The 110,184-nt window shown below is 62.6% G+C and carries 104 protein-coding genes and 2 pseudogenes; 55 read left to right on the plus strand and 51 right to left on the minus strand.

Annotated features, from left to right (window positions below):
* The first annotated feature begins 359 nt into the window (after positions 1-359).
* Positions 360-986, plus strand: coding sequence for a response regulator transcription factor (locus tag PVZ80_RS31470; protein ID WP_007922442.1), 627 nt, complete (start codon positions 360-362; stop codon positions 984-986).
* Between the two features lie 189 nt (positions 987-1,175).
* Here the strand turns inward: PVZ80_RS31470 and PVZ80_RS31475 are convergent, their stop codons facing one another.
* From PVZ80_RS31475 to metG, 8 genes are all read right to left on the minus strand, one after another.
* Positions 1,176-1,355: a PA3496 family putative envelope integrity protein gene (locus PVZ80_RS31475; RefSeq protein WP_007922443.1), complete on the minus strand. Its 180-nt coding sequence runs from the start codon at positions 1,353-1,355 to the stop codon at positions 1,176-1,178.
* A gap of 107 nt (positions 1,356-1,462) precedes the next feature.
* Positions 1,463-2,101: an endonuclease III gene (gene nth, locus PVZ80_RS31480; protein ID WP_007922445.1), complete on the minus strand. Its 639-nt coding sequence runs from the start codon at positions 2,099-2,101 to the stop codon at positions 1,463-1,465.
* Positions 2,102-2,108: 7 nt separating this feature from the next.
* Positions 2,109-2,705, minus strand: a complete 597-nt coding sequence (locus tag PVZ80_RS31485; RefSeq protein WP_009050549.1) for an Rnf-Nqr domain containing protein — start codon at positions 2,703-2,705, stop codon at positions 2,109-2,111.
* A complete protein-coding gene (locus PVZ80_RS31490) occupies positions 2,698-3,309 on the minus strand; it encodes an RnfABCDGE type electron transport complex subunit G (protein WP_273864992.1) in 612 nt (203 codons plus the stop codon). Before PVZ80_RS31490 ends, PVZ80_RS31485 begins: the two co-directional genes overlap by 8 nt.
* On the minus strand, positions 3,306-4,301 hold the full coding sequence (locus PVZ80_RS31495) for an RnfABCDGE type electron transport complex subunit D (protein WP_273864993.1): 996 nt from the start codon (positions 4,299-4,301) through the stop codon (positions 3,306-3,308). The genes PVZ80_RS31490 and PVZ80_RS31495 overlap by 4 nt, the downstream gene beginning before the upstream one ends.
* Positions 4,288-5,508 (minus strand): electron transport complex subunit RsxB, encoded by a 1,221-nt coding sequence (gene rsxB, locus PVZ80_RS31500; RefSeq protein ID WP_016703429.1) that lies wholly within the window; start codon positions 5,506-5,508, stop codon positions 4,288-4,290. The genes PVZ80_RS31495 and rsxB overlap by 14 nt, the downstream gene beginning before the upstream one ends.
* On the minus strand, positions 5,505-6,092 hold the full coding sequence (locus PVZ80_RS31505) for an Rnf-Nqr domain containing protein (RefSeq protein ID WP_101283357.1): 588 nt from the start codon (positions 6,090-6,092) through the stop codon (positions 5,505-5,507). The genes rsxB and PVZ80_RS31505 overlap by 4 nt, the downstream gene beginning before the upstream one ends.
* 132 nt (positions 6,093-6,224) lie before the next feature.
* Complete coding sequence (gene metG / locus PVZ80_RS31510) at positions 6,225-8,276, minus strand: methionine--tRNA ligase (RefSeq protein WP_038634769.1); 2,052 nt, start codon at positions 8,274-8,276, stop codon at positions 6,225-6,227.
* A gap of 195 nt (positions 8,277-8,471) precedes the next feature.
* Here metG and apbC point away from each other — a divergent pair, with 195 nt between their 5' ends.
* The gene (gene apbC, locus PVZ80_RS31515) at positions 8,472-9,566 is read left to right on the plus strand and encodes an iron-sulfur cluster carrier protein ApbC (protein ID WP_009050543.1); all 1,095 of its coding nucleotides are present in this window, start codon (positions 8,472-8,474) and stop codon (positions 9,564-9,566) included.
* A 69-nt stretch (positions 9,567-9,635) separates the two neighbouring features.
* Here the strand turns inward: apbC and PVZ80_RS31520 are convergent, their stop codons facing one another.
* Complete coding sequence (locus PVZ80_RS31520; protein ID WP_016703427.1) at positions 9,636-10,394, minus strand: SDR family oxidoreductase; 759 nt, start codon at positions 10,392-10,394, stop codon at positions 9,636-9,638.
* 163 nt (positions 10,395-10,557) lie between these two features.
* On the opposite strand from PVZ80_RS31520, the gene PVZ80_RS31525 reads away from it, so the two are divergent.
* The 4 genes from PVZ80_RS31525 (at position 10,558) to groL (ending at position 14,072) form a co-directional block, all read left to right on the plus strand.
* Positions 10,558-11,289 (plus strand): HugZ family pyridoxamine 5'-phosphate oxidase, encoded by a 732-nt coding sequence (locus PVZ80_RS31525; protein WP_009050541.1) that lies wholly within the window; start codon positions 10,558-10,560, stop codon positions 11,287-11,289.
* Positions 11,290-11,355: 66 nt separating this feature from the next.
* A complete protein-coding gene (locus tag PVZ80_RS31530; protein ID WP_007932702.1) occupies positions 11,356-11,832 on the plus strand; it encodes an FxsA family protein in 477 nt (158 codons plus the stop codon).
* Positions 11,833-12,085: 253 nt separating this feature from the next.
* Entirely contained in the window at positions 12,086-12,379 is a 294-nt protein-coding gene (locus PVZ80_RS31535; RefSeq protein ID WP_009050540.1) for a co-chaperone GroES, read from the plus strand.
* Positions 12,380-12,428: 49 nt separating this feature from the next.
* On the plus strand, positions 12,429-14,072 hold the full coding sequence (gene groL, locus PVZ80_RS31540; protein ID WP_009050539.1) for a chaperonin GroEL: 1,644 nt from the start codon (positions 12,429-12,431) through the stop codon (positions 14,070-14,072).
* A gap of 159 nt (positions 14,073-14,231) precedes the next feature.
* On the opposite strand, the gene PVZ80_RS31545 is transcribed toward groL, so the two are convergent.
* Entirely contained in the window at positions 14,232-14,975 is a 744-nt protein-coding gene (locus PVZ80_RS31545) for a phosphatase PAP2 family protein (protein WP_101283353.1), read from the minus strand.
* A gap of 219 nt (positions 14,976-15,194) precedes the next feature.
* On the opposite strand from PVZ80_RS31545, the gene colR reads away from it, so the two are divergent.
* The 5 genes from colR to PVZ80_RS31570 all read left to right on the plus strand — a co-directional run bounded on the left by colR (position 15,195) and on the right by PVZ80_RS31570 (position 18,970).
* Positions 15,195-15,878: a two-component system response regulator ColR gene (gene colR / locus PVZ80_RS31550; RefSeq protein ID WP_009050537.1), complete on the plus strand. Its 684-nt coding sequence runs from the start codon at positions 15,195-15,197 to the stop codon at positions 15,876-15,878.
* Complete coding sequence (locus PVZ80_RS31555; protein WP_103331421.1) at positions 15,868-17,148, plus strand: sensor histidine kinase; 1,281 nt, start codon at positions 15,868-15,870, stop codon at positions 17,146-17,148. The genes colR and PVZ80_RS31555 overlap by 11 nt, the downstream gene beginning before the upstream one ends.
* 193 nt (positions 17,149-17,341) lie before the next feature.
* Entirely contained in the window at positions 17,342-18,022 is a 681-nt protein-coding gene (locus PVZ80_RS31560; RefSeq protein ID WP_009050535.1) for a class I SAM-dependent methyltransferase, read from the plus strand.
* Between the two features lie 4 nt (positions 18,023-18,026).
* Positions 18,027-18,740 (plus strand): lipopolysaccharide kinase InaA family protein, encoded by a 714-nt coding sequence (locus PVZ80_RS31565; RefSeq protein WP_273864994.1) that lies wholly within the window; start codon positions 18,027-18,029, stop codon positions 18,738-18,740.
* 2 nt (positions 18,741-18,742) lie between these two features.
* Positions 18,743-18,970, plus strand: a complete 228-nt coding sequence (locus PVZ80_RS31570) for a hypothetical protein (protein WP_016703355.1) — start codon at positions 18,743-18,745, stop codon at positions 18,968-18,970.
* Between the two features lie 61 nt (positions 18,971-19,031).
* Here PVZ80_RS31570 and PVZ80_RS31575 read toward each other — a convergent pair whose 3' ends face one another.
* The 10 genes from PVZ80_RS31575 to PVZ80_RS31620 all read right to left on the minus strand — a co-directional run bounded on the left by PVZ80_RS31575 (position 19,032) and on the right by PVZ80_RS31620 (position 32,892).
* Positions 19,032-22,055, minus strand: a complete 3,024-nt coding sequence (locus PVZ80_RS31575; RefSeq protein ID WP_009050532.1) for a multidrug efflux RND transporter permease subunit — start codon at positions 22,053-22,055, stop codon at positions 19,032-19,034.
* Between the two features lie 13 nt (positions 22,056-22,068).
* A complete protein-coding gene (locus tag PVZ80_RS31580; RefSeq protein WP_009050531.1) occupies positions 22,069-23,220 on the minus strand; it encodes an efflux RND transporter periplasmic adaptor subunit in 1,152 nt (383 codons plus the stop codon).
* A 135-nt stretch (positions 23,221-23,355) separates the two neighbouring features.
* Complete coding sequence (locus tag PVZ80_RS31585; RefSeq protein WP_273864995.1) at positions 23,356-24,453, minus strand: DUF1513 domain-containing protein; 1,098 nt, start codon at positions 24,451-24,453, stop codon at positions 23,356-23,358.
* Between the two features lie 2 nt (positions 24,454-24,455).
* Complete coding sequence (locus tag PVZ80_RS31590) at positions 24,456-25,520, minus strand: imelysin family protein (protein WP_273864996.1); 1,065 nt, start codon at positions 25,518-25,520, stop codon at positions 24,456-24,458.
* Positions 25,521-25,550: 30 nt separating this feature from the next.
* Complete coding sequence (locus PVZ80_RS31595) at positions 25,551-26,978, minus strand: di-heme oxidoreductase family protein (RefSeq protein WP_273864997.1); 1,428 nt, start codon at positions 26,976-26,978, stop codon at positions 25,551-25,553.
* 269 nt (positions 26,979-27,247) lie between these two features.
* Positions 27,248-28,591, minus strand: a complete 1,344-nt coding sequence (locus PVZ80_RS31600; protein WP_009050527.1) for an imelysin family protein — start codon at positions 28,589-28,591, stop codon at positions 27,248-27,250.
* A gap of 163 nt (positions 28,592-28,754) precedes the next feature.
* Positions 28,755-30,806 carry a putative bifunctional diguanylate cyclase/phosphodiesterase gene (locus tag PVZ80_RS31605; protein ID WP_009050526.1) on the minus strand — a complete coding sequence of 684 codons (2,052 nt, stop codon included), beginning with the start codon at positions 30,804-30,806 and terminating at the stop codon, positions 28,755-28,757.
* 303 nt (positions 30,807-31,109) lie between these two features.
* Complete coding sequence (locus tag PVZ80_RS31610; protein ID WP_273864998.1) at positions 31,110-31,706, minus strand: superoxide dismutase; 597 nt, start codon at positions 31,704-31,706, stop codon at positions 31,110-31,112.
* A 176-nt stretch (positions 31,707-31,882) separates the two neighbouring features.
* On the minus strand, positions 31,883-32,485 hold the full coding sequence (locus PVZ80_RS31615) for a LysE/ArgO family amino acid transporter (RefSeq protein WP_009050525.1): 603 nt from the start codon (positions 32,483-32,485) through the stop codon (positions 31,883-31,885).
* Positions 32,486-32,490: 5 nt separating this feature from the next.
* Positions 32,491-32,892, minus strand: coding sequence for an ACT domain-containing protein (locus tag PVZ80_RS31620; RefSeq protein WP_009050524.1), 402 nt, complete (start codon positions 32,890-32,892; stop codon positions 32,491-32,493).
* Positions 32,893-32,988: 96 nt separating this feature from the next.
* On the opposite strand from PVZ80_RS31620, the gene PVZ80_RS31625 reads away from it, so the two are divergent.
* From PVZ80_RS31625 to PVZ80_RS31640, 4 genes are all read left to right on the plus strand, one after another.
* A complete protein-coding gene (locus PVZ80_RS31625; protein ID WP_009045339.1) occupies positions 32,989-33,882 on the plus strand; it encodes a LysR family transcriptional regulator ArgP in 894 nt (297 codons plus the stop codon).
* A gap of 84 nt (positions 33,883-33,966) precedes the next feature.
* Positions 33,967-34,959, plus strand: coding sequence for an NAD-dependent epimerase/dehydratase family protein (locus tag PVZ80_RS31630; RefSeq protein WP_009045338.1), 993 nt, complete (start codon positions 33,967-33,969; stop codon positions 34,957-34,959).
* A gap of 107 nt (positions 34,960-35,066) precedes the next feature.
* On the plus strand, positions 35,067-35,903 hold the full coding sequence (locus PVZ80_RS31635) for a hypothetical protein (protein WP_038634746.1): 837 nt from the start codon (positions 35,067-35,069) through the stop codon (positions 35,901-35,903).
* A gap of 133 nt (positions 35,904-36,036) precedes the next feature.
* On the plus strand, positions 36,037-36,873 hold the full coding sequence (locus tag PVZ80_RS31640) for a cache domain-containing protein (protein ID WP_038634743.1): 837 nt from the start codon (positions 36,037-36,039) through the stop codon (positions 36,871-36,873).
* A gap of 51 nt (positions 36,874-36,924) precedes the next feature.
* On the opposite strand, the gene PVZ80_RS31645 is transcribed toward PVZ80_RS31640, so the two are convergent.
* Positions 36,925-38,442 (minus strand): MDR family MFS transporter, encoded by a 1,518-nt coding sequence (locus PVZ80_RS31645; protein ID WP_009050521.1) that lies wholly within the window; start codon positions 38,440-38,442, stop codon positions 36,925-36,927.
* Positions 38,443-38,519: 77 nt separating this feature from the next.
* Positions 38,520-39,704 carry a 4-hydroxybenzoate 3-monooxygenase gene (gene pobA, locus PVZ80_RS31650; protein WP_173678567.1) on the minus strand — a complete coding sequence of 395 codons (1,185 nt, stop codon included), beginning with the start codon at positions 39,702-39,704 and terminating at the stop codon, positions 38,520-38,522.
* A 186-nt stretch (positions 39,705-39,890) separates the two neighbouring features.
* Here pobA and PVZ80_RS31655 point away from each other — a divergent pair, with 186 nt between their 5' ends.
* Complete coding sequence (locus PVZ80_RS31655) at positions 39,891-40,781, plus strand: helix-turn-helix domain-containing protein (RefSeq protein ID WP_009050519.1); 891 nt, start codon at positions 39,891-39,893, stop codon at positions 40,779-40,781.
* A gap of 15 nt (positions 40,782-40,796) precedes the next feature.
* Here PVZ80_RS31655 and PVZ80_RS31660 read toward each other — a convergent pair whose 3' ends face one another.
* Both PVZ80_RS31660 and PVZ80_RS31665 read right to left on the minus strand, forming a co-directional pair.
* A complete protein-coding gene (locus tag PVZ80_RS31660) occupies positions 40,797-40,973 on the minus strand; it encodes a hypothetical protein (RefSeq protein WP_009050518.1) in 177 nt (58 codons plus the stop codon).
* A 138-nt stretch (positions 40,974-41,111) separates the two neighbouring features.
* Positions 41,112-42,017, minus strand: coding sequence for a LysR family transcriptional regulator (locus tag PVZ80_RS31665; protein ID WP_273864999.1), 906 nt, complete (start codon positions 42,015-42,017; stop codon positions 41,112-41,114).
* 130 nt (positions 42,018-42,147) lie between these two features.
* Between PVZ80_RS31665 and PVZ80_RS31670 the strand changes: the two genes are divergently transcribed.
* Together PVZ80_RS31670 and PVZ80_RS31675 are read left to right on the plus strand one after the other, a co-directional pair.
* Positions 42,148-43,032 carry an MBL fold metallo-hydrolase gene (locus PVZ80_RS31670; protein ID WP_273865000.1) on the plus strand — a complete coding sequence of 295 codons (885 nt, stop codon included), beginning with the start codon at positions 42,148-42,150 and terminating at the stop codon, positions 43,030-43,032.
* 76 nt (positions 43,033-43,108) lie between these two features.
* Positions 43,109-43,723 (plus strand): NAD(P)-dependent oxidoreductase, encoded by a 615-nt coding sequence (locus tag PVZ80_RS31675; RefSeq protein ID WP_053269791.1) that lies wholly within the window; start codon positions 43,109-43,111, stop codon positions 43,721-43,723.
* A 136-nt stretch (positions 43,724-43,859) separates the two neighbouring features.
* Here PVZ80_RS31675 and PVZ80_RS31680 read toward each other — a convergent pair whose 3' ends face one another.
* Complete coding sequence (locus PVZ80_RS31680; RefSeq protein ID WP_009050514.1) at positions 43,860-44,741, minus strand: LysR substrate-binding domain-containing protein; 882 nt, start codon at positions 44,739-44,741, stop codon at positions 43,860-43,862.
* Positions 44,742-44,894: 153 nt separating this feature from the next.
* Here PVZ80_RS31680 and PVZ80_RS31685 point away from each other — a divergent pair, with 153 nt between their 5' ends.
* Positions 44,895-46,532 (plus strand): 5-guanidino-2-oxopentanoate decarboxylase, encoded by a 1,638-nt coding sequence (locus PVZ80_RS31685; protein ID WP_009050513.1) that lies wholly within the window; start codon positions 44,895-44,897, stop codon positions 46,530-46,532.
* On the plus strand, positions 46,529-47,977 hold the full coding sequence (locus PVZ80_RS31690; protein ID WP_273865001.1) for an aldehyde dehydrogenase family protein: 1,449 nt from the start codon (positions 46,529-46,531) through the stop codon (positions 47,975-47,977). The genes PVZ80_RS31685 and PVZ80_RS31690 overlap by 4 nt, the downstream gene beginning before the upstream one ends.
* A gap of 64 nt (positions 47,978-48,041) precedes the next feature.
* Here the strand turns inward: PVZ80_RS31690 and PVZ80_RS31695 are convergent, their stop codons facing one another.
* Positions 48,042-48,974, minus strand: coding sequence for an AraC family transcriptional regulator (locus PVZ80_RS31695; RefSeq protein ID WP_009050511.1), 933 nt, complete (start codon positions 48,972-48,974; stop codon positions 48,042-48,044).
* 331 nt (positions 48,975-49,305) lie between these two features.
* Here PVZ80_RS31695 and PVZ80_RS31700 point away from each other — a divergent pair, with 331 nt between their 5' ends.
* Together PVZ80_RS31700 and PVZ80_RS31705 are read left to right on the plus strand one after the other, a co-directional pair.
* Positions 49,306-49,671 carry an antibiotic biosynthesis monooxygenase family protein gene (locus PVZ80_RS31700; protein WP_009050510.1) on the plus strand — a complete coding sequence of 122 codons (366 nt, stop codon included), beginning with the start codon at positions 49,306-49,308 and terminating at the stop codon, positions 49,669-49,671.
* Between the two features lie 9 nt (positions 49,672-49,680).
* Positions 49,681-49,953 carry a hypothetical protein gene (locus PVZ80_RS31705; RefSeq protein ID WP_009050509.1) on the plus strand — a complete coding sequence of 91 codons (273 nt, stop codon included), beginning with the start codon at positions 49,681-49,683 and terminating at the stop codon, positions 49,951-49,953.
* Positions 49,954-49,992: 39 nt separating this feature from the next.
* Here PVZ80_RS31705 and PVZ80_RS31710 read toward each other — a convergent pair whose 3' ends face one another.
* The 6 genes from PVZ80_RS31710 to PVZ80_RS31735 form a co-directional block, all read right to left on the minus strand.
* Entirely contained in the window at positions 49,993-50,622 is a 630-nt protein-coding gene (locus tag PVZ80_RS31710) for a flavin reductase family protein (RefSeq protein ID WP_038634717.1), read from the minus strand.
* A 142-nt stretch (positions 50,623-50,764) separates the two neighbouring features.
* Positions 50,765-51,148, minus strand: a complete 384-nt coding sequence (locus PVZ80_RS31715; RefSeq protein ID WP_273865002.1) for a hypothetical protein — start codon at positions 51,146-51,148, stop codon at positions 50,765-50,767.
* A 483-nt stretch (positions 51,149-51,631) separates the two neighbouring features.
* Positions 51,632-52,954 carry an MFS transporter gene (locus PVZ80_RS31720; protein WP_273865003.1) on the minus strand — a complete coding sequence of 441 codons (1,323 nt, stop codon included), beginning with the start codon at positions 52,952-52,954 and terminating at the stop codon, positions 51,632-51,634.
* A gap of 270 nt (positions 52,955-53,224) precedes the next feature.
* Positions 53,225-54,559, minus strand: a complete 1,335-nt coding sequence (locus tag PVZ80_RS31725) for a sigma-54-dependent transcriptional regulator (RefSeq protein ID WP_273865004.1) — start codon at positions 54,557-54,559, stop codon at positions 53,225-53,227.
* The gene (locus PVZ80_RS31730) at positions 54,553-56,319 is read right to left on the minus strand and encodes an ATP-binding protein (RefSeq protein ID WP_273865005.1); all 1,767 of its coding nucleotides are present in this window, start codon (positions 56,317-56,319) and stop codon (positions 54,553-54,555) included. The genes PVZ80_RS31725 and PVZ80_RS31730 overlap by 7 nt, the downstream gene beginning before the upstream one ends.
* A 145-nt stretch (positions 56,320-56,464) precedes the next feature.
* Entirely contained in the window at positions 56,465-57,988 is a 1,524-nt protein-coding gene (locus PVZ80_RS31735) for a fumarate hydratase (protein WP_085714470.1), read from the minus strand.
* Between the two features lie 358 nt (positions 57,989-58,346).
* Here PVZ80_RS31735 and PVZ80_RS31740 point away from each other — a divergent pair, with 358 nt between their 5' ends.
* Genes PVZ80_RS31740 through PVZ80_RS31750 form a run of 3 tightly spaced genes read left to right on the plus strand, consistent with a single transcriptional unit; the run spans position 58,347 to position 61,162 of the window.
* Complete coding sequence (locus PVZ80_RS31740; protein WP_028683253.1) at positions 58,347-59,453, plus strand: GGDEF domain-containing protein; 1,107 nt, start codon at positions 58,347-58,349, stop codon at positions 59,451-59,453.
* Positions 59,446-60,384, plus strand: coding sequence for an iron-sulfur-binding ferredoxin reductase (locus PVZ80_RS31745; RefSeq protein WP_009050501.1), 939 nt, complete (start codon positions 59,446-59,448; stop codon positions 60,382-60,384). Before PVZ80_RS31740 ends, PVZ80_RS31745 begins: the two co-directional genes overlap by 8 nt.
* Positions 60,385-60,412: 28 nt before the next feature.
* Entirely contained in the window at positions 60,413-61,162 is a 750-nt protein-coding gene (locus tag PVZ80_RS31750; RefSeq protein WP_038634708.1) for an enoyl-CoA hydratase-related protein, read from the plus strand.
* A gap of 183 nt (positions 61,163-61,345) precedes the next feature.
* Here PVZ80_RS31750 and pyk read toward each other — a convergent pair whose 3' ends face one another.
* Positions 61,346-62,797 (minus strand): pyruvate kinase, encoded by a 1,452-nt coding sequence (pyk, locus tag PVZ80_RS31755; protein ID WP_009050499.1) that lies wholly within the window; start codon positions 62,795-62,797, stop codon positions 61,346-61,348.
* A 157-nt stretch (positions 62,798-62,954) separates the two neighbouring features.
* Here pyk and PVZ80_RS31760 point away from each other — a divergent pair, with 157 nt between their 5' ends.
* Together PVZ80_RS31760 and PVZ80_RS31765 are read left to right on the plus strand one after the other, a co-directional pair.
* The gene (locus PVZ80_RS31760; RefSeq protein ID WP_009050498.1) at positions 62,955-63,329 is read left to right on the plus strand and encodes a tetratricopeptide repeat protein; all 375 of its coding nucleotides are present in this window, start codon (positions 62,955-62,957) and stop codon (positions 63,327-63,329) included.
* 152 nt (positions 63,330-63,481) lie between these two features.
* Entirely contained in the window at positions 63,482-63,841 is a 360-nt protein-coding gene (locus PVZ80_RS31765; protein ID WP_009050497.1) for a PilZ domain-containing protein, read from the plus strand.
* A gap of 3 nt (positions 63,842-63,844) precedes the next feature.
* On the opposite strand, the gene PVZ80_RS31770 is transcribed toward PVZ80_RS31765, so the two are convergent.
* The 6 genes and pseudogenes from PVZ80_RS31770 to PVZ80_RS31795 form a co-directional block, all read right to left on the minus strand.
* Complete coding sequence (locus PVZ80_RS31770) at positions 63,845-65,176, minus strand: DUF58 domain-containing protein (protein ID WP_273865006.1); 1,332 nt, start codon at positions 65,174-65,176, stop codon at positions 63,845-63,847.
* 58 nt (positions 65,177-65,234) lie between these two features.
* Positions 65,235-66,260: an AAA family ATPase gene (locus PVZ80_RS31775; protein WP_273865007.1), complete on the minus strand. Its 1,026-nt coding sequence runs from the start codon at positions 66,258-66,260 to the stop codon at positions 65,235-65,237.
* Positions 66,257-67,420 carry a DUF4350 domain-containing protein gene (locus PVZ80_RS31780; RefSeq protein WP_273865008.1) on the minus strand — a complete coding sequence of 388 codons (1,164 nt, stop codon included), beginning with the start codon at positions 67,418-67,420 and terminating at the stop codon, positions 66,257-66,259. Before PVZ80_RS31780 ends, PVZ80_RS31775 begins: the two co-directional genes overlap by 4 nt.
* Positions 67,417-68,955 (minus strand): annotated as a pseudogene (locus tag PVZ80_RS31785) (DUF4129 domain-containing protein). Before PVZ80_RS31785 ends, PVZ80_RS31780 begins: the two are co-directional and overlap by 4 nt.
* A complete protein-coding gene (locus tag PVZ80_RS31790; RefSeq protein WP_273865009.1) occupies positions 68,942-69,919 on the minus strand; it encodes a stage II sporulation protein M in 978 nt (325 codons plus the stop codon). The pseudogene PVZ80_RS31785 and the gene PVZ80_RS31790 overlap by 14 nt, the downstream one beginning before the upstream one ends.
* Positions 69,916-70,638, minus strand: coding sequence for an RDD family protein (locus PVZ80_RS31795; protein WP_009050491.1), 723 nt, complete (start codon positions 70,636-70,638; stop codon positions 69,916-69,918). The genes PVZ80_RS31790 and PVZ80_RS31795 overlap by 4 nt, the downstream gene beginning before the upstream one ends.
* Positions 70,639-70,820: 182 nt before the next feature.
* On the opposite strand from PVZ80_RS31795, the gene sbcB reads away from it, so the two are divergent.
* Positions 70,821-72,251: an exodeoxyribonuclease I gene (gene sbcB / locus PVZ80_RS31800; RefSeq protein ID WP_124314277.1), complete on the plus strand. Its 1,431-nt coding sequence runs from the start codon at positions 70,821-70,823 to the stop codon at positions 72,249-72,251.
* A 104-nt stretch (positions 72,252-72,355) separates the two neighbouring features.
* Here the strand turns inward: sbcB and mvaT are convergent, their stop codons facing one another.
* Entirely contained in the window at positions 72,356-72,730 is a 375-nt protein-coding gene (mvaT, locus tag PVZ80_RS31805; RefSeq protein ID WP_007931174.1) for a histone-like nucleoid-structuring protein MvaT, read from the minus strand.
* Between the two features lie 338 nt (positions 72,731-73,068).
* Here mvaT and purU point away from each other — a divergent pair, with 338 nt between their 5' ends.
* Positions 73,069-73,917: a formyltetrahydrofolate deformylase gene (gene purU / locus PVZ80_RS31810; RefSeq protein ID WP_007931173.1), complete on the plus strand. Its 849-nt coding sequence runs from the start codon at positions 73,069-73,071 to the stop codon at positions 73,915-73,917.
* 109 nt (positions 73,918-74,026) lie between these two features.
* On the plus strand, positions 74,027-74,209 hold the full coding sequence (locus PVZ80_RS31815; protein WP_016703378.1) for a hypothetical protein: 183 nt from the start codon (positions 74,027-74,029) through the stop codon (positions 74,207-74,209).
* Here PVZ80_RS31815 and PVZ80_RS31820 read toward each other — a convergent pair.
* The 5 genes and pseudogenes from PVZ80_RS31820 to PVZ80_RS34140 all read right to left on the minus strand — a co-directional run.
* The gene (locus PVZ80_RS31820; protein ID WP_038634698.1) at positions 74,196-75,191 is read right to left on the minus strand and encodes a lysylphosphatidylglycerol synthase transmembrane domain-containing protein; all 996 of its coding nucleotides are present in this window, start codon (positions 75,189-75,191) and stop codon (positions 74,196-74,198) included. The genes PVZ80_RS31815 and PVZ80_RS31820 overlap by 14 nt on opposite strands.
* Complete coding sequence (locus PVZ80_RS31825; protein ID WP_028683246.1) at positions 75,188-75,964, minus strand: DUF2334 domain-containing protein; 777 nt, start codon at positions 75,962-75,964, stop codon at positions 75,188-75,190. The genes PVZ80_RS31820 and PVZ80_RS31825 overlap by 4 nt, the downstream gene beginning before the upstream one ends.
* Entirely contained in the window at positions 75,957-77,078 is a 1,122-nt protein-coding gene (locus PVZ80_RS31830; RefSeq protein WP_110177439.1) for a glycosyltransferase family 4 protein, read from the minus strand. Before PVZ80_RS31830 ends, PVZ80_RS31825 begins: the two co-directional genes overlap by 8 nt.
* 169 nt (positions 77,079-77,247) lie before the next feature.
* A complete protein-coding gene (locus PVZ80_RS34135; protein WP_371920946.1) occupies positions 77,248-78,012 on the minus strand; it encodes a methyl-accepting chemotaxis protein in 765 nt (254 codons plus the stop codon).
* Between the two features lie 93 nt (positions 78,013-78,105).
* A pseudogene (locus tag PVZ80_RS34140) lies at positions 78,106-79,137 on the minus strand (HAMP domain-containing protein); the annotation flags it as partial.
* 180 nt (positions 79,138-79,317) lie between these two features.
* Here PVZ80_RS34140 and PVZ80_RS31840 point away from each other — a divergent pair.
* Positions 79,318-80,805, plus strand: a complete 1,488-nt coding sequence (locus PVZ80_RS31840; protein WP_009050484.1) for a helicase HerA-like domain-containing protein — start codon at positions 79,318-79,320, stop codon at positions 80,803-80,805.
* A 15-nt stretch (positions 80,806-80,820) separates the two neighbouring features.
* Here the strand turns inward: PVZ80_RS31840 and PVZ80_RS31845 are convergent, their stop codons facing one another.
* Complete coding sequence (locus PVZ80_RS31845) at positions 80,821-81,276, minus strand: DUF721 domain-containing protein (RefSeq protein WP_009050483.1); 456 nt, start codon at positions 81,274-81,276, stop codon at positions 80,821-80,823.
* A 306-nt stretch (positions 81,277-81,582) separates the two neighbouring features.
* On the opposite strand from PVZ80_RS31845, the gene secA reads away from it, so the two are divergent.
* The 4 genes from secA to PVZ80_RS31865 all read left to right on the plus strand — a co-directional run bounded on the left by secA (position 81,583) and on the right by PVZ80_RS31865 (position 87,337).
* Entirely contained in the window at positions 81,583-84,324 is a 2,742-nt protein-coding gene (gene secA, locus PVZ80_RS31850; protein ID WP_009050482.1) for a preprotein translocase subunit SecA, read from the plus strand.
* Positions 84,325-84,447: 123 nt separating this feature from the next.
* Complete coding sequence (gene argJ, locus PVZ80_RS31855; RefSeq protein WP_016703382.1) at positions 84,448-85,665, plus strand: bifunctional glutamate N-acetyltransferase/amino-acid acetyltransferase ArgJ; 1,218 nt, start codon at positions 84,448-84,450, stop codon at positions 85,663-85,665.
* Positions 85,666-85,769: 104 nt separating this feature from the next.
* Positions 85,770-86,402: a glutathione S-transferase gene (locus PVZ80_RS31860; protein WP_028683242.1), complete on the plus strand. Its 633-nt coding sequence runs from the start codon at positions 85,770-85,772 to the stop codon at positions 86,400-86,402.
* Positions 86,399-87,337, plus strand: a complete 939-nt coding sequence (locus PVZ80_RS31865) for a Nudix family hydrolase (RefSeq protein ID WP_159299118.1) — start codon at positions 86,399-86,401, stop codon at positions 87,335-87,337. Before PVZ80_RS31860 ends, PVZ80_RS31865 begins: the two co-directional genes overlap by 4 nt.
* Positions 87,338-87,416: 79 nt before the next feature.
* On the opposite strand, the gene PVZ80_RS31870 is transcribed toward PVZ80_RS31865, so the two are convergent.
* Genes PVZ80_RS31870 through PVZ80_RS31880 form a run of 3 tightly spaced genes read right to left on the minus strand, consistent with a single transcriptional unit; the run spans position 87,417 to position 90,997 of the window.
* A complete protein-coding gene (locus PVZ80_RS31870) occupies positions 87,417-87,995 on the minus strand; it encodes a cob(I)yrinic acid a,c-diamide adenosyltransferase (RefSeq protein WP_009050478.1) in 579 nt (192 codons plus the stop codon).
* Between the two features lie 2 nt (positions 87,996-87,997).
* Complete coding sequence (locus PVZ80_RS31875) at positions 87,998-90,034, minus strand: sensor histidine kinase (protein WP_159299117.1); 2,037 nt, start codon at positions 90,032-90,034, stop codon at positions 87,998-88,000.
* 45 nt (positions 90,035-90,079) lie between these two features.
* On the minus strand, positions 90,080-90,997 hold the full coding sequence (locus PVZ80_RS31880) for a putative 2-dehydropantoate 2-reductase (RefSeq protein WP_038634690.1): 918 nt from the start codon (positions 90,995-90,997) through the stop codon (positions 90,080-90,082).
* 145 nt (positions 90,998-91,142) lie between these two features.
* On the opposite strand from PVZ80_RS31880, the gene PVZ80_RS31885 reads away from it, so the two are divergent.
* Positions 91,143-91,628: a YajQ family cyclic di-GMP-binding protein gene (locus tag PVZ80_RS31885; protein WP_007931144.1), complete on the plus strand. Its 486-nt coding sequence runs from the start codon at positions 91,143-91,145 to the stop codon at positions 91,626-91,628.
* 137 nt (positions 91,629-91,765) lie between these two features.
* The gene (locus PVZ80_RS31890; protein ID WP_009050475.1) at positions 91,766-92,605 is read left to right on the plus strand and encodes a mechanosensitive ion channel family protein; all 840 of its coding nucleotides are present in this window, start codon (positions 91,766-91,768) and stop codon (positions 92,603-92,605) included.
* A 190-nt stretch (positions 92,606-92,795) separates the two neighbouring features.
* Here the strand turns inward: PVZ80_RS31890 and PVZ80_RS31895 are convergent, their stop codons facing one another.
* Complete coding sequence (locus PVZ80_RS31895; RefSeq protein ID WP_101283288.1) at positions 92,796-94,163, minus strand: OprD family porin; 1,368 nt, start codon at positions 94,161-94,163, stop codon at positions 92,796-92,798.
* 923 nt (positions 94,164-95,086) lie between these two features.
* Here PVZ80_RS31895 and PVZ80_RS31900 point away from each other — a divergent pair.
* Together PVZ80_RS31900 and PVZ80_RS31905 are read left to right on the plus strand one after the other, a co-directional pair.
* Positions 95,087-95,512 carry an HIT family protein gene (locus PVZ80_RS31900; protein WP_028683237.1) on the plus strand — a complete coding sequence of 142 codons (426 nt, stop codon included), beginning with the start codon at positions 95,087-95,089 and terminating at the stop codon, positions 95,510-95,512.
* A 3-nt stretch (positions 95,513-95,515) separates the two neighbouring features.
* A complete protein-coding gene (locus tag PVZ80_RS31905) occupies positions 95,516-95,722 on the plus strand; it encodes a SlyX family protein (protein WP_009050472.1) in 207 nt (68 codons plus the stop codon).
* A 78-nt stretch (positions 95,723-95,800) separates the two neighbouring features.
* On the opposite strand, the gene PVZ80_RS31910 is transcribed toward PVZ80_RS31905, so the two are convergent.
* The gene (locus PVZ80_RS31910; protein WP_009050471.1) at positions 95,801-96,406 is read right to left on the minus strand and encodes a cold-shock protein; all 606 of its coding nucleotides are present in this window, start codon (positions 96,404-96,406) and stop codon (positions 95,801-95,803) included.
* A 458-nt stretch (positions 96,407-96,864) separates the two neighbouring features.
* Between PVZ80_RS31910 and PVZ80_RS31915 the strand changes: the two genes are divergently transcribed.
* From PVZ80_RS31915 to queC, 16 genes are all read left to right on the plus strand, one after another.
* Positions 96,865-97,338, plus strand: a complete 474-nt coding sequence (locus tag PVZ80_RS31915; RefSeq protein ID WP_009045289.1) for a Dps family protein — start codon at positions 96,865-96,867, stop codon at positions 97,336-97,338.
* A 262-nt stretch (positions 97,339-97,600) separates the two neighbouring features.
* Positions 97,601-97,822, plus strand: a complete 222-nt coding sequence (locus tag PVZ80_RS31920; protein ID WP_007931131.1) for an FmdB family zinc ribbon protein — start codon at positions 97,601-97,603, stop codon at positions 97,820-97,822.
* A gap of 96 nt (positions 97,823-97,918) precedes the next feature.
* Positions 97,919-99,694 (plus strand): aspartate--tRNA ligase, encoded by a 1,776-nt coding sequence (gene aspS / locus PVZ80_RS31925; protein WP_009050470.1) that lies wholly within the window; start codon positions 97,919-97,921, stop codon positions 99,692-99,694.
* A 117-nt stretch (positions 99,695-99,811) separates the two neighbouring features.
* On the plus strand, positions 99,812-100,558 hold the full coding sequence (locus tag PVZ80_RS31930; protein ID WP_273865010.1) for a YebC/PmpR family DNA-binding transcriptional regulator: 747 nt from the start codon (positions 99,812-99,814) through the stop codon (positions 100,556-100,558).
* Positions 100,559-100,720: 162 nt separating this feature from the next.
* Positions 100,721-101,245: a crossover junction endodeoxyribonuclease RuvC gene (ruvC, locus tag PVZ80_RS31935; RefSeq protein WP_007931118.1), complete on the plus strand. Its 525-nt coding sequence runs from the start codon at positions 100,721-100,723 to the stop codon at positions 101,243-101,245.
* 114 nt (positions 101,246-101,359) lie between these two features.
* On the plus strand, positions 101,360-101,968 hold the full coding sequence (gene ruvA, locus PVZ80_RS31940; protein WP_009050469.1) for a Holliday junction branch migration protein RuvA: 609 nt from the start codon (positions 101,360-101,362) through the stop codon (positions 101,966-101,968).
* A complete protein-coding gene (gene ruvB / locus PVZ80_RS31945) occupies positions 101,969-103,027 on the plus strand; it encodes a Holliday junction branch migration DNA helicase RuvB (RefSeq protein ID WP_009050468.1) in 1,059 nt (352 codons plus the stop codon).
* Between the two features lie 139 nt (positions 103,028-103,166).
* Complete coding sequence (ybgC, locus tag PVZ80_RS31950; RefSeq protein WP_273865011.1) at positions 103,167-103,634, plus strand: tol-pal system-associated acyl-CoA thioesterase; 468 nt, start codon at positions 103,167-103,169, stop codon at positions 103,632-103,634.
* Positions 103,624-104,319 carry a protein TolQ gene (gene tolQ / locus PVZ80_RS31955; RefSeq protein WP_007931111.1) on the plus strand — a complete coding sequence of 232 codons (696 nt, stop codon included), beginning with the start codon at positions 103,624-103,626 and terminating at the stop codon, positions 104,317-104,319. Before ybgC ends, tolQ begins: the two co-directional genes overlap by 11 nt.
* Positions 104,320-104,333: 14 nt before the next feature.
* The gene (tolR, locus tag PVZ80_RS31960; protein ID WP_007931110.1) at positions 104,334-104,786 is read left to right on the plus strand and encodes a protein TolR; all 453 of its coding nucleotides are present in this window, start codon (positions 104,334-104,336) and stop codon (positions 104,784-104,786) included.
* Positions 104,786-105,865 (plus strand): cell envelope integrity protein TolA, encoded by a 1,080-nt coding sequence (gene tolA, locus PVZ80_RS31965; protein ID WP_007931108.1) that lies wholly within the window; start codon positions 104,786-104,788, stop codon positions 105,863-105,865. The genes tolR and tolA overlap by 1 nt, the downstream gene beginning before the upstream one ends.
* A gap of 38 nt (positions 105,866-105,903) precedes the next feature.
* On the plus strand, positions 105,904-107,163 hold the full coding sequence (gene tolB / locus PVZ80_RS31970; protein WP_007931107.1) for a Tol-Pal system beta propeller repeat protein TolB: 1,260 nt from the start codon (positions 105,904-105,906) through the stop codon (positions 107,161-107,163).
* A 52-nt stretch (positions 107,164-107,215) separates the two neighbouring features.
* Positions 107,216-107,713, plus strand: coding sequence for a peptidoglycan-associated lipoprotein Pal (gene pal, locus PVZ80_RS31975; protein ID WP_003178634.1), 498 nt, complete (start codon positions 107,216-107,218; stop codon positions 107,711-107,713).
* Positions 107,714-107,719: 6 nt separating this feature from the next.
* Positions 107,720-108,544, plus strand: coding sequence for a tol-pal system protein YbgF (gene ybgF, locus PVZ80_RS31980; protein ID WP_007931106.1), 825 nt, complete (start codon positions 107,720-107,722; stop codon positions 108,542-108,544).
* A 166-nt stretch (positions 108,545-108,710) separates the two neighbouring features.
* Positions 108,711-109,358, plus strand: a complete 648-nt coding sequence (gene queE / locus PVZ80_RS31985) for a 7-carboxy-7-deazaguanine synthase QueE (RefSeq protein ID WP_009050465.1) — start codon at positions 108,711-108,713, stop codon at positions 109,356-109,358.
* 1 nt (position 109,359) lies between these two features.
* Positions 109,360-110,061 carry a 7-cyano-7-deazaguanine synthase QueC gene (queC, locus tag PVZ80_RS31990; protein WP_053269774.1) on the plus strand — a complete coding sequence of 234 codons (702 nt, stop codon included), beginning with the start codon at positions 109,360-109,362 and terminating at the stop codon, positions 110,059-110,061.
* The last annotated feature ends 123 nt before the right edge of the window (positions 110,062-110,184 follow it).

Below are 110,184 nucleotides of genomic sequence, written 5' to 3' on the forward strand. Positions count from 1 at the left end.
GAATTCTTTTTCATGAAGATCAAGAGCGTCTTTCCCGGTATTCCGTGAAGAACCTTTTTTATGCCTGATGATTTAATCGATCAGGTGGGTGTCCGAAGACCATAACTAAAGTTTCCACTGGTCATTATTTCAATGGGCTCGACTATCTTTCAGTCTGTTCTTTTCAATACGAAATGTAGGAAAGTCAGGAGTAGTTATATATAACGAGCGACGTTCAATTTTTCCTTGTAGGGCAAATCCGTATTGTTTGTAAGGAACTTCTCGGGGCGATGCTGGCTCGGGGCGTGGCCATGCCACGGGCCAAATGACTGGGTTATGGTGTTTGCTTGAAAAACCAATAGCGGACTCTGGACTTACCCATGAAGAAAGTTTTGATCGTAGATGATCATCCCGTTACTCGGCTGGCTGTGCGCATGCTGATGGAGCGGCACGGTTTTGAAGTAGTTGCCGAGGCGGACAATGGCATGGATGCCCTGAAACTGTCTTATGAACATGTTCCAGACATCCTTATTCTTGATATTGGTATTCCCAAGCTCGATGGCCTGGAAGTTATCGCCAGGCTTTCGTCAAAAGCCATGTCGACCAAAGTGCTGGTATTGAGCCTGCAAGTACCTGGTCCTTTCTCCATGCGTTGCATGCAGGCCGGCGCGGCAGGTTATGTGTGCAAGCAGCAGGACATCACTGAATTGATCAGCGCCGTCAGGGCAGTCCTGGCTGGCTACAGTTATTTTCCCAACGAAGCCTTGCATACCCTGCGCTCGAGCCTGGGCATCGCCAGCGAGGAGGGCATGTTGTCCAGCCTGTCCGGGCGGGAGCTGATGGTCCTGAAGCAGCTTGCCGGAGGGCAGACCAACAAGGAGATTGCCGAGGGCCTGTGCCTAAGCAGCAAAACGGTGAGCACCTACAAGAGGCGGCTGCTGGGGAAACTCAACGCCCGCTCGCTGGTGGACCTGATCGAGTTTGCCAAGCGCCATCAGCTGGTATGAAGGTTGAGGGGCTACAACAAGGCTCGAGAGGGAAAAACAGCGGTTTCTGCGAGCCTCCATTGCGTTGTGGGCTTGCCGCTCTGTCGACGATGTTGGATCCATCGGCCGCGCATGGCCTGGTTTGAAAAACCGACTTGGAGTGTTAGCGGGTGTAACAAAAAAGCCTCCGTAAAAGGAGGCTTTTTGTTACTAAAGATCAAAGTCGTAATCGGCCAGTTGCTTTTGCAAGCGCCGCTCTTCCAGAAGGTTGTCGATGGTCCGGCGTTTGCTCAAGTTGGTCTTGGCCACCTCTACCACAGGCTCCGCATCTTCTGTTTCAACAGGGGTGAAGTCGTCTTCTACGTCCAGTTGTTCTTTACCAGTACTCATAAGGTTAACTCCAGGCTAAGACTGCCATTGGCGCTCCTTATATCGATATTCTCAGGACTGGTAAAAAAGATTTTTTCAATCGACCTATCATCAAAATCAATGATCGCTCAATCGTCAGAGGTCTTGTGCTTGTATTCGCACAGGTCCTCGATCCGGCAGCTGCCACAGCGTGGCTTGCGGGCCAGACACACGTAGCGGCCATGGAGGATCAGCCAGTGATGGGAGTCGAGCAGATACTCCTTGGGCACGAACTTCATCAGCTTTTTTTCGACTTCCACTACGTTCTTTCCGGGGGCCAGCCCTGTGCGGTTGCTGACCCGGAAGATGTGCGTATCGACGGCCATGGTCAGTTGGCGGAAGGCGGTATTGAGTACCACGTTGGCGGTCTTCCTGCCGACGCCTGGCAGGGCTTCGAGCTCTTCCCGAGTCTGCGGGACTTCGCTGTTGTGCCGCTCCACCAGCAGGCGGCAAGTCTCGATCACATTTTTGGCCTTGCTGTTGTACAGGCCAATGGTCTTGATGTACTCGGACAGGCCTTCGACGCCAAGCGCATAGATGGCGGCCGGCGTATTGGCCACCGGGAAGAGCTTGGCCGTCGCCTTGTTGACCCCGACATCGGTGGACTGGGCCGAAAGAATCACGGCAATCAGCAGCTCGAAGGGCGACGAATAGGCCAGTTCGGTTTTCGGTTCCGGATTGTCTTCGTGCAGCCTGCGGAAAATTTCCAGGCGTTTTGCAGCATTCATGGGTGAGTCATTTCCTTGAAGGCGATCGGTGTGAGGTCGCAGCAGCCCAGGCCTGCCGGGCGGCCAGCAGCAGCCCCAGCAGGATAAAACCGCCAGGTGCGAGTGTAAGCAGGTGCAGGCCGCCCTGGGCGGACAGAACCCAGCCTGGCCAGTCGACGTCGTTCATCCCCAGCAGCCATTGCAGATGATTGCCGAGGGTGCCACTGCCGAAGGCTTCGCGCAGCGCGCCCAGGATAACCAGCAGCAGGCAGAACAGGCCGGCAAAACGCACGCGCACGGGGCGCTGGAAAAAATCCTGGTACTCCAGCACGACGCATTGCACGGCAATCAGGCCCAGGTAAAGGGCCAACTGTTGTTGCAGTTCGAATGCCCAGGCCTGCGCGGCCAGCATGGCACAACTGGTGAGGGTGGTGCTGAGCAGGATACTGGCGCCCAGGCGGCCCTGACCAGCCAGGCGTGGGCGCAGGGCATTCATGCACAGGCCGAACACGCCGCTCACGCAGAGAAACACCAGGGCCAGGCCCAGGGCCTTGACCAGGGAGTCGCTGGCACCGATCAGCGGCGCCAGCATCAGGGCGTTCTGCAGGGTCGAGGATTTATTCATGGGCGGGACTTCCCAGCAGTTGTTCGCGATGCTCGTCGAAGTAACGCAGGCTGTCGTGAATCCCCTCGACCACCGCCCGTGAGGTGATGGTGGCTCCGGCCATCTGGTCGAATTGGCCATTGTCCTTTTTCAGCGCCCAGCCGGCGTCGGCCGGGTCGCCTACGGATTTGCCGATAAAACCCTGCAGCCAGGCATTCGGGCGTTCGGCGATACGCGCGCCCAGCCTGGGCGTTTCCGAGTGCCTGAGGGCCTTGCTGCCCAGCAGTTTGCCGTTGGCGGCGATACCGATCAGCAACTCGATCGGGCCGCCATAACCGCTGACCTGGCTGCGCAGCAGCACGGCGCTGGGCTGGCCGTTGCGAGTGGCGCGATAACCGCCAAGCAGGGTGCTGTGGCTGAGTGGGATGTTATCGACGGCCAGGGGCTGATCCAGCGGCTGATTGTCGTAGCTGTCGGCGGGCAGGATATCCAGCAGGTTGCGTGCCTGGATGGCGCGTTGTTCGCGCTCGATGCGGGGGGCGGTGGCCTGATGGACGAAGAAAGTGCCGGCGGCACCGACAGCCGCCAGCAATACCAACACCCCCAGAGTCATCGCGCGGTTCATGGCAGGGAAGGCTCGGGAGGCGGAGCAGCCAGGCGCTCCAGGGCGGGGACGACGAGGTTCATTAGCAGTACCGCGAAGGCAACGCCGTCCGGGTAACCGCCCCAGGTCCGGATCAGGTAGGTCAGCAGCCCGACCCCAACCCCGAACAACAGGCGTGCCTTTGCGCTCTTGGGCCCGGAGACTGGCTCGGTGACGATGAAAAAGGCGCCCAGCATGGTTGCGCCGGTCAGCAGGTGGAAGAACGGCGAGCCGTGGGAGTCCGACCCGGAGCCGTTCCAGCACAACAGGCTGATGATGAATAGGCTGCCGAGCATGCCGGCCGGTGCGTGCCAGCTGAACACCCGTTGCTGCAGCAAAAAGGCGCCACCGGCGAGAAAGGCCAGGTTGACCCATTCCACGCCCTTGCCGCCGAAATGGCCGAAGGCGGCGTTGCCGGCGAACAGTTCGTCGATGGTCAGGCTCTTGTTGATGCGCAGGCTGTCGAGTGCCGTGGCCTGGGCCCAGGCATCGGGTGCGCCGCTGTCGGAGGCTATGCCGAAGATCTGCTGCAGGCCGCCCAGCAGGTCCAGGCCATGGGAGACCGGCCAATGAGTCATCTGCTGCGGGAAAGAGACGAGTGCCAGGGCGTAACCGAGCATCGCCGGGTTGAACGGATTCTTGCCGACGCCGCCATACAGGTGTTTTCCGAACAGCAGAGCGCAGGCCGTCGCACTGACCGTCAGCCACCACGGGCAGTACGGCGGCAAGGCCAGGGCCAGCAGGGTGGCACTGACCAGGGCGCTACCGTCGCCAAGAAAGGGGCGCAACGGCCACTGGCGCAATCGGAGTACCGCGGCTTCGACGGCAAGGGCGGTGGCACAGGCCAGCAGCAGGTTGATCAGAATTCCCCAGCCAAACAGCCAGAACAGCGCCAGCAGCCCCGGCAGGGTCGCCACCAGCACACGCTTCATGGCTTGTTGCAGGCGTTCGTCCGGTTGCTCAAGGGGCGTCATGGGCTTGTACCTGGCGCTCGGCTTCGGCCAGCCGCTCGCGGGCCTTGGCCAATAGTGGCGGCGGGGTGTCGCCGTGGCGTTCCAGTTTGCTGACTTCTGCTCGAGCGTAAGCCAGTTCGGTTTTCAGTTGCCGCAGGCGGGCGTCGATCGGGCGCTTCTCGACCCGTACCAGATTGGGGGCCGGTTTTCCGCTGGCTTCTTCAGCCGCGTGCAAGGCCTGTTCTGCGTCTTTCAGTGCCTGCTCCAGGCTGGCCAGCTGTTCGGCAGGCGCCTGGTTGTCCTGGGCCTTTTTCAGTTCGGCGCGGCGCATCGCCAGCTGGATTTTTGCGCGCTTGAGTTCGGCGTCTTTGGCGGGCGGCGGTGAGGCTGCGGGAGCGACAGTGCTTTCGGCAGCGCTTTCGAGTTGGGCGAGGGCTTGCTCGGCGGCCTCGAACTGGCGCTGCAGGACGATCAGTTGCGACTGTTGCTCGAAGGTCGGCGGATGGCCGAAGGCTTTCAGCGATTTGTTCAACTGGGCCCGGCTCATCGCCAGATCGATCTTGGCTTTTTTCACTGCGGCATCGGCGGCCGCCGCCTTTTGCGCGCGTACCCGCTCGATAGCCGCCTGCACCGGGTTGAGGGTGGTTTCGCTGGGCTGCGCGGCACGTTGCGCGCGGGCGGCACGTTCGGCCTGCTTGTGCTGTTCTTCGCGTTGCAGCCGGGCATTGCGGCGCTCGAAGCGCTGGCGCGCGTGATCGCGTTTGGCGGTCCGGGCGCGCAGTTCTTCGAGGCTGGTGGCCAGGCCACCGACGATCGGCAATACATCATTCAGCGGCAGCGGGTGCATCTCGATGCAGTCCACCGGGCACGGTGCCACACAGAGATCGCAGCCGGTGCATTCGTCGATCAGCACCGTGTGCATCTGCTTGGCCGCGCCGACTATGGCATCCACGGGGCAGGCCTGGATGCACTTGGTGCAGCCGATGCATTCGGCTTCGCGGATAAAGGCCACCTGGGCCGGCGCCGGGCCGCGGCTGATGTCCAGTTCCACGACCGGGACATTCAGCAACCTGGCCAGGCCGGCGATGGTTTCGTCGCCACCGGGCGGGCACTTGTTGATCGCCTCGCCGTTGGCGATGCCTTCGGCGTAGGGCTTGCATCCGGGATGGCCGCACTTGCCGCATTGGGTCTGCGGCAGCAGGGCGTCGATGCGTTGAATCAGACTCATGGGTTGAGCAGTCCGTTGAAACCGAGAAATGCCACGGCCATCAGGCCGGCGCTGATCAGGTCGATCGGCAGGCCGCGAAAGGGCAGGGGCACATCGTTGTTGAGAATGCGCTGGTGCAGGTCGCTGAACAGGCTCAGCACCAGCCAGAAACCGAGGCCCGCGCCCAGGCCCAGGGCGAGGCTATGACCGATTCCCCGATTGGCCTGGACCGCCAGCAGCAACGCGCCGAGCACGCCGGCATTGCCCAGCAGCAGCGGCCAGAGACCGTCGAACGACAGCCCGGGCAGCATCCGGGTCAGCAGCTTGAGCAGCGGGGCGATCAGCAGCACGCCTAGCGGCAGGAACACGAACAGTTGCAGCGCGGTCAGGCCCAGCGGCACCAGCAGCACCTGATAGAGCCCATAGCCCAGCAGGCTGCAGAGCAGCATCAGGCAACTGGTGGCGATCCCCAGGGCATGGATCCGCCGCCGTGCCACCTGCGGCTCGGCACTGGCCTGCAACAGCGGATCGACGCCCAGCGGCCACTGCAACACGAAGTTGTTGATCAGGGCAGCGCTGATGAGCGTGAGGACAATCTCGGTCATGTTCGTGGCCGGTGAGGGCGGGCGGATACCTGAAGACTAGGCAATTATCCGGCAAGGGCGCAGGCCCATCCAGATATGAAAATCCCCCCGCCACGCAGCTGCGCGACGGGGGGATCGATCCCGCGGGCGGATTTACTTGATCCGCTGACCCGGCTTGGCGCCGCTGTCCGGGCTCAGCAGGTAGATCTCTTCGCCGCCAGGGCCGGCCGCCATCACCATGCCTTCGGAAATGCCGAATTTCATTTTCCGTGGCTTGAGGTTGGCGATCATCATGGTCAGGCGCCCGTCGAGCTTGGACGGATCCGGGTAGGCGCTCTTGATGCCGGAGAACACATTGCGTTGCTCGTCACCGATATCCAGGGTCAGGCGCAGCAGCTTGTCGGCGCCTTCCACGTGCTCGGCCTTGACGATCAGGGCCACGCGCAGGTCGACGGCGGCGAAAGTGTCGAAGTCGATTTCCGGCGACAGCGGATCCTTGGCCAGCTCGCCGTTGCCCGCAGGCTTGGTTTCACCGGTATCGGTCTGGCTGGCGGTCAGGTCTTCTTTCGAGGCGTCGGTCATGGCTTGTACTTTCACTGGGTCGATCCGCGTCATCAGCGGCTTGAATTCGTTCAACTGATGGTTGCTCAGCAGGTTCAGGTGATCGTTCCAGGTCAGCGGGGCGACGTTGAGGAACGCCTCGGCGTCGGCGGCCAGCAGCGGCAGCACCGGCTTGAGGAAGATCACCAGCTGGCGGAACAGGTTGACGCCGGTGGCGCAGATGGCCTGGACCTCATCCTGCTTGCCTTCCTGCTTGTTCAACGACCATGGCGCCTTGTCGGCGATCCAGGCGTTGGCGCGGTCGGCCAGGGCCATGGTTTCACGCATGGCGCGGGCGAAGTCGCGGGCCTCGTAGGCGTCGGCGATGCTTGGCGCGGCTGCGAGGAAGGCGTCGGTCAGCTCCGGCGCGGCGTTCTGGTCCACCAGCACACCGGCGTTGCCTTTGTGGATGAAGCCGGCGCAACGGCTGGCGATGTTCACCACCTTGCCCACCAGGTCGGAGTTGACCTTCTGCACGAAGTCTTCGAGGTTCAGGTCCAGGTCGTCGACGCCACGGCCCAGCTTGGCCGCGTAGTAGTAGCGCAGGTATTCCGGCGACAGGTGGTCGAGGTAGGTCCGGGCCTTGATGAAGGTGCCGCGGGACTTGGACATCTTCTGGCCGTTGACGGTCAGGTAGCCGTGCACGTTGATGCCGGTCGGCTTGCGGTAGCCGGCGCCTTCGAGCATGGCTGGCCAGAACAGCGCGTGGAAGTTGACGATGTCCTTGCCGATGAAGTGGTACAGCTCGGCCGTCGAGTCCTTGCCCCAGAACGCGTCGAAGTCCAGCTCCGGCGTGCGGTTGCACAGGTTCTTGAAGCTGGCCATGTAGCCGATCGGCGCGTCCAGCCAGACGTAGAAGTACTTGCCTGGCTCGTCAGGAATCTCGAAGCCGAAATACGGCGCATCGCGGGAGATGTCCCACTGCTGCAGGCCGACATCCAGCCATTCGGCGATCTTGTTCGCCACGGCGTCCTGCAGGGTGCCGCTGCGGGTCCACTCCTGCAGCATCTGCTGGAAGTCCGGCAGCTTGAAGAAGAAGTGCTGGGAATCCTTGAGCACCGGGGTGGCGCCGGAAATCGCCGACTTCGGATCCTTCAGGTCGGTCGGGGCGTAGGTGGCGCCGCATTTTTCGCAGTTGTCGCCGTACTGGTCCTCGGTGCCGCATTTCGGGCAGGTGCCCTTGATGAAGCGGTCGGCCAGGAACATTTGTTTTTCCGGGTCGAAATACTGAGTGATCGAGCGCGTGGCGATGTGCCCGGCGTCGCGCAGCTTCAGGTAGATCTGGCTCGACAACTCACGGTTTTCTTCGGCGTGGGTCGAGTGGAAGTTGTCGAAGTCCACCAGGAAGTCGGCAAAGTCGGCGCTGTGTTCAGCCTGGACGTTGGCGATCAGTTGTTCCGGGGTGATGCCTTCCTTTTCCGCGCGCAGCATGATGGCCGAGCCGTGAGCGTCGTCGGCGCAGACATAGATGCATTGGTTGCCGCGGTGCTTCTGGAAGCGCACCCACATATCGGTCTGGATATATTCCAGCATATGGCCGAGGTGGATCGAACCATTGGCATAGGGCAGGGCGCTGGTGACGAGGATCTTGCGTGGCTCGGACATGGGGCTCGGCTACTTGATGAAACGGAGGTCGGCCACTATAAAGCGCCGAGAAATATATTTCACCCCGTGAGCCCGGTTTTCCACGGCCGTCTTAGCCATCGGCGAGCGTGCTATATGATGCTTTGGCATCCCGCCCACGCCACGGAACAGGTAGGATAGCCGCCTGATTTTCCCGTCTTGTTATCGGAGTTGCCCATGAGCGCCGTCAATCGCGCAGCGGTGGAAGCCGTTCTTCGCCAATACACCGACCCTTACCTGAACCAGGACCCGGTCAGCGCCGGTTGTGTCCGTTCCATCGACATCCAGGGCGACGAGGTGCGTGTCGAACTGGAGATCGGTTATGCCGCCGGTCTGTTCAAGAGCGGCTGGGCCCAGTTGCTGAAGCTGGCCATCGAGAACATGGACGGCGTGGTCGTCGCTCGCGTCAATGTCACCAGCGTGATTGCCGCGCACAAGGCCCAGGCACAGATTCCGGGCCTGGCCAACGTCAAGAACGTGGTGGCGGTGGCGTCCGGCAAGGGTGGCGTGGGCAAGTCCACCACCGCGGCCAACCTGGCCCTGGCGTTGGCCCGCGAAGGCGCCAAGGTAGGGATTCTCGATGCCGACATCTATGGCCCGAGCCAGGGCATCATGTTCGGCATCGCCGAGGGCACCCGGCCGCAGGTCAAGGACCAGAAATGGTTCGTGCCGATCAAGTCCCACGGGGTCGAGGTCATGTCCATGGCTTTCCTGACCGATGACAACACGCCGATGGTCTGGCGCGGGCCGATGGTCTCCGGCGCCCTGCTGCAACTGGTGACCCAGACCGCCTGGGGCGACCTGGACTACCTGGTGATCGACATGCCGCCAGGCACCGGCGATATCCAGCTGACCCTGGCGCAGAAGGTCCCGGTGGCTGGCGCAGTCATCGTCACCACCCCGCAGGACCTGGCGCTGCTGGACGCGCGCAAGGGCGTGGAGATGTTCCGCAAGGTCAACATCCCGGTGCTGGGCGTGGTGGAAAACATGGCGGTGCACATCTGCTCCAACTGCGGCCACGCCGAGCACCTGTTTGGCGAAGGCGGTGGCGAGAAGCTGGCGACCCAATATGGCGTCGAACTGCTGGCCTCGCTGCCGCTGTCGATGCTGATTCGCGAGCAGGCCGATGGCGGCAAGCCGACCGTGATCGCCGAGCCGGAAAGCCAGATCGCCATGGTCTACCAGGAACTGGCCCGCCATGTCGGCGCGCGCATCGTGCTGCAGGAAGCAGCGGCGCCGGCAATGCCGAACATTACCGTCAGCGACGACTGAGCCGGTTGGGCCAACAAAAAAGCCCGGTGCAGTGCACCGGGCTTTTTTATGGGTGTTTATGGGCGGGGTTCAGATCCGCAGGCCGCCGTCCAGCTCGAGGATCCGGCCGGTGTAATAGTCGTTCTCGAAGATATAGGCCGCCGAGTGAGCGATTTCTTCCGGCTTGCCCATGCGCTTGAGCGGGATGCCGGAGGTCATTTTCTCCAGGGCTTCGGGTTTCATGCCCAGGGTCATTTCGGTTTCGATGAAGCCCGGTGCGATGCCGGCCACGCGAATGCCGTAGCGCGCCAGCTCCTTGGCCCAGGTCACGGTCGCTGCGGCGACCCCGGCCTTGGCGGCGGAGTAGTTGGTCTGGCCTATATTGCCGGCACGGGAGATCGAGGAAATATTGATGATCGCGCCGCTGGTTTTCAGCTCGATCATCTTCGCCGCGACTTCGCGGGTGCAGAGGAATACGCCGGTGAGGTTGACGTCGATCACCGACTGCCATTGGGCCAGGCTCATCTTGGTCATTTCGCCGTCCTTGACCTTGAGCAGCAGGCCGTCGCGCAGGATGCCGGCGTTATTGATCAGGCCGTGAATGGCGCCGAAGTCTGCGGCGACCTGGGCGACCATGTGTTCCACCTGCTCTTCATTGGCGACGTTGCACAGGTAGGCGCGGGCCTCGACTCCCGCGGCCTGGCAGGCGGCAACGGCCTGGTCGAGCTTTTCCTGGTTCAGGTCGACCAGCGCCAGCCTGGTGCCTTTGCTGGCGAAATACTCCGCCATGGAGCGGCCCAGACCCTGGCAACCGCCGGTGATAATGATTACTTTGTCATTGAGTTGCATTCGCATGCTCCGAAAGCAGAACTGGAGTGGTGTCCTTTAAGGCGCCTCTCTTGTGCGTCGGGCATGGCCTGGCTGCAGATTGAGAATTGCCCCGATGGCGTCGCTGGAACTTTGCTCCAGACGCCCGTCCGTTTTAGACGGATTCTATATAAGGAGTCATAAATTGAGCGTTGAAGCTGCGAAGCATGCACGAGAATTACTGCTCAAGGAATACCGTGGCGTGCTGTCGACGCACTCCAAGGCGATGCCGGGTTTTCCCTTTGGCTCGGTGGTTCCTTATTGCCTGGATGAGCAGGGGCGGCCACTGATCCTGATCAGCCGTATTGCCCAGCACACCCACAACCTGCAGAAGGATCCCAAGTGTTCGCTGCTGGTGGGCGAGCGCGACGCCGAGGACGTCCAGGCGGTGGGACGCCTGACCTATCTGGCCGAAGCCGAAAAGCTCGAGGACGCCGCGGCGATCGAGGAGGCCGCCGAACGCTACTACCGATATTTCCCGGAGTCGCAGAATTACCACAAGGCCCACGATTTCGATTTCTGGCTGCTCAAGCCGGTGCGTCATCGCTACATCGGCGGCTTTGGCGCGATCCACTGGATCGACCAGGTAACGCTGGCCAACCCGTTTGCCGGCAAGGCCGAGCTGAGCATGGTCGAACACATGAACAGCGATCACGCCAAGGCCATCGCCCATTACGTCGACCTGGCCGGGTTGCCGAAAACCGCGGCGGCGCAACTGGCCGGCATCGATACCGAAGGCATGCACCTGCGGATCGGCCAGGGGTTGTACTGGCTGCCGTTCCCCAGCCCTTGTAATACGCCGACACAAGTGCGCGAGGCCTTGGTTTTTCTGGCTCACGCCGAGCAATGGCCGAAAAATGCCGGGGCCGAGGCTTGAATTCACGAATTGCCGACGTCATCTAGGGTCTACTGGAAGGCATTCTTCCGTAGAGGAAACCATTTGATGCGCCCTTTTCTGTTGCTCTTTCTGCTGTTCCCGGTGCTAGAGCTGTTCGTATTCGTCAAAGTCAGCGGTGCGATCGGGTTTTTCCCGGCGTTGCTGCTGATCATCCTGGGCTCGATGCTGGGTGTGCTGGTCCTGCGCGTCGCGGGGCTGGCCACGGCATTGCGTGCCCGTGAAAGCCTGAACCGCGGCGAGCTGCCGGCCCAGACCATGCTCGAAGGCCTGATGCTGGCCCTGGCGGGCGGCCTGTTGATCCTGCCTGGCTTCATCAGTGACGTATTCGGCCTGTTCATGCTGTTGCCGATCACCCGTCGCCTGCTGGCCAACAAGATGCGCCAGCGTGCCGAAGAACAGGCCATTCGTCAGCGTGCCTTTGCCGACGATATGCAGGCCGCCCGTGGCGGACCCGCGCCGCAGCGCCCTCTGGGCCGCGAGCCGAATGTGATCGAAGGCGAGTTCGAGCACCGCGATTCCTGAGTCTCTCAATGATCGACACGGCACCTTCGGGTGCCGTGTTCGTTTTGCCCGGCTGAAAATCTAAAAAATTTCACTGGGCAGCCCTTGTAATAAGCATATGCGCCCACATGTATCGGTCACCGCAAGGTTTCTGGTGGCAACACCAGACAGACTTCCGCGTCTCGCTCGTCGAGCCGCAACCGGCCACGCCGGATTTGTTAACCCGCCGGTAACGACACCGGCCGCTGAAAACCATAATTAGGAGAGATCGACAATGAAGCTTCGTCCTCTGCATGACCGCGTCGTCATCCGTCGCAGCGAAGAAGAATCGAAAACCGCTGGCGGTATCGTTCTGCCAGGTTCGGCCGCTGAAAAACCTAACCGTGGCGAAATCGTCGCTGTAGGTACCGGTCGTATCCTCGACAACGGTGAAGTACGTGCGCTGGCCGTGAAAGTGGGTGACAAGGTTGTGTTCGGCCCTTACTCCGGCAGCAACACTGTGAAAGTAGACGGCGAAGACCTGCTGGTAATGGCTGAGAACGAAATTCTCGCCGTTATCGAAGGCTGATTACCCGCTCATTTTCCCGTTACTACAAAGTATTTAAGGAATATCGATCATGGCTGCTAAAGAAGTTAAATTCGGCGACTCCGCCCGCAAGAAAATGCTCACCGGCGTTAACGTCCTGGCTGACGCGGTAAAAGCGACCCTGGGCCCGAAAGGCCGTAACGTGATCATCGAGAAGAGCTTCGGCGCTCCGACCATCACCAAGGACGGCGTTTCCGTCGCCAAGGAAATCGAGCTGAAAGATCGCTTCGAAAACATGGGCGCGCAGCTGGTAAAAGACGTTGCTTCCCGTGCCAACGATGACGCCGGCGACGGTACCACCACCGCTACCGTACTGGCTCAGTCGATCGTCAACGAAGGCCTGAAAGCCGTCGCTGCCGGCATGAACCCGATGGACCTGAAGCGCGGCATCGACAAGGCGACCATCGCCATCGTCAAAGAGCTCAAAGGTCTGTCCAAGCCATGCGCCGATTCCAAGGCGATCGCTCAGGTCGGCACCATCTCCGCCAACTCCGACAACTCCATCGGCGACATCATTGCCGAAGCCATGGAAAAAGTCGGTAAAGAAGGCGTGATCACCGTTGAAGAAGGCTCGGGCCTGGAAAACGAACTGTCTGTCGTTGAAGGCATGCAGTTCGACCGTGGCTACCTGTCCCCTTACTTCATCAACAAGCCGGACACCATGGTCGCCGAGCTGGACGGCCCGCTGATCCTGCTGGTGGACAAGAAGATCTCCAACATCCGCGAAATGCTGCCAGTGCTGGAAGCCGTTGCCAAAGCCGGCCGCCCACTGCTGATCGTGGCTGAAGACGTTGAAGGCGAAGCCCTGGCGACTCTGGTTGTGAACAACATGCGTGGCATCGTCAAAGTCGCTGCCGTCAAGGCACCAGGCTTCGGCGACCGTCGCAAGGCCATGCTGCAGGACATCGCCGTCCTGACCGGCGGTACCGTTATCTCCGAAGAGATCGGCCTGAGCCTGGAAAGCACCACCCTGGAGCACCTGGGTAACGCCAAGCGCGTGATCCTGTCCAAAGAAAACACCACCATCATCGACGGTGCTGGCGTTGAAGCGGACATCCAGGCTCGCGTGACCCAAATCCGTCAACAAGTGGCCGACACTTCGTCCGACTACGACCGTGAAAAACTGCAAGAGCGTCTGGCCAAGCTGTCCGGCGGCGTTGCGGTGATCAAGGTTGGCGCCGGTTCCGAAGTTGAAATGAAAGAGAAGAAAGCCCGCGTTGAAGACGCCCTGCACGCTACCCGTGCAGCCGTTGAAGAAGGCGTGGTGCCTGGCGGTGGCGTAGCCCTGATCCGTGCTCTGCAATCGATCAGCGGCCTGAAAGGCGACAACGCCGACCAGGACGTGGGTATCGCTGTTCTGCGTCGCGCTGTCGAAGCGCCTCTGCGCCAGATCGTTGCCAACTCCGGCGACGAGCCAAGCGTAGTGGTCGACAAGGTCAAGCAGGGTTCGGGTAACTACGGTTACAACGCTGCTACCAGCGAATACGGCGACATGATCGAAATGGGCATCCTGGACCCAACCAAGGTGACCCGTTCGGCGCTGCAAGCGGCATCCTCCATCGGCGGTCTGATCCTGACCACCGAAGCGGCTGTTGCTGAAATCGCTGAAGACAAGCCTGCAGCTGGCGGCATGCCAGACATGGGCGGCATGGGTGGCATGGGCGGCATGATGTAAGCCAGCCTTACCCCGTACGAAAAAGCCCCGCCAGCGAAAGCCGGCGGGGCTTTTTTATGGGCGGGATATTTTGCTGCCGGTGCGCTTGTTATCGCGAGCAAGCTCGCTCCTACAAAGAGTGCATGGTTCTGTAGAAGCGAGCTTGCTCGCGAAAAGACCTCAGGCGTTGACCGCTTCGGCCTCCACCACCGGTTCAACCTTGGCTGCCGGTCGATAGAGAATGAAGTAGTACGCCCCCAGGCAGATCAGCCAGCAGAAGATCGCGGTCCAGACGTTGTGGGAGAAGAAGTGCGCACCCTGCAGCATGCGCCCGACCGAGAACACCGTACCGAGGGCAAAGGCGAACACCAGCGCCTTGCGCGCCAGGCGTGGGCGGCGGTCACGCAGGACAAAAAACAGCGCGAACAGGGTGAAACCGGTGGCGGCATGGCCGCCTGGCCAGCAGCGACCGGGCTTGTCGGTCGCTGGCCGGGGGCTGAGCAGTTCGCTGTAGGTTTCCTTGCCGCCGAACTCCTTCAGGCTCCACGGGCACTGCACGGCGGTGACCGCCTTGACCGGGGTGACGAACGCGGTGGCCAGGCCCAGGGACAGCACCAGGCAACCCAGTTCGCGCTTGAACGGCTTGAGACGCGGGACGAAGAAGGCGCCGATGAAGCCGACGATGGCCAGCACCGAAAAGACGATGACCGCCTGCTTGGCCCGGTCATGCAGGATATTTTCCAGGAAATAACTGTGGCCGCCGATGAAACCGCCAGCGGCGGGGTCATAAAAGTAATGGGCCAGGTCCATGTCCAGGGAGGTCAGTTCAAGCAGCAGCAAGCTGACGGCAGCCAGGGCGGGAACGCCCAGGCAGATCCACCAGTTCAGCGCTCTGGAGGCGGGGCGGGCGAGGGTCGGAGCCATGGAAAGTCCTTCGAGGGAAGCGTTGCGGTCGCGGGTTCCCGCGGAGTCTGGAGCCGCCCTTGTCGTCGGCGTGTGAACCCTGGGTGAAAAACTCGTCAAGGCCCTGGAACCCTGCGGCGGCGTTCGCCGCGGGAGATTGAACAACCCTAGCCGTCAGCCACGCTTGGCCTTAAGCTGCGCGAGCCAAGACGGCCGTAACTGTGTGCGGAGAGAGTGCCCATGCGAATTCTACTGGTTGAAGACAACCGCGATATTCTGGCCAACCTGGCCGACTACCTGGGGCTTAAAGGCTACACCGTGGACTGCGCCCAGGACGGTCTGTCGGGCCTGCACCTGGCCGCCACCGAACATTACGACCTGATCGTGCTCGACATCATGCTGCCGGGGATCGATGGCTACACCCTGTGCAAGCGCCTGCGCGAGGATGCCCGCCGCGATACGCCGGTGATCATGCTCACTGCCCGCGACCAACTGGACGATCGCCTGCAAGGCTTCAAGTCCGGGGCCGACGATTACCTGGTCAAGCCCTTCGCCTTGTCCGAGCTGGCCGCGCGGGTCGAGGCAGTCATGCGCCGCACCCAGGGCGGCGGGCGCCGGGCCCTGCAGGTCGGAGACCTGAGTTATGACCTCGACACCCTGGAAGTCACCCGCGAAGGGCGCCTGCTCAAGCTCAACCCGGTGGGGCTCAAGTTGCTGGCGGTGCTGATGCAGAAGAGCCCGCATGTGCTGCGCCGGGAAATTCTCGAAGAAGCGCTGTGGGGCGACGACTGCCCGGACAGCGACAGCCTGCGCAGCCACGTCCACCAATTGCGCCAGGTGATCGACAAGCCGTTCGGCAAACCGTTGCTGCATACCGTGCACGGTGTCGGTTACCGCCTGGCCGAGGGTCGTGATGGAGTTTAAGCAAAGCCTTTCCCAGCGGATCATCATCGCCTTTGCGCTGATGAGTGCGCTGGTCGCTGGAGCCTTCGCCCTGGGTATCGTGGCGACGGTGCACCTGGTGGAAGAGAAGCTGATTTCCGCGGGCCTGGGGGGCGACCTTCAGCGTCTGCTGTTGATGGACAACGTTTCCGACTGGAGCCACCGTCCCGAGCCGGACCAGCTGTTTTACTTCAGCGGCGGGCGCGGCGACTTCGAGCTGCCCAAGGATCTGCGGCACCTGGATCCGGGGTTTCATGAGGTATTCCGCGAACAGCTGTCGTACCACGCCATGGTCGAAGTGGTCGACGGTCGGCGCTACGTGCTGCTGCAGGATCAGAGCGATTTCGAAGAGCGCGAACGGGTGCTCTTCGCGGTGGTGCTGGTGGGCTTCGTGCTGAGCCTGGCCTTGGCGGTGTTCCTTGGCTGGGTGCTGGCGCGCCGGGTCATGGCGCCGGTGGTGAGGCTGGCGCGTCAGGTGCGGCATCGCGACCAGCTGTTGGGGCTGGCGCCGCCGTTGGCACCGGACTACGCGGCCGACGAAGTCGGGGAGTTGGCGGTGGCCTTCGACGCCACCCTGGGGCGTCTGCGTCAGGCCCTGAACCGCGAGCGCCTGTTCACCAGCGATGTCAGTCACGAACTGCGTACGCCGCTGATGGTACTGGCCAGCTCCTGTGAGCTGTTGCTGGAAAACCCGGCGATCGATCAGCGCGGTCGGGCCCAGGTCGAGCGCATCGCCCGGGCATGCGGCGAGATGCGCGAGCTGGTGCAGACCTTCCTGATGCTGGCCCGCGCCCAGCGCGAAGACGGCGGCATGTCGCCCCAGGCGACCTTGAGCCAGGTGGCCGAGGACCTGGTAGGGCTGTGGGGCGGACCGATCCGGCAAAAGGGCCTCGAGCTGATCTTCGACGCCGGCCAACCGCTGGACACCCGCTATAACGCCACCTTCCTGCACGCGGTGATGGGCAACCTGCTGCGCAATGCCTTGCACTACACCGAGCAGGGCTTCATTCGCTTGAGCCTGGAACCCCGCGGTTTTGTGGTCGAGGACAGCGGTGTCGGCATTCCCGAGGAGAAACGCGAGGCGATGTTCGAGCCCTTCGTGCGCGGCAACGAGAAGCGCGGCGAGGGTCTGGGCCTGGGCTTGTCGCTGGTGCAGCGGATCTGCGAGGACCAGGGCTGGAGCGTCAGCCTCAGCACCATGGAGCCCAACGGTTGCCGGTTTCATGTCGAGTTGAACCGTCGCGCGGCATGACGGGTCTCTATGGCTTCAGCGTGGGCCGTCAGGTCGGGAAATTTCCTGGTTGATGGCCCCAGGCCACCCGTGAGAGCCTGTAAAACCCTGAAATATTTCCACTCTGGACCGGACGAAGTTTTCACAAAGACATGACCTGACGCTGACAAGCCGCTGCCTAAGGTGGGGGCCATCAGATTCAGGAGACTGTGTGATGGCGACCCCGATCAAGCTGGAATTTTCCGAGAAGTACGACGAACAACACGCTCAGGAGTACCTGCTCAAACATCAGGATGGCGTAGCGCGCCGAATGTCCCACAAGCGTGACGAGCAGTTGGCGCGTGCGGCGCTGGCCATGGCTGGAGAGCCGGGCCTGGTGCTTGACCTGCCCTGTGGGGCCGGGCGTTTCTGGCCGTTGCTGGCGGAGAAACCCAATCGCGTGATCATCGGGGCGGACAACTCCGCGGCGATGTTGAGGATCGCCACGGTGGCGCAACCGGCCGAGGTGGTGAAACGGGTACAACCCTTGCAGACCTCTGCCTTTGACATCGACTTGCCGGACAACGCCGTCGACAGCATTTTCTGCATGCGCCTGCTGCATCACATCGGCGAGTCGTCCCATCGCCTGGCTCTGCTCCGGGAGTTCCAGCGGGTTACCCGGGATAGCGTGATCGTTTCACTGTGGGTCGATGGCAACTTCAAGGCCTGGAAGCGCAAGCGCATGGAAGTCCGGCGCAAGGAGGAATCCGGGCAGGAAGGTTACCAGAACCGTTTTGTGTTACCGGCTGCCACGGTTGAAGAAGAATTCAAGCAGGCCGGGTTTCGCGTTCAGGATCATCTGGACTTTTTTCCGCTCTACGCCATGTGGCGAGTCTACGTATTACGCAAGAGGTAACAGGATGGCCGTTGAATGTGCACCGGGAATGGAAATCGCTGCTGCGGACCGTTTCGACTACTTCTGGAATCAGCAGGGGGAGTGGGTCGAAGAGCCCAATCAACGTCGAGGCGGGGAAAGTGGCGTCCAACGTATTCCGGGCACTGACGGGCGTGTGCTGTATGCCAAGCGCCAGGTCGGCCATATCTATCGCAGCTGGTTGCACCCCTTCGGCCGTCCTACGGTGCTGCGCGAGCAGGATGCGCTCAAGGGCCTGAGCCAGCTCAATGTGGAGGTGCCGCACCTGGTGTTCTGCGGTGCGCAACGTGATTCCCAGGGCCAGTGGCGTGCCTTGCTGGTGACCGAGGCGCTGGACGGCTTCGTGGAAATCGACCACTGGTACGCCGCAGGCGAACGCGAGCGCCACGGCGAGGCCCTGCACGAGCGTGTGCTCAAGGAGCTGGCGGCCACGCTGGCGCGCATGCACCGGGGCCGCTGGCAGCATGGCTGCCTGTATAGCAAGCATGTGTTCGTGCGGGTCATGGGTGAAGGCGAAGCGGCGAAGGTGGATATCGCACTGCTGGATTTCGAGAAATGCCGCCAGCGCCTGACCGCTAAACGGGCTGCCGCCCATGACATGAAACAATTACGTCGCCACTCGTCGTGGAGTACCACGGACTGGGACAAACTCAACTATTTTTATAGGACGGCGTTTGGCAGCGCTATCAAAGGCTTATAGTGATGAAGCTCGAAATTGCACGAGGTTTGTTTTTAGTAGGAGCCTTGGCAGTTGCATCCTTGGCTGTGGCTGCCTGGGAGCAGCCACGCATGGAAGTTCTCAGCACGGCGCAGGGTGATGCGCATTGCCCGTTGCCACGGGTCGTCAAGACGACCCAGGCAGCCCAACCCGATCGTGATCTTTTGTTGTTCATGTTCGGCCTGACTCAGGGAATGAGGCCGCAAAGTTGAAGACCATCAAGCCCGATAAAAAGGCCTCGCATCGCGAGGCCTTTTTTATTGCCTGTGTCCTTCACTTGTCCGGCCTGGCCAGCAGGGTGTAGATGCAGGGCAGCACGAACAGGGTGAACAGGGTGCCGATCGACATCCCCGTGGCGATCACCGTGCCGATGTCGAACCGGCTGACCGCGCCGGCACCGGTGGCCAGGATCAGCGGCACCATGCCGAAGACCATCGCCGCGGTGGTCATCAATACCGGCCGCAGGCGAATGGCCGCGGCGGCTTCCACGGCCTCGCGCGGCGTCAGTCCCTGGTCCTTGCGCAGCTGGTTGGCGAACTCGACGATCAGGATCCCGTGCTTGCTGATCAGGCCGATCAGGGTCACCAGCCCGACCTGGGTATAGATGTTCATGCTCGACCAGCCGAGAAACAGTGGGATCAAGGCCCCGCAGATCGACAGCGGCACCGTTACCAGGATCACCACCGGATCGCGGAAGCTCTCGAACTGCGCCGCCAGCACCAGGAAAATGATCGCCAGCGCCAGGCCAAAGGTCACCCACAGCGCGCTGCCTTCCTGGACGAACTGTCGCGAGGCCCCGGCATAGTCGAAGGCGTAGCCCGGCGGGGCTTCTTCCTCGGCGATCTGGCGCACGGTATCGATCGCTTCACCCATGCTCACGACCGGGAACCCGGAAATGGTGGCGGCGTTGAGTTGCTGGAACTGGTTGAGCTGCCGTGGCCGGGCCCGATCATGGACGCTGATCAGGGTCGACAGCGGCAGCGCCTCGCCCTTGGCGTTTTTCACGTAGTAGTTGTTCAGCCATTCGGGGTTGTCGCGATAAGGCCGTTCGACCTGGGCGATGACCTTGTAGCTGCGTCCCTCGATGGTGAAGCGGTTGATTTCCGCCTCGCCGAGCAAGGTGGCCAGGGTCCCGCCCAGGTCCAGCATCGACACGCCCATCTGCGCCGCCTTGGCGCGGTCGATGTCGACCACCACTTCCGGCTTGTCGAAGGCCAGGTCGATATCGACGAAGGCGAACTTTCCCGACTCCATGGCGCGCTTCTTCACTCGGTCGGACAGTTCCAGCAACGACTCGTAATCGTTGGGGCTGTTGATGATGAAGGCGAACGGCAGCCCTTCGCCGGTGCCCGGCAGGGACGGCAGGTTGAAACCGAAGACCTGCAGCCCGGCAATGCCCGCGAGCCTGGCCTGGACCTCGGGCAGGATCTGCATCTGCGTGCGGTCGCGCTCGTTCCAGGGCTTGAGCAGGAAACCGCCGATACCCGATTGCACGCCGTTGAAGCCGTTGATCTGGAACGAGGAGTAGTACTCGGGGAACGTCTTGAAGATCTCCAGGAACTCGTCGGTATAGGCGTTGAGGTAATCCAGGTTGGCCGGCTGGGGCGCGGTGGCCATCATGAAAATGATGCCCTGGTCCTCGTCCGGGGCCAGTTCCGATTTGGTGAACATGAGCAGGACCGGGATCAGGCACAGCACGATCAGGGCGAACACCAGCACCACCGGCCGGGTGTTGAGGGTGCCATGCAGCAGGCTCTGGTAGCGGCGCTTGAGGCTTTCGAAAATCAGGTCGAGACGGTGGGCCAGGCCGCTGGGGTTTTCGTCGTGGCGCAGCAGCAGGGCGCACATCATCGGCGACAGGGTCAGGGCGACGATGCCGGAAATCACCACCGCGCCGGCCAGGGTCAGGGCGAACTCCTTGAACAGCGCCCCGGTGAGCCCCTGCAGGAAGCCGATGGGGGCGTAGACCGCCGCCAGGGTGATGGTCATCGACACCACCGGCATGGCGATTTCCCGGGCGCCTTCGAGGGCCGCGTCCAGTGGCGTCTTGCCTTCCTCGATATGGCGGTGGATGTTTTCCACCACCACGATGGCGTCGTCCACCACCAGGCCGATGGCCAGCACCATCGCCAGCAGGGTCAGCAGGTTGATCGAGTAGCCCATCAACTGCATGAAGAACATCACGCCGATCATCGACAGCGGAATGGTCACCACCGGGATCACCACCGAACGCAGCGCGCCGAGGAACAGGAACACCACCACGATCACGATCAGCACGGCTTCGAACAGGGTCTTCACCACCTCGTTGATCGAGGCCTGGATGAACAGCGTGGCGTCGTAGGCGATCTCCAACTTGAGGTTGGGCGGCAGCTGGGCCTCCAGCTCCGGCATGATCTTGCGCACTTCCTTGATCACGTCCAGCGGGTTGGCGTTGGGGGTCGCCTTGATGCCGATGTAGACCGAAGGGATGCCGCCAAAGGAGCTGATCGCGTTGTAGTTCTCCGCGCCCATTTCCACCCGTGCCACGTCGCTGAGCAGTACCCGGCTGTCGCCCTCGGTCCGCAGGGGAATGGCGGCGAAGGCTTCGGCGGATTTCAGCTCGGTGCTGGCGTTGATGCTGGTGACCACGTACTCACCCTTGACCTCGCCGGCCGCGGACAAAAAGTTGTAGCGGCGCACTGCGCTGGTCACGTCGCTGGCGCTCAGGCCGTAGCCGGCGAGCTTGACCGGGTCCAGCCACAAACGCATGGCGAACACCTGGTTGCCGAGGATCTCGGCCTCGGCCATGCCCGGCAGGGTCGCCAGCTTCGGCTGGATCACCCGCGACAGGTAGTCGGTGATCTGCGGGTTGTTCAGCTCCTGGCTGAAGAAGCTGATGTACATCAGCGCCGAGGCGTCGGCGGCTTCCTTGCTCAGCACCGGGTCCTCGGCGTCCTGGGGCAGCTTGTTTTTCACCTCGTTGGCCTTGGCCAGCAGCTCGGTGAACAGGCGGTCGCTGTTGGCGCCGATACGGGCGTAGACCGAGATCACCGAGAAGTTCTGGCGACTCACCGAGGTCATGTAGTCGATGCCCTCGGCACTGGCCAGGCTCTGCTGCATCGGCTGGGTGATATAGCCCTGGATGGTCTCGGCGTTGGCCCCGGGGTAGGCGGTGGTGACCGTGATCAGGGCGTTCTCCATCTGTGGGTACTGGCGCAGCGGCAGTTTGCTCCAGGCCTGGAAACCCAGCAGCACGATCAGCAGGCTGACCACGGTGGCCAGCACCGGACGACGGATGAACGGATCTGTAAAAGCCATGAGGATTCCTTGATCAGTTCGTGCGTGGCTGGCCGCTCTGTTCGGTGGGCAGCATCTTGTCCGGGGTGATGGCGATGTGCGCGCCATGGTCCAGCTTGATCTGCCCGCCGCTTACCACCTGTTCGCCGTTGCTCACGCCCTTGTTGATCAGCACCAGGCCGTTGCGCCGTTCGCCGGTTTCGATGAAACGCCGCTCGGCGATCAGCACCGGCTGGCCCTTGTCGTCTTTCTCGGGGCTGCCATCGGCGGCCTTTTTCTCGGCCACCACGTACAGCGAGTTACCGTACAGGGTGTAGGTGATGGCGCTTTCCGGTACCACCACCCGGGGCTGCGGATCGGGCAGCAGCACCTGCAGGTTGGTGAACATGCCCGGCAGCAGCTTGCCGTCGGGGTTGGCCAGGGTGGCGCGCACCTGCACGTTGCGCGTGGTGTCTTCGACCTTGGGGTTGATGGCGCTGATGGTGGCGGTGAACTGTTCCGCCGGGTAGGCGGCGACCATCACGCTGACCGACTGACCCAGGGCGATTTTCGGCACTGCCTGTTCCGGGACGAAGAAGTCCACGTACAGGCTGCTGAGGTCCTGCAGGGTGGCGATCACCGTGCCGCTGGCCAGGTAGTCGCCGACGTCCACATGGCGAATGCCGATGGTGCCGCTGAAGGGCGCGATCAGGCGTTTTTTCGCCAGTGCCGCCTTGAGCTGATTGACCGTGGCCTTGTTCTTTTGCAGCACCGCCGACAATCGATCGTATTCGCCGCGGGAAATCGCCTGGCTGCCCACCAGCTGGCTGCCGCGGCCATAATCAAGCTGGGACAGGCCCAGGTCGGCCTTGGCGGTTTCCAGCAGGGCGCTTTCCACGTCGCTGTCGAGTTGCAGCAAGGGCTGGCCGGCCGTGACCTTCTGCCCGGATTCGAATTGCAGTTCCTTGACGGTCCCGGCCACTTCCAGGCTGAGGTTGACCCCTTGCAGGGCCTTGAGGGTGCCGACCGTGGGCAGGCGGGTTTGCCACGGTTGTTCGCGAGCCGTGGCCACGGCCACGCTGATCGGCGGCTTGGGCACCGAGAAGAGCTTGACCTGCTGATAGATGGAGAAGGCCTTGTAGCCTGCCAGCAACAGCACGATCAGCAGGACGACACCCAACATGATAAACATGCGGCGACGCAGCATATTCCGGTTCCTTGGAAAATGAAGCTGGGAAAACCAAGCTGATTGCCGGAGACATTACTCCGACTTTCCGGGGGCTTCCAGATGACAATCCGGTCATCCGGAGTCCTGTTTTCCAATCCTGCGTGGCGGCGAAAACTAGACCAGGTGCAAATGGTTGTCCCAGAGCCCTGCCGGCAAATCCAGGGGCTTTGCCACCAGTTGTTTCTGGCGGCAGTCGTAGAAGCGGCAACGCCCCTGGCCCGAGGTCACGACAAAACCATCGACCACCGCACCGACTCCGGCACAGTCCGGCAAGGGCGCGTCCAGGCGCACTTCGGCGCTGTCCAGGTCCCAGATGAAAAAGCGATTGCCGCGCGGAGCGGTGAGGGCCACCAGGCGCAGTTCGCTGTGCACCGCGACGCTGGCGGTGTAATGCCCCATCGCCTGCAACTGGTGCTCGGCCACCGGGAAGGCCTGGAACGGCTGCCCCGGGCGCTTGATCGCCAGCAGCTGCGACGACTCGTGGGCATCGCCCATGAACTGCTGGCCGGTGACTATGGTGCCGTCGCCGGCGATGCCCATGTGGCGCACGCTGTTCATCTGCTGGGCCAGGGTTTCCTTGCTCAGCAGGCTGCCGTCGCGCTGCATCAGCACCAGGCTCGGCTCCATGGCGTTGAGGTTCATCTCGACGCGGCTTTCCGCTTCGGTGCGAATCCCGCCGTTGGCCACCACCAGGGTTTCGCCGTCCGGCATCCACGACACCTGGTGCGGGCCGATGCCGTGGGTCGGGATCTCGCCGCTGTGCACCAGGCGTTCGCCCTCGAACCGATACACCCCGAGCAGGCCGCGACCCGGATCGCTTGTGTCGTTCTCGGTGGCGTACAGCCAGTCGCCGCTCTTGTGGATCACCGCGTGGCCATAGAAATGCCGGTTGGGTTGCGAGGCCAGGGTTTGCAGCAAGGCGCCGTCACGCAGGTCGATCAGGTAGCTTTCGGTGCCCGGGCGGCGGGCGACGAACAGGGCGATCGGCAGCGTCGGGTGGTTGACGATGTCATGGCAGCGTTGACCGACCTGGGTGGCGAATACTGGCTGGCCATCCAGGCGATAGCCGACGGCGTAGTGCTTGCCGTCGCCGTCATCCCGCGCCGAGAGCAGCAGCGGGCCCTGGTCCTTGTGCTTGAACAGCGTCCAGCCACCCAGCGTGACGGCGCTCAGCAGCAGGCTGCCGAGTGCCAGAGCCTGACGTCGCAGCATGATCAGTCACCGTCGTTGGCGTTGAAGCCCAGTTGGATGCCCAGCGCCTTGGCCAGTTCGCCTTCGTGCAGGCGGTGGACGACGTTGAGGCTGTCGTAGATATCGTTCAGTTGCTGGCGGCCGGCGTCGTCGGCCAGCAGCTCGGTCAGCGAGCGCTGGGTGCTGGCGAACAGCTTCAGCGAGGCGGCGTAGGCGGCGTCGATCTTGTCGGCCAGCGGCTTCTGCTCGGCCGGCAACAGGCCGCGCAGGCCCTTGTTGTCGACCCCGGCCCAGACGGTCTGGGCCGCGACGAGGCTGGCTTCCAGGCTCTGCATGGACGACTGGCTGCGCCAGGCGTCGGCCTGGAACGGCTGCGGAATGCCCTTGCTCTGACGGCCCATCGGCGTGCCGAGCTTCTTCTTCAGGGTGTCCAGCGCGGTGACCTGGACCCGCAGCAGATCGGCGATGGCCTCATGGGAGTCGGCGTAACGCTGGTTGGGGAACTTGCTCAGCTGCGCGAGCATGCCGTCGCTGGTGTTCCAGCGCGACAGGATCTCTTCGGCGAGCTGTTTCTGGCGCTCGCCAATGGCGCTCAGCAGTGGGCAGTAGCGGGCTTTCTGCGCGCTGTCGGCCATGTCGATCTTGGCGTCGAACAGGATGTACTCGTAGGCCGAGAGGCCCTGTACCACAACACTGGATTTGGCCAGGGCGGCGGCGTCGATCTGTGGCGTGGCGGTGACCAGCTGTTCGACCTGACGGCCGACCAGGTTCTTCTTGTCCGGCCAGAACTGCACCTGCCAGGAACGGTTGCCCTCGGCCAGCGGACCGATCAGCAGGGGTTGCAGTTCGGCCCAGGCTTTCTGCGCGTGCAGGAAGTCGGCACGGGCGGTGTCCAGGCTTTGCTTGCCCTCACAGAAGGCCAGGGCGCTGATCGCCAGCTGGCGGTCGGCTTCGACCCAACGGCTGTAGGTCGGCAGGATCACCTGCTTGGCGATGGCCGCCGAGGTCACGGCTTGTGGGTCCTGCGGCGAGCAGGCGCCCAGGGCGAGCGCGGCAAGGCTGGTGAACAACAGCTTGGGACGGAACATGTTCGGGCTCCCGGTTCTTGTAGGAAGGCGTTAAAGAGAATTCAGGAATGCCAGCAACGCAGCGCGCTGCTCGGCATTGAAGGATAAAACCTGTTGCTGCGCCGCCCGGGCTTCGCCGCCATGCCAGAGCACGGCTTCGAGCAGGTTGCGGGCGCGGCCGTCATGCAGGAACTGGGTGTGGCCGCTGACCGTTTGCGTCAGGCCGATCCCCCACAGCGGCGGCGTGCGCCAGTCGCGGCCGCCGGCCTGGAATTCGCTGCGATTGTCGGCCAGGCCTTCGCCCATGTCGTGCAGCAGCAGGTCGCTGTAGGGGCGGATCACTTGATTGGCCAGCTCGGGTTCCGCGGCATCGGCAGCGGTGGTGAATCGAGGGGTATGACAGGACTGGCAGCCGGCCTGGTAGAACAGGTTCTTGCCGGCCAGGACTTGTGGTGAGCCAACATCGCGGCGCGCCGGCACCCCGAGGTTGCGGCTGTAGAACAGCACCAGGCGCAGGATGTTGTCGCTGACTTCCGGTTCGCCATCCGGCCCGTTGCCATTGGGGGCTTGCTTGCAGGCGGTCTGGGCGTCGGTGCAGTCATCGAAGGGTCTCAGGCTGGTGGTCAGGCCCATATCACCAGAGAACGCGTGAACATTTTGTTGATTGAGGTTGGGTTGTCCGGCTTTCCAGCCAAAACGCCCGAGTACGGTCTTTTGCTGGGCGTCGTCCCAGACCCGGTTCGGCCGGCCGGCGATGCCGTTGCCAGCCTTGGCCTGCGCTTGGGCATTGGCCAGGATCGCCGCCTCGGGGATGGCTTCGAGCAGGCCCAGGCCGATCATCGGTGGGGCCACGCGCGCCGAGAAACGGGTGTCGGGATGCATCGGGCCATAACCGAGCTGGGTGATCTGCAGCTTCGGCTTGCGCAGTTCGACTTCGCTGCCGTCCTTGAAACGCAGGGTCAGCGGTTCGTACTCGACCCGCACCTTGCCTTCCGGGGCGACGCCAGGCACCGCCATGTCCTGGAACTGCCCGCCGTACACCGGCTCGGGCACTATGCCCAGCTGCTCGATGATCTTGGCGTAGGCCGGCTCATTGGGGATCGACAGGCGCACCAGCATCGACACCGCGTTGTCCGAGTCGGGCGTCGGCGGGTGGCCGCGGCCGTCCTTGATATGGCAGTTCTGGCAGCCGTTGGTATTGAACAGCGGGCCCAGGCCATCGCGGGCGGTGGTGGTCGAGGGGGCGATCACCCAGGGGCTGCGAAAGAAACTGTTGCCGACGCTGAAGTCCAGGCGCCGGGTCGGCGACAGGTTGGCCGACGGCATGGAAAAGGCGTTCTGGTCGCTCTTGCGCACGGTCGCTTCACCGCCGGAACGCGCTTCGCCCGGCTCGGCTTGGGTAAAACGCGGGGCGTCATCGCAGGCACTCAGGCTCAAGGCCATGAACAGCGTGGACCAGCGAAGCAGCGACGGGGGCATCGGATATCCTGCAGGACGAGCAAAACAAGGGCGCAAAGTCTAACAGGGCAGGGGAGTTTGAATAAGAGGAATTATCGTTCCGCTTGACCTGAGGCAAGCGCGGAGCACCCGCTTGTAGCCGCTGCCGAAGGCTGCGCTCGCCACCGAAGGGGGCGCAGGGTTTCAAGATCGCTGAAGGCCTGCGGCCTTATCGCAGCCTGCGGCAGCGGCTACAGGCCAGGCACAAAAAAGGCGACCCGAAGGTCGCCTTTTCATTCCCGCAACGCTGATCAGAACTCGTGATCGGCGTTGTCCGGGTTCAGGTCGCTGATGCCCAGCTTGCCCGCAGCCTGTTCGATCGAACCGGTCTGCTTGACCAGCGCGGCGATGGCGTCACGCACGATCTGGTTGCCCGCGTCGTTGCCGGCGGCGATCAGCTGGTCGTAGTGCTCACCCTTGTTGGCGTGATCGACCATGACCTGGATCTTGGCTTCGGTGGCGGCCAGGTCGGCTTTCAGCGTGGTGTCGGCGGCCGGGTCGATTTTCGCTACCAGCGACGACAGGCTGGCGCCGGTCAGCTTGGTACCGTCGACACGGGTGTACTCGCCCAGGTACACGTTGCGGATGCCCTTGGCGTCGTAGAAGTGCGAGTTGTGGGTGTTGTCGCTGAAGCAGTCCTGCTCGTCTTCAGGGGAGTTGGCTTCCAGGGACACCTTCATGCGCTCGCCCGCCAGTTCGCCCAGGGACAGGCTACCCATGCCGAACAGCATTTTGCGCAGGCCGCTTTCAGCCGGTTCGGCTTCCAGGGTGGCGCGGTAGTTGTCGGCCACGTTCGGTTTCCAGTTGCCGACCATTTCTTCCAGGTCGTTGACCAGCAATTGGGTCACGGCTTTCAGGTAGGCACGGCGACGGTCGTTGTGGCCACCGGTGGCGCCGGCGCCTTCCAGGTAGTCGGAAGCCGGGCGGTTGCCGGCGCCAGGGCCGGTGCCGTTCAGGTCCTGGCCCCAGAGCAGGAATTCGATGGCGTGGTAGCCGGTGGCGACGTTGGCCTCGGAACCGCCCAGCTCGTTGAGGCTGGCGAGTTTTTCCGGGGTGATGTCTTTCACGTCGACCTTGTCTTCGCCGACCTGGACTTCGGTGTTGGCGATGATGTTGGCGGTGGCGCCCGGGTTACCCAGTGCGTGCTCGTAGGACTTGTCGACGTAGTCGATCAGGCCTTCGTCCAGCGGCCAGGAGTTCACCTGACCTTCCCAGTCGTCGACGATGGTGTTGCCGAAGCGGAACACTTCGCTCTGCAGGTAAGGCACGCGAGCGGCGACCCAGGCAGCCTTGGCGGCTTTCAGGGTGTCGGCGTTGGGTTTGGCGAGGAAGGCGTCGATTGCGGTCTGCAGGGTCTTCGCGGTGGATTCGGCATCGCTGTATACGGCGAAGACCATGTCGGCGTAATGCGCGACAACCGCCTTGGCCGCCGCTTCATCGACCTTGCCGGCCGCAGGAGCGGTGGCCGGGGCTGCGGTGCTGGCGGCTGGAGCAGCGGCTTGCGGCGCGGCAGCCTTGTCTTTGCCTTCGCCGCAACCGGCGAGGGAAATAGCGATGGCCAACAGACTGGCGGTAGCCAGAGGCATACGAATCATGGCGAACATCCTGCTTCGAGAGAGGGGTGGACTGGCGCGAGGGGCGCGCAAAACTGCGACATAATGCGAAAGATTTGCATTATGTGTAAAGGGTTGTGGTTGTAAATATTTCCTATTCAGGAAGCGATTGCGCTGGATCAGGCTTAGGCGCGCAATCGTGCTTTCAGAGGATGGCCGCGTTACTGCGCTGGGCCTGTTTCAGGTAGGCGCTCAGCTCCCGTGCCGGCAGGGGTTTGCTGTAGTGATAACCCTGACCTTCGTGGCAGCCTTCGGAGATGATGTAGGCCTCCTGCTCGGCGGTTTCCACGCCCTCGGCGATCACCTGCATGCCCAGGCTTTTGCCCAGCTGGATGATCGCCCGCACGATGGTCGCATCGTCGTCGTCGTCCAGCAGGTCCTGGACGAAGCTCTTGTCGATCTTGATCTTGTCCAGCGGCAGGCTCTTGAGGTAGCTCAGGGACGAGTAGCCGGTGCCGAAGTCGTCGATGGCGATCAGCGCCCCTGAGCGGCGCAGGCTCAGCAGGTGCTGGGCGGCGGTGCTGATGTCTTCCATCAGGCCGGTTTCGGTGACTTCCAGCTCCAGGCTGCGCGGCGGCAGGCGGTAGATCTGCAGCAGGTTGTTGACCACCCGTGGCAGTTCGGCGTGGTGCAGTTGCACGGTGGACAGGTTGACCGCCATGCGCAGGTCGCTGAAGCCCAGGTCATGCCATTCGCGCAACTGGCGGCAGGCCTGGTCCAGCACCCATTCGCCGATGGCGATGATGGTGCCGTTCTGCTCGGCCAGGGGGATGAACAGGTCCGGCGGGACGAAGCCGTGTTCCGGATGCTGCCAGCGCAGCAGCGCTTCGACCCCGACCACCCGATGATCGCGGTAGCTGATCTGCGGCTGGTAGACCAGGTGGAACTGCTGGCGGGTCAGGGCTTCGCGCAGGTCCTTCTCCAGTTCGCGGCGCCGGCGCATCTCGCTGTCGACACTGGCGATGTAGAACTGATAACGGTTGCGCGACCGGCTCTTGGCCAGGGTCATGGTCTGCTCGGCTTTCTGCAGCAGCTTTTCGGTGCTGTCGCCGTCTTCCGGGAACAGGGTGATGCCGATGGTGGCGCGCAGGCGGATTTCCTGATGGTCGAGGGCGAACGGCGCTTCCAGGTCGTCGAGAATGCTCTGCGCCAGTTCGGCGGCTTCGTAGGGTTGTTCGATATCGGCCTGGACCAGGGCGAACTGGTCGCCGCCGAGGCGGGCGAGGGCGCCCAGGCGACCGCTGTGGGCCCGCAGGCGATCGGCCAGGGCCAGCAGCAACTGGTCGCCGGTCTGGTAGCTGAACTGTTCGTTGATGCCCTTGAAGTCGTCGAGGCCGACACAGAGCACCGCGACCCGGCGTTGCAGGCGGCCGGCATCGATCAGGATCTTGTCCAGTTGCTGCTGCAACTGCTGGCGGTTGGGCAGGCCGGTGAGGAAGTCGTACTGGGCCATGCGCAGCAGGCTGTTTTCCGCTTCATGGCGCAGGTGCGTGTTGCGCTCGATCGACGCCAGCAACTGGTTGGCGGTATTGATCCAGATCCCCAGCTCGTTTCGCTCGTGGCCCTTGAGCAAGGGAATCTGATGCTCGCTGGGGCGGTCCGGATTGATGGTGGTCAGATGCTCGATGATCCGCGACAGCGGCTTGGTCAGCAGCCAGTGGTAAACCAGATACAGCACCAGGCCCATGGCCAACGCGCGCAATACGCCGGAAATGAAAATGATCACCGAGCTGACGATGAATCCCTGGCCGTAGGTGGCTGTGTCGAGGGTGATGCTCAGGTCGCCGTAGTATTCGCTGTAGGGGCCACGACCCACCAATTGGGTGGTGAAGGTGCGCTCCTTGCCGAGGATCAGGTCGGTCAGCCAACGGCTGGGGGATGTCTGCAACTCACGGGTTTTTTCCGCGAGCATGGTTTCGTTGGGATGGCCAATGGAGGCCATGCGCACGGCATCGTCCTGGAACAGGCCTTCGATGACTTGCATGCCCATTTCGCGGTCCAGGCTGTAAACGGCCTGGGTCGAGGGGTCGCGAAACATGTCGAGAATGCGCTGGGCATCATTAGCGACCGCCTGCCGAGTCTTGTAAGCATCGAAGACGATTTGTGCGCAGCTCAGAACTACGCCCACTATCAGTGCCGACAGCAGCACAACCCGGAGCAACTTCACCGACAAGCTGTTTTTGAGTTCCAGCTTCAAAGGGTTATTCCTTGTTCCGTGCGTGTAGCGTCAAGTTGCCATGAGTATTGGCAATCCCGTGATGGCAGTCAAAGGGACAATCAGGCCCAGGATATTTCACCTGTAGGCTTGGCTGGAATGCCGGTAGCCAGCCTATCCGCGCTTATCGGTTATATGTCGGTAGCCAAGCCTTGCAACTTGAGGGACGGCGGCGATTTTTTACCTGAGCGGATGTTAGCGCGCCGGGCTGGCGCGGCAAGCCGGCCGCTTGCCGGTAAAACGAAAAAACCCGGCAATGCCGGGTTTTTTTGACTGCAAACGGGCTTAGGCGATGAAGGTCTTGCCTTCGAACTGCTCGGCCACGAATTTCCAGTTGACCAGGTTCCAGAACGCTTCGACGTACTTGGGACGCAGGTTGCGGTAGTCGATGTAGTAAGCGTGTTCCCAGACGTCGCAGGTCAGCAGCGGGGTGTCGCCGCTGGTCAGCGGGTTGCCGGCGCCGATGGTGCTGGCCAGGGCCAGGGAGCCGTCAGCCTTTTTCACCAGCCAGCCCCAACCGGAACCGAAGGTGCCGACGGAAGTCTTGGTGAATTCTTCCTTGAACTTGTCGAACGAACCGAAAGCCGCGTTGATGGCCTCGGCCAGTGCGCCGGTTGGTTGACCGCCAGCGTTTGGCGCCAGGCAGTTCCAGTAGAAAGTGTGGTTCCAGACCTGAGCGGCGTTGTTGAAGATACCGCCCGAGGAAGACTTGACGATCTCTTCCAGGGTTTTGCCTTCGAACTCGGTGCCTGGCACCAGGTTGTTCAGGTTCACGACATAGGTGTTGTGGTGCTTGTCGTGGTGGTATTCCAGAGTTTCCTTGGAAATGTGCGGCTGCAGGGCATCGTGTGCGTAAGGCAGCGGCGGCAATTCGAAAGCCATGGTGATTCTCCTAATCAGGTCAGTTGCGGTGAGCGCAAGGCCGATCACGGGCGGCCAGACAAGCGCCGGGGAGTTTGTACTCTTTGCGGCGCAGGGTTCGGATCATAGCACCGGGGGTGCGGCATAACCACGCAACAACTGTGTGGGATAGAGGTTCCAGAGCCTTTTGGAATAAATCATGCGGCGCTGATGAGTTGAATCGCGACACTGAACATCATCACCGCCACCAGCAGGTCGAGAATGCGCCAGGTGCTCGGCCGTGCCAGCCATGGAGCCAGCCACGCGGCGCCGAGGGCCAGGGTGAAAAACCACAGCAGCGAAGCGCTGGCCGCGCCGACCACATAGGCGCCGGGTTCGGTCTGTTGCGCGCCCAGCGAACCGATCAACAGCACCGTGTCCAGGTACACATGGGGGTTGAGCAGGGTCACCGCCAGCGCACTGAGCAGCACCGCGCGCAGCGAGCGGACGGTCTGGTTCTCGCCCTGTTGCAAGCTCTGTTTGGAGCAGGCGCGACGCAGCGCCTGGCTGCCGTACCAGATCAGGAACGCGGCGCCGCCCCAGCGGGCAACCGCCAGCAGCGTCGGGCTCTGCGCCAGCACCGTGGCCAGGCCGAATACCCCGGCCGCCACCAGCAACGCATCGCAAGTCACGCACAGCACGGCCACCGGCAGGTGGTGTTCACGGCGCAGGCTCTGGGCCAGGACAAAAGCATTCTGGCTGCCGATCGCCATGATCAGTCCGGCCGCTACCAGCAGCCCGTTAACGTAGCTCTGCCACATGTCGTTTACTCCTCGCCCGCCGCCAGTTGCCGCAGCACGTGCATGGCGCGCTCGGCATCGGCCTTACCGACAAACAGATGATCGTGGTAGTAGCCGGCGATCACGTTGCAGCTGATCCCGGCCTTGCCCAGGGCGCTGGCGAACGCGGCGGTCAGGCCGACGGCTTCCAGGGCCGAATGCACGTTCAGGGTGATCCAGGCCGCGACGTAGTCGAAACCCAACCCCAGGCGTTCGGCTTGCTGGCGCTCTAGGATCACCGTGAGCCCTTCCTGCTCGCGAAAGCTGCCCAGTACGTCGGTGCCCTCGAGCAGCGCGCGATCGGCGATGGAGCAGAACACGTAGTCACCGGGGTTGAGCTGCGGGCTCATGCTGCGCAGCAGGGTATCGAGGGAGGTTTCGCCAGCCATGAAAAAGGTCCTTGAACGAGAAAGCATGCTGGCTATTCTCCGGTTGCAGGCTGTATAAGAAAAACCAATATTACTGATCGCTCATTAGGAAAACTGATGTTCGACTATAAATTGCTGTCCGCCCTGGCCGCGGTGATCGAACAGGCCGGATTCGAGCGTGCCGCGCAGGTGCTGGGGTTGTCGCAGTCGGCCATTTCCCAGCGCATCAAGCTGCTCGAGGCGCGGATCGGCCAGCCGGTGCTGGTGCGGGTCACGCCGCCGGCGCCGACGGAAATCGGCCGGCGCCTGCTCAACCATGTGCAGCAGGTACGCCTGCTCGAACGCGATCTGCAGAGCCAGGTGCCGGCCCTGGACGAGGAAGGCTTGCCGGAGCGTCTGCGCATCGCCCTCAACGCCGACAGCCTGGCCACCTGGTGGGCTGAGGCGGTGGGTGACTTCTGTGCCGAGCAGCACTTGCTTCTGGACCTGATCGTCGAAGACCAGACCGTCGGCCTCAAGCGCATGCGGGCCGGGGAAGTGGCGGCCTGTGTCTGTGCCAGCGAGCGGCCGGTGGCGGGCGCCCGCAGCGTGCTGCTGGGGGCCATGCGCTACCGCGCCCTGGCCAGCCCGGCGTTCCTGGCGCGGCATTTTCCGCAGGGTGTGCAAGCCGAGCGCCTGGCCCGGACGCCGGCCCTGGTGTTCGGCCCGGACGATTTCCTGCAGCACCGCTACCTGGCGGCGCTGGGGGTCGATGGCGGGTTCGAGCATCACCTGTGTCCCTCGTCCGAGGGCTTCATCCGCCTGACCGAAGCCGGCCTGGGCTGGGGGCTGGTGCCCGAACTGCAGGTGCGCGACCAGTTGGCGCGGGGTGTGTTGGTGGAGCTTTTGCCAGATAAGCCGATCGATGTGCCGCTGTACTGGCATCATTGGCGCAATGGTGGCCAACTGCTGGGTCTGCTCACCGAGCACCTGGCACGTTCTTCGGCGCAATGGCTGGTGCCGTTGGCGTGACACCAGGCGTCAAGGCATCAGGCAATAGCGTTAAGCAATACATAGTGCGACAGGCATGAAACACGAAAGCAATCGGAGCAAGTCATGAAAATTCTGGTCACCGGCGCAAGCGGCTTCATTGGTGGACGCTTCGCGCGTTTTGCCCTTGAGCAGGGCCTGGATGTACGGGTCAACGGGCGTCGGGCCGAAGGTGTGGAGCATCTGGTGCGGCGCGGGGCCGAGTTCGTCCAGGGTGACTTGAGCGATGCCGACCTGGTGCGCGACCTGTGCCGCGATGTCGATGCAGTGGTGCATTGCGCGGGGGCGGTGGGGCTCTGGGGGCGTTATCAGGATTTCCATCAGGGCAACGTGTTGGTCACCGAAAATGTGGTCGAAGCTTGCCTCAAGCGCCATGTCCGGCGCCTGGTGCACCTGTCGTCGCCGTCGATCTATTTCGACGGTCGCGACCATCTGGGCCTGACCGAAGAACAAGTACCCAAGCGCTTCAAACACCCTTATGCCGCCACCAAATACCTGGCGGAGCAGAAGGTGTTCGGCGCCCAGGAGTTCGGCCTGGAGGTCCTGGCGCTGCGCCCGCGTTTTGTCACCGGCGCCGGCGACATGAGCATTTTCCCGCGCCTGTTGAAGATGCAGCGCAAGGGCCGCCTGGCGATCATCGGCAACGGCCTGAACAAGGTCGACTTCACCAGTGTGCAGAACCTCAATGAAGCGCTGCTCAGCAGTCTGCTGGCCAGCGGCTCGGCCCTGGGCAAGGCCTACAACATCAGTAACGGCGCGCCCGTGCCGTTGTGGGACGTGGTGAACTATGTGATGCGCCAGATGGGCGTGCCACAGGTCACGCGCTACCGCTCCTTTGGCCTGGCCTACAGCGTGGCGGCCCTCAATGAAGGTTTCTGCAAGCTCTGGCCGGGCCGTCCGGAGCCGACCCTGTCGCGCCTGGGCATGCAGGTCATGAACAAGAACTTCACCCTGGATATCAGCCGCGCCCGCCATTATCTGGATTACGAACCGAAGGTCAGCCTGTGGACCGCCCTGGATGAATTCTGCGGCTGGTGGAAGGCCCAGGACATACGCTGAAAATAAACACTGAACCGAGTTCGGGGTTCAGGGTCGATCAGGGCGGCGGGTTAGCGGTTTATACTCGCCGCATTCAGCTATCACCGCGGTTTTAGAAAGGTTGCCCCATGCGTAACGATGCCAACGACGACTTCGACGATGTTCCAAGCCTGCGTGCCGATACCCTCGACGATGATTTCCCGACCACCGTCGCGGGCCGCGCGCGTACTTCGGTGCATTCGCGCAGCGTGCCGGTAACCAAGGTCAAGGCGCCGAGTGCCGGGCCGCTCTGGGCGCTGGTCGGCGCCTTGTTCTTCGCCTTTATCGGCCTGGCCTGGTGGAGCTTCCAGCAGATCTCGCTGATGGAGCAGCAACTGGTCGCCACCCAGGAGAGTTTCGCCCGCATCAGCGAAGAAGCGGCGGGACGCCTGCAGGATATTTCCGGCAAGGTGGTTGCCAGCCAGTCCAGCGTCAACAGCGACAGCGAAGCCTTGAAGCTGCAGATCAAGCAGCTGGAAAGCCGCCTGCAGGACCAGGGCAAGCAGCAGCAAGGCGTGGCCGGGCAGGCCACGGACCTGGACAAGCGCCTGGCGCAGATGACCGCGCAAGCCACCGAGCAGCAGGCGGCCAATACCCAGTTGCAGGCCCAGGTGAAATCCTTGAGCAGCGAACTGGCGGCCCTGAAGAGCGCGCCTGCCGACACCAGCAAGGTCGATGCCCAGTTCAAGAGCCTGAACGCCGAGATCGCCGCCTTGAAAAGACAGGGCAACCCGAGCGCCGCCATCGAACGCCTGGAGCAGGACATCATTGTGCTCAAGAGCCAGCAGGACAATCGTCCCGCCGCTGCCCAGGGTGGCACCAACACCGCCGAATTCGACGCCTTCCGCGGCCAGGTCACCCGCAACATCAATACCCTGCAGAGCCAGATCCAGAATCTGCAGCAGCAGCTCAATACCCGCCCCTGACCTTGACCACCTTCCCGCGCCAGGCGTGGGAAGGTCGCGGTCTTGCCTCGCGCCTCCCTGCTTCGCTGAATACTCGACCATATCCCGCAGCCGTCTACGCTCTTGAAACACCAACAAGAACGAGGGACGCGCAATGAGGGGATTGCTGAGAGCCACGGTGCTGGGGTGGCTGCTGGTGTTCTGTACCAGCCAGGTCCAGGCGGCGGACGATGCCACGGCGGCCAAGGCCCTGCTGGAAAAGGCCCTGGCCTATTACCACGACCAGGGTGACAAGGCCTTCGCCGCGTTCAGCCGGCAGGGCGAGTTCGTCGACAAGGACCGTTATGTGTTTGTGGTCGACACCAAGGGGGTGATGCTGGCCAGTGGCGGGCCGTCGTCGGCGCTGATCGGCCGCGATGTTTCCGAAGTGCTCGGGCCGGATCTGCAAAAGGCCTTCAAGGACGCGCTGAAGATTCCCGAGGGCAATGGCATCCAGCAAGCCGAATACCGCTGGCAAAACTGGGCCGACGGCAAGGTCGAGCGCAAGCATGTGTATTTCCAGCGGGTCGGCGAGCGAATCCTCGCGGTCGGCTATTACCTGCCACGGGCTTCCGCCGAGCAGGCCAGGGCCTTGCTGGACAAGGCGGCGAGCGAGCTGGTCAAGGACGAGAAGGGCACGCTGACGGCGATCAACTCGCTCAAGGGCGGTTTCCTGCAGGACGACCTGTATGTGTTCGTGGTCGACCTGGACAGCCAGCGCTACGTGGCCCACGGCACCAATTTGCGGCTGATCAATACCGACTTCAACAAGGTCAAGGACCCGGATGGCAAACCGGTGGGCGAGCCTATCCTGGCGCTGATGGCCGCCCAGGATCAGGGCGAGTATGAGTACCGCTGGAAGAACCCGGTGACAGCCAAGGTGGAAGACAAGCACGCCTACCTGCGCAAGGTCGGGCACTTCCTGGTGGCGGTGGGGTATTACAGCCCGTGAGGGCCGGTCGCCGGCCGGCTCGCGTGTAGATAGAGCCGGCTGGCGATACCGCTATTTGACCTTGTCTTCACGCCCGCGCAGCAGCGCGTTGGGCATGGCGAGCGCCGCCGCCAGCCCCAGCAACGACACCGCCGCGCTGACCATCAGCAAGTGTTTGAAGGTCAGCAGCAACTCAGCCCGCAAGGCTCCCTGTTCCGGACCCGGCGCGGCATTCAGGCCATCGAGCAGCACATTGCCCGAGTGGCCTTCGCCGATCAGCGCCGAACCGCTCAGCTGGGCGAAGCTGGAATCCTGCAACAGCGCCAGCAGCAGCGCCGACATCAAGGCCACGCCCATCGCGCCGCCCAGGGAGCGGAACAGGTTGGTGGTGCTGGTGGCGACCCCGATGTCCCGTTGCTCCACCGAGTTCTGGCTGCCCACCAGCGAGGTCGGGAATTGCATGCCGGAGGCAATCCCGCTGAACAACATGAACACGCTGCTCAGCAGCACCGCCTGGGGTGGGCTGAAGGCCATGCCGAGAACGGTCAGCGGCATCAACAGGGCGCCACTGAGGATCATCGGTTTGTAGCGACCGGTCACCGAGGTCATGCGCCCGGCGAAGTAGGCGCCTATCGGCAGGCCGATGGCCAGCGGCAACAGGTGCAGCGCAGCGCTGTCGGCACCGGCGCCGGTGACGCTCTGAAAGCGCAACGGCATCAGCACCGTCAGCGAGATGGCCTGGAAGCTGGTGAAGAACACCGTGCACCAGCACAGCATGGCGTTGCGGTTGGCAAACAGGTGCATGGGCAGCAGCGGTTCCTCCGTGCGCCGTTCATGCCAGGCGAACAGGGCCAGGGCGACGACGGCACAGGCCAGCAGGCCCAGCACCTCTTGGCTGCGCCAGGCGTGACCCTGGCCGAAATGGGTGATCGCCAGCAGCAGGGCGGTCAGGCCGATGATCATCAACAGCGTGCCGAGGTAGTCGATGATCGGTTTGCGCTGCGGGATAGGCAGTCCTCGCAGGTTGCGCCTGGCCACCAGCCAGGCGCCCAGGCCCAGGGGCAGGTTGATCAGGAACACCCAGCGCCAGGACAGGTATTCGGTCATGTAGCCGCCGAGCACCGGGCCGGCGACGCTGGCCGCCGCGTACATGCTGCTGAAGTAACCCTGGTAACGCCCGCGTTCGCGGGGCGGGACTATGTCGCCGATGATCGCCTGGCTGACCGAAATCATCCCGCCGGCGCCGATGCCCTGGAAGATCCGCGCCAGCACCAGCTGTTCCATGTTCTGCGCCATGCCGCAGAACAGCGATGCCAGGGTGAACAGGCCCATGCCGAACAGCATCAGCTTGCGCCGCCCGTAGAGGTCGCCGAGCTTGCCGTAGATCGGCACCGCCACGGTCATGGCCACCATGTAGCCGGAAATCACCCAGGCCAGCAGGCTGACGTCCTTGAACTGCGCGGAGATGGCGGGCATGGAGACCGCGACTATGGTCTGGTCCAGGGCGCCGAGGAAGATCGCCAGCATCAGGGCGATCAGTACGCTGCGAAGAGCCAATTGGGGTTGGCCAGGCGGGTTGGGATGGGTCACGAAAGAACCTGCGGGCAGTGATTGACCCGCAAGGGGCAAGGCGAGCGGGAATGCTCGCCAGTGTACTCGATAGGCCCCTACTCGATAGCCTCATAAGGAAGGCCAACGTAATTTTCCGCAATGGTTTTGCGACCGGCCTCGGAGTCGACGAAGTACGCCAGCTCCGACTCGGCGATGCGCTGGCTGAAGTCGTCGGAGTCGGGGAAACGGTGCAGCATCGCGGTCATCCACCAGGAGAAACGCTCGGCCTTCCAGATCCGCCGCAGGCAGATTTGCGAATACTTTTGCAGCAGGTCGGTGCGCTGCTCGCGGTAGACCTTGAGCAGAATGTTGAACAGTGTGCTGACATCGCTGGCGGCCAGGTTCAGGCCCTTGGCCCCGGTGGGCGGCACGATGTGCGCGGCGTCGCCGACCAGGAACATCCGTCCGTATTGCATCGGCTCGACCACGAAGCTGCGCAGCGGCGCGATGCTTTTCTCGATCGACGGCCCGGTCACCAGGCGCTCGGCCAGCTCCTCGGGCAGGCGCTTCTTGAGCTCGTCCCAGAAGCGTTGATCGGACCAGTCGGCGACATTTTCCTCCGCCGGTACTTGCAGGTAGTAACGGGTGCGGGTGGTCGACCGCATGCTGCACAGGGCGAAACCGCGTTCGTGGCGGGCGTAGACCAGTTCGTCGTGGACCGGCGGGGTATCGGCGAGAATGCCGAGCCAGCCGAACGGATAGACGCGCTCGAAAACCTTGAGCTTGTCGGCCGGGATCGACTGTCGGGCGACCCCGTGGAAACCGTCGCAACCGGCGATGTAGTCGCAGTCCAGGCGATGGGGCTCGCCCTGGTAATCGAAGGTCAGGTAGGGCTGGTCGCTCTGCATGTCGTGGGGGCGCACGTTATCGGCCTGGTACAGGGTCCGGGCGCCGACGGCCTGGCGGGCTTGCATCAGGTCGCGGGTGACTTCGGTCTGGCCGTAGATCGTGACGCTCTTGCCGCCAGTGAGGGCGTGCAGGTCGATGGCCACCCGGCGGCCGTCGAGGGCCAGTTCGAAACCGCCGTGCACCAGGCCTTCGGCGTCCATGCGCTGGCTGACCCCGGCCTGGCGCAGCAGGTCGACCATGCCTTGTTCCAGCACCCCGGCGCGGATGCGCCCGAGTACGTAATCCGGGGTTTGTCGTTCGAGGATCAGGGTATCGATGCCGGCCTTGTGCAGCAGTTGGCCGAGCAGGAGTCCGGAGGGGCCGGCGCCAATGATGGCGACTTGAGTTTTCAGGGTTTTCATTGTTTTTATGACTCGCAAGCTTCACGCGAACAGGTTCGCTGAGTGATTTTTATGTTTCGAGTGCCTGCATTTTTCACTTGTGAAGCTGTCAGTTGAAGGTGAAAACTGAGCCGATACCTGTTCATTTCACCAATCGGTGCGATTATCGCCCGTCACCCAGAGGCCTGGATTGCAGTTATGAATAAGCCTGCCTTGCCTTCAATTCCGGTGTTCAAACTCTATGGGGAAAGCCTGGATTGGCCGACACCGGACCTGCTGCACTGCGAAACCATTTCCAAGCGCAGCCGCGAGCACCATTGGGAAATCAAACCGCATCGGCATGCCGATCTCTGTCAGTTGCTGTTCGTGCATCGCGGGCAGGCCGAGCTTGAGATCGAAGGCCAGCGCACGTTGCTGGGGGAGTCGGCGCTACAGATCCTGCCGGCCCTGTCGGTGCACGGCTTTCGTTTTTCCGAAGACATCGACGGTTATGTGGTGACCCTGGCGGCGCCCTTGATGGCCCATCTGCAAGCCCAGTTGGGGCACTCGGTGAATGCCCTGGCCGTGGCCGAGAGCTACCCGGCGGGCGCCGACGGCGACTACCTGAACAGCCTGTTTGCCGCGTTGCAGAATGAGTACCAAGGGCGTGAGCCAGCGCGGGAAATGCTCATGCATTCGCTGGTCAGCGTGATCATGGTGTGGGTCAGCCGCCAGGCGATTCGGCGCCGCAGCGCCAGCCAGCGGCCGCAGCGGGCACGGGAGTATTTCAATGGCTATATCCAGCTGGTGGAAAACCACTATCGCGAACATGTGAAGGTCGAGGACCTGGCGCACAAGCTGGGGATTTCCGTTTCCCACCTCAATGGCACCTGTCGTGAACTGGCGGGCCAGCCGGCCCTGCAGATCATGCATGAGCGCCAGCTGCTGGAGGCCAAGCGCCTGCTGACCTACACCAGCATGACCATCTACGAGATTTCCGACACCCTGGGGTTTTCCGATCCCACCAACTTCACCCGGCTGTTCCGCCGCCGCGTCGGGATCTCGCCCAAGGCTTTCCGCGACCGCTTGAAGAGCGATCACGAACAGTGACGCCGCGCGTCTGCATCATTTCAGGGAGTTGAGGGTCGCGGTGTGCGGGATGCACTGGTCGACGTTGCAACTGGCATAGACACGGGGCTGTTGCCGGGCCTGCTCGACGCGATAGGCCGCTGTTCCATACAGCGCCAGGGTCACGGTGCAGGTGACGAAAATGGCCAGGTATCTTCTTGTTTTGATGTTCATGGCAAACACCTCTGAACGAATACCCCTGCGCGTGTGGGGGTACTGTTATCAGCATAGATCAGCCATAGGGATCAGCCATGGCCGCCGGCCAGGTTGCGGGCAGCGTGTTGAGGGGGTATTCAGCGGTCTTATCGGGTTTTACAGGCCCTTGTCCCACTCCGGCTCCTCGGGGAAACGCAGCACCAGGAAATCCAGCATGCTGCGCAGGGCCACCGGCATGTGTTTGCGCGAGGCATAGACCGCGTACATGGGCATTTGCCGGGGTTCTGCCTGGGGCAGCAGGCGCACCAGTTCGCCGCTGTGGATATACACCCAGGCCTGGTAGGTGGGCAGCATGGCCACGCCGGCCCCGGCCATGGTCGCGCGCAACAGGGTGCTGGCGTCGTTGGCGCTGATATTGCCCTGCACCGGTACCGAAACCTGTTCGCCGCCCTTTTCGAAATGCCACAGGCTCTTGCCGAAATAGGAGTGGGTCAGGCAGTTGTGCTGGCTGAGCTCCTCGACCCGCTGTGGCGTCGGGTGCTCGCGCAGATAGGCCGGGGAGGCGCAGATCACCGAGCGGCATACCGTCAGCCGCCGGGCGATCAGGTTCGGATCCAGGTCGTTGCTGGCGCGGATCGCCAGGTCGATGCGTTCGTCCACCAGGTTCACCGCGCGGTCGAGCATCTGCAGGTCGATGCTGACGCCGGGGTAGCGCTTGACGTAGGCGGCCATGGCATCCGCCAGCTGGGCCTGGCCGAACGAGGTGCTGGCGCTGATGCGCAGCAAGCCGCGGGGCACATCGTCCGGTTCGCTGACGGCGGCCTGCATGTCCATCGACAACTCGAGCATCTGCTGGCAGCGCGGCAGGATCTCGGTGCCCGCCGCGGTCAGGCTCAGCTTGCGGGTGGTGCGGTGCATCAGCCGGGCGCCGACCCAGTCCTCCAGCTCCGCCAGATAACGCGAAACCACCGGCCGCGAGAGGTCCAGATGGTCGGCGGCGGCCGACTGGCTGCCAAGGTCGACTACGGTGACGAAGACGCGCATTGCTTGAAGACGATCCATGATTTGCCCGCTTTCAGAAACAAACTATGTCCAAGCATCGCATTTTTTGTAACGAGTGCGGCAACTAAGCTTCATCTCCATCGCCACCTACCCATGGCCTCTTACGGCCGACAGACCATCGGAGCTGCACATGATCGGATTCACCTCACTCAAGCGCCTGCTGCTGGCGACCGCCACCCTGGGTTTCGCCGCCCATGCCGCCGCCGTCGAGCCGGCCCTGAGCCTGGATGTGTACAACCCGGGGACCGCGGCGATCTTCCCGGTGACCTCGGTCCTGGTCAGCGGCAAGAAGGAAGCGATCCTGGTGGACGCCCAGTTCGGCAAATCCCAGGCCGAGCAACTGGTGGAAAAGATTCGCGCCAGCGGCAAGCAACTGACCACCATCTACATCAGCCACGGTGACCCGGACTACTACTTCGGCCTCGACACCATCACCCAGGCCTTCCCCAAGGCCAAGGTCGTGGCGTCGCAGCCGACCGTCGAGCACATCAAGGCCACGGTCGACGGCAAGCTCGCGTTCTGGGGCCCGAAAATGGGCGCCGACGTGCCGGCCAAGACCATTGTGCCAGGCGTGCTCAAGGGCCACAGCCTGACCCTGGAAGGGCAGAAGCTGGACATCATCGGCCTGGACGGCAAGCAGCCTGACCGCACCTTCGTCTGGATCCCGTCGATCAAGGCGGTCGTCGGTGGCGTGGTGGTCGCGGAAAACATCCATGTGTGGATGGCCGACACCCAGACCGCACAATCCCACAAGGACTGGCTGACCACGCTGGACACCATCGCCGCGCTGAAACCCCAGACCGTGGTGCCGGGCCATTACCTCGGTGAAAGCGCCCGCTCCCTGGTTCCCGTGCATTTCACCGCCGACTACATCAAGGCCTTCGATGAAGAAACCGCCAAGGCCAAGGATTCCGCCGAACTGATCGCGGCGATGAAAAAGCGTTACCCGGACCTGGGCGAAGACAGCTCCCTGGAGCTGAGCGCCAAGGTCGCCAAGGGCGAAATGAAGTGGTGATTCGACCGTCCCCGCGCCTGGCGCGGGGGCACTCCCTGTAAGGCCCTGTGTCGCTTATCGAAACTGGAGAACTGTCATGAGCAAGATTGCAATCATTGGTGCTACCGGTCGTGCGGGTAGCCAACTGCTGGAAGAGGCCCTGCGTCGTGGTCACAGCGTCACCGCGATAGCCCGTGACCCGGCGAAAATCGGCAACCGCGCCGGAGTGGTGAGCAAGGCGGTCGACGTGCTGGACGGCGCGGCGTTGCAGGCAGCGGTCGCCGGCCACGATGTGGTGATCAGCGCGGCGCTCTTTTCCACTATCCCGCCCAAGGCCCTGATCGAGCCGGTGAAAAAAGCCGGCGTCAAACGCCTGCTGGTGGTGGGCGGTGCCGGTAGTTTGTTGCTGCCCGACGGCAGCCGGGTGATCGACTCTGTCGGTTTTCCGGAAGAGTACAAGCCAGAGGCCAGTGCCGGTGCGGTGCTCCTCGATACCCTGCGCCAGGAGAAGGAGCTGGACTGGACTTTCCTGTCGCCGTCGGCGGAGTTCATCGAAGGCGAGCGCCGTGGCCAGTTCCGCCTGGGCCAGGACCATCTGCTGGTAAGCGCCGAAGGCAAGAGCTGGATCACCTTCGCCGACTACGCCATCGCCATGATCGATGAGCTGGAAACACCGAAGCACTCCCGCCAGCGGTTCACGGTCGGTTACTGAGACATCCTGTAGCCGCTGCCGAAGGCTGCGATCGGCTGCGCAGCAGTCGTAAAACCAGACACCGCGTTTTTGCAGGTACAAGGTGTTGACCGGATTACGACCGCTGCGCGCTCGATCGCAGGCTGCGCCTACAGGGCTATCTGGCCCTGGCCTGTTCCACCAGCCAGTCCAGCAAGGCCCGCAACTGCGGCGATGGCGCTGAGCGATCGGGGTGGACCAGGTAGTAGCCCAGGCCGGTGCGCACCTTCAATGCAAATGGCATGACCAGCCGCCCGGCGCTCAGGTCTTCGCCGATCAATGCCCAGTCGCCAATGGCCACTCCCGTCCCCTGGGAGGCCACCGACATCGCCAGGTCCAGGGTTTCGAAATGCTGCCCCTTGCCGATGTTGTTCAGCACCGTTCCCGAGGCTTTCAGCCAGGTATTCCAGTCATGGGTATCCAGGGTCGGATGCAGCAGCATGTGTTGCTGCAGGTCGGCCGGGGTCTTCAGCGCTATCGCCCCTTCGAGCAATGCCGGTGAACACACCGGCGTCAGCTGTTCGTCGAACAGGTGATAGGCGCCGAGGGTGGAGGGAGGCGGGGCGCCGTAGATCACCGCGGCATCGAACTGTTCGCGGCTGAAGTCGACCCCGTGCTGCACTGTGGTGGTCAGCCGCACAGGCACGTCCGGCCGCTCCTTCTGCCACTGCATCAGGCGCGGCAACAACCAGCGCATCACGCAGGTGGACGCCTTGAGTTGCAGGGTGTCGCGGTTTCCCCCGACCTGTTCCACGCCCTCGCTGATCAGGCCGAACACCTGCTCCACCCGTGGCAGCCATTCCCGTCCTTCGCTCGTCAGGCTCAGGCCGCGGGCCTGGCGCTGGAACAAGGCATAACCCAGGTGACTCTCCAGGCCGGCGATCTGCCGGCTCACCGCACCCTGGGTGATATGCAGCTGCTCGGCCGCGTGGGTGAAGTTGCAGCAGCGCGCGGTGATCAGAAAGGTGTGCAGCGCGGGCAGGGGCGGGAGGCGTTTCATAAAGGGCCAAGGCATGACGTGAGGACATGGCTAGTATGACTTTTTATCCATTGTTCCCGCTACACGCGGCCCGTTCCAATGACGCCTTCCCCGTGCCTGGCCATGCAGCGGCCAGCCAGGCACACCGTCTCAAGCGAACAAGAAGGGCAAGACATGGCGACGTGCGGCGAAGTGTTGGTCAAGTTACTCGAAGGTTATGGCGTCGAGCAGGTCTTCGGCATTCCCGGGGTGCATACCGTCGAGCTGTATCGCGGCCTGGCCCGTTCGCGCATCCGGCATGTCACGCCGCGTCACGAGCAGGGCGCCGGATTCATGGCCGACGGTTATGCCCGCACCAGCGGCAAGCCGGGGGTGTGCTTCATCATCACCGGCCCGGGGATGACCAACATCACCACCGCCATGGGCCAGGCCTATGCCGACTCGATTCCGATGCTGGTGATCTCCAGCGTGCAGTCGCGCAACCAGCTCGGCGGCGGTCGCGGCAAGCTGCACGAGCTGCCGAACCAGGGCGCCCTGGTGGGCGGCGTGGCGGCCTTCTCCCATACCCTGATGTCGGCGGCGGAACTGCCGGGCGTGCTGGCCCGCGCCTTCGCGTTGTTCCAGGCCGGTCGCCCGCGGCCGGTGCACATCGAGATCCCCCTCGATGTGCTGGTGGAGGAGGCCGATGAGCTGCTCGACAGCGAGCCGGTGAGCATCGCCCGGGCCGGCGCCGCGCCCGCCGCGGTTGCCCGGATGAGCCAGTTGCTGGCGGGCGCCCGGCGCCCGCTGATCCTCGCCGGTGGCGGCGCGATCGATGCCGCTGCATCCCTGACCCGCCTCGCCGAATTGCTCCAGGCCCCCGTGGCCCTGACCATCAATGCCAAGGGTATGCTGCCGTCGCGGCACCCGTTGCTGATCGGCTCGACCCAGTCGCTGGTGGCGACCCGCGCCCTGGTGGCCGATGCCGACGTAGTCCTGGCCATCGGCACCGAACTGGCCGAAACCGACTACGACGTGACTTTCGCCGGTGGCTTCGAGATTCCGGGCGCCCTGCTGCGCATCGACATCGACCCTGACCAGACCGTGCGCAACTATCCGCCGAAAGTGGCGCTGGTGGCCGACGCGCACAGCGCAACCGAAGCCTTGCTGGCCGAGCTGGGCAAACAATCGCTGAGCGAGCGCGATAGTGCCTGGGGCACGGTCCGCGCCGCTGCCTTGCGCAACGCACTGGAGCTGCAGTGGGACGCGCCGACCCGGGCGCAGACGCGGCTCCTCGAAACCCTAGTGCAGGAGTTGCCGGAGATCGTCATCGTCGGCGACTCCACGCAGCCGGTGTACAGCGGCAACCTGACCTTCAACCCCGAGCGTCCGCGCCGCTGGTTCAACTCCTCGACCGGCTACGGCACCTTGGGTTATGCCTTGCCGGCGGCGATCGGCGCCTGGCTCGGCGGCGCTTCCGAGCGCCATGCCCGGGGCCCGGTGGCGTGCCTGATCGGCGATGGCGGCCTGCAGTTCACCCTGTCGGAACTGGCCTGCGCGGTGGAAGCGCGCACGCCGGTCATCGTGCTGCTGTGGAATAACCAGGGCTATGAAGAGATCAAGAAATACATGGTCAACCGCGACATCGAGCCGGTGGGCGTGGACATCTACACGCCGGACTTCATCGGCGTGGCCAAGGCCCTGGGCTGCGCTGCCGAGGCCATCGACAGCGTCGACGGATTGCGCGATGCGCTGCGCGCGGCCAGCGATCGCCAGGGACCGACCCTGATCGAAATCGACCAGGCCGGCTGGATGCGGGCGGTGCAGGCATGAGTCAGGCAAACCTGTTGAACGGCCTCTACATCGACGGTCAGTGGCGTGCTGGCAGCGAGCTGTTGCCGGTGATCAATCCCTCCACCGAAGAGCCGTTGGCGCTGGTCGGTGGTGGCGACCGGCATAGCGTCGAGCAGGCGGTAACGGCCGCCCAGGCCGGGCTGGTGCAGTGGGCCGCGGCCAGCGGTGCCGAGCGTGGCGCGGTGTTGCGGCGGATCGCCGCCGGTGTCGCCGAGCGCCGTGAGCGCCTGATGCATCTGCAGTCGAGCAATAACGGCAAGCCGCAATTCGAAGCGGCCATCGACGTCGATGATGTGATTGCCACCTTCGAGTACTACGCGGGGCTGGCCGAGGGCCTGGACGCCGCCCAGGATCGCGACGTGCCGTTGCCCAGCGATGATTTCAGCGCCCGTGTACGGCGTGAACCCTGTGGTGTGGTCGGCTTGATCGTGCCGTGGAATTTCCCGATGGTCACCACCGCCTGGAAGCTCGCGCCGGCCCTGGCCGCCGGTTGCAGCGTGGTGCTCAAGCCCTCGGAAGTCACCCCGCTGCCGGAGCTGGAACTGGCGGCGATCATTGCCCGGAGCGGCTTGCCCAAGGGTGTGTTCAACCTGGTCTGCGGCACCGGGCTGGCGGTGGGTGCGCCGCTGGCGGCCGATCCGCGGGTGGCGAAGATTTCCTTCACCGGCAGCAATGCGGTCGGGGTCCAGGTCATGCAGCGCGCGGCGGAGACGGTCAAGGGCGTGAGCCTGGAACTGGGCGGCAAATCTTCGCTGCTGGTGCTGGCGGATGCCGATCTCGAACTGGCGGTGGAGCTGGCCTGCGGCGGCGGTTTTTTCAACGCCGGGCAGATGTGCTCCGCCACCAGCCGGGTGCTGGTGGCCGACGAACTGGCGGACGAGTTCCTGCTGCGCCTCAAGGCGCGGGCCGAGGCGATTCGGGTGACGGATCCTTTCGATCCTGACGTGGAGATGGGCGCGCTGGTCAACCAGGCGCAATACCAGCGAGTGCTCGGCCATATCGATCGCGGGCTGAGTGCCGGGGCCAGGCTGGTATGTGGTGGCGAGCGTCCGGCGGACCGCGCGCGCGGCTTTTTTGTCCGGCCGACCATCTTCACCGAAGTGCCCCTCGACAGCGCGCTGTGGCGTGAGGAGATCTTTGGCCCGGTGCTCTGCGTGCGCAGTTTCGTCAGCGAGGCCGAGGCCATCGCGCTGGCCAATGACAGCGAATTCGGCCTGGTGGCCAGTGTGGTCGGCAGCGATGTAGAGAACGCCGAGCGGGTCGCCAATGCCTTGCAGGCCGGGCTGGTGTGGATCAACGCACCGCAGGTGATCTTCCCGCAGACCGCCTGGGGCGGCTACAAGCAGAGCAGCATCGGCCGCGAGCTGGGGCCTTGGGGATTGCAGGCATTCCAGGAGATCAAGCACGTGGTTCGCGCGCGCTGAGCCGCGCAAAAAATGCCCCATACCTGGCCAGGAGGCATGGGGTCTTCAGTTTCGGTGATTGCGCTTATCGGACGCTGCTGCGCAGGCGCGCCATGTCCCGCAGCGGCGGGGCGCCGAACTGGCGGCTGTATTCGCGGCTGAACTGCGAAGGGCTTTCGTAGCCGACCCGGTAACCGGCAGCGGACGCCTCCAGCCCCTCGGTCAGCATCAGGCGCCGGGCTTCCTGCAGGCGCAATTGCTTCTGATACTGCAAGGGGCTCATGGCGGTCATGGCCTTGAAGCGGTGGTGCAGAGTCGACACGCTGAGGTTCACCCCGCGCGCCAGATCGTCGATGCGCAGCGGTTGCTCGTAGTTGCTGTTCAGCCATTTGATGGCCTGGCTGACCCGATGGCCCTGGCTGTTGGCGATGGCAATCTCATACAGCCGGTGGCCCTGGGGGCTGCGCAGCAGCCGGTAGAGAATCTCCCGACGAATCAGCGGCGCGAGCATGGCGATGTCTTTGGGCGTATCCAGCAGGCGGGTCAGGCGCAGCACGGCGTCGAGCATCGGCGTATCCAGGCGCTCCACATACAGGCCGCGGCCGACCGGACGGTTCGGCACCCCCAGCGGCCCGGCATCGGCGATCAGCGTGCTGATCTCGGCCGGGTCGATGTCCAGGCGCAGGGCCAGGACCGGTTCCAGCGGCGAGACATCGGCCAGACGCCCGCTCAACGGCATGGAAACCGAGACCACCAGGTAGTTGAGCGGGTCGTAGTTGAACTCCTCGTCGGCCAGCCGTACTTCCTTGCGACCCTGGGCCATGATGCACAGGGCCGGCTGGGCCAGCACCGAGGCGAAATCGTGGGAGTGGCTGTAGCGCGAGACGAACAGCGACTGGATCGCCGTGGCGTAGCTGCCGTCTTCGCCGGTGTTGCGCGCAATGATCCCGGCCAGCTCCGCCCGCTGTTTTTCCATCTCCGCATCCAGTGGCGGCTGCTGGGTTTCGAGCGATGACATGAAGGCCCCTCCGGGAAGATTGCGAATGGCCACAGCTTAAATTTGTGCAAGCGCCAGGGGTAGGCGAATCCTGCGTAAATCTTGCCTGATCCTGCCGCGCGTGCGCGTGTGAGCAGAGCCGGGTCCTGCACGCGGGCTGTCACTTGCTTGAAACAACGTTGTGGTTTTTTTCCGCAGCCAGGTCCGGCCTCGGTGTTGTCCAGCCAGATTCGCAGGATTGTGCAATGCGCTGGCAGGAATCGACTAACGGCCGTTGCGCCGGACGCTTAATCTTGGATCCTGTCGCAGCCCGTCCCATGGCTGCCTCGACACCACCCTGGGAGGGTCGCACATGTCCACGCATATTCCCGTCAGCCACATGGCATTCGTTCGCGCCCGCGCCGGTCGTTCAACCGAGCTGGGTGCTCGCTTGAGCAGCCTGATCGAACCATCCCGCCAGGCCACAGGTTGCCTGCAGTTCGCCTTGCAGCATTCGCAGTGCGACGCTGATTTGTGGCTGGTCTCCGGATTCTGGAGCAGCCAGCAGGCAATGACCGATTACTTCTGTTCGCCGGCCATGGCGATATTCGCCGAGCTGGTCCAGGACCTGGTGGTCAACAGCCTGGATTTCCATACCTTCCGCGACGTCTCGGCGGCCCAGGCCGAAGGCGAATACGCACAACTGAACGGGGCACCGGTACACCAGCTGGCCAGCTGAGGGTTTAGAATGGCCGACTTTCCATTGGCCAGGACCAGCAACATGGCACGTAAAGAGTTTGCAGCATACGAAGCGGTTTCCGCCGTGGTTCCAGGTGAAGGGGGCTACAGCGCCGCCATCGCGGTCAAGGCCCTGGGTGGTTCAGGGGCACCGCGCTTTCACAAGATCCTGGACGACCAGAAATTCAAGACCGCCCATGACGCCGACCAGGCTGCCGCGCAGAAGCTTGAGCAGTTGATCGACGTGAACGAAGACGGCGAACTGGCCTGGGCAACGGCCTGATCCAGGTTGCTGATCTGAAAAACTATCTGATCTGAAAAACTACCTGACCGCCCCCGGGCGGAACATCTTGAACAAGGCCTCTGGCCCCAGCTGGAAATAATCCGCCGGCCCGCCGCCGCGCAGAATCGGTTCTGCCGCGGCGGTGTCGTATATCCCATCCTTGAGCAGCCACTTGGCGATATGCACGGCGACCACTTCGCCGAGGATCAGCCAGCTGGGCACCAACTCCTGATCCACGCGCTGCAGTTGAATGATCTGGGTGACCTTGCACTCGAAGGACACCGGGCTTTCGGCTACCCGCGGCACAGCAATCACTTTCGAGGCCACGGGCGTCAGCCCCGCCAGTTCGAACTCATTGACCTCGGCCGATACGGCGGCGCAGCTCTGGTTCATCTGCTCGGCCAGCGGGCGGGTGGCGAGGTTCCAGGCGAACTCGCCGGTCTGCTCGATGTTGTTCAGGCTGTCTTTGCGACCGACGCTGGAGAAACCGATGATCGGCGGAATGTAATTGAAGGCGTTGAAAAAACTGTAGGGCGCCAGGTTCAGCCGGCCTTGCGTGTCCTGGGAGGAAATCCAGCCGATCGGCCGCGGGCCGACGATGGCATTGAACGGATCATGGGGCAGGCCGTGGCCCTGGGCGGGTTCGTAGTAATGAATGTCTTCGGACATGACAGGCTCTTGCGCGGACAAAGAGGGAAGCTCGCCATAGTGCAAGCCATTGAACGTGAATGCCAGCTTGCGGCGCGCGGTTTTTCCCCGGGCCAGAAACACTAAGCCCGGCCGAAGCCGGGCTGCGGGACATCCCTGAGGGTTAGCCGATAGCGGCGGCAGTCCCGGTGCGATCGAAGCCGTCGGCAGCGATTGCGTCAGCGGTACCGGTGCGATCGAAACCATCGGAGGCGACTGCGCCAGCGGTGCCGGTGTGATCGAAGCCATCGGAGGCGACTGCGCCTGCGGTGCCAGTGTGGTCGAAGCCATCGGAGGCGACTGCGCCTGCGGTGCTAGTGTGGTCGAAGCCATCGGCAGCGATAGCGGCGGCGGTGCCGGTACGATCGAAACCGTCGGAAGCCAGGCTGGCGCTGGCCGAGCTGCCCGAGGTGAAAGTGGCCGAGCCAGTGCGGTCGTAACCATCGGCGGCGAAGGTGTTGGCAGCCAGTACGGAAAGGGTCAGGGCGAGGATCAGTTTGCTTTTCATGGTGGTCACTCCAGGTTCGTTGACGTTTTGTGCAGTGGGTGTGAAATGGATACTACGCCAGTTAATTTGATTAAAAAGCGCAAATAAGTGCTTAAAAATATCTATTAAATCGATGTTTGTGGCGTCAGGAACCACTGCATAAAGCCGCTTTGCTGCTTCTACGTGTTTGACGCGCCGACACCGATTTCGATGGAGGCAGGATGCGGGCAGGGCATTAACCGATCATTAACCTGTCCGGGCCGTCGAAAAATCGTGATCAACGGTTTGATTGGCGGGGGCGGGAATGCTGGTGGCGATGAATGCCGGAGGGCTTGCTACGTGAGCTGGAGGGCAGGTCTTGATCGTTGAGCGGGCGGTGTTGCGGTGATCGGGGGCAAGTCGGATTGCCGCCCGCTCGCTCCTACAGAAGCACGCTTGCTCGCGATGGGTTTTTACCTGACAGCACAGCGCGAGGGCCTTGCACCCTCGCGCTTTTTTTGCCGGTCAGTCAGTCTCGATCCGCGAGTGTTTGCGGGTGTCTTTCATGGTGATGTAGACCAGCAGCGACACGGCGATGCAGGCGGTGACATACCAGTAGTAACCGGTTTCCATGCCGACGCTCTTGAACCACAGCGCGATGTATTCGGCGGTGCCGCCGAAGATCGACACAGTCAGCGCGTAGGGCAGGCCCACGCCCAGGGCGCGGATCTCGGTCGGGAACAGCTCGGCCTTGACCACCGCGTTGATCGAGGTGTAGCCGCTGACGATGATCAGCGCCGCCATGATCAGGAAGAACGCACCCCACCAGCTCTGGATGGTGTGCAGGGTGGTGAGGATCGGCACGGTGAAAAGAGTGCCGAGGATGCCGAAGGCGATCAGGATCGGACGTCGGCCGATCTTGTCCGACAGCGCGCCGATCACCGGCTGCAGGCACATGAACAGGAACAGGGTCGCCGCGGAAATGGTGGTGGAGTCGGAGATGCTCATGCCGACGGTGTTCACCAGGTATTTCTGCATGTAGGTGGTGTAGGTGTAGAAGGCCAGGGTGCCGCCCATGGTCAGGCCGACCACGGTCATCAGCTCTTTCGGATGACGCATCAGGGTGCGCATCAGGCTTTCTTTCGGCTTTTCCTTCTTCTTGGTGAAGGACTCGGTTTCTTCCATGCCGCGACGCAGGTACAGCGCGACGATCGCGCACAGGGCGCCGATGCCGAACGGAATGCGCCAGCCCCAGGATTGCAGCTCTTCGGTGGTCAGCACGTTCTGCAGCACGATCAGCACCGCCAGGGCGATGAGCTGGCCGGAGATCAGGGTCACGTACTGGAAGCTGGAGAAGAAGCCACGACGTTCCTTGGTCGCCATCTCGCTGAGGTAGGTGGCCGAGGTGCCGTATTCGCCGCCGACCGACAGGCCCTGCATCAGGCGCGCCAGGACCAGCAGGACCGGGGCGCCGACGCCGATGGTTTCATAGCCGGGAGTCAGGGCGATGATCAGGGAGCCGAAGCACATCAGCAGTACCGAGGCCATCAATGCGGCCTTGCGGCCCTTGCGGTCAGCGTAGAGCCCCATCAGCCAGCCGCCGATCGGACGCATCAGGAAGCCCACGGCGAAGATCGCAGCGGTGTTGAGCAGTTGCGCGGTGGTGTCGCCCTTGGGGAAGAAGACTTTGGCGAAGTACAGGGAGAAGGCGGCGTAGACGTACCAGTCGTACCACTCGACCATGTTGCCGACCGAACCGCTGAAGATCGATTTCAGGCGACTGGCAGTGGTCTTTTCTTTGGCAGGCGCAGCTGCCGCCCCAAGAGGCAGGGTTTGCGAGTTATCCATGACGGATCCTTCATTTAATTGTTTTTGTGGAGCGCGCCGAAACGCAGCCTGCAGGGGCTATAGCAGGAGCTGTGCCAGGAACCGAGAGGCCCGGTTTAGAAGGGTCTTGAGAATTCGATGAGCGGAAATCCGCTCATTGGCGAAGGTGCGTGAGCGGAAAGTTGCCGATGAGGGTGGTGTTGCTGAGGGCGTCTTCGCGAGCAAGCTCGCTCCTACAGAAGCTAGGTGATCCCTGTAGGAGCGAGCTTGCTCGCGATAGGACCTCGGGCCTCACTCCTCCCCGAGAAACATCTCCCGCGCCAGCCCATGGCGCTGCATCTTTTCATTGAAGGTGCGGCGCGGCAGTTGCAGCTCATTGAGCACCGCCTTGATATCGCCCTTGTGCCGGGTCAGCGCGGCCCGCAGGCATTGCGCCTCGAAGGCTTCCTGCTGCGCCGCCAGGGACTGGCCGGGATCGATGGCTTCCGGCTCGGGCTCGCCCAGGCCGAGCACCTGGCGTTCGGCGACGTTGGCCAGTTCGCGCACGTTGCCCGGCCAGTCGTGGCTGAGCAGGCGGCTCAACTGCGCTCCGCTGAGGGGCGCGACGCCGCGGCCCAGGCGTTCGGCGGCGGCATGGGCGAAGTGTTCGTACAGCAGCGGAATGTCCTCGCGCCGGTCGCGCAGCGGCGGCAGGCGCAGCTGCGCGACGTTCAGGCGGTAGGCCAGGTCTTCGCGAAAGCGCCCGGCGCGGGCTTCGTCCAGCAGGTCCGGCTTGGTCGCGGCAATGATCCGCAGATCCACGGCAATGCTCTGGTTGGAACCCAGTCGCTCGAGCTTCTGTTCCTGCAGCACCCGCAGTAGCTTGACCTGCTGGGCCAGCGGCATGCTTTCGATCTCGTCGAGGAACAGGGTGCCGCCGTCGGCGTATTCCAGCTTGCCGATGCGCTTGCCCTGGGCACCGGTAAAGGCGCCGCTTTCATGGCCGAACAGCTCGGCTTCGAACAGCTGCTCGGGGATCGCCGCGCAGTTCAGGGCGACAAAGGGCTTGTCGGCGCGCGGCCCGAAATCATGCAGGCAGCGGGCGACCAGTTCCTTGCCGCTGCCGGTCTCGCCGCGGATCAGCACGTTGACCGGCAGCGCGGCCAGGTCCACCACCTGGCGCCGCAGGGTCTGCAAGGCGCGGGATACGCCGAGCAGGGTGGAGTCGATTTTCTCCCGGGTATCGGCCTGTTCGTGCAGGCGCCGGTTCTCCAGTACCAGGCTGCGTTTGTCCAGGGCCCGGCGCAGGCTGCTCAGCAGGGTTTCCGGGCTGAAGGGTTTTTCCAGGAAGTCATAGGCGCCGTCGCGCATCGCTTCCACCGCCATCGGCACGTCGCCGTGGCCAGTCAGCAGGATCACCGGCAGGTCGGGGTCGCATTGCTGCACCTGTTTGAGCAGCTCCAGGCCGCTGATGCCAGGCATGCGCACGTCGCTGAGGATCACCCCGGGGAAGTCCCTGGGCAGCCGGGCCAGGCAGTCCTCGGCGCGGCTGAACAGCTGCACCTCGAAGCCCGACAGGCTCAGCCATTGTTCGACGGCGGTACGAATACTGGCTTCGTCGTCGACCAGCATCACCGAATTCAACATGGGATATGCGCCTCCAGGTCGATGGGCAGGCTCAGGGTGAAGATCGCGCCCTGGCCTTGATTGCCGGCGCTCAGGCGCCCGCCCAGTTCGTGGACGATAGCGTAGGACACCGCCAGCCCCAGCCCCAGGCCGTCGCCCACCGGCTTGGTGGTGAAGAACGGATCGAAGACGTTCGGCAGGTGTTCTTCGGCGATGCCGCCACCGCTGTCGATGACGCTCAGGTTCCACAGCTGCTGGTCGGCTTCGAGGCGGATTTCCAGGTGCTTGAGGGGCTTGTCGTGCATGGCGTCCAGGGCGTTGCGCAGCAGGTTGATCAGCACCTGCTCCAAGCGTATGGCATCGCCGCGCACCCAGGCCGGGCGCGTCAGTTGCAGGCGCGTGTCGACCTGTTCGTCGCGCAGCCGGGTGTCCAGTAGTTGCAGGGCCTGGTCGACCACCGCCGCCAGGTCCAGGCGTTCACGCAGGCCGCTGGGGCTCTTGCGGGCGAAGGTTTTCAGGTGGCCGGTGAGGCTGGCCATGCGGGTCAGCATGTCGTCCAGCGGTTTCAGGGCCTGGTAGGCCTCGTCGACCCGCCCGTGATCGAGCAGCAGGCGCAGGGTGGCCAGCTGCATGCGCTGGGTGGTCAGCGGCTGGTTGATCTCGTGGGCCAGGGCCGCGGACATCTGCCCCAGGGCCGCCAGCTTGGCCGATTGCACCAGGCCGTCCTGGGCGGTGCGCAGGTCGCGGGTGCGTTCCTCGACCAGGCGTTCGAGCTCTTCGCGGCTGCGCTGGCGCAGCCTGGCCAGGCGCCAGCGCTGGTTGAGGAACAGCAGCAGGAACACCAGGGTCAGCCAGGCGCCGGCGGCGGCCAGGCCAGCGTTGCGTCGGTCTTCGAAGGCGATCTGTGGGCGGCGTAGCAGGTGCAGGGTCCAGCCTTCGGTGGCCAGGGGCAGGGACTCCCACAGGTAGTCGACGCTGCCGTCCGGGCCCTCGACCCGGGTCAGCGTACTGTTGTCGTCAAAGCGCCGCAGTGGCCGGTGTTCGAGCGGGGTCAGCAATTGTTTGTCGTACTGCCGGGTGGCCTTGAGTTCGGCGCGGTCGCTGTCCGACAACGGACGCAACTGGCGATAACGCCAGCCCGGCTGGTTGGCGATGAACACGATGCCACGGGCATCGCTGACCAGCAGGGTGTCGCTGCCCTGGCTCCATTCGCGCTCCAGTTCGGGAAACTCCAGTTTCACCACCATGGCGCCGAGGAACTGTTCCTGCTCGTCCTTGACCGCGCTGGAGAGGAAATAGCCGGGAATGCCGCTGGTGACACCCACCGCATAGAAGCGTCCGCTGCCCTGGCTGCGAGTCTGGCTGAAGTAGGGGCGAAAGCCGTAGTTGTGCCCGACGTAGCTGCTGGGCAGGCGCCAGTTGCTGGCGGCCACGGCGAGGCCGGTGTGGTCCAGCAGTTCCAGGGTGGAGGAGCGGGCGGCGCCGTTGATCCGTTCCAGTTTGCGGTTCAGGGCGCCCTGCTGTTCCGGGCCGACCGGGCCCTTGAGCGCCGAGCGCAGTTCCGGGTCCAGCGCCAGCACGGCGGGCAGGGCGCGGTAACGCTCGATCAGGGTATGCAGGGAGTTGGCGTACAACGCCAGTTGCTCGCTGGCGCGGGCGGCATCGTCTTCCAGCGCCTGACGTTCGGCATGGCGCATGGCGAAGGTCGCGCTGACCACGGCGCCGGCCAGAATCACCAGGGTATAGAAGGTCAAGCGCAGCGGGCGGGAGATCTGGACCATGAGTCAAGGGCAGGCTGAAAGGGGCAGGAAAGATAACATGCCTGTCCGAGGCTTCGTTGATCGTGGACAGCCCTGGCCCGGGCAGGCATGAAAAAGGCGGCGCTGCTCATCGAGCAACGCCGCCTTGGGTGACCGGCCGAAACGCTTACTGCACTTCTACCGCCAGGCTTTCACTGATCTTTTTCTGCCAGATGGCAGGACCGGTGATGTGCACCGACTCGCCTTTGCTGTCGACCGCGACAGTGACCGGCATGTCTTTGACTTCGAACTCGTAGATCGCTTCCATGCCCAGTTCGGCAAAGGCCAGGACCTTGGACTTCTTGATCGCCTGGGCCACCAGGTAGGCAGCGCCGCCGACGGCCATCAGGTACACGGCCTTGCTGTCCTTGATCGCTTCGATCGCGGTCGGGCCGCGCTCGGACTTGCCGATCATGCCCAAGAGGCCAGTCTGCTCGAGGATCTGGCGGGTGAACTTGTCCATCCGCGTCGCGGTGGTCGGGCCAGCCGGGCCCACCACTTCGTCACCGACCGGATCGACCGGGCCGACGTAGTAGATGAAGCGACCCTTGAGGTCCACCGGCAGGGTTTCGCCCTTGTTCAGCATCTCGACCATGCGCTTGTGCGCGGCGTCGCGACCGGTGAGCATCTTGCCGTTGAGCAGGACGGTTTCGCCCGGCTTCCAGCTCTGCACTTCTTCCGGAGTCAGGGTGTCGAGGTTGACGCGACGGGCCGACGGACCGGCTTCCCAGACGATTTCCGGGTAGGCGTCCAGAGGTGGCGCTTCCAGGGACGCAGGGCCCGAGCCGTCGAGCACGAAGTGCGCGTGACGGGTCGCGGCGCAGTTCGGGATCATGCACACCGGCAGGGAGGCGGCGTGGGTCGGGTAGTCCATGATCTTCACGTCGAGCACGGTGGTCAGGCCGCCCAGGCCCTGGGCGCCGATGCCCAGCTGGTTGACCTTCTCGAACAGCTCCAGGCGCATCTCTTCGATACGGTTCTGTGGGCCGCGGGCCTTCAGCTCGTGGATGTCGATGGATTCCATCAACACTTCCTTGGCCATCACCGCGGCTTTCTCGGCGGTGCCGCCGATGCCGATGCCGAGCATGCCCGGCGGGCACCAGCCGGCGCCCATGGTCGGAACGGTCTTCAGCACCCAGTCGACGATCGAGTCGGACGGGTTGAGCATGGCCATCTTCGACTTGTTCTCGGAACCGCCGCCCTTGGCCGCCACGTCCACTTCCACGGTGTTGCCGGGAACGATGGAGTAGTGGATGACCGCCGGGGTGTTGTCCTTGGTGTTTTTACGAGCGCCCGCCGGGTCGGCGAGGATCGAGGCCCGCAAGACGTTTTCCGGCAGGTTGTAAGCGCGACGCACGCCTTCGTTGATCATGTCGTCCAGGCCCATGGTCGCGCCGTCCCAGCGCACGTCCATGCCCACGCGTACGAATACGGTGACGATACCGGTGTCCTGGCAGATCGGGCGGTGGCCGGTGGCACACATGCGCGAGTTGATCAGGATCTGCGCCATGGAGTCACGGGCCGCTGGCGATTCTTCGCGCAGGTAGGCTTCGTGCATCGCCTGGATGAAATCCACGGGGTGGTAGTAGGAAATGAATTGCAGGGCGTCGGCAACGCTCTGAATCAGGTCGTCTTGCTTGATCACGGTCATGAGTCGCGCTCCTCTAAAAGACGGGAACATTTAATAAGGTGCTTGCAGCTTGGGTGCATCGGTCGGTTGCAAACACCTTCAAGGCACGCCGGACACACTGGCGCGACGCTAAAAAGGCGCGGCAGTATACCGCGCCTCGGGGCCAGGCACACGCGCCGGCAGTCAAACCAAAGTCGCATGCCCGGGACACGCCAGCCGGGGATGCCGCCAGGCATGACGGTAGGCGCGGCCCGGGGCGGGATGGCGCCGGGCGGGGACAAAAATGGGATAGTTATTTTTTGGCGACACCACTAAAGTGGCAAGTGGCCTGTAGGGTAGGAAACTCTTTAAAGCCCCCTTTCGCATGGTGAGTCAACGATTGACCCATAACGCTATCCAGAGTCTTTTACTCAAGCGCTTCGTTCTTGCGGCGGGTACCTATGGACTGGCGTTACTGCTGCTCTGGCTGGCGATTTTCAGCGGCTACTATTCGGCGCCGCTGCGTTCGGCGCTGATCGATACCGGCTTGGTGGTGCTGAGCCAGGCGGTGCTGCTCTGGCTGTTTGTGTCCGGGCGCAACCTGCGCTTTCGCGACCCGAGCCTGACCGAGATCCAGATCCTCCTGGGCATCGGCTGGCAGACCTGGATGCTGGCCCACCTCGATACCGCGCGCGGCACCTTCCTGGTGTTCTATCCGCTGATGCTGTTGTTCGGCCTGTTCCACCTTCCGCGCCGGGCCTTCGTGCGGTGCGCCCTGTGCATTTTCATCGGCTTTGCCGGGATCACGCTGTGGGACGGCTACCACTTCCGCCTGGCCGATCCGATGCTCGCCGTGCTGCAGGTGTGCGTGCTGTTCGTGGTGCTGGCCTGGCTGTGCCTGTATGCCAGCTATGTGCAGGCTTCCCGACAGCGCATGCGGCAACGGCGCTTCGCCTTGCAGGCGCACCAGGACACCTTGCGCGGCATGATGCGACAACTGGAAGACCTGGTCGCCACCGACGAACTGACCGGCCTGTACAATCGACGGCATTTCCTGCGGCTGGCGTCGCGCGAACTGCACGCGATGAGCCTGGACCAGATGCATGGCCTGGCGCTGATCGACCTCGATCACTTCAAGCGGATCAACGACGTGCACGGCCATGCCGCCGGCGATCAGGTGCTGCAGGCGTTCGCCGCCGTGGCCAGCGCCTGCTTGCGCGATGGCGATGTATTGGCCCGCTACGGCGGCGAGGAGTTTGTCATGTTGTTGCCCGATTGCGATCCCGAACGCCTGACCTCCTGCTGCGAGCGTCTGCGCGTGGCCTTCATGGACGCCCAGTTGATCGGGGTCGAGGTGCATGGCCTGAGCCTGTCCGTGGGGATGACCCTGGTGGAGCTGGGCGACGATCTGGACGACGCTCTGCAACGCGCCGACCAGGCGCTGTACCGGGCCAAGCGCGACGGGCGCAACCGCTGCGCCGCGGCCTGGGAAAATATCGATGCCTGAGCTGCGTGTCGGTGAGCGGCAGTGGTCGGTGGCCGCCGGCAGCAATCTGCTCGATGCCTTGAATCAGGCTGGCGTGGCGGTGCCTTACAGCTGCCGCGCCGGCAGTTGTCACGCCTGCCTGGTGCACTGCGTCGAGGGCCTGCCCAGCGACAGCCGGCCCGATGCCCTGAGCGACGATCAGCGCCAGCGCGGCTGGCGGCTGGCCTGCCAGTGTCAGGTGGTGGAGGACCTGCGGGTCGAAACCTACGACCCGCTGCGCGATGGCGCGCCGGCCGAGGTGGTGGGCGTCGACTGGCTGTCGGCCACGGTGCTGCGCCTGCGCTTGCAGCCGGAGCGCAACCTGCGTTATCAGGCCGGCCAGCACCTGGTGCTGTGGACGGCCTCCGGCGTGGCGCGGCCGTATTCGCTGGCGAGCCTGCCCGGCGAAGACCGTTTTCTCGAATTCCACCTCGATTGCCGCCAGCCCGGCGAGTTCAGCGACGCGGCGCGCCAGCTCAAGCCCGGCGATGGTTTGCGCCTGGGCGAGCTGCGCGGCGGGGCGCTGCATTACGACCCGGACTGGCAAACCCGGCCATTGTGGCTGCTGGCGGCGGGCACCGGGCTGGCGCCCTTGTTCGGCATCCTGCGCGAGGCTTTGCGCCAGGATCATCAAGGCGCCATCCGCGTCATTCACCTGGCCCATGACGCCAGCGAACATTACCTGGCCAAGCCTCTGGCGGCGCTGGCGGCGAGCCGCGCCAACCTCAGTGTCGAGCTATGGACCGCGACCGAGCTGCCAGCGGCTTTGGCACAACTGCGGCTTGTTTCGCGGCAAACCCAGGCCTTACTCTGCGGGCACCCCGACAGCGTCGATGCCTTCGCCCGACGCTTGTATTTGGCGGGGCTGCCGCGCAATCAACTGCTGGCCGACGTATTCCTGCCCCGTGGTTGAGCGCTGATCCGGCCTGAGCGAGACCCCCATGACCGATACCATCCTGCTTGAACGCGAGGGCGGGCTGCTGACCCTGCGTCTGAACCGCCCGGACAAGAAAAATGCCCTGACCCGGGCCATGTACAGCCAGTTGGCCGAAGGACTGCGGCAAGCCGACGCCGACCCTGAGATCCGCGCGGTACTGATCAGCGGCAGCAGCGACTGCTTTACCGCCGGCAACGACATTGCCGACTTCCTCCAGCAGCCGCCCAGCGGGCTCGACAGCCCGGTCTTCCAGTTCATGCGCAGCCTGTTCGAATGCCGCAAGCCGGTGGTCGCCGCGGTCGCGGGCCCGGCCGTGGGGATCGGCACCACCCTGTTGCTGCATTGCGACCTGGTGTACGTCAGCCGCGATGCCCGCTTGCGCATGCCTTTCGTCAATCTCGGCTTGTGCCCGGAGTTCGGTTCCAGCCTGATCCTGCCGCGCCTGCTCGGGCCGGCCAGAGCCGCGGAGCTGTTGCTGCTGGGCGAAGGTTTCAGCGGTGAACAGGCGGCGCAGTGGGGCATTGCCAACCTGGCCTTGGCCGATGGCGTGGCGACCCTGGACAAGGCCCGGGAGATGGCGCTGCGTTTCGAGAAGCTGGCGCCGCAGGCGGTGCAGATCAGCAAGCAGCTGATGCGCACGCCCGATCGCGAACAACTGCGCAAGGTGATCGAGGAGGAGGGCACCCTGTTCACCCAGCGCCTGCATTCGCCGGAAGCACTGGCTGCCTTGTCGGGGTTTCTTGCCAAGGGCTGATTCCAGCCTTGTAGGAACGAAGCTTGCTCGCGATCGCGGGCAACGCGTTGTTTCTGGTGGACCGCGGTGTAGCTATCGCGGGCAAGTCGGATCGCCGCCCGCTTGCTCCTACAGGTTCGCAGGATCCATAAAAAAGCCCCGCAGTCTTCACTGCGGGGCTTTTTATTGTTGCATCAGGGGGACTCAGACCATCGGGTCGCCAACGTGCAGGATCTTCATGCCGTTGGTGCCGCCGGTGGTGTGGTAGCTGTCGCCCTTGGTCAGGATCACCCAGTCGCCTTTCTCCACGACGCCGCGCTTGACCAGCTCGTCGATGGCCTTCTGGCTGACTTCGCTTGGCGGCAGGGATGCCGGGTCGAACGGGATGGTGTAGACGCCACGGAACATCGCAGTGCGGGCCTGGGCTTCGCGGTGCGGGGTGAACGCGTAGATCGGCACCGAGGAGCGGATACGCGACATGATCAGCGGGGTGTAGCCGCTTTCAGTCAAGGCGATGATCGCTTTAACGCCCGGGAAGTGGTTGGCGGTGTACATGGTGGCCAGGGCAATGCTCTCGTCGCAGCGCTCGAAGGTCTTGCCGATGCGGTGGCTGGAGGTCTTGCTGGTCGGGTGCTTTTCCGCGCCGATACAGATACGCGCCATGGCCTGGACCGCTTCGAGCGGGTAGGCGCCAGCGGCGGATTCGGCGGACAGCATCACGGCGTCGGTGTAGTCGAGCACGGCGTTGGCCACGTCGGACACTTCGGCGCGGGTCGGCATCGGGTTCTGGATCATCGACTCCATCATCTGGGTCGCGACGATCACCGCCTTGTTGTGGCGACGCGCGTGCAGGATGATTTTCTTCTGGATGCCCACCAGCTCGGCGTCGCCGATTTCCACGCCCAGGTCACCACGGGCCACCATCACGGCGTCGGAGGCCTTGATCAGGCCGTCGAGGGTTTCGTCGTTGGCCACGGCTTCGGCGCGCTCGATCTTCGCCACCAGCCAGGCGGTGCCGCCGGCCTCGTCGCGCAGTTGGCGGGCGTATTCCATGTCCGCGGCGTCGCGCGGGAAGGACACGGCCAGGTAGTCCAGGTCCATGGCCGCGGCCAGCTTGATGTCGGCCTTGTCTTTTTCGGTCAGGGCCGGGGCGGTCAGGCCGCCACCGCGACGGTTGATGCCCTTGTGGTCCGACAGCGGGCCGCCGATGGTCACGACGCAATGCAGTTCGGTGCTGGTGGCGGTTTCGACGCGCATCACCACGCGGCCGTCGTCGAGCAGCAGTTCGTCGCCCACGCCGCAGTCCTTGACCAGGTCCGGATAGTCGATGCCGACGATGTCCTGGTTACCTTCGGTCAGCGGGTGGCTGGTGGAGAAGGTGAACTTGTCACCGATCTTCAGCTCGATGCGCTTGTTGGCGAATTTGGCGATACGGATCTTCGGGCCTTGCAGGTCACCCAGCAGCGCGACGAAGCGGCCATGCTTGGCGGCCAGGTCACGCACCAGCTTGGCGCGAGCCTTGTGCTCGTCCGGGGTGCCGTGGGAGAAGTTCAGGCGGGCGACGTCCAGGCCAGCCAGAATCAGCTGTTCGAGAACTTCCGGCGAGTTACTGGCCGGGCCAAGGGTAGCGACGATTTTGGTACGACGGACGGACATGCAAAGACTCCTGAGTTCAAGCGCAACGAGAGGCTACTATGGTCCGCAGCTGTAGTCATTGTTCGTTTGCACTACTTATTCGTTTGTTTCTTTAAACGAACATTCCTGAAGATTTTCCAACGCGGGTCGATAACGTGCACAAGACAGGAGAACCCCCATGCGATTCGTGCTCATTGCTGCCCTGGCCGTCAGTGTTGTCGGCTGTACCCGCTGGTCGATGGACCATCATCTGAATACCGCCTACCGCGCCTATGACGCCGGCAACTGCGAACGGGTGATACTCGAACTGAGCCAGGTCGACCGCACGAGTCGCTCGCGCCCTTATATCCAGCCCGAGGTATCGATGCTGCGCGGACAGTGCCTGGAGCGGCAGAAGCTGTTCCTCGATGCGGCGCAGACCTATCAGTACATCATCACCGAGCACCCCAACAGCGAATACGCCTACCGCGCCCGCGCGCGCCTGGAAACCCTGCAGCAACTGGGGCATTTCCCTTCGCGCGGCAGCGCTCAAGCGCGTCCGACCGCGTTGTAACAATCGTCATCAGGCTATTGCTGATCCCGCATGAGCCTTGAGCTAACATCTGTGAGCCTGTTTTAGAGTATTGTTTCTAAAATGAGCCGACCGGGGCCGACAGTCCTCGGCGCGACGATGTTGAATGACCTTCTTGAATAGCGATGCATGACATGTTCACGGACCGGCGGATCGAGCGGCACCAGTTGCCGTGTTTTTTGAAAGTGTTCAATCGGCTGACCGATCGACCCATCGGTTATCTGGGCAACGTCTCCGAAGACGGCTTCATGTTGATCAGCCAGTTGCCGATGCTGATCGGCGCCGACTTCGAGTTGCGCCTGCAGGTGCCCGGCCGCGACGGCCAGCTGCAATCGATCGAGATCACTGCCTCCTGCCGCTGGTGCCATGAAGATGTCACGCCCCATCATTACGACACCGGCTTCGTGCTGCTGCGTTCGCCTCCCGAGTACCGCGAGCTGGTGACGGCCTTGCGCAGCTACTTCAGTTTCTACCCGTTGCAGACTTCCGCCTGACCGTTACAGCGTCCCGGCCTTTTTCCAGCTGAGGTAACGGGTCACCAGTTCCGCCCCCAGTTCACCCGGCCGCACATCGAGCAGGGCAACGCCCTGGGCGCTCAGGCGCTCATGCAGGTCGGCACGGGCATTCAGGTAATTGATCGTGCCGCAGTAAGTCAGGGCGTCGGGCAGGTTGTGCACGGGCGCCTGGTGCAGCTGATCGAGGACTTCCTCGCGCAGGCTGGCCACTAGCACCCGGTGCTGGCGCCCGAGGCGCTTGACCGCGGTCAGCAGTTCCTCGTCGTCCTCGTCCCGCAGATTGGTCACCAGCACCACCAGGGCCCGGCGTTTCTGGCGCGCCAGCAATTCGCTGGCGGCGGCCTGGAAGTCGGCGCAGCGCTGGCTGCTGTCCAGGTCGTAGACAGTGTTGAGCAAGGCACTCAACTGGCCCGCGCCCTTGACCGGCGCCAGGTAGCGGCGGCGTTCGCCGGCAAAGGTGCTCAGGCCCACCGCGTCGCCCTGGCGCAAGGCGACATAACTGAGCAGCAGGCAGGCGTTGAGCGCATGGTCGAAATGCGCCAGTTCACCGTCCTGGCTGCGCATGCGTCGGCCGCAGTCGAGCATGAAGACGATCTGCTGGTCGCGTTCGTCCTGGTACTCGCGGGCAATCGGCGTGCGTTGCCGGGCGGTGGCTTTCCAGTCGATCTGGCGCAGGCTGTCGCCCTCGCGAAACTCGCGCAGCTGGTTGAACTCCAGGCCCAGGCCACGACGCGGCTGTTGCCGTACGCCGATCTGGTTCAGCCAGTTGTCGACGGCCAGCAGCCGGGCGCCGTAGAGACGGGCGAAATCCGGGTAGACGCGCGTGCTGTCGTTGAGCTTCAGCAACCGACGCGCCGACCACAGGCCCAGCGGGCTGGGCAGGCTGATCTCGCAGCGCTCGAAGTTGAAATGGCCGCGCTTGAGCGGACGCACCCGATAACCCAGCGCCTGCGACTGGCCCGGCTCCAGGAGCATCGACTGCGGCAGGTATTCGAAGCCCAGGCCATCCGGCACATGATCGAACAGTTCCAGGGTCAGCGGCTGGGTAAAGTCGTGGCGAACCTCCAGGCGCACTTCGCTCCAGCGGCCCAGGGGCAGGCTGCCGGGCAACTGGCGCCGGAGCTGGGGCAAAGGCAGGCGCCTGAGCCGGAAGGCGTCCAGCATGGCCAGCAGCAATAGGGCCAGGAGCAGGCCCCAGGCAATCGCTTGCAGGCTGGCGGCGACCGCCAGGCCGTAGGCGCGCGCGGCGCCGAGCAGCACGTCCAGCGCCAGCAATACGCCAAGCCAGGTCAGAAACAGGCGTGTGGGTTTCATCGCTTCGGCGGGCTCGCAGTCATGAAGCTCATAGTCATGAAACTCAAGGTCACAAAGCTCACAGTCGCGGTGCCGGCACTTGATCGAGCAGTTGCTTGAGCACCTGCTCCACCGACAGGCCTTCGATATCCAGCTCCGGGGCGATCCGCACGCGATGGCGCAGCACCGCCAGGGCGCAGCCCTTGATGTCATCCGGAATGACGAACTCGCCGCCGCGCAGCAAAGCCCTGGCCCGCGCCCCGCGGACCAGGGCGATCGACGCGCGCGGCCCGGCGCCGAGGGTCAACCCCGGCCAGCTGCGGGTGGCCCGGGCCAGCCGCACGGCGTAGTCGAGGACCTGCTCGTCCAGCGGCAGGTCGCTGGCGATCCGCTGCAGGGCCAGCACGTCCTTGGCCTGCAGCAGGGTACGCAGCGGCTGCACGTCGAGCATGTCGGCCCGGGGCGAGCGGGTGACCTGGCGGACCATGTTCAATTCCTCGTCGCTGTCCGGGTAATCCATGCGCAGCTTGAGCATGAAACGGTCGAGTTCGGACTCCGGCAGCGGGTAGGTGCCTTCCTGTTCGATCGGGTTCTGCGTGGCCAGGACCATGAAGGGCTGGGCGATGGGCAGGGCCCGGCCTTCGAGGGTGACCTGGCGTTCCTGCATGGCTTCGAGCAGGGCGGCCTGGGTTTTGGCCGGCGCGCGGTTGATCTCGTCGGCCAGCAGCAGGTTGGTGAACAAGGGGCCCTTGCGCAGCTTGAACTGCTCGGTCTGCAGGTCGTAGACCGCATGGCCGGTGACATCGCTGGGCATCAGGTCCGGGGTGAACTGGATGCGCGCGAACTCGCCGCCAAAGCAACGGGCCAGGGCGCGCACCAGCAAGGTCTTGCCCAGCCCGGGCACGCCTTCGAGCAGCACATGGCCACCGGCGATCAGGGCGGTAAGCACGTCGTCGATCACCGCGTCCTGGCCGATCACGACCTTTTGCAGCTCGTGGCGCAGGGCCTGGGCCAACTGGCTGGCGCGCTGGCGTTGCTGGACGGCATGCGCTTGCGCATGACCGGGCTCGGTGGCGGGAAGCGGTTCGGCGGGGAGGTCGCTCATAGGGCATTCCTGAGAGTTTGCAGGTGGGTGACCAGGCGGCTGAAGTCGGCGCTGGAAAGGCGTTGTGTCGGCTGGGGAGCCAGGGCCTGGCTGATGACGCTGTCCGGTTGCCGGGTGAGGCGGGCCAGTACCTGCCCTTGTTCGGCGGCGGTGAGTCGTTCGAAACCGGGATGCCGATGCTGGGCGCGGCGCAGGATGTCCTGGCGCAGGGCGTGCAGCAGTCCTTGCTGGCCGGTATGGCGCAGCAGGAAGTGGGCGCTGGCTTGCAGGTGCTCGCGCAACTGGCGCCGGGCCCTGGGGGCCGGGGCCTGCATCGGCCCGTGACGAACCCCGACATGCCACAGCCACAGGCCGAGCAGCGCCGCCAGGGCGACCAATGCCTGGGGGAAATACTTCAGCAGCAGGCTCCAGAGGCTGTCGTGATCGGTGTCGAACAGCAGGGTGACGTCGCTGTCGGCGCTCAGGTACCAGAGCAGCCAGGCGTTGTCGTACTTGGCGATGAGTGGGGTCTTCCAGATCTCGGCATCGGTGAGCACGGTAACCGAACCCTGGCCGTAGCTCAGTTGCATCATGTGGGTCGCCCGGGCGCTGTTGGCCCAGGACTGGGCGAGGTTGTCCGGGTCTTCCAGGTGGAAGTCGGTATTGAAACCGATGTAGGCCGGCGCGTCTTCGTCTTCCAGGTAGAGCTTGGTCAGTTTCGGGTAAGGCTCTTTGCCGGCGCCGGGCGGCGGGGCTTTGAGGTCCTTGCTGAGAAACTGGCGCAGGTGCAGGCGATCGAGCAGCAGGTCGCCGCTGCGTCCGGCCTCTTTATTCCACAGTGCTTCGGCGACGAACAGCAGGCGCCCGCCGGCCCGGGCCCAGTCCAGCAGGTGCTCGACCTGCTGCGGCGTCATGTTCGAGCGCTCGCCCAGCAGCAACAGGCTGTGCTGTTCCGGCTTGAGGGTCGGCAGCACCTCCAGGCCGTTGGCGTGGTGGACCTGCAAGCCGCGCTGGCGCAGGAACATTTCCGCCGCCAGGTAAGGGTTGGCGCGGGCTTGCGGGGAGGGGCCGTGATCGATGGTTTCCTGATAGGGCCGGGCGTTGAGGTAGAGGTACAGCAGCAAGCCGCCGAGCAGGCCGGCGATCAGCAGCGCGAGCAGCGGTAGCAGGCGCCGGTTCATCGTGGGGCTCCCGGGCCGAACAGGGTCCGCCAGCCATCGCACAGTTCCTGCCTCAACTGCGCGGGAGGCAGGCGATGACCGTAGGCCAGGTTCTGCCAGTGCAGGGTCAGGCTGCTGCTGAACGCCTGGAGCTGGGGCAACTGCAAGGCCTTGACCTGTTCGAGGACCTGGCCCTCGGTGTCCGCCGGTTTCAGCGGCAGGCGAAAGTCATGCAGCAGCCGGCTCAGCAGCGCGCGGTACAACAGCCCGAGGGCTTCGCGTGGCTGCTGTGGCCAGAGCGCTTCGGCTGCGCTGGCGACATCCTCGGGCAAGGCGTCGGGGTTGAGGTCCAGGCCGAACAACTGTTGCGGAGCGGCGCGCGCAGGGATCTTGCCAGGCAGCGCTCGACGGCCGACAAAGGCCCGCAACCACTCGCGATGACGCCACACCAGCAAGGCCAGCGCTCCCAGCAGCAGGGCCCAGAGCAGGATCTCCAGGGCCTTGGCCGCGGCGCCGAAGACGCTGCTGTCGAGCCGATCGATCAGGGCCTTGAGCCAGCCCGGCAGCTCGGATTGTTCAGCGCTTTTCGGGCTGTCTTCGGCGAACCGGTAACGGGTCACGGTCTGCGGGTTCTTGAAGGGCGGCTGGTCGAGGATCTGGTCGATGCTGTCTTTCGCGGCCTGGCTGGTCAGCGGTTGCTCCAGCAGGCGCGGGCTGTCGGGGGTGGCGAGCGGCTCGGCGGCCCAGGCCTCGGGCGCCAGGGGCAGCAGGCTCAGGCTGCCCAGGACCAGCAGCACGGCGACGCCGCTCAAGCGCTGGCGCAGGCGGCGCAGCACCAACTCGATGTCCCAGGCTTCCAGCAGCGTGCGGCGATTGAGGTAGAGGCTGAAGCCGCAGGCGACGTACACCGGCTCCCAGACAATCAGGATCAGCGCATAAAAGGCGTTGGTCAGGTGTTCGAGCCAGAGCCAGTCCTGCTCGGCGGCGGCGATCAACGTCTGCCAGTCCCAGTCCAGCTCGATCTGCTGCGGCAGCAGCAGATAGAACAGCGCCAGCAGGCCGATCCACAAAACACCTTCCAGGTGCACGCCGATCAGGGTCAGCCAGTGCGCGGCCCCGGCATAATGCTGTTGCAGCACCCGCACCCGTTGCTGGCGCGCCTCGCCGCTCAGGCCCTCGAGCTGCACCACGGGCATGATGAAGCTGCGGCTCAGGCTCAGGCGCCGCCAGGTCAGGCTGGCCAGCAGTTGCGGCTTGAGCAGCCTGGGCCATTGGCGCAGGGCCTGGCGCAAGGTCGGGGTTTCGCCGAACAGGGCCTTGGCGAGGATGTACAGCGGCAGCCGTTCGAAGGCCGGCTTGAGTCACCAGAACAGCAGCAGGGCGAGGGTGGGCGAGTCCCAGAGCAGCAGGCTGAGCAGGGCGAATACCGGCAGGGTGATCAGCGCCCAGCTGGTCATCAGCAGGCGCCGGTGGCGCTGGCTCAGCAGCACGCCCAGGTCCATGGCTTCCCAGGTGGTGCGCGGGCGAATCACCACGCTGGCTTCACTCAGGCGCATGACGGCGTCCAGCGAATATCAGGTAGGCCAGGACCAGCAGCCAGCAGGTGCCGCCGACCAGGTATTTGATCCAGAGCGCCGGCCAGGTCAGGGAGGACCAATAGGCTTCGATGAACGCGGCGATCAGCAGGAACAGGATGACCCCGCAGATCAACCGCACGCTGGTGCGCGCGGCCAGCAGCAAGGCTTCGCCGCGGGGCAGGCGCCCGGGGGCGATCAGCGACCAGCCCATTTTCAGCCCCGCCGCGCCGGCCAGGGCGATGGCGCTGAGCTCGAAGGCGCTGTGGCCGACGACAAACGACCAGAAGGTGGCGCCATAGCCGATCTGGGTCAGGTGGCCGGCCACTGCGCCGATGGTCAGGCCGTTGAAGAACAGGAAGAACAGGCTCCCCAGGCCGAACAGCAGGCCGCTGGCAAAGGTCTGAAAGGCGATGCCGATGTTGTTCATGATGTAGTAGCCGAACATCATCCAGTCTTCGCCGGCGGCCCGGTTGGCGAGGCGGCCCAGGCGACTGGCGTCCGGATCGTAGAGGCGTTGCATTTCGGCCACCTGTTGCGGGCTGACCACGCTGTAGATCAGTTCGGGCACCAGGTACACCAGCAGGCCGATACCCAGCAGGCTGCCAAAGAACACCAGGCTGGCGGCCAGGACGAAGCGCCACTGTTCGCGCACCAGTTGCGGGAAACCGGCCAGGATGAAGCCCAGGACCCGGGCGCCCAGCGGGCTGCGTTGGCGATAGAGCTGCTGATGGCCACGTAGCGCCAACTGCTGCAGCGGGTCGACCAGGAAACTGCTGTAGCCGCGCTCCTGGGCCAGGGCCAGGTGCTGGCACAGGCGCCGGTAATCCTCGGGGAAACGGGCGCTGGTCTCGGGCGTCGCCTGGCCGCGTTCCAGTTGCTCGAGCTGTTCGCGCAAGCGCTGCCACAAGGCTTGATGACGGCTTTCGAACAGGCTCTGTTTCATGTCGGCCCCAGCAGCCCGCGGGCGATACCGTTGAGTTCGGCGCTGGCCTGCGCCGGCGTTACATGCAGGGGCTCGGCGAGCAGGGCGGCCAGTTCCTGGACCCGCTGCGCGGACAGTTGCTCCTGGCGTTCGGCGAAGCTGAGGATAGCCCGCTGTTCGGCCAGGCTCAGGGCGAAGGCGGCGGTTTTGGCGGGCACGGCCGGCAAGGTCGGGCGGACCACCGGCTGCTCGCGATAGATCACCAGCGTGCCGGCGGCCAGGTCACCGAGGCGCTTGAAGGTCGGGTGCTGCAAACAGCTGATGGCGCCGAGGAAATAACCGAACGGCAGCATGTCGACAAAACGCAGCAGGTTGCGGGTCAGGGAAGGGCCCCAGCCGATCGGCGTGCCATCGTCCTGCACGACCCGCAGGCCCATCAGTTGCTTGCCGGGCGAGCGGCCCTGGTTCAACACCTCGAACAGCACCATGTACCACCAACTGACCAGAAACAGCAGGATCGAGCCCAGCCCCATGCCGAGCTGTCCGAGAAACCCCAGGACAATAAACAGCACGCCGAGGATCAGGCCGCGAAAGCCCAGGTCGATGGCAAAGGCCAGGGCGCGCGACATCAGCCCCGCCGGCCGCAGCGGCAGGTCGATGCCTTCTGGCGTTTCGACCTGGTAGCGAGTGTCCAGTGGCGGGGGCAATGCTTTCCCTGGCAGTGCTGTCGTCTCGAGCATAGGCAACGTGAGGCTGGCCTGGTGGCGATGAATGACCGCCTGATGCTAGCAGTGTCGGAGGGGCGAACGACATCATTAACTGTCCCGCGTGACGTGCGCCGTTACCCTTGAATCGCAAGAAGGCTGGCCGCGGCCGGTGCCAAGCGCCTAGACTTTGCCGGTCTTTTGCTCAGGAACAGCCCGTGACTTCCATCTTCTGGTACGACTACGAAACCACCGGCATCAACCCGCGCAGCGATCGGCCGTTGCAGGTGGCAGGGATTCGCACCGACTTCGAACTCAACGAGATCGGCGAGCCGGTCAATCTCTATTGTCAGCCCAGCGACGACATCCTGCCCCATCCGGCGGCCTGCATGATCACCGGCATTACCCCGGGCCGGCTGGCCGAGCAGGGGCTGAGCGAAGCCGATTTCATGACCCGGGTGCACGCCCAGCTGGCGGCGCCGGGCACCTGTGGCGCCGGCTATAACACTCTGCGCTTCGACGATGAGATGACCCGCTACAGCCTGTACCGGAATTTCTTCGACCCTTATGCCCGCGAGTGGCAAGGCGGCAACAGCCGCTGGGACCTGATCGATGTGGTGCGCACCGCCTATGCTTTGCGCCCGGAAGGAATCGTCTGGCCACGGGACGAGGAAGGGCGGGTGACCCTGAAGCTGGAGCGCCTGACCGCCGCCAATGGCATCGATCACGGGCATGCCCACGAAGCGCTGTCCGATGTGCGCGCCACCATTGCCTTGGCCAAGTTGATTCGCGACAAACAGCCGAAGTTGTATGAATGGCTGTTCCAGTTGCGCAGCAAACAGAAGGTCATGGACCAGATCCGCCTGCTGCAACCGCTGGTGCATATTTCCGGACGCTTTTCCGCGGCGCGCAGTTATGTCGGCGTGGTCCTGCCGCTGGCCTGGCACCCGCGCAATCGCAACGCCCTGATTGTCTGCGACCTGCACCTGGACCCGCAGGGATTGCTCGACCTGGACGCCGAGACGCTGCGCCAGCGCCTGTATACCCGCCGCGAAGACCTGGCCGAAGGCGAGCTGCCGGTGCCGTTGAAGCTGATCCATATCAACCGCTGTCCGGTCGTCGCGCCGCTGAATGTATTGCGCGGCGAAGACCAGCAGCGCTTGCAACTGGACATGGCGGAATATAAGGCCCGGGCGCTGCGGCTAAGTGACGCACAAGAAGTTTGGCGGGATAAACTTGCGGCGATTTATGCCAGCGAGGATTTTGCTCCCAGCCTCGATCCCGAGCAGCAGTTGTACGACGGTTTTATCGGTGATCGCGACCGACGCTTATGCGAACAAGTGCGCAATGCCGAGCCGGTTCATTTAGGGCAAGAGCAATGGCCGTTCGATGATGAACGTTTGCCGGAATTATTATTTCGTTATCGCGCCCGTAACTTTCCTGACACCTTGAACGGGGAGGAGCAAGAGCGCTGGAAAACATTCTGTCAGCAGCGTCTGTGCGACCCGCAGTGGGGAGCGCCCAATACCCTGGAAAGTTTCAATCAGGCGGCTGCCGAACTACTGGCGAGTGCTACATCGATTCAGCGTCAGGTGCTGGATGAATGGCAGGATTACAGCCGGTCGCTGGCCCTGCGCTTCGGCCTTTGATTGTTCGGCTTAGAACATTTCGGGTATTTGCCGGAAATAAAAAAACGCCAGCAAGCTGGCGTTTTTTCATAAGGTCGCAAATCCCTCTGTGACGGGCGTACGGCTTAACCCAGCAGGGTTGCCCAGCCTTCGACCACGTCGCCGCCCCACTTGGCTTTCCACTCTTTCAGGGTTTTGTGGTTGCCACCCTTGGTTTCGATGACTTCACCGTTGTGCGGGTTCTTGTATTGTTTGACCTTGCGCGCGCGCTTGGTGCCGGTAGTTTTGGCGGCAACACGTGGCGCCTTAACTTTCGAGTCCGGATCCAGCAGCGCGATGATGTCGCGCAGGGACTTGGAGTATTCACCCATCAGGGCGCGCAGTTTGCCTTCGAATTCCAGCTCGGCTTGCAGTTTGTCGTCTTGCGACAGGTTCTTCAAACGGGCTTGCAGCTCTTTGATAGCTTCTTCTGTGGCGCGGTATTCGTTGATCAGGGACATGAGAATTGCCTTATGTTGAGTGCTGAGTGGCAGGTGATAATGGCGTAATAATAGTCAGGCAGTTTGCCCAAGTAAACAATAAAGCCGGCTTTTATTTAATTTGATTAGAGTGTTTAGCAAAGAAGCTGAGTGATGAGTTAAATGTTGTGAGCGAGTCCGCAGGAATATTTCCCAAAGAGTTATGGGACTATTTCCAAGTGTGACTGATTTCCCGCTCGCATCGGGCATGAGCCCTACAGGTGGCTCAGAGGAATCGGATTCCGACATCACGAATACTGCAGTTTTGTCGCGCAATCGCTAGAATGGCGGCCTTTGCGAAGTTCTGGAGTTTCCCCCTCATGCGCACTTTTCGGTTGGTGATTTCTTGCCCGGACCGCGTTGGCATCGTTGCCAAAGTCAGTAACTTTCTGGCGTCCCACAACGGCTGGATCACCGAAGCCAGTCACCACTCGGATGACCTGAGCGGCTGGTTCTTCATGCGTCACGAAATACGTGCCGACTCTTTGCCGTTCGGCCTTGAAGCCTTCCGTGAAGCCTTCGCACCGATTGCCGAAGAATTCTCGATGGACTGGCGTATCACCGATACCGCGCAAAAGAAGCGCGTGGTGTTGATGGCCAGCCGCGAGTCCCATTGCCTGGCTGACCTGCTGCATCGCTGGCACAGCGACGAACTCGACTGCGAAATCTCCTGTGTGATTTCCAACCACGACGACTTGCGCAGCATGGTCGAGTGGCATGGCATTCCTTATTACCACGTACCGGTCAACCCGCAGGACAAGGAGCCGGCGTTCGCCGAGGTCTCGCGCCTGGTCAAGCAGCACGACGCCGAAGTGGTGGTGCTGGCGCGCTACATGCAAATCCTGCCGCCGGAACTGTGCAGCGAATACGCGCACAAGGTGATCAACATCCACCACAGCTTCCTGCCGTCGTTCGTCGGCGCCAAGCCTTACCACCAGGCTTCCCTGCGTGGTGTGAAGCTGATCGGCGCGACCTGCCACTACGTGACCGAAGAGCTGGACGCCGGCCCGATCATCGAGCAGGACGTGGTCCGTGTCAGCCACAGCGACAGCATCGAAGACATGGTGCGTTTCGGCCGTGACGTCGAGAAGATGGTCCTGGCCCGCGGCCTGCGCTACCACCTGGAAGACCGCGTGCTGGTGCACGGCAACAAGACTGTAGTGTTCTAATCGAGAGTATTCTGATCGAGAGTGCTCTGATCAAAAAATGCTCTGATCGAATTCGCCGGGCCCGGGCATCCAAGCTCCAGGCCCGGCGATTTTTGATGAGGATCGGCCGATGAGTGATCCACTGGATAAAGCCACATCCAAGGCACCCGCCACCCTCGGCGAGGGCTGCCTGAGTCGCTACGACCCGGACGACATGAGCGCCGAGGACGGTACCGAGTTTCCCGGCGCCGCCGAGTTGTGGCAGCAGTTGCAGCAGGATGCCCCGGACACAGACCCGCCTAAGCCTGCTTGAGCTTCATCAGGGTGCGCAGCAAGGGGCGCCCGACCATCAGCAGGAATACCGGCCCGCCGGCCAGCAGATAGAAATAATAGGTAACGGCCCGCCAGATCAGGATGGCCGCGGCCGCCGTCGTTTTCCCCACCATGGGCGCCAGCAGCGCCGCCGATGTCAGCTCCGCCGCTCCCGCGCCGCCGGGCAGCAGGCTGAATTGCCCTGCGCTCAGGGCGAGCATCTGGATCAGAAAGGTCCAGGCCCATTGCAGGTCCACCCCCAGCCCGCGCAACGCCAGGTACAGCACGCTGTAGCGCAGCGCCCAATGCAGGCAGGTCAGGGCAAAGACTCCTGTCAGGGTCTGCCAGGGCAGTTTCAGGCTGTCGCCGAAGGCCTTGAGGAAGTGCAGCCACTTGCGCGCCAGGCGTCGACGGGTAGCGGGGCGAACCTTGAAGGGCGCCAGTAGATGGCCGCTGAGCAGGATCAGGCGACGGTGGTAGCGGGCTATCGCCAGGCAGATGCATAACCCGCCGAACAGCGAAAGGCTGCTGAGGATCAGCAGCCATTCCAGGCGCTGGCTGAGGTTCTGGAACAGCGCGTAGAACAGGATCCCCAGCAGCGCGCAGAGGAAAAACAGCAGGTCGCTCAACTGATCCATGGCAAACACCGCGCTGCCGCGGGCCGGGCGCACACCATTGCGCGCCAGCAGGGCCATCAGCGTCAGGGGGCCGCCACTGCCGCCGGGCGTGGCGCAGATGGCGAACTCGGTGGACATCACCACCGCGAGGCTCTTCCAGCGTCCCAGCTGGCCGCGGTGTCGGCCCAGCAGCAGGCTCAGGCGCAGCGAATTGATGACCCAGCACAGCAGGATCATGCTCAGCATGCCGAGCAGCAACGGCAGGGAAAAACGCTGGACCCGCCCCCACAGTTCGCCGCCGCCCAGCAGCAGCGGCACCAGGATCGCCACCAGCAAGGCCATGGCCAGCCAGATCGCCCGGCTCATGGGGTACCGCGCGCCCTTGGCGGCTGGGTGTCGAGCCAGTCGGCCTTGGTCAGCGGCTTTCGTCCTTGTTCCAGCAGGCGCTCGAGGGTGTCCAGCCAGTACTGGCGCGAGTCGGGGTAACGCATGTCCACCGGGTGCAGGCCGAGGCGAATCACCGGTGCCTGCCGCCAGCGTCGTTCACGTTGCAGGCTGACCAGCCGGGAGGCTTTTCGGCGCCAGGCGCTGCGGGCACTCCACACCAGGCCGGGGGCGGCGATCGGCGAGAAGTCCGGCAGCCGGTACAGCTGTTGCGGGCCGCTGGTGTAGCGCAGAGGCAGTTGGCGCAGGGCCTGGCGTGTGCCCGGGCTCATCAGCCAGGCGGGGGCGACAAACCCCTGCAGGGGCCAGTTATAGCGCTGGAACAGTTCCAGGCCAGCATGCAGGCGTGCCAGGGCAGCATTTTCCGAGAGGCTGTAGAACTCGCCCTCATGGGTGTACACGCGGCGCATGAACCCGTCATACGGGGTACGCGGTGGCGGACCCTCATCGCAATGGAAGTAACCGTGCAGCACCAGTTCGTCGCCCCGTTCCAGGCGCGCGCTGAGCAGCCGGCGAAACCCGGGGTGAGCATCGAGCGGGTTGTGTCGGTGAAAATCCGGTACCACCAGCCAGGTCATCGGCACGTTGCCCATGGCGTCGACGGCTTCGACGAAGGGTTGGTAGTCGATCCAGGTCTGTGGCGCGACATCGTGCAAGACCAGCAGCACGCTGGGCACACCGGCGGACTCAACCATGGGCCAGCATCGGCTGCTGGGTGCCGAGTACGGCGCGGTAGTGCTCCAGCAGGCTGGCGACCACCGTATCCCAGGCGTAGTAGCGTTCGACATGGCGGCGCGCCCGTTGGCCTCGCTCGGCACAGCCTTGGGCGAACAATTCCTGTACGGCCTGGGCCATCGCCAGCGGATTGTTTGGCGCGCACAGCAGGCCACCTTCCGCGGTGACGATTTCCTGAAAGGCCCCGGCGGCCACCGCGACCACGGGAATGCCACTGGCCATGGCTTCCAGGATCACCAGGCCAAAGGTTTCCTGATCCCCGGCATGTACCAGGGCGTCGGCGCTGGCCATCAGGCGGGCGACCTGAGGGGCCGGGCAGAACTGGTCGATCACCGTGACATTCTCCGGCACCGCGGTCGGCATGGCCGAGCCCACCAGCAGCAGGTGGTAGCGCTTGTCCAGGCGCTGCATACAGTTGAGCAGCACCGGCAGGTTCTTTTCCTTGGAGCCACGGCCGGCAAAGATCAGCAGGCGGCTGTCTTCGGCAATCCCCAGTGCGGCGCGCAGGCCAGGGTCGCGGTGGCTCGGGTGGAAGGTCTGCAGGTCCACGCCCAGGGGTTGCACATAGACGTTGCGCACGCCCAGGCCGATCAGTTTGTCGGCCATGACCTGGCTGGGGGCCAGGACCCGGTCGAAATTGCCGTACAGCTTGCGCACATAGGCCTCGACATTCGGGGTGAACCAGGGGCCCATGCGGTTGCTGACCAGCAGCGGCAGGTCCGAGTGATAAAAGCCGATCACAGGTACATCCAGCTGGCGGCGGGCATCCAGGGCCGCCCAGGCGGTGAGGTAGGGGTCGCCGACTTCGATCAGGTCCGGTTGCAGGTCATGGAGCACATTGCGCCAGGGCCCCAGGCGCAGGGGAAAACGGTAGCCCTTGCCAAAGGGCAGGGCGGGAGCGGGGACTTTATAGATGCCGTCGCGTTCGCTGAAGTGAGCCCCGGGGATCAGCAAACTGTGGCGGATTCCTGGTTGGCGTCCCAGGCGACGATGCTTGGCGTCCAGATAAGTGCGCACGCCACCGCTGGCAGGGGCGTAGAACATGGTTATGTCAGCGATATGCACGATGATCATCCCTCCGATCCGGTGTTCTCCTTAGGGTTGACCCTTATCAAGGATAGATGTTCGGTCGGGATGCCGTGGCGGTTGGCGACGCGTCTGGATGAACGGCTTGCTGTGGATCCAGGGGCGATTGTTGCCAGCCGATGCCTGGGTTTTGCCCAGGCATCGGCTGGCGGAAGGGTCAGATACGGAAGCTGCCGACCAGTTGCTTCAGGCGGGCGGCCTGCTGCTCGAGGTCGGAACAGGCACGCAGGGTCGACTGCAGGTTTTCCACCCCTTCCTGGTTCAGGGTGTTGATTTCGGTGATGTCCATGTTGATCGACTCCACCACCGAGGTCTGTTCCTCGGTCGCGGTGGCGACCGACTGGTTCATGCCGTCGATCTCGCCAATGCGCTGGGTCACGCTGTTCAGGCGTTCGCCGGCCTGGTTGGCGATCTCCACGCTGTCCTGGCTGTGGCGCTGGCTGTTGCTCATGGTGCTGACCGACTCGCGGGCACCAACCTGCAGCTCCTCGATCATGGTCTGCACCTGTTGCGCCGATTCCTGGGTGCGATGGGCCAGGTTGCGCACTTCATCGGCGACCACGGCGAAACCGCGTCCGGCCTCGCCCGCCCGCGCCGCTTCGATGGCGGCGTTGAGGGCCAGCAAGTTGGTCTGCTGGGAGATGCTGGTGATGACTTCGAGGATCTGCCCGATGTTCACCGTCTTGCTGTTGAGGGTTTCGATGTTGCTGCTGGAGGCGCTGATCATGTCCGACAGCTGGTTCATCGCCAGGATGCTGCGATCCACCACCTGCTGGCCGTCCTCGGCCAGGCTGCGCGCATCGCTGGCCTGCTGCGAAGCCTGGGCGGCGTTGCGGGCGATTTCCTGGGCGGCGGCGCCGAGCTGATTGATCGCCGCGGCCACGCTGTTGGTGCGGCTGGCCTGCTCGTCGGAGTTGAGCATCGACGAATTGGAGGCGCTGACCACCCGCAGGGCGACTTCGTTGACGTGCTCGGTGGCCGACGACACTTCGCGGATCGAACCGTGGATGCGCTCCACGAAGCGGTTGAACGCGGTGCCGAGGATGCCGAATTCATCCTGGTTCTGGATGGTCAGGCGACGGGTCAGGTCGCCTTCGCCGTCGGCGATGTCCTGCATGGCGCGGGTCATGACGTGCAGGGGCTGCATCAGCACCCGGATCAGCATGCCCAGCAGGGCGATGATGATGGCCACGGCGATGATAGTGGCAATGATGGCGGAGGCGCGGAACTCGCTGAGCATCGAGAACGCCTTGTCCTTGTCCACGGACAGGCCGATGTACCAATTCACCGACGGCAGGCCCTTGATCGGGGTGAAGGTGACGATGCGGGTCTTGCCCTCGACTTCGATTTCGCTGAAGTCGCCACTGATGCGTGGGGTGTTCTGCGGATAGGCCTCGCTCAGGCTCTTCATCACCAGCGCCTTGTCCGGGTGCACCAGGATCTTGCCGTCGGCGCTGACCAGGAAGGCATAGCCCATGCCGTCGAAATCCAGGGCATTGAGGGTTTCGACCAGGGTCTGCAGGCTCAGGTCGCCACCCACCACGCCGATGCTCTGCCCGGCATGACGCGAGGCGGTGGCGACGGAAATGATCAGCTGGCCGGTGGCGGCATCTATATAGGGTTCGGTGAGGGTCGAGCCGCTGCTGCTTTCGGCGCCCTTGTACCAGGGGCGAACCCGGGGATCGAAACCGTCGGGCATCTTCGCATCCGGGCGGATGGTGAAGCTGCCGCTGGCATCGCCCAGGTAGGAGGCCATGAAGGTCGAGGTCAAGGCCTTCTGTTCGAGCAGGCTGGCGACCTTGGTCGATTGCGGGTCGATTGCCAGGTTCTGCGCCAGGTTTTCGATCAACAGGATGCGCCCGGTGAGCCAGGTCTGGATGTTGCTCGCGGTCACATCGCCCATTTCATGCAGGTAATTGTCCAGGTCTTCGCGGATCGCGTTGCGCTGTAAATAATCGTTGTACAGCGTAAAGGAGGCGAAGGCGGCAATAACGATGAGGGCGGCGGCAAGCAGGATTTTATGGCTGAAGCGCAGGTTTTTGTTCATGGCTTGTGGTGTCCGCTAGGTCTTAATGTCACGAGCGTGCTCTTATAAAAGCGCGCAAAATGGGCGGGGTTGAAAGTAAGTTGATATTTCCACCTCTCCTTGGGGAATTATCTGGCCTATTTTTCAGTCTTTTCTGATCTATCGGCCGGTCAAGGCTAAAGATTAACCATGGGTGACAAAATGCCGGATTCATCGCAACTCGTTATCGGTGCCGATCTCGCGGGGCAACCGATTGCCCAGGCCATGCGCCTGGCAAATCGTCACGGGCTGGTGGCAGGCGCTACCGGGACAGGGAAAACCGTCACCTTGCAACGGCTGGCAGAAACTTTCAGCGATGCCGGTGTCGCGGTGTTCGCCGCGGACATCAAGGGTGACCTGTGTGGCCTGGGCGCCGCGGGCAATCCCCAGGGCAAGGTTGCCGAACGTATTGCCGGGATGCCGTGGCTGAACCACAAGCCCCAGGCTTATCCGGTCACGTTGTGGGACATTCACGGGCAGTCCGGGCACCCGCTGCGGACCACCCTGAGCGAAATGGGCCCGCTGCTGCTGGGCAGCCTGCTGGAACTGACCGACAGCCAGCAATCGGCGTTGTATGCGGCATTCAAGGTGGCTGACCGCGAAGGCCTGTTGCTGCTCGACCTGAAAGACCTCAAGGCGTTGCTCAACCACCTCAAGGACAACCCGCAGCTGCTGGGGGATGACGCGGCGCTGATGACCACCGGCTCCAGCCAGGCCCTGTTGCGGCGGCTGGCCACCCTGGAGCAGCAGGGCGCCGAAGCCCTGTTCGGCGAGCCGGCCCTGCAACTGGAAGACATCCTGCAGCCGGCCAGTGACGGGCGCGGGCGGATTCACCTGCTCGACGCCAGCCGCCTGGTGCACGAGGCGCCCAAGGTCTATGCGACCTTCCTGTTGTGGCTGCTGGCCGAGCTGTTCGAGCAACTGCCGGAGCGCGGCGATGCGGAAAAGCCGCTGCTGGCGCTGTTTTTCGACGAAGCCCACCTGTTGTTCGCCGGCACGCCCAAGGCGTTGCAGGAGCGGCTGGAGCAGGTGGTACGGCTGATTCGCTCCAAAGGCGTGGGCGTGTACTTCGTCACCCAGTCGCCAGGCGACTTGCCGGACGACGTGCTGGCGCAACTGGGGCTGCGCGTCCAGCACGGCTTGCGGGCATTCACCGCCAAGGAACAGAAATCCTTGCGCGCCGTGGCGGACGGCTTCCGGCCGAACCCGGCGTTCGATGCCCTGTCGGTGCTCACCGAGCTGGGGATTGGCGAGGCGCTGGTCGGTACCCTGCAGGAAAAAGGTACGCCGGAGATGGTCCAGCGAGTGCTGGTGGCACCGCCGCAGTCGCGCATCGGGCCGTTGACCGAGGCCGAGCGTGCGGCGCTGATCAACAGTTCGCCGTTGGTCGGCCGTTATGACAAGCCGGTCGACCGCGAGTCGGCCTATGAAGTGCTGATGGGACGCAAGGGCCTGGCACCGGAGGCCGAGGTTGCGCCAGGCAAACCGGCCGCCGAGGAGCCGAGCTTTACCGATCGGGCTGGCGAGTTCCTCGGTACCGCCGCCGGTCAGGCCCTGAAGTCCGCCATGCGCCAGGCCGCCAATCAATTGGGGCGGCAGCTGGTGCGTGGGCTGATGGGGTCTCTGCTGGGTGGCAGCAAGCGCCGCTGATCGGCGGTTGGCCAGTTACGTCCGTGATTTGGCGTGGCTGGCCAGGCGCTCCAGGGCGGCGCGCAGGTTGGGATCGGTGATGCCGTCGGCAGTGGCCTGAATGGTCTCGGCGGCGTTGCTCGACAGGTCCATGGTGTGCCCGGTCGCACCGCGTTGCACGGTGGGAGGCTGCACTTTGAACAGGATTCGCGTCAGATTGTTGAACTCATTGAACTCCAAAAGCTGACGTTGCAGGCGTTTTTGCTGATAACGCAGGCGCGTCGCCCAATGGCCGTCGGTGACGATCAGCAGCAGGCTGCCTTCGCGCCAGGAGGCAACATGGCAGTGCTCGCGCGCGGCCGGTTGCAACTGGCTTTCCAGCAGGCGCTGCAAGTGCGCCAGGCGCTGGGCGTGGCCGAGTATGGCTTTGAGAGGCTTGGCTTCGCGAAGGAGTACGGCGGGTGCTCTGGCCGTAAGAGGGCGAAATGCCATGATCAGACACCTGAAGTTACAGAGCCGCCATGGTAGCAGAAAGCGCCGGCCTGACCTCGTTCATCGCTGCGACGAGGCTTTATCCATTAAATCAATGGTTAACTTCGTACTCGTCCGGGTTGAAACTGGCGCAAAAGGCCTTATTGTAAGTGGGCCCCGTCACAGCGCTGTACCAGCATCGTGGAATAACGCCACTTTCCTCACCATCGTTTCCGGGTAGAATACTCGTTCGCATGCGGCCATGAGGGCTGCACGGGCGACTCACGGGGCCGCCCTCCATCCCTATGTGTGGAAGATCCTGCCGATATGTTTGCGCCTTTGTTAAAGAAACTTTTTGGAAGCAAGAACGAGCGTGAAGTCAAACGCATGCTCAAGACGGTACAGATCGTCAATGCCTTCGAAGAGCAAATGGTGGCCCTTTCGGACGATCAGTTGCGCGCCAAGACTGCAGAGTTCAAGGCCCGCATAGCCAAAGGTGAATCCCTCGACAAACTGCTTCCCGAAGCCTTTGCGGTCGCCCGCGAAGCCGGCAAGCGGGTCATGGGTATGCGCCACTTCGACGTACAGTTGATCGGCGGCATGACCTTGCATGAAGGCAAGATCGCCGAAATGCGTACCGGTGAAGGCAAGACCCTGGTGGCAACACTGGGCGTTTACCTCAACGCGCTGTCCGGCAAGGGCGTGCACGTGGTTACGGTGAACGACTATCTGGCCCGCCGCGACGCCAACTGGATGCGCCCGCTCTATGAATTCCTCGGCCTGACGGTCGGCGTGGTCACGCCGTTCCAGCCGCCGGAAGAGAAGCGCGCCGCCTACGCCGCCGACATCACCTACGGCACCAACAACGAATTCGGTTTCGACTACCTGCGCGACAACATGGCTTTCAGCATGGAAGACAAGTTCCAGCGCGAGCTCAATTTTGCCGTGATCGACGAAGTCGACTCGATCCTGATCGACGAGGCCCGTACCCCGCTGATCATCTCCGGCCAGGCCGAAGACAGCTCCAAGCTCTACACCGAGATCAACAAGCTGATCCCGCGCCTTGAGCAGCACATCGAGGAAGTGGAAGGCGAGGTCACCAAGGCCGGTCACTTCACCGTCGACGAGAAGACCCGCCAGGTCGAACTCAACGAAGCCGGTCACCAGTTCATCGAAGAGATGCTGACCCAGGTCGGCCTGCTGGCGGAAGGCGAGAGCCTGTACTCGGCGCACAACCTGGGCCTGCTGACCCACGTGTATGCCGGTCTGCGCGCACACAAGCTGTTCAACCGCAACGTCGAGTACATCGTCCAGGATGGCCAGGTGGTCCTGGTGGACGAGCACACCGGTCGTACCATGCCGGGCCGCCGTCTGTCCGAAGGCCTGCACCAGGCCATCGAAGCCAAGGAAAACCTCAACATCCAGGCCGAAAGCCAGACCCTGGCGTCGACCACCTTCCAGAACTACTTCCGTCTGTACACCAAGCTGTCCGGCATGACCGGTACCGCGGATACCGAAGCCTTCGAGTTCCATCAGATCTACGGTCTGCAGGTGATGGTCATCCCGCCGAACAAGCCGCTGGCGCGTAAAGACTACAACGACCTGGTGTTCCTGACCGCGGACGAGAAATACGCCGCGATCATCAACGACATCAAGGAATGCATGACCCAGGGCCGTCCGGTTCTGGTGGGCACCGCGACCATCGAAACTTCCGAGCACATGTCCAACCTGCTCCAGAAGGAAGGCATCGAGCACAAGGTCCTGAACGCCAAGTTCCACGAAAAAGAAGCGGAAATCATTGCCCAGGCCGGCCGTCCGGGCGCCCTGACCATCGCCACCAACATGGCCGGTCGCGGTACCGACATCCTGTTGGGCGGTAACTGGGAAGTCGAAGTCGCCTCCCTGGAAAACCCGACCCCCGAGCAGATTGCCCAGATCAAGGCCGACTGGCAGAAGCGTCACCAGCAGGTGCTGGAATCCGGCGGCCTGCAGGTGATCGCGTCCGAGCGTCACGAATCGCGCCGTATCGACAACCAGCTGCGTGGTCGCGCCGGTCGTCAGGGCGACGCCGGTTCCAGCCGTTTCTACCTGTCCCTGGAAGACAGCCTGATGCGCATCTTCGCCTCCGACCGGGTGAAGAACTTCATGAAGGCCCTGGGCATGCAGTCCGGCGAAGCGATCGAGCACCGCATGGTGACCAACGCGATCGAAAAGGCCCAGCGTAAGGTAGAAGGCCGCAACTTCGACATTCGCAAGCAACTGCTCGAGTTCGACGACGTCAACAACGAACAGCGTAAAGTGATCTATCACATGCGTAACACGTTGCTGGCCGCGGACAACATCGGCGAGACCATCTCCGACTTCCGCCAGGACGTGCTCAACGCCACCGTCAGCGCGCACATCCCTCCACAATCGCTGCCTGAGCAGTGGGACGTGGCCGGTCTGGAAGCGGCGTTGCAGAGCGACTTCGGTGTGACCCTGCCGATCCAGCAATGGCTCGACGAAGACGATCACCTGTACGAAGAAACCCTGCGCGAGAAACTGCTGAACGAGCTGGTGGCGGCGTACAACGAGAAAGAAGACCAGGCCGGTGCCGAAGCACTGCGCACCTTCGAGAAGCAAATCGTCCTGCGCGTCCTGGACGACCTGTGGAAAGACCACCTGTCGACCATGGATCACCTGCGTCACGGTATTCACCTGCGTGGTTATGCGCAGAAGAACCCGAAACAGGAATACAAGCGCGAGTCCTTCACCCTGTTCTCCGAACTGCTGGATTCCATCAAGCGCGACTCGATCCGCGTGCTGTCGCACGTTCAGGTTCGTCGCGAGGATCCGATCGAGGAAGAGGCGCGCCTGCGCCAGGAAGCCGAGGCACTGGCTCAGCGCATGCAGTTCGAGCACGCCGAAGCTCCGGGCCTTGAGCAGCCGGAAGCGCTGGAAGAGGGCGTCGATGTCGACGTGGCCCTGGCCTCCGCTCCGGTACGCAACGAGCAGAAACTGGGCCGCAACGAACTGTGCTACTGCGGTTCGGGCAAGAAGTACAAACACTGTCACGGTCAGATCAACTAAGATTTTCGCCAGACACTGAAATACCTGCGCCGCGACCGGCATCAGCCGTCGCGGCGTTTTTCCATTCGCCGCCCTGCCTTTCGCGATGGCAGTGCACACATCAGGTTAAAGAGGAGCGCATTCATGGCTGTTGGTCTTGGTCCTTTGCCAACGTTGCACCCGGTTGCCGGTTTTGAACTAGGTATCGCTTCGGCGGGCATCAAGCGCCCGGGGCGCAAGGATGTTGTGGTCATGCGCTGTGCCGAAGGTTCCACGGTGGCTGGTGTGTTCACCTTGAACGCGTTTTGCGCCGCCCCGGTGATCCTGGCCAAGCAGCGTGTGCAAGGCCCTGTGCGTTACCTGCTGACCAACACCGGCAACGCCAACGCCGGTACCGGCGAGCCAGGCCTGGCCGCCGCGACCCGCACCTGCGCCAAGCTGGCCGAGCTGACGGGCGTCGATGCCAGCGCCGTACTGCCGTATTCCACCGGGGTCATCGGCGAGCCACTGCCGGTCGAGAAGATCGAAGGCGCGCTGCAGGCTGCACTGGACGACCTGTCCGTGGACAACTGGGCCGCCGCGGCCACTGGCATCATGACCACCGACACTCTGCCCAAGGGGGCCAGCCGCCAGTTCCAGCACGACGGCGTGACCATCACTGTCACTGGTATCAGCAAGGGCGCGGGCATGATTCGCCCGAACATGGCGACTATGCTCGGCTACATCGCCACTGACGCCAAAGTCTCCCGTGAAGTGCTGCAGAACCTGCTGCTGGACGGCGCCAACAAGTCGTTCAACCGCATCACCATCGACGGCGATACTTCCACCAACGACTGCTGCATGCTGATCGCCACCGGCCAGGCAGCCCTGCCGGAAATCACCGAGGCCAGCGGCCCGCTGTTCGCCGCGCTGAAGCAGGCGGTATTCGAAGTGTGCATGGACGTGGCCCAGGCCATCGTGCGTGACGGCGAAGGGGCGACCAAGTTCGTCACGGTCGAAGTCAACGGCGGCGGCAATCACCAGGAGTGCCTGGATGTTGGCTACACCGTGGCCCATTCGCCGTTGATCAAGACCGCGCTGTTCGCGTCCGACCCGAACTGGGGGCGTATCCTGGCCGCTGTCGGTCGTGCCGGCGTGCCGGACCTGGATGTGAGCAAGATCGACGTTTTCCTCGGCGAAGTCTGTATCGCCAGCCGTGGCGCGCGCGCCGCCAGCTACACCGAAGCCCAGGGCGCGGCGGTGATGCAGCAGGAAGAAATCACCATCCGCATCGAGCTGGGACGCGGTGATTGCAGCGAAACCATCTGGACCACCGACCTGTCCCACGAGTACGTGAAAATCAACGCGGAATACCGTACCTGATACACCGCTACTCGCTTCTACATGGACGCGACGCATCACGTGTAGGAGCGAGCCTGCTCGCGATGGAGGCCCATGGCCTCCATCTCCTCTGAAAGGTGCCCGACATGAATCTTCACCTGATCATCGGCGACAAACTCTATTCCTCCTGGTCGCTGCGCGCCGCCCTGGCGCTTGAGCTGGCCGGCGCGACTTACACCGAAGAACTGATCAAGCTGAACCAGCCCGATACCCGCGAGCGGATTCTCAAGCATTCGCCGACCGGCAAAGTCCCGTTGCTGAAGACCGAACACGGCACCATCGCCGATTCCCTGGCGATTGCCGAATACCTGGTCGAGCGTTTCCCCGAAGCCGAGCTCTGGCCGCGCGATGTGGCCGCCCGTGCCCAGGCCCGCTCGGCCTGTGCGCAGATGCACAGCGGTTTCTTCGGCCTGCGCGGCAACCTGCCGTTCGACCTGAGCCGCGATGCTGCGCTGTCGCCCATGCCACCCGAAGCCCAGGCCGATATCGAGCGGATGCTGGCCTTGTGGGCCGAGTGTCGCGCGGCCGCGACCGAGCCAGGACCTTTCCTGTTTGGCCGGGTCAGCCTGGCGGACGCCTTTTTTGCGCCGATCGCCGTGCGCCTGCGCACCTATCGGGTGGCGCTGCCGGCTGTCGATGCAGCCTATGTTGAAACGATCTATCAATGGCCAGCCTTCAAGGCCTGGCAGAAAGCCGGTTTAGAGGAAGTAGTGCGGTGAAACGAGTACATGTGGCGGCGGCCGTTATCCGTGATGCCGACGGCAGGATCCTGATTGCCCGACGTGCCGATACCCAGCATCAGGGCGGCCTCTGGGAGTTTCCCGGCGGCAAGGTCGAAGCGGACGAGGCGGTGGAAGCGGCGCTGACCCGTGAACTGCAGGAAGAGCTGGGCATTCTGGTGTCCCGGGCGCGGCCATTGATCAAGGTGCAGCATGACTACCCGGACAAGCAGGTGTTGCTGGATGTCTGGGAAGTTTCCGCCTTTACCGGCGAGCCCCATGGCGCCGAGGGCCAGCCTTTGGCCTGGGTCACGGCCCGCGAGCTGGAGAACTACGAGTTCCCGGCGGCCAACCAGCCGATCGTGGCGGCAGCGCGCTTGCCAAGCGAATACCTGATCACCCCGGAAGGCCTGGAAACGCCGGCGCTGTTGCGGGGCATGCAGAAGGCCATTGCCGATGGCAGCAGGTTGATCCAGCTACGTGCGCCCAATGGCTACGACCCGCAATACCGCGACCTGGCGGTGGATGCGGTTGGCCTGTGCGCGGGCAAGGCGCAATTGATGCTCAAGGGGCCGTTCGAATGGCTGGGGGACTTCCCCTCGGCGGGCTGGCATATCACCTCGGCGCAGCTGCGCAAATATGCCAGCGCCGGGCGTCCCTTTGGCAAGGAGCGCTGGCTGGCGGCGTCCTGCCATGACGCTGAAGAGCTGTCCTTGGCGCAGCAGATGGATGTGGACTTCGTGACGCTGTCGCCGGTCCAGCCGACCCAGACCCACCCTGATGCGCAGCCGCTGGGTTGGGAGCAGGCCGCCCGACTGATCAGCGGTTTCAACAAACCGGTGTACCTGCTGGGCGGCGTCGGTCCGGACCAGCGCGAGCAGGCCTGGCAGGCCGGGGCGCAAGGGGTGGCGGGGATTCGCGCGTTCTGGCCCTGATGCCAGTCACCGGCCGGTTCGCTCCTGCATAAGCTGCAGGAGCGGGCTTGCTGGTGATCAGAGAGGGTAAAGGCGCCTGCTATTCGGGTTTCGCCGCCGCCTGCCAGAGAATCTCGGCGATCCCCTGGCGCTTGGCAATCAGGCGCGCCGCCACGAACAGCAAGTCGGACAGGCGATTGATGTAGGCCAGGCCGACCCCCTCCAGCGGTTCCACGGCATTCAAGTGCTGGCAACGTCGCTCGGTACTGCGCGCCAGGCTGCGGCAAACATGAGCCTGGGCGATCAAGGCCGAACCGCCCGGCAAAATGAAATTCTCCAGCGGCCCCAACTCTTCGTTCCAGGTATCGATAGCTGCTTCCAGGCGTTCGACTTCCGTGGCATTCAGTGCCTGATACACCGGCATGGCTAACTCACCACCCAGGTCGAAGAGGCGGTGCTGGCAGGGCGCCAGGACATCGATCAATTCCTGCAAACCCGGATGCTCGGTGCGCTGTTCAATCAGCCCGGCCAGGAGCAACCCGAGCTGGCTGTTCAGCGTATCGACTTCGCCGATGGCTTCGACCCGCGGATGGTCCTTGGGAACCCGGCGCCCGTCACCCAGCCCGGTTTCGCCTTTGTCGCCGGTGCGGGTGTAAATCTTCGACAAGCGAAAGCCCATGCTTACCTCTCCAGTGGGGGATGTTCCAGTGGTGGCGGCTGACTGCCCGCCAGTGGCAAACGCAAGGTGAAGCATGTGCCCTGGCCCTGCGTCGACTGCACTTCCATCTGGCCTTTGTGATTGTTGGTGATGATGAAGTACGAAACCGACAGCCCAAGGCCGGTGCCCTGGCCGATTTCCTTGGTGGTGAAGAACGGCTCGAAGGTCCGTTTGCGCACGTTTTCGCTCATGCCGATGCCGTTGTCCTCGACCTGGATTTCCGCCCAGGGCGGGTTCAGCCGAGTACGCAGGATAATGCGCCCGGGTTCGCTGTCGTCTACCCGCTGGTGAATGGCCTGGGCGGCGTTTTTCAGCAGGTTGAGCAGGACCTGTTCCAGTTCGTTGGCGGTACCGGGCACCGGCCCCAGTTGCGGGTCGAACTGGCGGATGATGGCCTGGCCCTTGAAGTCGAAGCCTATGGCCAGGTCGAAGTCGTTGCCGGCAATTTCCACGGCCTGGTCGATCAACGCCGGCAGGTCACAAGGCGCCATCTGCCGGTTGCTGCGCCGGCTGAAGCTGAGCATATGGGTCACGATCTTCGCCGCCCGGGCGCCGGCCTGCTGGATGCCGTCGAGCAGTTGCGGCACTTCGCGGCTCTGCAGGTAATGGTTGACGGTTTCCAGTTCGATGCCCAGCTGCTCGGCATGCTCCAGGTTCTTCGGCAGCTCGGGTGACAGGCGCCGACGAATGTTCTGCACGTTGTGCAGGATCGCTCCCAGCGGGTTGTTGATTTCATGGGCCATGCCGGCGGCCAACCCTCCCACGGAGAGCATTTTTTCCGACTGCACCATCATTTCTTCCAGGGACAGGCGCTGGGTGATGTCGTCGATCCGGATCACCACGCCGCGCCCGGCACCGCCCATCAGCGGGTAGAAGGTAAGGGCGTAATGCCGGGCCTCGTCGTCCTTGACCCAGGTGACCCGCTCGACCTTGGTGACCGTATGCTGCTCCACGGTTTCCTTGAGTTGCGGCAGGAACGGCTTGAGTGGTTCGAAGGCGAGGAAGATCGGCTGGTTCAGCGCTTCGTCCAGGCGCGTGCCTGAGAGGGCGCTGGCTTCCTGGTTCCATTGGGTGACATAGAGCTGCTCGTCCAGGGCGATCAGGGCCGAGGGCATCGAGTCGATGATGCTGTTGAGGTAGTTCTGGAAGCCGGTGAGTTTCTTTTCGATCTTGCTGCGCACCTGGACTTCCAGTTCCAGCTTGCGGTTGGTGTGGCGGGTTTCTTCGGCCAAACCCTGGGCCTGGTCATAGGCCGCCTGGGAATCGTCACGGGCGCGTTTGAGTTGCTGTTCTCGCGCTTCGATGCGCGACAGCATGGTGTTGAAGGCCTCGGCCAGGCTGCCGATTTCATCGTGGTTGCCGCGGGCGGCGCGCAGGGAATAGTTTTCCTCGCGTGTCACTTGTCGGGACAGTTCTTCCAGCTGGTGGATGGGTTGGGTGATCAGCCGCTTGATCTGCCGGGCAATGATCAACCACAGCAGCACACTGAAGATCAGGATACCCAGGCTCGCGGTCAGGGTGCCGGTGTAGAAGGCCATCGGCAGTTCACTGCTGGCCACCAGCAACAGGTGGCCGGGGGGCTGGCCGGCGCGGGGCAGGGTGATGATCTGGTTGCTGCGAAATTCGGTCAGTTGCCAGGCTTCGATATGCCGATAGCGCTCCGGCAGGCTCAGGCGTTCGCCATGTTGCAGTTGGGCCAGGCGCGTGCCTTTGCCGTCATAGATCGCTGCGGCGCGCAGGGGGGAGTAGCTGTTGAGTTCGTTGAGCAGCTTCTCGGCGTTTTGTGGCGAATCCAGCGCCTGCTCGGCCAGGGTCGGGTTGGACACCAGCCGGCCGATGGTCTGCAAGGCTTGCGGTGCCATGCTTTCCTGGGAGATCCAGTAGGCGGCGCTGATAAAGGTCAGGTTGGCGACCAGCAGTACGGTAATCAGCAGGACGAGCAAGGCGGCCAGCAGTTTTTGGCCGACCGGCAGGTTTTCAAGGCGCTGGCGCAATGGCATCGGGGACGTCGCTAGAGAGGAACACGTGGGCAGCGTAGCCGCTGCTCAGTCGCTGGGCAATCCGCGCTGTTGCAGGTGTTCCACCAATAGCCGGCGCAGGCGGCTGAGGTTGGGCAGGTGCAACTGGTGCCTGGTGGCAACGTCACAGGCATGCCCCAATAAGTAGCTGATTTCGGTCCTGCGCCGGCTGGCGACGTCCTGGTACATGGAGGAGTAGTTGGCGGCGGTCGCCTGGATCACCCGCTCCACCTCCTGCTGCAGGTTCTCGGCTGCGGCGGGCTGGCCGCAACGTTCCAGCAGTTCGCTCAACTCGACGCACAGCATCGCCACTTCGCAATGATGCTGCAGCAGACCGCCGTTGCGGCAGTCATGCAGGACCGTCAGGGGATTGATCGCGCAGTTGAGCGCCAGCTTGCGCCAGAGGCGGGTCAGGATGTCCGCGCTCCATTCATGGGGGATGCCGCTGGCGCTCAGGTCGTCGAGCCAGAAGGGCGCGGTGGGGTGGCTGGCGTCCCCCAGCCAGGTGTAGCCATGACCGGCGAACACCACGCGCCAGTCGCCGTCGCGAAAGGCGCCTTCGGTGCTCGAGGCATAAATGCAGCGGGCCTGCGGCACCTGGGCGGCCACGGCGTCCTGGCTGCCCAGGCCGTTCTGCAGCAGGATCAGTTCGGCATCGGGCGCCAGGCGCGCGACCAACTGGCTGACGGCCTGTTGCGCGTCATAGGCCTTGCAGGCCACCAGCAGGCGGGCAATGGGCTCAGGGCTATCGACGGTTTCGCCGGGAATGGCATGGAAACTGGCCTGTCCCTGTTCCACCAGCGTCAGTCCGCCCGCGGCCTGATAGGCCTGCAGGCGAGCCTGGTCGCGCAGGATCAGGCGTACCGGCAAGCCGGCCCGGGCCAGGCGTGTCGCCCAGAGGGTGCCGAGGCTGCCCGCGCCCAGAATGTGCCAGGTAGTCGACATCAGCGTGGTGCTCGGTTTGGCAGGCGCATGCGCGGCTCGCAGTGAAGGAGGGGAAAGACCCGTTATAATGAGCCCGGATTTTAACCGCAAACCGGGCGTGCTCCATCTTTATCGAGCTGCGCCCCTTTTTTATTGGAGAAATTACATGCCGTCGTTCGACGTGGTATCCGAACTGGACAAACACGAAGTCACCAACGCCGTGGAAAACGCCGTCAAGGAGTTGGACCGCCGCTATGACTTGAAGGGCAAGGGCAGTTTCGAGTTCAAGGAAAAGGAACTCACCGTCAACCTCACCGCTGAAGCTGAATTCCAGCTGGAAGCGATGATCGAGATCCTCAAGCTGGCCCTGGTCAAGCGCAAGATCGATGTGCAGTGCCTTGAGGTCAAGGACGCTTACGCTTCGGGCAAGGTGATGAAGCAGGAAGCGACCCTCAAGGAAGGCATCGACAAAGAACTGGCGAAAAAGATTGTTGCCCATATCAAGGACGCCAAGCTGAAGGTTCAGGCTGCGATCCAGGGCGAGCAGGTACGGGTGACCGGCAAGAAGCGCGACGATCTGCAGGAAGCCATCGCCGCCCTGCGCGCGAAAGAGTTCGGCATGCCGCTGCAGTTCAACAACTTCCGCGACTGATCGGATTTTTCGGGAACCTCGCGAGCTTATTGGCGTCCGAGGCCCGAGTAATGGGCGGAAACGATTGCGCCTCCATGGAACCACTCGTTTCACCCTTGTTTTTTGTATGCCCGACCGCCGGGAATCAGGAGAGATAGATGGATTTGAATGCTGAAGTGGACAACCTGGTCAAGGCTTCCCAAGCCTGGATTCCGATGATCATGGAATACGGCAGTCGGGTACTGTTGGCCGTCATCACGCTGGCCATCGGCTGGTGGCTGATCAACAGTCTGACGCAAAAAGTCGGCAAGCTACTGGCGCTGCGTAATGCCGACCAGGCCCTGCAGGGTTTTATCAGCAGCCTGGCGAACGTCATTCTCAAGGTGCTGCTGATTGTCAGCGTGGCCTCGATGATTGGTGTCGAAACCACTTCGTTCGTTGCCGCGATCGGTGCGGCGGGCCTGGCCATCGGCCTGGCCTTGCAAGGTAGCCTGGCCAACTTCGCTGGTGGTGTGCTGATCCTGCTGTTCCGTCCTTTCCGCATCGGCGACGTGATCGAAGCCCAGGGCATCAGCGGCACGGTCGACAGCATCCAGATCTTCCACACGGTGTTGCGTACCGGTGACAACAAGACAGTCATCGTGCCTAACGGCAACCTGTCCAACGGCATCATCACCAACCACAACCGCCAGCTGACCCGCAAAGTGATCTTCGATGTGGGTGTGAACTACGAGGCTGATCTGCAAAAGGCCCGTGAGGTCCTGCTGGACCTGGCCAAGGACGAGCGCGTGCTGGCCGATCCGGAGCCAGTGGCGGTGGTTTCCATGCTGGGTGACAGCGCCATCACCCTTTCCCTGCGTGTCTGGGTGAAAACCGCGGATTACTGGGACGTGATGTTCCGCTTCAACGAGTTGTCCCGTGATCGCTTGAAGGAAGCGGGTATCGATATTCCGTTTCCACAACGAGTGATTCGTGTGGTTCAGGAAGCGGCTGTTTGAGTAAGTAAGGGGGATAGGGGTTAAGAGTCTGATCGAATGGTCAGGCTTTAATGCCCTGCTCGCTGGGGAGAGTTTGAAACCTGGTTGTAACAATGAACTGTCGATAACCGGAGCTTCAGCGAGTCGCCAGCCCCAATAAAAAGGCCCATCGAATGATGGGCCTTTTTTATTACTCGCTAAGTAACCGCTATTACAAGATCGACAGTGGGTAGTCGACGATCAGGCGGAACTCTTTGATATCGCCTTCACCTTGGTCGCTGTTAGCGAAGTGCCAAGCTTGACGAACGCGGAAGGAGAGATCTTTTGCCGGGCCAGACTGAACAACGTACTTGGCTTCGAAGTTGGTCTCGTTGTGTTTGCCATCGGCACCGTACAGCGGAGCACCGGTGTCTTTATTACGGTACATGCTGTTGGCAGCCAGACCGGTGCCATCGATATCCCAGCCTTTGACATAGCGGGTCATGAAGCTCAGACCAGGAATGCCGTACTCAGCCATCTTCAGATCGTAACGGATCTGTGCGGACTTCTCGTTCGGGCCGTTGAAGTCAGAGTACTGGATGGAGTTGGCGAGGAAGATCGAGTCGCCGCCGCGGTTGGCACCGCGCCTGGAGGAATCGTGGCCACCGACACCGATGTAGTCGAACGGAGTGTCACCATTGACCTTCTGGAACGCGACGGTAATGGTGTGTGCTCTCAGGAACGAGAAAGCGGCTGCCAGGGAGAACGTGGTGTTGCTGATGTCGCCCGCCTTGGCGCTGCCGGCGTCGGTGGTACGGTAGATGTTACCGTCCAGGTTCAGCGACTGATCGCCACCCATCGGGATGGTGTAGTTCAGGTTGGCGTAGTACTGGTTCCAGATGTCTTCCAGCTTGGCGCCGTAGAGCGATGCACTCAGGTTGTCGGTGATGCCGTACTTGCCACCGAAGTAATCGATGCTGTTGGCTGCCACACCGGCGTAGTTTGCATACAAATTGCCGTTACGAGCGTTGGAGTCCTGGCTGGTGGCCGAATAGAAGTGACCAGCTTCCAGATCAAGGTTTTTGATCTCGCTGCTCTGCAGTTGGAAACCGCTGGCAGTTTGAGGAAGGATACGGGAACCGCCGACCGCAAACACGGGGGAGGTGCTTGGCTGCATGTCGCCGGCTTTCAACTCGGTTTTGGATACGCGGAATTTGACGGCCGCGCCTGCTTTGCCCTGGCTGTTATTGACGTCGCCATCGGAGTCGCGGCTCATGTTGCCGGTACCGCCAGTGCCATCGCCGCCATCCAGTTTGATCGCCAGATAACCGAATGCATCGACGCCGACGCCTACGGTACCCTGGGTGTAACCAGAGCTGAAGTTGCCCCAGATGCCCTGGGTCCAGTCTTTCTGATCGTTGCTGTGGTCTTTGTTGTCACGGTTGAAGTAATAGTTACGCAACAGTACGTCGAACTTTGCGTCTTCAACAAAGCCTTTGGCTTCAGATTGGTCACTTACAAAAGGTGCGGCCGTAGCCACTTGAGTACTGGCTGCTGCTGCAACTGCCAGTGCGATCATGCTCCACTTCATCACGCGCATCGTGATTTGCTCCTTTGGTTTTTAGAAGAGTACTGCCGCCCCACCTGTTTTGTTATCTGGGCGGCTCTTTCTTTTTGTGTCGGCGCAAACTTATATCACGCCGACAATGTTGGCGATACTTGCGTATCAGTCCTTTCAGCTTCTTTACGACCCTGTCGCAAAATGCTCGATCAATGTCGCAAATCCGCAGTCCGCATGTATCCGGACTGACAACTTCAGCGCTGTTTTCGAAGGCTTGAACCTGGAACAAAAAGAACTTTGGTCAAGCAGTCAAATCTCCATGGGGCAGCCTTGCCACTATTGTTATTAGTCTCAGGAAAGGCCGTTTTTCGATGGCTTCTCCCTGGGACAATATGGGTGTGAATGCAACAAGCGTGCACAAAACGCGAAGGCACCGATTTTTTTTCGGCGATAGCCCTTCAGGCTGTAAAAACCGCATAAAACAGTGGTTTTAAGGTCGTTTTGTTTGGGCTTGACGTTCCCTGTCCTCCTGGTGTTGCTCCCTGAAAAAAACGTATGCCATTCCAAAACGTTACCGGTTCACCCTGGTGAGTGAGTAGATGGCGGATGGTCAACGCACTGAGCGTAGACGCACTGTGAGATTTTGGTGCAAAAGTTTCTTGATGCAGCTCAGTCATCATGTGGCGTCGGGCACTGGAAGAATGCGCAGGGAAGGGGCTCTTTCGCGGTTTTCTCCTTGTTTTTTATGAGCTTCGTTCTGTCATGGTGCAGCCCGCCGGAAAATGTTCCAGGTCGGGGCGCTCTGACGTGTGGCATCTAGGATGAGTGTTGAGGCGGATCTGCGCAGCAGAGCGATGAACGCAAGAGCTTTCGCAGGTATGCTGCCGTTCTGTCGCTTGGCGGGCAGCCGGTCATGGCGTTCGCTAAGCTGAAACTTGATGAGCTGAGCGGGAGTGCGCGCGGTGTTCGCTTTAGATCCACGACTTCAACAAGACACATTGCCCATTGGGGATTTCCCCCTTTGCCGGCTGCTGTTGTCCAACGATTCCAATTACCCGTGGTTCATCCTGGTACCGCGCCGGGAAGATATCCGCGAGTTGTTTCAACTGGATGACGCGGACCAGCAGCAACTGTGGCGAGAAACCACGGCGCTGGCGGAGTTGCTTAAAGACTCGTTCGATGCGGACAAGTTGAATGTGGCGACTCTGGGTAATGTCGTCAGCCAGTTGCACATGCACGTTATCGTTCGCAAGCGCGACGACGCGGCCTGGCCTGCTCCGGTATGGGGCAAGCTGCCTGCCAAGCCCTACGACGCCGAACAGGTGGCCGTGATTCGTGAGCGGTTACGACTGGTACTGACCGATGATTTCAAGTTTCTGGAGGGCTGAGTCATGAGCCTGGAAGAACGGGTAACCGATCTGGAAAGCCGATTGGCTTTTCAGGATGACACCATTCAAGCCCTGAACGACGTGCTGGTAGGGCAGCAGCGGGTGGTCGAGCGTCTGCAGTTGCAGATGGCCGCTTTGCTCAAGCGTCAGGAGGAAATGGTGGGGCAGTTCGAGTCATTCGAAGAAGAGGCTCCGCCGCCACATTACTGAGCGCCGGACGGTCTGCCGTCCAGGCAATAAAAAACCGCGAGCAGCCTGGCTGCGTCGCGGTTTTTTTATGGGCGTGAATCAGCGGCGTGGCAGTGCCGCAATCACGTCTTCGGCTTGCAGGCCCTTGTCACGATTCATGACGGAGAACTCCACGCGCTGGCCTTCCACCAGGACGCGGTGACCTTCGCCACGGATGGCGCGGAAATGCACGAAGATGTCATCGCCGGAGTCGCGAGAGATGAAGCCGAAACCCTTCGAAGTGTTGAACCACTTGACGGTGCCGGTATCGCGATTGCTCATGTCGTAGGTTTGCGAAGTGTTAGCCGAAGGAGACGATTTGTAGAAACTGACGGCCAGGTGCAGAAGAACGGCAATCGCCGCGGTCACCAGGCTGAACAGTACAGCTGGTTGACCTGCGATAACCGGCATCGGTGCCAGCAGGGTCAAGGTCTGCAAGACCACCGCCAGCACCAGAAGCGCGCTGACCAGGTTTTGCAGTTGGTGACGCGGGCCTTTGTTCCAGTAGGGGATAACCGGAGCCAGTGTCAGGTTGAGCAGGCCGAAAAAGGCCAGGTAAAGAGCATCGGGTTGTTGCAGGAAGGGAACGGCTTCGGATCGCAGGCTAGGGATAAAGGACAGCAGCAAGGCTGCTGCGCCCGTTAGCAGGTGGACGATTTTCAACATTTTAATGAACTCACGTTAAGACGGATCACAAGGAAGAGCTGAGCGTGCACGGTTCGCTTCTGAACAATGGGAGGCGGTGAGCACGTGCGCGGGATCAGCCTATGCGCTGAAGCCGAGAAATAGGCAACAGCGACACGGCCTCTATTTAACAGCAAAGCCCAGGCCTTCTCAAATCAGGTGCTGTGGCCGGGTGGAGGCGAAAGTCCTGATTGTCCTGAGGGAATACCGGACTATCGGGCAAAGCCTTGTTCTAGAGAGCCAGCATCTAAGAAATCGGGAACGGTGGCTTCTCAGGTGGGTCACAACCGGCGTGGGCTTTCTTGTAGGTACTGGTCGCCCGCTCGGGGGGGCAATCTGTCGCACGGTCTCGGGCAATCCCGGGCTGCGGGTGCAGGGTAGTCTTGCTAGAGTGGTCCGGTACCTGACCTGTTGAATTCAATGTGCTAACGGAGATAGACATGGCAATCGATATCGGTATCAGCGCAGAAGATCGCAAATCCATCGTGGAGGGGCTCTCTCGCCTGCTTTCAGATACTTATGTGCTGTATCTGAAGACCCATAATTTCCACTGGAACGTCACGGGCCCGCAGTTCCGTACGCTGCACCTGATGTTCGAAGAGCAGTACAACGAACTGGCGCTGGCGGTGGACCTGATCGCCGAGCGTATCCGCGCCCTGGGGTTCCCGGCGCCAGGCGCCTATTCCATCTACGCGCGTCTTTCTTCGATCAAGGAAGAAGAGGGCGTACCAAGCGCCGATGAGATGATCAAGCAACTGGTGGCGGGGCAGGAAGCGGTGACCCGCACTGCGCGTGGCATTTTCCCGATCATCGACAAGGTCAGCGACGAACCCACCGCGGACCTGTTGACCCAGCGGATGCAGGTGCATGAGAAAACCGCGTGGATGCTGCGCTCGCTGTTGAGCGAGCAATAATCCCGCAGACCGAATGGCGCCGTTATCGGCGCCATTTGCTTTTATGGGGCATGACTTGTCGTCCGATCATGGCGGTTCGCCCTCAGGCCCGATGGCTGGGGTATGGCAGCGGAGTGCTGGCTTCGTTTCGGCGGGCGGTGGTCTATCGGTGCCGTCATACGGCTGCACAGGGCCGATTTAATGGATATAATCCCGCCCTTTGCTATATAACCCGGGCCTCGGCACGGGTTAAGCCAGACGTTAAGTACGCCGAGACGCTCTCATGCCCATGTACGACTACCAATGTGCTTCCTGTGGTCATCAGCTGGAAGCCATTCAAAAGATCAGCGCGCCTGCGTTGGTCGATTGCCCTGCCTGCCAGGCGCCCGAGCTGAAAAAAATGCTGTCCATGCCAGGTTTCCGCCTCAGCGGTTCGGGCTGGTATGAGACCGACTTCAAGACCGGCGCCAAGAAGAACCTGGCCGGTGGCGACAAAGCTGATTAAGTTGAACGACACGCGCGAGCTCTTGCATTATCCGGTACCCCGAGGTGCGCAAGGCCTCCCATCGAATTTCGAATTACGAGAAGTGAAACCACTACCATGATGCGCAGCCATTATTGCGGCCAACTGAACGAAAGCCTGGAAGGTCAGGAAGTTACCCTTTGCGGATGGGTCCACCGTCGTCGCGACCATGGCGGGGTGATCTTCCTCGATATCCGTGATCGTGAAGGTCTGGCCCAGGTGGTGTTCGACCCGGACCGCGCTGAAACCTTCGCCGCCGCCGACCGTGTGCGCAGCGAATACGTGGTCAAGATCACCGGCAAGGTGCGCCTGCGTCCAGCCGGTGCCGGCAACGCCAACATGGCTTCGGGCATGATCGAAGTCCTGGGCTACCAGCTGGAAGTGCTGAACGAAGCGGAAACCCCGCCGTTCCCACTCAACGAATACTCCGACGTGGGCGAAGAAACCCGCCTGCGCTATCGTTTCATCGACCTGCGCCGTCCGGAAATGGCCGAGAAGCTGCGTCTGCGCTCGCGCATGACCACCAGCATCCGTCGCTACCTGGACGAGAACGGTTTCCTCGACGTCGAAACCCCGATCCTGACCCGTGCCACCCCTGAAGGCGCGCGTGACTATCTGGTGCCGAGCCGTACCCACGCTGGCAGCTTCTTCGCTCTGCCGCAGTCGCCACAGCTGTTCAAGCAACTGCTGATGGTCGCCGGCTTCGACCGCTACTACCAGATCGCCAAATGCTTCCGCGACGAAGACCTGCGTGCCGACCGTCAGCCTGAGTTCACGCAGATCGACATCGAAACCAGCTTCCTCGATGAAAAAGACATCATGGGCCTGACCGAAGGCATGATCCGCAACCTGTTCAAGGAAGTGCTGGATCTGGAATTCGGCGAGTTCCCGCACATGACCTTTGAAGAGGCCATGCGTCGCTACGGTTCCGACAAGCCGGACCTGCGTATCCCGCTGGAGCTGGTGGATGTTGCCGACCAGCTCAAGGAAGTCGAATTCAAGGTGTTCAGCGGCCCGGCCAACGATCCGAAATGCCGTATCGCCGCCTTGCGCGTTCCTGGCGGGGCGAGCATGCCGCGCAAGCAGATCGACGATTACACCAAGTTCGTCGGCATCTACGGCGCGAAGGGCCTGGCCTACATCAAGGTCAACGAACGCGCCAATGGTGTTGACGGTCTGCAGTCTCCAATCGTCAAGAACATCCCGGAAGCCAACCTGAACGTGATCCTCGATCGCGTGGGTGCGGTCGACGGCGACATCGTGTTCTTCGGCGCCGACAAGGCCAAGATCGTCAGCGAGGCCCTGGGCGCGCTGCGGATCAAGCTCGGTCACGACCTGAACCTGCTGACCTGCGAATGGGCTCCGCTGTGGGTCGTCGACTTCCCGATGTTCGAAGAGAACGACGACGGCAGCTTCACCGCGCTGCACCACCCGTTCACCGCGCCGAAGTGTTCGCCGGAAGAATTGGAAGCCAACCCGGCGACCGCACTGTCCCGTGCCTACGACATGGTGCTCAACGGCACCGAACTGGGCGGCGGTTCGATCCGTATCCACCGCAAGGAAATGCAACAGGCGGTCTTCCGTCTGCTGGGCATCGATGAAGCGGAACAGGAAGAGAAATTCGGCTTCCTGCTGGACGCCCTGAAGTACGGCGCACCGCCGCACGGCGGCCTGGCGTTCGGTCTGGACCGTCTGGTGATGCTGATGACCGGCGCCCAGTCGATCCGTGAAGTGATTGCCTTCCCGAAAACCCAGAGCGCTGCTTGCGTGATGACCCAGGCTCCTGGCCTGGTCGACGCCAAGGCGCTGCGCGAGCTGCACATCCGCCTGCGCGAACAGCCAAAGGCTGAGTAAGGCCGACCTGAAGGCGCATCTGCGGATGCGCCTTTTTCTATTGGGTCGAGATATTTGTTGCCCGCCCGCCGTTACAGGCGTTGCGGGCATTGTTTCAAAGAGAATTTGGAGCGCGTTATGGCAGGTCATTCCAAGTGGGCGAACATCAAGCACCGCAAAGAGCGTCAGGATGCCAAGAGAGGCAAGATTTTCACCAAGTGGATCCGTGAGCTGACGGTCGCCGCTCGCCAGGGCGGTGGCGAACCCGGTTCCAACCCGCGTTTGCGTCTGGCCCTGGACAAGGCCCTGGGCGCCAACATGAGCCGCGAGATCATCGATCGCGCCATTGCCCGTGGCGCTGGTGCGACCGAGGCCGACAATGTCGAAGAGCTGACCTATGAGGGGTATGGCCCGGGCGGCGTGGCGGTGATGGTCGAATGCATGACCGACAACCGCAACCGTACTGCAGCGGCCGTGCGCCATGCGTTCAGCAAATGTGGCGGCAACCTGGGTACCGACGGTTCGGTGGCGTATCTGTTCGAGCGCAAGGGGCAGATCAGCTTTGCACCGGGCGTCGATGAGGACGCACTGACCGATGCGGCGTTGGAAGCCGACGCCGATGACGTGGTTGTTCACGAAGACGGCTCGATCGATGTGTTTACCTCGTTCACTGGCTTCTATGCGGTACGCAACGCACTCGAAGAGGCCGGTTTCAAGGGCGACGACGCGGAAATCGTCATGCAGCCGACCACCAGCGCCGAGCTGGACCTGGAAGGCGCCGAGAAGATCCTCAAGCTGATCGACATGCTCGAAGACCTGGACGATGTGCAGAACGTCTACTCCAACGCGGATATTCCCCAGTCGGTGGCCGAGCAACTCGGCTGATGCTGATAGCACGATAAAAGATCGCAGCCTTCGGCGGTTTCCCCCCTTTACACACAGGGTTACGCTGTACCTGTAGGGGAGCTGTCGAAGGCTGCGATTTTTTGTTTCTCCAGCTTCTCCCAGCGTTACCTTAGGCAACCGAATTTTCTCTTTGCAGGCGTTATGACTCTTATTCTTGGTATCGACCCGGGTTCGCGCATCACCGGTTACGGCGTGGTACGTGATACCGGGCGTGGCTGCGTGTACGTGGCTTCGGGCTGTATTCGCACGGGCGCCGGCGAGCTGCATGAGCGGCTGCAAATCGTCTATCGCGGGGTTCGTGAGGTCATTCAGACCTACGGTCCGGTGACCATGGGCATTGAAAAGGTGTTCATGGCGCGTAACGCCGACTCGGCCCTGAAACTGGGCCAGGCCCGTGGCGCGGCGATTGTGGCGGGGGCCGAGGAAAGCCTGGAAATCGCCGAATACACCGCCACTCAGGTCAAGCAGGCCGTGGCGGGCACCGGCGGGGCCAACAAGGAACAGGTGCAAATGATGGTCATGCACTTGCTCAAGTTGACCAGCAAGCCGCAGATCGACGCTTCGGACGCCCTGGCGATTGCCATCTGTCATGCCCACACCCGTTCCAGCCTGCTGCCCCACGGCCTGGGTACCGCACGCAGTCGTGGCGGCCGCCTGCGTCTCTGATAGCATCTGCGCAAACATTTGATGAGTGGAGCATCCCGCGCCTGTCTGCCCGGCCCGGATCTTCGCTCTGTGACCCGCCGGCCCCTGTTCTGGCCTGAGCTAAGGATCTGAAACGTGATTGGACGCTTGCGCGGCACCCTGGCTGAAAAACAGCCGCCGCACCTGATTCTCGATGTAAACGGTCTGGGTTACGAGGTGGAAGTCCCCATGACCACCCTGTACCGCCTGCCGTCGGTCGGTGAACCGCTCACCCTGCACACCCATTTGGTCGTGCGTGAAGATGCCCAGTTACTCTATGGCTTTGCCAGCAAGCGCGAGCGGGACTTCTTTCGCGAACTGATTCGCCTCAATGGCGTAGGGCCGAAACTGGCGCTGGCGCTGATGTCCAGCCTGGAGGTCGACGAACTGGTGCGTTGCGTGCAAGCACAGGACACCTCGGCGCTGACCAAGGTGCCGGGGGTCGGTAAAAAGACCGCGGAGCGTCTGCTGGTCGAGCTCAAGGACCGCTTCAAGGCCTGGGAAACCGTGCCGAGCATGTTTGCCCTGGTGCCGAACCAGCCGGATGCGCCGATGCCGGTGGCCAGTGCCGAGACCGATGCGGTCAGTGCCTTGATCTCCCTGGGCTACAAGCCGCAGGAAGCCAGCAAGGCGGTTTCCGCGATCAAGGAAAAAGGCCTGAGCAGTGAAGACATGATTCGCCGCGCCCTGAAGGGAATGATTTAAGTGATAGAAGCAGATCGTCTGATCGCCGCCACGGGCCCCCGTGAGCGCGAGGAAGTCCAGGACCGTGCGATTCGCCCCGTCAGCCTGGCCGAATACATCGGCCAGCCGACGGTGCGCGAGCAAATGGAGCTGTTCATCCAGGCTGCCCGCGGGCGCAACGAGTCGCTGGACCACACCCTGATCTTCGGCCCGCCGGGGCTGGGCAAGACCACGCTGGCCAACATCATTGCCCAGGAAATGGGGGTGTCGATCAAGAGCACCTCGGGCCCGGTGCTGGAGCGCCCCGGGGACCTGGCGGCGCTGCTGACCAATCTCGAACCGAACGACGTACTGTTTATCGATGAGATCCATCGTCTGTCGCCGATCGTCGAGGAAGTGCTGTACCCGGCCATGGAAGATTTCCAGCTGGACATCATGATCGGCGAAGGGCCAGCGGCCCGTTCGATCAAGCTCGACCTGCCGCCGTTCACCCTGGTGGGGGCGACGACTCGCGCGGGCATGTTGACCAACCCGCTGCGCGATCGCTTCGGCATTGTCCAGCGCCTGGAGTTCTATAGCACCGCGGACCTGGCGACCATTGTCGGGCGTTCCGCCGGCATTCTCGGCTTGCCGCTGGACCCGGACGGCGCCTTCGAAATCGCCCGGCGCGCCCGCGGCACGCCGCGTATCGCCAACCGTTTGTTGCGTCGGGTGCGGGACTTTGCCGAGGTTCGTGCCAAGGGCCACATCACCAAGCCCATCGCCGATCTGGCGTTGAACCTGCTGGATGTCGACGAGCGTGGCTTCGACCACCAGGACCGGCGCCTGTTGTTGACCATGATCGAGAAGTTCGACGGCGGGCCGGTGGGGGTCGACAGCCTGGCGGCCGCGATCAGCGAAGAGCGGCACACCATCGAGGACGTACTCGAGCCCTATCTGATCCAGCAGGGCTATATCATGCGTACGCCGCGGGGCCGTGTGGTGACCCGGCATGCCTATCTGCACTTCGGTCTTAACATCCCGTCACGATTGGGCGAGATGCCCGTGGTAGACGAATTCCTCGATGCCGTGGACGATTAATAACCGCTTGGGCAGCGATTTATTCGCAGCCTGTGTGGTCCTAGGGGGCTGGCATTGCCGTTATTTCGCCAGAAAGGCGTTCGAGAATGAAAAACAGTTGCCTGGCCGGATTGGCAACCTGAGGAGTAAGCACTAGAGTATGCGCGCGCAAAACGGGCTTGGGTCGTTCGCACATCGTTGTCGCGTTTATTACGAAGACACCGATGCCGGCGGCATCGTGTATTACGTTAATTACCTTAAGTTTATGGAACGGGCTCGAACCGAGCGGCTACGAGATCTGGGCTTTGCCCAATCGCAGCTGGCAGGGGAGAACCTGTTGTTCGTCGTGCATTCCAGCGAAGCGCGCTACCACGCGCCGGCGCGACTGGACGACGAGCTTCTGGTAAGTGCAGAAGTCATCGAATTGAACCGGGCCAGCCTGCGCTTCAAACAGCAGGTCAGGCGAGCCACGGATAATGCACTGCTCTGCGAAGGGCAGTTTCTGGTGGCCTGTGTGCGCACCGACAATTTGAAACCCCGGGCCATTCCCGAAGCTCTACGTACGGCCTTTGCCGACGTGAGCGGCGCGGGTACACACTCAGAGCAGGAGATAAAGCGTGGAAGCTAACGTCGTCGACCATTCCTCCATGTGGAGCTTGGTCAGCAATGCCAGCATCGTTGTGCAGTTGGTAATGCTGACCCTGGTAGCCGCATCGGTGACCTCATGGATCATGATCTTTCAGCGCAGCAACCTGCTGCGCGCCGGTCGACGCGCCCTGGAGAGCTTCGAAGAGCGCTTCTGGTCGGGCATCGACCTGTCCAAGCTGTACCGTCAGGCGGGCAGCAACCCGGACCCTGATTCCGGTGTGGAGCAGATCTTCCGTGCCGGTTTCAAAGAGTTCTCGCGCCTGCGCCAGCAATCGGGCGTTGATCCCGAGGCGGTCATGGAAGGTGTCGCTCGTGCCATGCGTGTCGCCATCTCCCGCGAAGAAGAGAAACTCGAGCAGAGCCTGCCGTTCCTCGCCACTGTCGGCTCGGTCAGTCCGTACATCGGTCTGTTCGGTACCGTCTGGGGGATCATGAACTCCTTCCGCGGCCTGGCCAGCGCCCAGCAGGCGACCCTGGCGACCGTAGCACCGGGTATCGCCGAAGCCCTGATCGCCACCGCGATCGGCCTGTTTGCCGCGATCCCGGCCGTTATCGCCTACAACCGTTTTGCGGCCCGTGGCGAGACCCTGATCAGCCGTTACTACACCTTCGCCGACGAGTTCCAGGCGATCCTGCACCGTAAAGTGCACACCAGCGAAGAGTGAGCAGGTAAATCCCCATGGCCCGAGTTCGCCACAAACGCAAGCCGGTTGCCGAGATGAACGTGGTGCCCTACATCGACGTGATGTTGGTACTGCTGGTTATCTTCATGGTGACCGCGCCGATGCTCAATCAGGGCGTGAAAGTCGATCTGCCCAAGGTTTCCAGCGAAGCCTTGCCGCAGGACAACAACACCCAGGTCCTGACCATTTCGATCAAGGCTGACAAGACCTACTACTGGAACCTTGGCAGTGAAGTCGACACCGACAAGCAGATGGACAAGGCCATGACCTTGCCGCAGATGACCGACGCCGTGACCAAGATCATTCGCGCCGGCAATGAAGGCGGCAAGCATACCCAGGTGTTCATTCGCGGCGACAAGTCCGTTGACTACGGTGCCGTCATGGGCGCCATGGGCGGGCTGCAGAAGGCCGGCGTCGGTAACGTTGGCCTGATTACCGAGGCGCCCTGATGCAGCAACAGCGAGAGCCGTCCGCCTCGGAAAGCTACTTCTGGCCTAGCGTGTGGGCAATTGCCCTGCACGTTCTGGTGTTCGGCATGCTGTTCGTCAGTTTTGCCATGACGCCGGAGTTGCCGCCGTCCAAGCCGATCGTCCAGGCGACCCTGTATCAGCTGAAATCGAAAAGTCAGGCGACCACCCAGACCAATCAGAAGATTGCGGGAGAGGCGAAGAAATCCGCCGCGCGCCAGACCGAAGTCGAGCAGATGGAGCAGAAAAAGGTCGAGCAGGAAGCGGTCAAGGCTGCGGAACAAAAGAAAGAAGAGGCTGCTCAAAAAGCCGAGGAAGCGAAAAAGGCCGACGAAGCCAAGAAAGCGGATGAGGCGAAGAAGGCTGATGAAGCCAAGAAAGCCGACGACGCGAAGAAGGCTGCGGAAGCGAAAAAGGCTGAAGAGAAACAATTGGCTGATATAGCCAAAAAGAAAGCCGAAGAAGAAGCCAAGAAAGCCGCCGAAGAAGAGGCCAAGAAAAAGGCCGCTGAAGAGGCGAAGAAAAAGATAGTCGAAGACGCGAAGAAGAAAGCCGCGGAAGACGCCAAGAAGAAAGCTGAAGCAGACGAGGCGAAGAAGAAGGTCGCCGAGGACGCGAAGAAGAAAGCCGCCGCCGACGCAGCCAAGAAAAAGGCTCAGGAAGCAGCGCGTAAATCCGCCGAAGATAAAAAGGCCCAGGCCCTGGCTGATTTGCTTTCCGACACGCCGCAGCGTCAGCAGGCCTTGGCGGACGAGCAGGGCGACGAAGTCGCGGGCAGTTTCGACGATCTGATTCGTGCTCGTGCGGCGGAAGGCTGGGCTCGTCCTCCTTCGGCGCGCAACAACATGACTGTCGTGCTGCAAATCGGCATGTTGCCGGATGGTACGGTGACTTCCGTGTCGGTGGCCAAGTCCAGCGGCGATGGTCCGTTCGATGCCTCGGCGGTAGCTGCGGTCAAGAACATTGGACGTTTGACAGAAATGCAGGGAATGAAGCCGAGCGATTTCGCTCCGTATCGTTCATTCAAGATGACATTCACACCTGAGGATCTAGCCTTGTGAGAAACCTTCTTCGAGGATTGCTTGTCGTTATTTGCTGTATGGCAGGGATAGCGACAGCGGATGAAAAGAACATTCTGGTCACCAGTGGCAGTGACCGGGCCACGCCCATCGCCGTAGTGCCGTTCGGTTGGCAAGGGGGCAGCGTGCTGCCCGACGACATGGCTGAAATCATCGGCAACGACCTGCGCAACTCGGGTTACTACTCGCCGATTCCAAAGCAGAACATGATCAGCCTGCCGACCCAGGCCAGCGAAGTCATCTACCGTGACTGGAAGGCCCTGGGCGCCCAGTACATCATGGTCGGCAGCATTGTCCCGGCGGGCGGTCGCCTGCAGGTGCAATACGCCCTGTTCAACGTCGCCACCGAACAGCAAGTGCTGACCGGTAGCGTCTCGGGCAGCGTCGACCAGCTGCGCGACATGGCTCACTACATCTCCGACCAGTCGTTCGAGAAGCTCACCGGTATCAAGGGCGCCTTCTCGACTCGCATGCTGTATGTCACGGCAGAGCGTTTCTCCGAGAAGAACACGCGCTACACCCTGCAACGCTCCGACTATGACGGCGCGCGTGCGGTGACCCTGCTGCAATCCCGTGAGCCGATCCTGTCGCCGCGCTTCGCGCCGGACGGCAAGCGCATTGCCTATGTGTCGTTCGAACAGAAGCGTCCGCGCATCTTCGTTCAGCACATCGACACTGGCCGTCGCGAGCAGATCACCAACTTCGAAGGCCTGAACGGCGCGCCTGCCTGGTCGCCGGACGGCCAGCGCCTGGCGTTCGTGCTGTCCAAGGACGGCAACCCGGACATCTATGTGATGAACCTGGGGTCGCGTCAGATCTCGCGTGTGACCGCAGGTCCTGGCATCAACACCGAACCGTTCTGGGGCAAGGATGGTTCGACCATCTACTTCACCTCGGACCGTGGCGGCAAACCACAGATCTACAAGACCAGCGCCGGTGGTGGCGGTGCGGAACGGGTGACTTTCGTGGGCAACTACAACGCCAACCCGAAACTGTCCGCGGATGAAAAAACCCTGGTCATGATTCACCGGCAGGACGGCTTCACAAACTTCAAGGTAGCTGCCCAGGATTTGCAGCGTGGCAACGTAAAAATCCTTACCGACAGCACACTTGATGAGTCGCCTACTGTTGCGCCCAACGGCACCATGGTAATCTACGCCACCCGCCAGCAGGGCCGGGGAGTCTTGATGCTCGTGTCCATTAATGGACGCGTGAGGCTCCCGCTTCCTACCGCTCAAGGCGAAGTCAGAGAACCGTCCTGGTCCCCTTACCTGAACTGACGCGGCGCTTTACGTTTTACTTAACACACTGGGGTTCATTAGGAGTTTCACGATGGAAATGCTGAAGTTTGGTAAGTTTGCTGCGCTGGCTCTGGCCATGGCTGTAGCTGTAGGTTGCTCCTCCAAAGGCGGCGACAACGCTGGTGAAGGCGCTGTTGATCCAAACGCTGGTTACGGCGCTAACACCGGTGCAGTTGACGGCTCCCTGAGCGAAGAAGCCGCTCTGCGCGCAATCACCACCTTCTACTTCGAATACGACAGCTCGGACCTGAAGCCAGAAGCCATGCGCGCTCTGGACGTTCACGCCAAGGACCTGAAAGCAAACGGCGCTCGCGTTGTTCTGGAAGGCAACACCGACGAACGTGGTACTCGTGAGTACAACATGGCTCTGGGCGAGCGTCGTGCGAAAGCCGTTCAGCGCTACCTGGTGCTGCAAGGCGTTTCCCCAGCTCAGCTGGAACTGGTTTCCTACGGCGAAGAGCGTCCAGTTGCTACCGGCAACGACGAGCAGTCCTGGGCTCAAAACCGTCGCGTCGAACTGCGTAAGTAATTCGTCATGCGAACGTGCCGTCGTGCTCTAACTGTCTTGGCTCTCAGCCTCGCGCCGCTTTCGGTGTGGGCTGCGGTTCCTGTGGTCGATAACAACTCGGGCTATAACAATAGCGGAGGCAGTTATCCGCCAGCGGGTTATGGTACGAACGGCGCCTATGCCGGGGGAGGGGTTTCGACCCCTGTCTCGGCACAGGGCGAGCTGTTCCAGCAACTGCAGCAAATGCAGGATCAAATCGCACGGCAACAAGGTGTGATTGAAGTACTGCAAAACGATATTGCGCGCATGAAGCAGGAAAGCCTGGAGCGTTACCAGGATCTTGATCGGCGCATTGGAGCGGGCGGTGCACCTGCCGCGACCCCTGATAATTCTTCTGCCGGTGGTGATGCAAGTGCCGCCGGTGCCGCTGCCGGGGCTGCCTCGCAAGCTCCAGCGGCAAGTAGTGAACCGGGCGATCCGGCGAAGGAAAAGCTGTATTACGAGGCAGCCTTCGACCTGATCAAGGCCAAGGACTTCGACAAGGCCAGCCAGGCTTTCGCCGCGTTCCTGCGTAAATACCCGAATAGCCAGTACGCGGGTAATGCCCAGTACTGGTTGGGCGAAGTGAACCTGGCCAAAGGCGACCTGCAAGGGGCCGGCCAAGCATTCGCCAAGGTATCCCAGCTGTATCCGAAGCATGCCAAGGTGCCGGACTCGCTGTACAAGCTGGCTGACGTAGAGCGCCGCCTGGGTCACACTGACAAGGTCAAGGGCATTCTGCAGCAGGTGGTGGCCCAATATCCGGGTACTTCCGCCGCCCAGCTGGCTCAGCGCGATCTGCAACGCATGTAATCGAGTTTGAGCTGTTTGGAAGAAACCCGCGCTTGCCGCGGGTTTTTTCGTTAGAATCCATGCCCTTTTTATGAAACACGCTTCCTGGGATTACCGTGTTTGCGGGATTCCTCGAGGTGCCTGACGGAGGCGGACAGCCTGTTTAGCTGTTACGCCCGTGGCGACTATGCAAGACACATTGAGAATTACCGAAGTTTTTTACTCGTTGCAGGGTGAAACTCGGACTGCCGGCCTGCCCACGGTATTTGTGCGCCTGACCGGTTGTCCGCTGCGTTGCCAGTACTGCGACAGTGCCTATGCCTTCAGCGGCGGCACCATCCGCACCCTCGAGAGCATTCTCGAGCAGGTCGCCGGTTTCCGCCCGCGTTACGTCTGTGTGACCGGGGGCGAGCCTCTGGCGCAACCTAACGCCATTCCCCTGCTCAAGCAGCTGTGTGATGCCGGTTACGAAGTCTCGCTGGAAACCAGCGGAGCCCTGGATATTTCCGCGGTCGATCCGCGGGTCAGTCGAGTGCTCGACCTGAAGACGCCGGGATCGGAAGAGGTCCAGCGCAATCGTTATGAAAACATCGAGCTGCTGACGCCGAACGACCAGGTCAAGTTTGTCATCTGTTCCCGTGAGGACTACGACTGGGCGGTTTCCAAGCTGATCCAGTATGGTCTGGAGCGGCGGGCGGGCGAGGTGCTGTTCTCGCCGAGCCATCACGACCTGAATGCGCGCGATCTGGCCGACTGGATCGTCGCGGATAACCTGCCGGTGCGCCTGCAATTGCAGCTGCATAAATATCTTTGGAATGACGAGCCGGGGCGCTGATATGACTGATCAAGCACAGAACCAAGTGGCCGCTGAAAAGCGTGCGGTAATCCTGCTGTCCGGCGGTCTGGATTCGGCCACCGTGGTGGCCATGGCCCGTGCCGAAGGTTACCGCTGCTACACCATGAGCTTCGATTACGGCCAGCGTCATCGCGCCGAGTTGCAGGCGGCCGAGCGTGTCGCTCGCGACCTGGGCGTGGTCGAGCACAAGGTGATCGGCCTCAACCTCAACGGTATCGGCGGCTCCGCGCTGACCGACAGCTCCATCGATGTGCCCGAGGCTCCGAGCGAAGGGATCCCCGTCACCTACGTGCCGGCACGTAACACCGTGTTCCTGTCCCTGGCACTGGGCTGGGCGGAAGTGTTGGGCGCGCGGGACATCTTCATTGGTGTCAACGCCGTGGACTATTCGGGGTACCCGGATTGCCGTCCGGAGTTCGTCGAGGCCTTCGAGCGCATGGCCAACCTGGCGACCAAGGCCGGGGTAGAGGGGCAGGGATTCCGTATCCAGGCACCACTGCAGAACCTGAGCAAGGCCGATATCGTCAAGGCAGGCGTCAAGCTCGGGGTTGATTACGGCCTGACCGTGTCCTGCTACCAGGCCGATGATCAAGGGCGTGCCTGCGGCAAGTGCGACAGCTGCCGTCTGCGTGCAGAAGGTTTTGCCGCGGCCGGTGTCAGCGACCCAACAGCTTATTTTTGATTTTTTTCATATTGGGTGTTGAATTCTTTTTATAAATCAGTATTATACGCGCCACCACACAGCGGGTCGTTAGCTCAGTTGGTAGAGCAGTTGGCTTTTAACCAATTGGTCGTAGGTTCGAAT

It is taken from the genome of Pseudomonas sp. B3G-3 (assembly GCF_028640915.1).
Lineage (GTDB): Bacteria > Pseudomonadota > Gammaproteobacteria > Pseudomonadales > Pseudomonadaceae > Aquipseudomonas > Aquipseudomonas chlororaphis_I.

Coding starts and splice junctions, on each gene's coding strand:
- tolR (WP_007931110.1), top strand. CDS start 104,334: ATGGCCCGAGTTCGCCACAAACGCAAGCCGGTTGCCGAGATGAACGTG.
- PVZ80_RS31790 (WP_273865009.1), bottom strand. CDS start 69,919: ATGAAACAGAGCCTGTTCGAAAGCCGTCATCAAGCCTTGTGGCAGCGC.
- PVZ80_RS31915 (WP_009045289.1), top strand. CDS start 96,865: ATGGCAATCGATATCGGTATCAGCGCAGAAGATCGCAAATCCATCGTG.
- PVZ80_RS31635 (WP_038634746.1), top strand. CDS start 35,067: ATGCGTAACGATGCCAACGACGACTTCGACGATGTTCCAAGCCTGCGT.
- PVZ80_RS31530 (WP_007932702.1), top strand. CDS start 11,356: ATGCGCCCTTTTCTGTTGCTCTTTCTGCTGTTCCCGGTGCTAGAGCTG.
- pyk (WP_009050499.1), bottom strand. CDS start 62,797: ATGTCCGTCCGTCGTACCAAAATCGTCGCTACCCTTGGCCCGGCCAGT.
- PVZ80_RS31655 (WP_009050519.1), top strand. CDS start 39,891: ATGAATAAGCCTGCCTTGCCTTCAATTCCGGTGTTCAAACTCTATGGG.
- PVZ80_RS31880 (WP_038634690.1), bottom strand. CDS start 90,997: ATGTCGACTACCTGGCACATTCTGGGCGCGGGCAGCCTCGGCACCCTC.
- PVZ80_RS31765 (WP_009050497.1), top strand. CDS start 63,482: ATGTTCACGGACCGGCGGATCGAGCGGCACCAGTTGCCGTGTTTTTTG.
- PVZ80_RS31555 (WP_103331421.1), top strand. CDS start 15,868: ATGGAGTTTAAGCAAAGCCTTTCCCAGCGGATCATCATCGCCTTTGCG.
- secA (WP_009050482.1), top strand. CDS start 81,583: ATGTTTGCGCCTTTGTTAAAGAAACTTTTTGGAAGCAAGAACGAGCGT.
- PVZ80_RS31745 (WP_009050501.1), top strand. CDS start 59,446: ATGCCTGAGCTGCGTGTCGGTGAGCGGCAGTGGTCGGTGGCCGCCGGC.
- purU (WP_007931173.1), top strand. CDS start 73,069: ATGCGCACTTTTCGGTTGGTGATTTCTTGCCCGGACCGCGTTGGCATC.
- PVZ80_RS31690 (WP_273865001.1), top strand. CDS start 46,529: ATGAGTCAGGCAAACCTGTTGAACGGCCTCTACATCGACGGTCAGTGG.
- rsxB (WP_016703429.1), bottom strand. CDS start 5,508: ATGAGTCTGATTCAACGCATCGACGCCCTGCTGCCGCAGACCCAATGC.
- PVZ80_RS31730 (WP_273865005.1), bottom strand. CDS start 56,319: ATGGTCCAGATCTCCCGCCCGCTGCGCTTGACCTTCTATACCCTGGTG.
- PVZ80_RS31875 (WP_159299117.1), bottom strand. CDS start 90,034: ATGCCATTGCGCCAGCGCCTTGAAAACCTGCCGGTCGGCCAAAAACTG.
- pal (WP_003178634.1), top strand. CDS start 107,216: ATGGAAATGCTGAAGTTTGGTAAGTTTGCTGCGCTGGCTCTGGCCATG.
- PVZ80_RS31600 (WP_009050527.1), bottom strand. CDS start 28,591: ATGATTCGTATGCCTCTGGCTACCGCCAGTCTGTTGGCCATCGCTATT.
- PVZ80_RS31830 (WP_110177439.1), bottom strand. CDS start 77,078: ATGATCATCGTGCATATCGCTGACATAACCATGTTCTACGCCCCTGCC.
- mvaT (WP_007931174.1), bottom strand. CDS start 72,730: ATGTCCCTGATCAACGAATACCGCGCCACAGAAGAAGCTATCAAAGAG.
- PVZ80_RS31560 (WP_009050535.1), top strand. CDS start 17,342: ATGGCGACCCCGATCAAGCTGGAATTTTCCGAGAAGTACGACGAACAA.
- metG (WP_038634769.1), bottom strand. CDS start 8,276: ATGTCCGAGCCACGCAAGATCCTCGTCACCAGCGCCCTGCCCTATGCC.
- PVZ80_RS31495 (WP_273864993.1), bottom strand. CDS start 4,301: ATGACGCCCCTTGAGCAACCGGACGAACGCCTGCAACAAGCCATGAAG.
- PVZ80_RS31470 (WP_007922442.1), top strand. CDS start 360: ATGAAGAAAGTTTTGATCGTAGATGATCATCCCGTTACTCGGCTGGCT.
- PVZ80_RS31860 (WP_028683242.1), top strand. CDS start 85,770: ATGAATCTTCACCTGATCATCGGCGACAAACTCTATTCCTCCTGGTCG.
- PVZ80_RS31660 (WP_009050518.1), bottom strand. CDS start 40,973: ATGAACATCAAAACAAGAAGATACCTGGCCATTTTCGTCACCTGCACC.
- PVZ80_RS31840 (WP_009050484.1), top strand. CDS start 79,318: ATGCCGGATTCATCGCAACTCGTTATCGGTGCCGATCTCGCGGGGCAA.
- PVZ80_RS31895 (WP_101283288.1), bottom strand. CDS start 94,163: ATGCGCGTGATGAAGTGGAGCATGATCGCACTGGCAGTTGCAGCAGCA.
- tolA (WP_007931108.1), top strand. CDS start 104,786: ATGCAGCAACAGCGAGAGCCGTCCGCCTCGGAAAGCTACTTCTGGCCT.
- aspS (WP_009050470.1), top strand. CDS start 97,919: ATGATGCGCAGCCATTATTGCGGCCAACTGAACGAAAGCCTGGAAGGT.
- PVZ80_RS31535 (WP_009050540.1), top strand. CDS start 12,086: ATGAAGCTTCGTCCTCTGCATGACCGCGTCGTCATCCGTCGCAGCGAA.
- PVZ80_RS31620 (WP_009050524.1), bottom strand. CDS start 32,892: ATGGCTGGCGAAACCTCCCTCGATACCCTGCTGCGCAGCATGAGCCCG.
- colR (WP_009050537.1), top strand. CDS start 15,195: ATGCGAATTCTACTGGTTGAAGACAACCGCGATATTCTGGCCAACCTG.
- PVZ80_RS31675 (WP_053269791.1), top strand. CDS start 43,109: ATGAGCAAGATTGCAATCATTGGTGCTACCGGTCGTGCGGGTAGCCAA.
- PVZ80_RS31490 (WP_273864992.1), bottom strand. CDS start 3,309: ATGAACCGCGCGATGACTCTGGGGGTGTTGGTATTGCTGGCGGCTGTC.
- PVZ80_RS31705 (WP_009050509.1), top strand. CDS start 49,681: ATGGCCGACTTTCCATTGGCCAGGACCAGCAACATGGCACGTAAAGAG.
- PVZ80_RS31735 (WP_085714470.1), bottom strand. CDS start 57,988: ATGACCGTGATCAAGCAAGACGACCTGATTCAGAGCGTTGCCGACGCC.
- PVZ80_RS31870 (WP_009050478.1), bottom strand. CDS start 87,995: ATGGGCTTTCGCTTGTCGAAGATTTACACCCGCACCGGCGACAAAGGC.
- PVZ80_RS31640 (WP_038634743.1), top strand. CDS start 36,037: ATGAGGGGATTGCTGAGAGCCACGGTGCTGGGGTGGCTGCTGGTGTTC.
- PVZ80_RS31520 (WP_016703427.1), bottom strand. CDS start 10,394: ATGCAACTCAATGACAAAGTAATCATTATCACCGGCGGTTGCCAGGGT.
- tolB (WP_007931107.1), top strand. CDS start 105,904: ATGGCAGGGATAGCGACAGCGGATGAAAAGAACATTCTGGTCACCAGT.
- PVZ80_RS31485 (WP_009050549.1), bottom strand. CDS start 2,705: ATGAATAAATCCTCGACCCTGCAGAACGCCCTGATGCTGGCGCCGCTG.
- PVZ80_RS31695 (WP_009050511.1), bottom strand. CDS start 48,974: ATGTCATCGCTCGAAACCCAGCAGCCGCCACTGGATGCGGAGATGGAA.
- argJ (WP_016703382.1), top strand. CDS start 84,448: ATGGCTGTTGGTCTTGGTCCTTTGCCAACGTTGCACCCGGTTGCCGGT.
- PVZ80_RS31580 (WP_009050531.1), bottom strand. CDS start 23,220: ATGCTGCGTCGCCGCATGTTTATCATGTTGGGTGTCGTCCTGCTGATC.
- PVZ80_RS31595 (WP_273864997.1), bottom strand. CDS start 26,978: ATGCCCCCGTCGCTGCTTCGCTGGTCCACGCTGTTCATGGCCTTGAGC.
- PVZ80_RS31670 (WP_273865000.1), top strand. CDS start 42,148: ATGATCGGATTCACCTCACTCAAGCGCCTGCTGCTGGCGACCGCCACC.
- PVZ80_RS34135 (WP_371920946.1), bottom strand. CDS start 78,012: ATGCTCAACTCCGACGAGCAGGCCAGCCGCACCAACAGCGTGGCCGCG.
- PVZ80_RS31930 (WP_273865010.1), top strand. CDS start 99,812: ATGGCAGGTCATTCCAAGTGGGCGAACATCAAGCACCGCAAAGAGCGT.
- PVZ80_RS31825 (WP_028683246.1), bottom strand. CDS start 75,964: ATGGTTGAGTCCGCCGGTGTGCCCAGCGTGCTGCTGGTCTTGCACGAT.
- PVZ80_RS31685 (WP_009050513.1), top strand. CDS start 44,895: ATGGCGACGTGCGGCGAAGTGTTGGTCAAGTTACTCGAAGGTTATGGC.
- PVZ80_RS31725 (WP_273865004.1), bottom strand. CDS start 54,559: ATGTTGAATTCGGTGATGCTGGTCGACGACGAAGCCAGTATTCGTACC.
- queE (WP_009050465.1), top strand. CDS start 108,711: ATGCAAGACACATTGAGAATTACCGAAGTTTTTTACTCGTTGCAGGGT.
- PVZ80_RS31780 (WP_273865008.1), bottom strand. CDS start 67,420: ATGAACCGGCGCCTGCTACCGCTGCTCGCGCTGCTGATCGCCGGCCTG.
- PVZ80_RS31795 (WP_009050491.1), bottom strand. CDS start 70,638: ATGCTCGAGACGACAGCACTGCCAGGGAAAGCATTGCCCCCGCCACTG.
- PVZ80_RS31625 (WP_009045339.1), top strand. CDS start 32,989: ATGTTCGACTATAAATTGCTGTCCGCCCTGGCCGCGGTGATCGAACAG.
- PVZ80_RS31710 (WP_038634717.1), bottom strand. CDS start 50,622: ATGTCCGAAGACATTCATTACTACGAACCCGCCCAGGGCCACGGCCTG.
- PVZ80_RS31575 (WP_009050532.1), bottom strand. CDS start 22,055: ATGGCTTTTACAGATCCGTTCATCCGTCGTCCGGTGCTGGCCACCGTG.
- PVZ80_RS31820 (WP_038634698.1), bottom strand. CDS start 75,191: ATGAGCCGGGCGATCTGGCTGGCCATGGCCTTGCTGGTGGCGATCCTG.
- ybgF (WP_007931106.1), top strand. CDS start 107,720: ATGCGAACGTGCCGTCGTGCTCTAACTGTCTTGGCTCTCAGCCTCGCG.
- PVZ80_RS31720 (WP_273865003.1), bottom strand. CDS start 52,954: ATGGATAACTCGCAAACCCTGCCTCTTGGGGCGGCAGCTGCGCCTGCC.
- PVZ80_RS31615 (WP_009050525.1), bottom strand. CDS start 32,485: ATGTGGCAGAGCTACGTTAACGGGCTGCTGGTAGCGGCCGGACTGATC.
- PVZ80_RS31700 (WP_009050510.1), top strand. CDS start 49,306: ATGTCCACGCATATTCCCGTCAGCCACATGGCATTCGTTCGCGCCCGC.
- PVZ80_RS31590 (WP_273864996.1), bottom strand. CDS start 25,520: ATGTTCCGTCCCAAGCTGTTGTTCACCAGCCTTGCCGCGCTCGCCCTG.
- PVZ80_RS31920 (WP_007931131.1), top strand. CDS start 97,601: ATGCCCATGTACGACTACCAATGTGCTTCCTGTGGTCATCAGCTGGAA.
- PVZ80_RS31505 (WP_101283357.1), bottom strand. CDS start 6,092: ATGACCGAGATTGTCCTCACGCTCATCAGCGCTGCCCTGATCAACAAC.
- queC (WP_053269774.1), top strand. CDS start 109,360: ATGACTGATCAAGCACAGAACCAAGTGGCCGCTGAAAAGCGTGCGGTA.
- PVZ80_RS31715 (WP_273865002.1), bottom strand. CDS start 51,148: ATGAAAAGCAAACTGATCCTCGCCCTGACCCTTTCCGTACTGGCTGCC.
- PVZ80_RS31630 (WP_009045338.1), top strand. CDS start 33,967: ATGAAAATTCTGGTCACCGGCGCAAGCGGCTTCATTGGTGGACGCTTC.
- PVZ80_RS31570 (WP_016703355.1), top strand. CDS start 18,743: ATGAAGCTCGAAATTGCACGAGGTTTGTTTTTAGTAGGAGCCTTGGCA.
- nth (WP_007922445.1), bottom strand. CDS start 2,101: ATGAATGCTGCAAAACGCCTGGAAATTTTCCGCAGGCTGCACGAAGAC.
- PVZ80_RS31770 (WP_273865006.1), bottom strand. CDS start 65,176: ATGAAACCCACACGCCTGTTTCTGACCTGGCTTGGCGTATTGCTGGCG.
- PVZ80_RS31610 (WP_273864998.1), bottom strand. CDS start 31,706: ATGGCTTTCGAATTGCCGCCGCTGCCTTACGCACACGATGCCCTGCAG.
- PVZ80_RS31885 (WP_007931144.1), top strand. CDS start 91,143: ATGCCGTCGTTCGACGTGGTATCCGAACTGGACAAACACGAAGTCACC.
- PVZ80_RS31585 (WP_273864995.1), bottom strand. CDS start 24,453: ATGCTGCGACGTCAGGCTCTGGCACTCGGCAGCCTGCTGCTGAGCGCC.
- PVZ80_RS31905 (WP_009050472.1), top strand. CDS start 95,516: ATGAGCCTGGAAGAACGGGTAACCGATCTGGAAAGCCGATTGGCTTTT.
- PVZ80_RS31750 (WP_038634708.1), top strand. CDS start 60,413: ATGACCGATACCATCCTGCTTGAACGCGAGGGCGGGCTGCTGACCCTG.
- PVZ80_RS31545 (WP_101283353.1), bottom strand. CDS start 14,975: ATGGCTCCGACCCTCGCCCGCCCCGCCTCCAGAGCGCTGAACTGGTGG.
- ybgC (WP_273865011.1), top strand. CDS start 103,167: ATGCGCGCGCAAAACGGGCTTGGGTCGTTCGCACATCGTTGTCGCGTT.
- PVZ80_RS31680 (WP_009050514.1), bottom strand. CDS start 44,741: ATGAAACGCCTCCCGCCCCTGCCCGCGCTGCACACCTTTCTGATCACC.
- groL (WP_009050539.1), top strand. CDS start 12,429: ATGGCTGCTAAAGAAGTTAAATTCGGCGACTCCGCCCGCAAGAAAATG.
- PVZ80_RS31910 (WP_009050471.1), bottom strand. CDS start 96,406: ATGTTGAAAATCGTCCACCTGCTAACGGGCGCAGCAGCCTTGCTGCTG.
- apbC (WP_009050543.1), top strand. CDS start 8,472: ATGAGCGCCGTCAATCGCGCAGCGGTGGAAGCCGTTCTTCGCCAATAC.
- PVZ80_RS31475 (WP_007922443.1), bottom strand. CDS start 1,355: ATGAGTACTGGTAAAGAACAACTGGACGTAGAAGACGACTTCACCCCT.
- PVZ80_RS31775 (WP_273865007.1), bottom strand. CDS start 66,260: ATGAGCGACCTCCCCGCCGAACCGCTTCCCGCCACCGAGCCCGGTCAT.
- PVZ80_RS31845 (WP_009050483.1), bottom strand. CDS start 81,276: ATGGCATTTCGCCCTCTTACGGCCAGAGCACCCGCCGTACTCCTTCGC.
- PVZ80_RS31760 (WP_009050498.1), top strand. CDS start 62,955: ATGCGATTCGTGCTCATTGCTGCCCTGGCCGTCAGTGTTGTCGGCTGT.
- ruvC (WP_007931118.1), top strand. CDS start 100,721: ATGACTCTTATTCTTGGTATCGACCCGGGTTCGCGCATCACCGGTTAC.
- PVZ80_RS31665 (WP_273864999.1), bottom strand. CDS start 42,017: ATGGATCGTCTTCAAGCAATGCGCGTCTTCGTCACCGTAGTCGACCTT.
- PVZ80_RS31565 (WP_273864994.1), top strand. CDS start 18,027: ATGGCCGTTGAATGTGCACCGGGAATGGAAATCGCTGCTGCGGACCGT.
- PVZ80_RS31890 (WP_009050475.1), top strand. CDS start 91,766: ATGGATTTGAATGCTGAAGTGGACAACCTGGTCAAGGCTTCCCAAGCC.
- PVZ80_RS31815 (WP_016703378.1), top strand. CDS start 74,027: ATGAGTGATCCACTGGATAAAGCCACATCCAAGGCACCCGCCACCCTC.